The organism is Sphingomonas sp. UBA978, assembly GCF_002292295.1.
Lineage (GTDB): Bacteria > Pseudomonadota > Alphaproteobacteria > Sphingomonadales > Sphingomonadaceae > Sphingomonas.
In genome coordinates, this window is record NZ_DBBS01000008.1 from 1 (window position 1) to 82,462 (window position 82,462).

The 82,462-nt window shown below is 68.3% G+C and carries 78 protein-coding genes and 2 tRNA genes; 40 read left to right on the forward strand and 40 right to left on the reverse strand.

What is annotated here, in order from left to right:
* Positions 1 to 44 precede the first annotated feature (44 nt).
* The 3 genes from B2515_RS03630 to guaB are packed head-to-tail and all read right to left on the reverse strand — an operon-like array spanning position 45 to position 3,232.
* Positions 45 to 572, reverse strand: a complete 528-nt coding sequence (locus B2515_RS03630) for a tetratricopeptide repeat protein (protein WP_293873800.1) — start codon at positions 570 to 572, stop codon at positions 45 to 47.
* Between the two features lie 32 nt (positions 573 to 604).
* Positions 605 to 1,774: an RsmB/NOP family class I SAM-dependent RNA methyltransferase gene (locus B2515_RS03635; RefSeq protein ID WP_293873803.1), complete on the reverse strand. Its 1,170-nt coding sequence runs from the start codon at positions 1,772 to 1,774 to the stop codon at positions 605 to 607.
* Entirely contained in the window at positions 1,775 to 3,232 is a 1,458-nt protein-coding gene (gene guaB, locus B2515_RS03640) for an IMP dehydrogenase (RefSeq protein WP_293873806.1), read from the reverse strand. It lies immediately after the preceding gene.
* A 146-nt stretch (positions 3,233 to 3,378) separates the two neighbouring features.
* On the opposite strand from guaB, the gene B2515_RS03645 reads away from it, so the two are divergent.
* From B2515_RS03645 to B2515_RS03655, 3 genes are read left to right on the forward strand one after another with little or no spacing between them, the layout of a single operon-like run.
* Positions 3,379 to 4,353 carry an SPFH domain-containing protein gene (locus B2515_RS03645; RefSeq protein WP_293873809.1) on the forward strand — a complete coding sequence of 325 codons (975 nt, stop codon included), beginning with the start codon at positions 3,379 to 3,381 and terminating at the stop codon, positions 4,351 to 4,353.
* The gene (locus B2515_RS03650) at positions 4,350 to 4,802 is read left to right on the forward strand and encodes an NfeD family protein (RefSeq protein WP_293873812.1); all 453 of its coding nucleotides are present in this window, start codon (positions 4,350 to 4,352) and stop codon (positions 4,800 to 4,802) included. Before B2515_RS03645 ends, B2515_RS03650 begins: the two co-directional genes overlap by 4 nt.
* Positions 4,803 to 4,862: 60 nt before the next feature.
* Positions 4,863 to 5,300 carry an acyl-CoA thioesterase gene (locus tag B2515_RS03655; protein WP_293873814.1) on the forward strand — a complete coding sequence of 146 codons (438 nt, stop codon included), beginning with the start codon at positions 4,863 to 4,865 and terminating at the stop codon, positions 5,298 to 5,300.
* A 16-nt stretch (positions 5,301 to 5,316) separates the two neighbouring features.
* Here B2515_RS03655 and B2515_RS03660 read toward each other — a convergent pair whose 3' ends face one another.
* The 4 genes from B2515_RS03660 to B2515_RS03675 all read right to left on the reverse strand — a co-directional run bounded on the left by B2515_RS03660 (position 5,317) and on the right by B2515_RS03675 (position 9,341).
* Positions 5,317 to 5,952, reverse strand: a complete 636-nt coding sequence (locus B2515_RS03660; RefSeq protein ID WP_293873817.1) for a class I SAM-dependent methyltransferase — start codon at positions 5,950 to 5,952, stop codon at positions 5,317 to 5,319.
* 1 nt (position 5,953) lies between these two features.
* Positions 5,954 to 7,174, reverse strand: a complete 1,221-nt coding sequence (locus tag B2515_RS03665) for a DUF3419 family protein (RefSeq protein ID WP_293873819.1) — start codon at positions 7,172 to 7,174, stop codon at positions 5,954 to 5,956.
* 85 nt (positions 7,175 to 7,259) lie between these two features.
* Positions 7,260 to 7,688, reverse strand: a complete 429-nt coding sequence (locus B2515_RS03670) for a hypothetical protein (RefSeq protein ID WP_293873821.1) — start codon at positions 7,686 to 7,688, stop codon at positions 7,260 to 7,262.
* Positions 7,689 to 7,727: 39 nt separating this feature from the next.
* Positions 7,728 to 9,341, reverse strand: coding sequence for a phosphoenolpyruvate carboxykinase (locus B2515_RS03675; RefSeq protein ID WP_293873823.1), 1,614 nt, complete (start codon positions 9,339 to 9,341; stop codon positions 7,728 to 7,730).
* Between the two features lie 201 nt (positions 9,342 to 9,542).
* Here B2515_RS03675 and B2515_RS03680 point away from each other — a divergent pair, with 201 nt between their 5' ends.
* From B2515_RS03680 to B2515_RS03710, 7 genes are all read left to right on the forward strand, one after another.
* Positions 9,543 to 10,250: a response regulator transcription factor gene (locus B2515_RS03680; protein ID WP_293873825.1), complete on the forward strand. Its 708-nt coding sequence runs from the start codon at positions 9,543 to 9,545 to the stop codon at positions 10,248 to 10,250.
* Complete coding sequence (locus B2515_RS03685) at positions 10,219 to 11,793, forward strand: sensor histidine kinase (protein ID WP_293873827.1); 1,575 nt, start codon at positions 10,219 to 10,221, stop codon at positions 11,791 to 11,793. Before B2515_RS03680 ends, B2515_RS03685 begins: the two co-directional genes overlap by 32 nt.
* A 13-nt stretch (positions 11,794 to 11,806) precedes the next feature.
* Positions 11,807 to 12,241, forward strand: coding sequence for an HPr kinase/phosphorylase (locus B2515_RS03690; protein WP_293873829.1), 435 nt, complete (start codon positions 11,807 to 11,809; stop codon positions 12,239 to 12,241).
* A gap of 10 nt (positions 12,242 to 12,251) precedes the next feature.
* Positions 12,252 to 13,160: an RNase adapter RapZ gene (gene rapZ / locus B2515_RS03695; RefSeq protein WP_293873832.1), complete on the forward strand. Its 909-nt coding sequence runs from the start codon at positions 12,252 to 12,254 to the stop codon at positions 13,158 to 13,160.
* Between the two features lie 14 nt (positions 13,161 to 13,174).
* Entirely contained in the window at positions 13,175 to 13,582 is a 408-nt protein-coding gene (locus B2515_RS03700) for a PTS sugar transporter subunit IIA (protein ID WP_293873835.1), read from the forward strand.
* Positions 13,579 to 13,851, forward strand: coding sequence for an HPr family phosphocarrier protein (locus tag B2515_RS03705; protein ID WP_293873838.1), 273 nt, complete (start codon positions 13,579 to 13,581; stop codon positions 13,849 to 13,851). Before B2515_RS03700 ends, B2515_RS03705 begins: the two co-directional genes overlap by 4 nt.
* A 91-nt stretch (positions 13,852 to 13,942) precedes the next feature.
* A complete protein-coding gene (locus B2515_RS03710; protein WP_293873841.1) occupies positions 13,943 to 14,758 on the forward strand; it encodes a TrmH family RNA methyltransferase in 816 nt (271 codons plus the stop codon).
* A 92-nt stretch (positions 14,759 to 14,850) separates the two neighbouring features.
* On the opposite strand, the gene B2515_RS03715 is transcribed toward B2515_RS03710, so the two are convergent.
* The 4 genes from B2515_RS03715 to recR all read right to left on the reverse strand — a co-directional run bounded on the left by B2515_RS03715 (position 14,851) and on the right by recR (position 17,814).
* Positions 14,851 to 15,081 carry a hypothetical protein gene (locus B2515_RS03715; RefSeq protein WP_293873844.1) on the reverse strand — a complete coding sequence of 77 codons (231 nt, stop codon included), beginning with the start codon at positions 15,079 to 15,081 and terminating at the stop codon, positions 14,851 to 14,853.
* Positions 15,082 to 15,091: 10 nt separating this feature from the next.
* On the reverse strand, positions 15,092 to 16,537 hold the full coding sequence (locus B2515_RS03720) for a DNA recombination protein RmuC (protein ID WP_293873846.1): 1,446 nt from the start codon (positions 16,535 to 16,537) through the stop codon (positions 15,092 to 15,094).
* Between the two features lie 111 nt (positions 16,538 to 16,648).
* Positions 16,649 to 17,170, reverse strand: coding sequence for a peptide deformylase (gene def / locus B2515_RS03725; RefSeq protein ID WP_293873848.1), 522 nt, complete (start codon positions 17,168 to 17,170; stop codon positions 16,649 to 16,651).
* Between the two features lie 47 nt (positions 17,171 to 17,217).
* Positions 17,218 to 17,814, reverse strand: coding sequence for a recombination mediator RecR (gene recR, locus B2515_RS03730; RefSeq protein ID WP_293873850.1), 597 nt, complete (start codon positions 17,812 to 17,814; stop codon positions 17,218 to 17,220).
* 54 nt (positions 17,815 to 17,868) lie between these two features.
* Here recR and fmt point away from each other — a divergent pair, with 54 nt between their 5' ends.
* The gene (gene fmt / locus B2515_RS03735; protein ID WP_293873853.1) at positions 17,869 to 18,795 is read left to right on the forward strand and encodes a methionyl-tRNA formyltransferase; all 927 of its coding nucleotides are present in this window, start codon (positions 17,869 to 17,871) and stop codon (positions 18,793 to 18,795) included.
* The gene (truA, locus tag B2515_RS03740) at positions 18,792 to 19,529 is read left to right on the forward strand and encodes a tRNA pseudouridine(38-40) synthase TruA (RefSeq protein WP_293873855.1); all 738 of its coding nucleotides are present in this window, start codon (positions 18,792 to 18,794) and stop codon (positions 19,527 to 19,529) included. Before fmt ends, truA begins: the two co-directional genes overlap by 4 nt.
* A 317-nt stretch (positions 19,530 to 19,846) precedes the next feature.
* On the opposite strand, the gene B2515_RS03745 is transcribed toward truA, so the two are convergent.
* The 9 genes from B2515_RS03745 to smpB all read right to left on the reverse strand — a co-directional run bounded on the left by B2515_RS03745 (position 19,847) and on the right by smpB (position 30,753).
* Positions 19,847 to 21,034: a class I SAM-dependent RNA methyltransferase gene (locus tag B2515_RS03745; protein WP_293873858.1), complete on the reverse strand. Its 1,188-nt coding sequence runs from the start codon at positions 21,032 to 21,034 to the stop codon at positions 19,847 to 19,849.
* Positions 21,031 to 22,419 carry an NAD(P)H-hydrate dehydratase gene (locus B2515_RS03750; protein ID WP_293873861.1) on the reverse strand — a complete coding sequence of 463 codons (1,389 nt, stop codon included), beginning with the start codon at positions 22,417 to 22,419 and terminating at the stop codon, positions 21,031 to 21,033. The genes B2515_RS03745 and B2515_RS03750 overlap by 4 nt, the downstream gene beginning before the upstream one ends.
* On the reverse strand, positions 22,416 to 22,820 hold the full coding sequence (locus B2515_RS03755) for a hypothetical protein (RefSeq protein ID WP_293873865.1): 405 nt from the start codon (positions 22,818 to 22,820) through the stop codon (positions 22,416 to 22,418). Before B2515_RS03755 ends, B2515_RS03750 begins: the two co-directional genes overlap by 4 nt.
* Positions 22,807 to 24,525 carry a dihydroxy-acid dehydratase gene (gene ilvD, locus B2515_RS03760; protein ID WP_293873868.1) on the reverse strand — a complete coding sequence of 573 codons (1,719 nt, stop codon included), beginning with the start codon at positions 24,523 to 24,525 and terminating at the stop codon, positions 22,807 to 22,809. Before ilvD ends, B2515_RS03755 begins: the two co-directional genes overlap by 14 nt.
* A gap of 60 nt (positions 24,526 to 24,585) precedes the next feature.
* Positions 24,586 to 24,936 (reverse strand): response regulator, encoded by a 351-nt coding sequence (locus B2515_RS03765; RefSeq protein ID WP_293873870.1) that lies wholly within the window; start codon positions 24,934 to 24,936, stop codon positions 24,586 to 24,588.
* An 82-nt stretch (positions 24,937 to 25,018) separates the two neighbouring features.
* Positions 25,019 to 27,400, reverse strand: a complete 2,382-nt coding sequence (locus tag B2515_RS03770) for a hybrid sensor histidine kinase/response regulator (RefSeq protein WP_293873872.1) — start codon at positions 27,398 to 27,400, stop codon at positions 25,019 to 25,021.
* 156 nt (positions 27,401 to 27,556) lie between these two features.
* A complete protein-coding gene (locus tag B2515_RS03775; RefSeq protein WP_293873874.1) occupies positions 27,557 to 29,620 on the reverse strand; it encodes a M13 family metallopeptidase in 2,064 nt (687 codons plus the stop codon).
* A gap of 75 nt (positions 29,621 to 29,695) precedes the next feature.
* A complete protein-coding gene (locus tag B2515_RS03780; RefSeq protein WP_293873876.1) occupies positions 29,696 to 30,271 on the reverse strand; it encodes a DUF2062 domain-containing protein in 576 nt (191 codons plus the stop codon).
* Positions 30,271 to 30,753 carry an SsrA-binding protein SmpB gene (gene smpB / locus B2515_RS03785; RefSeq protein WP_293873879.1) on the reverse strand — a complete coding sequence of 161 codons (483 nt, stop codon included), beginning with the start codon at positions 30,751 to 30,753 and terminating at the stop codon, positions 30,271 to 30,273. Before smpB ends, B2515_RS03780 begins: the two co-directional genes overlap by 1 nt.
* An 87-nt stretch (positions 30,754 to 30,840) precedes the next feature.
* Between smpB and B2515_RS03790 the strand changes: the two genes are divergently transcribed.
* Entirely contained in the window at positions 30,841 to 31,347 is a 507-nt protein-coding gene (locus B2515_RS03790; RefSeq protein ID WP_293873881.1) for a hypothetical protein, read from the forward strand.
* A gap of 10 nt (positions 31,348 to 31,357) precedes the next feature.
* Here the strand turns inward: B2515_RS03790 and dapA are convergent, their stop codons facing one another.
* Positions 31,358 to 32,242, reverse strand: a complete 885-nt coding sequence (dapA, locus tag B2515_RS03795; RefSeq protein ID WP_293873883.1) for a 4-hydroxy-tetrahydrodipicolinate synthase — start codon at positions 32,240 to 32,242, stop codon at positions 31,358 to 31,360.
* Between the two features lie 78 nt (positions 32,243 to 32,320).
* On the opposite strand from dapA, the gene B2515_RS03800 reads away from it, so the two are divergent.
* The 4 genes from B2515_RS03800 (at position 32,321) to B2515_RS03815 (ending at position 36,286) form a co-directional block, all read left to right on the forward strand.
* A complete protein-coding gene (locus tag B2515_RS03800; RefSeq protein WP_294138565.1) occupies positions 32,321 to 34,348 on the forward strand; it encodes a lytic transglycosylase domain-containing protein in 2,028 nt (675 codons plus the stop codon).
* 3 nt (positions 34,349 to 34,351) lie between these two features.
* A complete protein-coding gene (gene greB, locus B2515_RS03805; protein WP_293873888.1) occupies positions 34,352 to 34,837 on the forward strand; it encodes a transcription elongation factor GreB in 486 nt (161 codons plus the stop codon).
* Positions 34,838 to 34,910: 73 nt separating this feature from the next.
* On the forward strand, positions 34,911 to 35,687 hold the full coding sequence (locus B2515_RS03810) for an NYN domain-containing protein (RefSeq protein ID WP_293873891.1): 777 nt from the start codon (positions 34,911 to 34,913) through the stop codon (positions 35,685 to 35,687).
* Between the two features lie 26 nt (positions 35,688 to 35,713).
* Positions 35,714 to 36,286: a Uma2 family endonuclease gene (locus B2515_RS03815; protein WP_293873893.1), complete on the forward strand. Its 573-nt coding sequence runs from the start codon at positions 35,714 to 35,716 to the stop codon at positions 36,284 to 36,286.
* On the opposite strand, the gene B2515_RS03820 is transcribed toward B2515_RS03815, so the two are convergent.
* Entirely contained in the window at positions 36,287 to 37,462 is a 1,176-nt protein-coding gene (locus B2515_RS03820) for a sensor histidine kinase (protein ID WP_293873968.1), read from the reverse strand.
* 237 nt (positions 37,463 to 37,699) lie between these two features.
* Between B2515_RS03820 and B2515_RS03825 the strand changes: the two genes are divergently transcribed.
* Positions 37,700 to 38,605, forward strand: a complete 906-nt coding sequence (locus B2515_RS03825) for a hypothetical protein (protein ID WP_293873895.1) — start codon at positions 37,700 to 37,702, stop codon at positions 38,603 to 38,605.
* Positions 38,606 to 38,608: 3 nt separating this feature from the next.
* Here the strand turns inward: B2515_RS03825 and ettA are convergent, their stop codons facing one another.
* The gene (gene ettA, locus B2515_RS03830) at positions 38,609 to 40,288 is read right to left on the reverse strand and encodes an energy-dependent translational throttle protein EttA (RefSeq protein ID WP_293873970.1); all 1,680 of its coding nucleotides are present in this window, start codon (positions 40,286 to 40,288) and stop codon (positions 38,609 to 38,611) included.
* A 151-nt stretch (positions 40,289 to 40,439) separates the two neighbouring features.
* Here ettA and B2515_RS03835 point away from each other — a divergent pair, with 151 nt between their 5' ends.
* The 5 genes from B2515_RS03835 (at position 40,440) to B2515_RS03855 (ending at position 44,117) form a co-directional block, all read left to right on the forward strand.
* Positions 40,440 to 41,837, forward strand: coding sequence for a M20/M25/M40 family metallo-hydrolase (locus tag B2515_RS03835; protein ID WP_293873898.1), 1,398 nt, complete (start codon positions 40,440 to 40,442; stop codon positions 41,835 to 41,837).
* Positions 41,838 to 41,970: 133 nt separating this feature from the next.
* The gene (locus tag B2515_RS03840; protein WP_293873901.1) at positions 41,971 to 42,234 is read left to right on the forward strand and encodes a hypothetical protein; all 264 of its coding nucleotides are present in this window, start codon (positions 41,971 to 41,973) and stop codon (positions 42,232 to 42,234) included.
* 156 nt (positions 42,235 to 42,390) lie between these two features.
* Positions 42,391 to 42,466 (forward strand) — tRNA-Ile (locus B2515_RS03845).
* A gap of 156 nt (positions 42,467 to 42,622) precedes the next feature.
* Positions 42,623 to 42,699 (forward strand) — tRNA-Pro (locus B2515_RS03850).
* 92 nt (positions 42,700 to 42,791) lie between these two features.
* Positions 42,792 to 44,117 carry a metal-dependent hydrolase family protein gene (locus tag B2515_RS03855; protein ID WP_293873903.1) on the forward strand — a complete coding sequence of 442 codons (1,326 nt, stop codon included), beginning with the start codon at positions 42,792 to 42,794 and terminating at the stop codon, positions 44,115 to 44,117.
* 206 nt (positions 44,118 to 44,323) lie between these two features.
* On the opposite strand, the gene B2515_RS03860 is transcribed toward B2515_RS03855, so the two are convergent.
* The 3 genes from B2515_RS03860 to B2515_RS03870 all read right to left on the reverse strand — a co-directional run bounded on the left by B2515_RS03860 (position 44,324) and on the right by B2515_RS03870 (position 47,553).
* Positions 44,324 to 44,557 (reverse strand): hypothetical protein, encoded by a 234-nt coding sequence (locus B2515_RS03860; RefSeq protein ID WP_293873905.1) that lies wholly within the window; start codon positions 44,555 to 44,557, stop codon positions 44,324 to 44,326.
* A 261-nt stretch (positions 44,558 to 44,818) separates the two neighbouring features.
* On the reverse strand, positions 44,819 to 45,838 hold the full coding sequence (locus B2515_RS03865; protein ID WP_293873907.1) for a polysaccharide deacetylase family protein: 1,020 nt from the start codon (positions 45,836 to 45,838) through the stop codon (positions 44,819 to 44,821).
* Positions 45,839 to 45,840: 2 nt separating this feature from the next.
* On the reverse strand, positions 45,841 to 47,553 hold the full coding sequence (locus B2515_RS03870; protein ID WP_349676228.1) for a histidine kinase dimerization/phospho-acceptor domain-containing protein: 1,713 nt from the start codon (positions 47,551 to 47,553) through the stop codon (positions 45,841 to 45,843).
* Positions 47,554 to 47,749: 196 nt separating this feature from the next.
* On the opposite strand from B2515_RS03870, the gene B2515_RS03875 reads away from it, so the two are divergent.
* Entirely contained in the window at positions 47,750 to 48,217 is a 468-nt protein-coding gene (locus B2515_RS03875; RefSeq protein WP_293873910.1) for an Lrp/AsnC family transcriptional regulator, read from the forward strand.
* A gap of 64 nt (positions 48,218 to 48,281) precedes the next feature.
* Here the strand turns inward: B2515_RS03875 and B2515_RS03880 are convergent, their stop codons facing one another.
* On the reverse strand, positions 48,282 to 49,604 hold the full coding sequence (locus B2515_RS03880) for a hypothetical protein (RefSeq protein WP_293873913.1): 1,323 nt from the start codon (positions 49,602 to 49,604) through the stop codon (positions 48,282 to 48,284).
* 164 nt (positions 49,605 to 49,768) lie between these two features.
* Here B2515_RS03880 and yaaA point away from each other — a divergent pair, with 164 nt between their 5' ends.
* From yaaA to B2515_RS03910, 6 genes are all read left to right on the forward strand, one after another.
* A complete protein-coding gene (gene yaaA, locus B2515_RS03885) occupies positions 49,769 to 50,509 on the forward strand; it encodes a peroxide stress protein YaaA (protein WP_293873916.1) in 741 nt (246 codons plus the stop codon).
* Positions 50,506 to 51,207, forward strand: a complete 702-nt coding sequence (locus B2515_RS03890) for an SDR family NAD(P)-dependent oxidoreductase (protein WP_293873974.1) — start codon at positions 50,506 to 50,508, stop codon at positions 51,205 to 51,207. The genes yaaA and B2515_RS03890 overlap by 4 nt, the downstream gene beginning before the upstream one ends.
* 119 nt (positions 51,208 to 51,326) lie before the next feature.
* Positions 51,327 to 51,617: a hypothetical protein gene (locus tag B2515_RS03895; protein WP_293873919.1), complete on the forward strand. Its 291-nt coding sequence runs from the start codon at positions 51,327 to 51,329 to the stop codon at positions 51,615 to 51,617.
* Positions 51,618 to 51,742: 125 nt separating this feature from the next.
* The gene (gyrA, locus tag B2515_RS03900; RefSeq protein WP_293873921.1) at positions 51,743 to 54,565 is read left to right on the forward strand and encodes a DNA gyrase subunit A; all 2,823 of its coding nucleotides are present in this window, start codon (positions 51,743 to 51,745) and stop codon (positions 54,563 to 54,565) included.
* The gene (locus tag B2515_RS03905; RefSeq protein WP_293873923.1) at positions 54,562 to 54,915 is read left to right on the forward strand and encodes a DUF952 domain-containing protein; all 354 of its coding nucleotides are present in this window, start codon (positions 54,562 to 54,564) and stop codon (positions 54,913 to 54,915) included. The genes gyrA and B2515_RS03905 overlap by 4 nt, the downstream gene beginning before the upstream one ends.
* Before the next feature lie 96 nt (positions 54,916 to 55,011).
* A complete protein-coding gene (locus tag B2515_RS03910; RefSeq protein WP_293873925.1) occupies positions 55,012 to 55,593 on the forward strand; it encodes a hypothetical protein in 582 nt (193 codons plus the stop codon).
* Between the two features lie 122 nt (positions 55,594 to 55,715).
* Here B2515_RS03910 and alaS read toward each other — a convergent pair whose 3' ends face one another.
* The 3 genes from alaS to B2515_RS03925 are packed head-to-tail and all read right to left on the reverse strand — an operon-like array spanning position 55,716 to position 60,361.
* Positions 55,716 to 58,391, reverse strand: coding sequence for an alanine--tRNA ligase (gene alaS, locus B2515_RS03915; protein WP_293873927.1), 2,676 nt, complete (start codon positions 58,389 to 58,391; stop codon positions 55,716 to 55,718).
* 12 nt (positions 58,392 to 58,403) lie between these two features.
* Complete coding sequence (locus B2515_RS03920; RefSeq protein WP_293873929.1) at positions 58,404 to 59,105, reverse strand: phytanoyl-CoA dioxygenase family protein; 702 nt, start codon at positions 59,103 to 59,105, stop codon at positions 58,404 to 58,406.
* Positions 59,102 to 60,361: a M24 family metallopeptidase gene (locus B2515_RS03925; RefSeq protein WP_293873931.1), complete on the reverse strand. Its 1,260-nt coding sequence runs from the start codon at positions 60,359 to 60,361 to the stop codon at positions 59,102 to 59,104. Before B2515_RS03925 ends, B2515_RS03920 begins: the two co-directional genes overlap by 4 nt.
* 71 nt (positions 60,362 to 60,432) lie before the next feature.
* Between B2515_RS03925 and B2515_RS03930 the strand changes: the two genes are divergently transcribed.
* Positions 60,433 to 61,749: a dicarboxylate/amino acid:cation symporter gene (locus B2515_RS03930; RefSeq protein WP_293873934.1), complete on the forward strand. Its 1,317-nt coding sequence runs from the start codon at positions 60,433 to 60,435 to the stop codon at positions 61,747 to 61,749.
* Between the two features lie 15 nt (positions 61,750 to 61,764).
* On the opposite strand, the gene B2515_RS03935 is transcribed toward B2515_RS03930, so the two are convergent.
* The 6 genes from B2515_RS03935 to B2515_RS03960 all read right to left on the reverse strand — a co-directional run bounded on the left by B2515_RS03935 (position 61,765) and on the right by B2515_RS03960 (position 69,058).
* Positions 61,765 to 62,397, reverse strand: a complete 633-nt coding sequence (locus tag B2515_RS03935) for a glutathione S-transferase family protein (RefSeq protein WP_293873937.1) — start codon at positions 62,395 to 62,397, stop codon at positions 61,765 to 61,767.
* A 14-nt stretch (positions 62,398 to 62,411) separates the two neighbouring features.
* Positions 62,412 to 63,236, reverse strand: coding sequence for a class I SAM-dependent methyltransferase (locus tag B2515_RS03940; RefSeq protein ID WP_293873939.1), 825 nt, complete (start codon positions 63,234 to 63,236; stop codon positions 62,412 to 62,414).
* 556 nt (positions 63,237 to 63,792) lie between these two features.
* The gene (recA, locus tag B2515_RS03945) at positions 63,793 to 64,866 is read right to left on the reverse strand and encodes a recombinase RecA (RefSeq protein WP_293873941.1); all 1,074 of its coding nucleotides are present in this window, start codon (positions 64,864 to 64,866) and stop codon (positions 63,793 to 63,795) included.
* Positions 64,867 to 64,993: 127 nt separating this feature from the next.
* A complete protein-coding gene (locus tag B2515_RS03950; RefSeq protein ID WP_293873942.1) occupies positions 64,994 to 65,824 on the reverse strand; it encodes a 4-(cytidine 5'-diphospho)-2-C-methyl-D-erythritol kinase in 831 nt (276 codons plus the stop codon).
* Entirely contained in the window at positions 65,821 to 67,431 is a 1,611-nt protein-coding gene (locus B2515_RS03955) for a tetratricopeptide repeat protein (protein WP_293873944.1), read from the reverse strand. Before B2515_RS03955 ends, B2515_RS03950 begins: the two co-directional genes overlap by 4 nt.
* Entirely contained in the window at positions 67,403 to 69,058 is a 1,656-nt protein-coding gene (locus tag B2515_RS03960) for an electron transfer flavoprotein-ubiquinone oxidoreductase (RefSeq protein WP_293873946.1), read from the reverse strand. The genes B2515_RS03955 and B2515_RS03960 overlap by 29 nt, the downstream gene beginning before the upstream one ends.
* A 164-nt stretch (positions 69,059 to 69,222) precedes the next feature.
* Between B2515_RS03960 and B2515_RS03965 the strand changes: the two genes are divergently transcribed.
* Together B2515_RS03965 and B2515_RS03970 are read left to right on the forward strand one after the other, a co-directional pair.
* On the forward strand, positions 69,223 to 69,930 hold the full coding sequence (locus B2515_RS03965; protein WP_349676229.1) for a uracil-DNA glycosylase: 708 nt from the start codon (positions 69,223 to 69,225) through the stop codon (positions 69,928 to 69,930).
* A 35-nt stretch (positions 69,931 to 69,965) separates the two neighbouring features.
* Positions 69,966 to 71,756: a lytic transglycosylase domain-containing protein gene (locus tag B2515_RS03970; RefSeq protein ID WP_414711357.1), complete on the forward strand. Its 1,791-nt coding sequence runs from the start codon at positions 69,966 to 69,968 to the stop codon at positions 71,754 to 71,756.
* Between the two features lie 28 nt (positions 71,757 to 71,784).
* Here the strand turns inward: B2515_RS03970 and B2515_RS03975 are convergent, their stop codons facing one another.
* Positions 71,785 to 72,117 (reverse strand): hypothetical protein, encoded by a 333-nt coding sequence (locus B2515_RS03975; RefSeq protein WP_293873950.1) that lies wholly within the window; start codon positions 72,115 to 72,117, stop codon positions 71,785 to 71,787.
* A 165-nt stretch (positions 72,118 to 72,282) separates the two neighbouring features.
* On the opposite strand from B2515_RS03975, the gene B2515_RS03980 reads away from it, so the two are divergent.
* From B2515_RS03980 to B2515_RS03990, 3 genes are all read left to right on the forward strand, one after another.
* Complete coding sequence (locus B2515_RS03980) at positions 72,283 to 73,875, forward strand: long-chain fatty acid--CoA ligase (RefSeq protein WP_293873951.1); 1,593 nt, start codon at positions 72,283 to 72,285, stop codon at positions 73,873 to 73,875.
* A 110-nt stretch (positions 73,876 to 73,985) separates the two neighbouring features.
* On the forward strand, positions 73,986 to 75,782 hold the full coding sequence (locus tag B2515_RS03985) for a cation:proton antiporter (RefSeq protein WP_293873952.1): 1,797 nt from the start codon (positions 73,986 to 73,988) through the stop codon (positions 75,780 to 75,782).
* 5 nt (positions 75,783 to 75,787) lie between these two features.
* On the forward strand, positions 75,788 to 76,129 hold the full coding sequence (locus tag B2515_RS03990) for a hypothetical protein (protein WP_293873954.1): 342 nt from the start codon (positions 75,788 to 75,790) through the stop codon (positions 76,127 to 76,129).
* On the opposite strand, the gene B2515_RS03995 is transcribed toward B2515_RS03990, so the two are convergent.
* On the reverse strand, positions 76,120 to 76,554 hold the full coding sequence (locus B2515_RS03995) for a DUF488 family protein (RefSeq protein ID WP_293873956.1): 435 nt from the start codon (positions 76,552 to 76,554) through the stop codon (positions 76,120 to 76,122). The genes B2515_RS03990 and B2515_RS03995 overlap by 10 nt on opposite strands.
* A gap of 169 nt (positions 76,555 to 76,723) precedes the next feature.
* Between B2515_RS03995 and trmFO the strand changes: the two genes are divergently transcribed.
* Positions 76,724 to 78,154 (forward strand): methylenetetrahydrofolate--tRNA-(uracil(54)-C(5))-methyltransferase (FADH(2)-oxidizing) TrmFO, encoded by a 1,431-nt coding sequence (gene trmFO / locus B2515_RS04000; RefSeq protein WP_293873958.1) that lies wholly within the window; start codon positions 76,724 to 76,726, stop codon positions 78,152 to 78,154.
* Here the strand turns inward: trmFO and B2515_RS04005 are convergent.
* Together B2515_RS04005 and B2515_RS04010 are read right to left on the reverse strand one after the other, a co-directional pair.
* Complete coding sequence (locus B2515_RS04005; RefSeq protein ID WP_293873959.1) at positions 78,090 to 78,554, reverse strand: EF-hand domain-containing protein; 465 nt, start codon at positions 78,552 to 78,554, stop codon at positions 78,090 to 78,092. The two genes, trmFO and B2515_RS04005, sit on opposite strands and share 65 nt — an antisense overlap.
* 56 nt (positions 78,555 to 78,610) lie before the next feature.
* Positions 78,611 to 79,252: a squalene/phytoene synthase family protein gene (locus tag B2515_RS04010; protein WP_293873960.1), complete on the reverse strand. Its 642-nt coding sequence runs from the start codon at positions 79,250 to 79,252 to the stop codon at positions 78,611 to 78,613.
* Positions 79,253 to 79,437: 185 nt separating this feature from the next.
* Here B2515_RS04010 and B2515_RS04015 point away from each other — a divergent pair, with 185 nt between their 5' ends.
* Genes B2515_RS04015 through B2515_RS04025 form a run of 3 tightly spaced genes read left to right on the forward strand, consistent with a single transcriptional unit; the run spans position 79,438 to position 82,438 of the window.
* Positions 79,438 to 81,153, forward strand: coding sequence for a pilus assembly protein (locus B2515_RS04015; RefSeq protein ID WP_293873962.1), 1,716 nt, complete (start codon positions 79,438 to 79,440; stop codon positions 81,151 to 81,153).
* On the forward strand, positions 81,153 to 81,752 hold the full coding sequence (locus B2515_RS04020) for a TadE/TadG family type IV pilus assembly protein (RefSeq protein ID WP_293873964.1): 600 nt from the start codon (positions 81,153 to 81,155) through the stop codon (positions 81,750 to 81,752). Before B2515_RS04015 ends, B2515_RS04020 begins: the two co-directional genes overlap by 1 nt.
* Positions 81,749 to 82,438 carry a TadE/TadG family type IV pilus assembly protein gene (locus tag B2515_RS04025; protein ID WP_293873966.1) on the forward strand — a complete coding sequence of 230 codons (690 nt, stop codon included), beginning with the start codon at positions 81,749 to 81,751 and terminating at the stop codon, positions 82,436 to 82,438. The genes B2515_RS04020 and B2515_RS04025 overlap by 4 nt, the downstream gene beginning before the upstream one ends.
* Positions 82,439 to 82,462 lie beyond the last annotated feature (24 nt).

Below are 82,462 nucleotides of genomic sequence, written 5' to 3' on the forward strand. Positions count from 1 at the left end.
GGCTGAACATCACAGTTGCCCCCCCGACCCGATAAGCGGGCGCGTCAGTCCTGCGCGACCGGTTTTCCGTCGGGGGCCTTCGTTTCCGGCGCTTTCGTATCGGTCTGCGCGGTCGTGACCGGCGGCCCCTTGGCGATCACCGCGGCAAGCTGGTTCGCCTCGGGACAGCCCGCCTTGCACAGCGTGCGGATCTTGGCGAGGTTGCCCTTCGCGACTGCCACCGCACCCTTGGCGACCAGCGCTTCGCCCTGACCGCGGAGGGCGACGACGTCGTTGGGCTCCAGCGTCAGCGCTTCGCGATAGAGGCGGATCGCCTTGCCGGGCAGACCGCGGGTTTCCGCGACCTCGGCGAGCGTCACGAACGCCTGGCGGTTGCGCGGATCGACCGCCAGCGCGGTTTCGAGGAGGTCGGTCGCGCCGTCGAGATTGCCCACCGCACGCGCGGCACGCCCCTCCGCCAGCAGTTGCAACGAGCGGGCATCGATCTGGGTGTCGGGTCGCTGGCCGCTCAACGAGGTGGAGACGCATACCAGCGTCAGTGCTGCGGCGATGGCGACGGACGTAACGCGCATGAAGGTCTCCACTCGGGGCATCGCAGCGAGGATTAGCAGGGCCTTATCAGGCGCGCGACAAAAAAGCCGTCGGTGGCGTGGTGCAGCGGATCGAGGCGTAGGCCCTGCCCCCGCGCATTGCCTGCGGGCAGGTCGAGCGGTTCGGCGACCCAGCCGGGGTGGTCGGCGAGGAAGGCATCCACCTGCTCCGCCCCCTCGGCATCGAGCAGCGAACAGACGATATAGACCAGCGCGCCACCGGGGCGGACCAGCGGCGCGCCGATCGCCAGCACATGGCGCTGCTGCGCGACGAACCGCGCCAGCCGGTCGGGCGTGAGGCGCCACCGCGCCTCGGGATTGCGGCGCCACGTGCCGGTGCCCGAACAGGGCGCGTCGATCAGCACGCAATCGGCGAGTGCGCTCCAATCGCTCAGCGCGTCGGCCTCGCGCTGGGGATCGAGCAGCCGCGTCTCGACGATCGTGACGCCGGCGCGGGCCGCGCGCGGCGCCAGCCGGGACAGCCGGCCGCGATCGATATCGGCGGCGAGGATGCGCCCCTCGTTCGCCATCGCCGCGGCGAGCACGAGCGTCTTGCCGCCGCCGCCGGCGCACAGGTCGACGATCGCCTGACCGGGTGCGGCGCGGGCGGCGAGGCTGACGATCTGGCTGCCGGCGTCCTGCACTTCGAGCTGTCCGGCGAGCGGATCGATATTGGTCCCGGACGGCAGCCGGAGCGCATCGGCAAGCCCGGGGATCGCGGCACCGCCAAGCGCCTCGACCACCGCCATGTCGGCCGTCAGCCGGTTGATCCGCACGTCCAGCGGTGCGCGCTCGATCAGGGCCGCCTGCTGATCGGAGGCGATGTCCGACCGCTCTAGCGCCGCTGCGAGCCATGCGGGCACGACCCCGCCGACCGCGGCCGCTTCGTCCGCGGCGATCGGCGCCGGGCCGTACGTGGAACCGTCGAACGTCGCCGCCACGTCGCCATCCGCGGTTGCGACCGCCAGCATCGCAGCGCGGCCCGACGCGGGTATCTCGCCCGCGCGCCGGATGGCGGCATAGACGAGTTCGCGCACCGCGCGCCGGTCCTTCGACCCGGCATAGCGCCGCGTCGCGAAATAACGCGCGATCAGCGTGTCGGCCGCGGCCCCGCCCCCGCGTGCGGCCGCGATCACCTCGTCGAGCAGTTCGATCGCAGCCTGCGTGCGGGCGGCGGGCGTCACCTAGCGGGTCGGATAATTGGGGGCTTCACGCGTGATCGTCACGTCGTGGACGTGGCTTTCCTTGAGGCCGGCACCGGTGATCTGGACGAACTGCGCACGGCTCTGGAGATCGGGGATGGTGGCCGATCCGGTATAGCCCATCGCCGCCTTGATGCCGCCGACCAGCTGGTGGATCACGTCCTTGGCCGGGCCCTTATAGGCAACCTGTCCCTCGATCCCCTCCGGCACCAGCTTCATCTGGTCCTTGATATCGCCCTGGAAATAGCGATCCGCCGAACCGCGACCCATCGCGCCGACCGAGCCCATGCCGCGATAGGATTTGTAGGCACGACCCTGATACAGGAACGTTTCGCCCGGCGCCTCTTCGGTACCGGCGAGCAGCGAGCCGACCATGCAGGTCGACGCGCCCGCGGCCAAAGCCTTGGCGAGATCGCCCGAGGTGCGCAGCCCGCCGTCGGCGATGACCGGGACGCCATGCTTTGCGGCAGCCTCGGCGCAGTCCATCACCGCGGTCAGCTGCGGCACGCCGACGCCGGCGACGACGCGGGTGGTGCAGATCGATCCGGGGCCGATGCCGACCTTGATCCCGTCCGCGCCCGCATCGATCAGCGCACGCGTCGCCTCGCCGGTCGCGACATTGCCGGCGACGACCTGCACCGAATTGCTGAGCTTCTTGACCCGCTCGACCGCCCTTGCGACGTCGCGGTTGTGGCCGTGCGCGGTATCGATGACGATCAGGTCGCATTCGGCGTCGACCAGCGCCTCGGTCCGCTCGAACCCCTTGTCGCCGACCGTCGTCGCCGATGCGACGCGCAGGCGGCCGGCAGCATCCTTGGTCGCGGTAGGATAGGTCACCGCCTTTTCGATGTCCTTGACCGTGATGAGGCCGACGCAGCGATAGGCGTCGTCGACGACCAGCAGCTTCTCGATCCGCCGCTGGTGGAGCAGCACGCGCGCCTCCTCCTGCCCGACGTCGGTCGAGACGGTGGCGAGATTGTCGTGCGTCATCAGCTCGGCGACCGGCTGCTTGGGGTTGCCGGCGAAGCGGACGTCGCGGTTGGTGAGGATGCCGACCAGCTTGCCGTCGCTCTCCACCACCGGAATGCCGCTGATCTTGTGATGCGCCATCAGCGCCTGCGCCTCGGCCAGCGTCGCGGTCGGCGCGATCGTGATCGGATTGACCACCATGCCCGACTCGAAGCGCTTGACCTGCCGCACCGCGGCGACCTGTTCCTCGACCGACAGATTGCGATGCAGCACGCCGATGCCGCCCAGCTGCGCCATCACGATCGCCATGTCCGCCTCGGTTACGGTATCCATGGCCGAGGAAAGGATGGGGATATTCAGCGCGATGCCGCGCGTCAGCTGCGTGCGCGTGTCGGCGGTGCTCGGCAGGATGTCGGACTCGGCTGGTACGAGCAGGACGTCGTCGAAGGTGAGGCCGAGCCGGATGTTCAAGATGCCGTTCCTCGAGGGAGGGGAGAAGTGGCGGGCCATGTAACCGCAGTGCGGCGCGAGCGCTAGAGGGCGGACGCGCTGTGTCGGCGCAGCGGGTGTGCTATGCACCCATGACGGCACGGGGGAATCGTGCCGGCGGAGGCCATATGGGTATCACGATCGCTGCATTCGCCTTGCTTCTGGTGCTGTTCTACCTGTTCGCGAGCATCAAGATCGTCCGGCAGGGCTATCAATATACGATCGAGCATTTCGGTCGCTACACCACCACCGCGAGCCCCGGTTTCAACTTCTACCCCGCCTTCTTCTATCGCGTCGGCCGCAAGGTGAACATGATGGAACAGGTGATCGACATCCCGGGGCAGGAGATCATCACCAAGGACAATGCGATCGTCTCCACCGACGGCGTCGTCTTCTTCCAGGTGCTCGATGCCCCCAAGGCCGCCTATGAGGTGTCGGACCTGTATGTCGCGCTGCTCCAGCTGACGACGACGAACCTGCGCACGGTGATGGGGTCGATGGACCTCGACGAGACGCTGTCGAAGCGGGACGAGATCAATGCGCGGCTACTGTCGGTGGTCGATCACGCGACGGTGCCGTGGGGCGTCAAGATCACCCGCGTCGAGATCAAGGACATCCGACCGCCCGCCGACATCGTCACCGCAATGGGCCGCCAGATGAAGGCGGAGCGCGAGAAGCGGGCCAATATCCTCGAGGCCGAGGGCACGCGCGCGTCGGAGATCCTGCGTGCCGAGGGCCAGAAGCAGGCGCGCATCCTCGAATCGGAAGGCCGCAAGGAATCCGCGTTCCGCGATTCCGAAGCCCGCGAGCGCGCCGCCGAGGCGGAGGCCAAGGCGACGCTGGTCGTTTCCGAGGCGATCGAGCGCGGCGGTACGCAGGCGATCAACTATTTCATCGCCCAGAAATACGTCGAGGCGATCGGCAAGTTCGCGACCAGCCCCAATGCCAAGACGATCCTGTTCCCGGTCGAGGCGACGCAGCTGATCGGCACGTTGGGCGGGATCGGCGAACTCGCCAAGGACGCGCTCGGCAGCAAGGCCCCTGCCCCGTCGTCGTCCAAGCCGGACGCGAAGCGCGGGCCGTTCGAGCTGCCGCAGACGTGACGCTGGACGCGATCGGTGGCGCCGGCGGTGCGTGGCTGATCGCCGCGCTGGCGCTCGGCGTCGCCGAACTGCTGATCCCCGGCGTCTTTGCGGTGTTCCTCGCGATCGCCGCGGCGGTGGTGGGGCTGGCGATGCTGGTGGTGCCGGATATGCCGGTGGAGGCGCAGATCGCCGCCTTTGCGGTGTGGAGCGTGGTGACGGTGGCGGTCGGCCGGCGCTGGTACGTCGACTATCCCGTCGCCAGCAGCGATCCGCAGCTCAACGACCGGGCCGCGCGGATGATCGGGCAGGCCGTCGTCGTCGATGTCGCGATCGATGCGAACGGTGGCCGGGTGCGGATCGGCGACGGGTCATGGCCCGCCGATGGCCCCGCCGCCGCGGCCGGCGACCGCGTGCGGATCGTCGCGGTGCGCGGCGGGCTGGTCGTGGTCGAGCCGATCGACGGCTAAATGATTTCTATCGCCGCTTGGCAGGTGCCAGACGACGCCCGGCATGCTATATTGCATGGTGTGACGCAGAGTATCCCCCACCAGTATCCGATCGGCATCGATCCGGCCGACATCGACTTCATGGGGCACGTCAACAACGCCAGCTATCTGAAGTGGGTGCAGGATGCGGTGGTCAGCCACTGGCAGAAGCTGGCGCCGGCCGAGGCGGTGACGGCGCACCTCTGGGTCGCGCTGAAGCACGAGATCACCTATCGCAAGCCGACCTTCCTCGGCGACGACGTGATCGCGACGGTATTGCTCGAGAAGGTGCAGGGCGCCCGCGCCTTCTACGACACCGTCATCCGCCGCGGCGAAGAGGTGCTCGCCGAGGTGAAGTCGAGCTGGTGCTGCCTCGATGCGGAAACACTGAAGCCGGCACGGCTGGCCCGCGATATCGTCGAGCAATTCTTCCAGCGCGGCGACGGACCAATGCCGGCGACGGGCCTGGTCGAGCGCTGAGCGCACACCGCGCCGGTCAGCAGACCACCGCCTTGCACGCATAGCCATTCCACAGGCTTTCCGTTTCGCCGCGGCGCCGGTGACGATCCGCCAGCCGGGCGATCTCCGCCGCCAGATCGGCCCGCGGCGTCACGTCGAACCGGTCGAGCCAGGCGAGGAACGGCTTCCGCCACAGGGCCGGCCAGCCCGATTGCGTCCCGAAATCGACGACCGTCATCCGGCCGCCGGCGGCGGTGACCGCCAGACCCTGCGCCAGCGCCGCGCGCCATGGCGGGATCATCGACAAGGTGTAGCTGAACAGGACGCGATCGAACCGCGGCAATCCGAAAAGCGCAACCGCGTCAAACCCGGCGGCATCGCCCTGCGCGAGCACGATCCGGTCCGACAATCCGGCCGCCGCGATCTTCGCGCGGGCGGTCGCGAGCATCGCGTCGGAGATGTCGAGGCCGTAGAAGCGCGCCTCCGGCCACGCTTTGGCTGCGCGGATCAGGTTGCGGCCGGTGCCGCAGCCGATCTCCAGCACGGTATCGCCGCGACGCACGTCCAGTTCGTCGATCAGGCGATCGCGGCCGAACAGATAATATTTGCGCGTCAGGTCGTAGATATGACGCTGCACGCCATAGATGCGATCCATGCGGGCGGCGTGATCCATCTTACGCCTCCGCGAGGATATAGAGGTGGACCCCGCCATAGATGGCGGAGCGGTCCTGCGCGGTGAACCCGCGCGATGCCTCCGCTTGATAGCACCAGCGCGACAGGATCGCGTCCGGGATACGGCCGGGCATGATGTCCGCCTCCCCCGCCGTCCGGAACAGGATGCGCGAGCCGGGCCGGGCGGTGCGGGTGATCTGCGTCCATAGCGCCGCCAGTTGCGCGTCGGTCATCCAGTCCTGCGCATCGAGCAGAACGTAACGGTCGCACGATGCGACCGGCAGCGTCGCGAGATGATCTGTGAGGTTGGCGTGCATCAGCGCGATCCGGTCGACCCGGTTCACGACCGACGCATAATGCCGTGCCTGCAGATAGGGCGGCAGGGGCGCGGACGGCCCCTCGCCATAGCGACGGCCGAACGCCTGCCACGCGAAATAATTGTCGGTGAGGTCGAAATCGCAGGCGAGCTTTTCGAGCCGCTGCCGCAGCACGTCGGCCATCCGTCCGTCCCCGGCGAGCGCGTCGAATTGTGCGGGCGGAATGCCGAGCCCGAACAGCGATGCGGGCTGGTCAGTCAGCCATTTGACGAGGCCCCGGTCGAACACCGGCGCAACGTCGCGTTCGAAGATGATCCGCTGTTCCTCGAGCGTCTGCGCCTCGAGCAGCAGGCGCGGGTCGACGCCGTGCAGCCGCGCCAGCAGATGCGCCGCGCCGATGAAGCGGCCGAGCAGCCCGCGCTTGTGGACGCCATGCGCGAAGCCGCCGATCCGGCGCCGCCCGATGAGGTCGCGTCCCTCCCAATAGCGCCGGGTCGGCTCGTCGATGTGCGGCCGGATGTGGCGCTGATAGGCATCGAGATTGTCGCGGCTGGCGGCATGGCCGAAGAAGCGCAGGAAGCTCGCATGGTCCGGCAGGTGCCGCGCCGCGGCGAGCTTCAGCGTGCCTAGCGCGATATGCGCGGTGTTGAGATCGACCGCGGTGATCGCGTCGGGATTGGCGGTGAGATAGGAGAGCGCGTTGCAGCCGCCCGAGGCGATCGTCACGACATGGCAATCGGGCGTGATCGCCAGCGCCGCCATGTCGACGACCGGGTCTTCCCAGATCTGCGCATAGACGAGCCCGCGGAACGCCCAGGCGAAGGCGCGTTCCAGCAGCCCCTGTTTCGACAATTGCCCGTGCCGCTGCATCGCCGCGGCCACCGCCTTTTGCGTCTTGCCCGTCATCGCCCGTCGCCCCCATTGCCGTCGGCGGCGCCTTGCGCCCCCATTGTGGCGCGGCGGGGTCGATCGTGCGATGCTGGCGTGACAGTCAAGGGGCGATAAAGGTTCGCCGCGCCGCGACCGACATCAGCCGTTCGCGCGAATAGACGCGCAGCGGCCAGTCCCGCCCGCCGCAGGGCGCGGCGAGCAGCGCGTTCACCGTATCGACCAGCGGCTCGTCCTGTGGACGCGCCGCCAGAAAGGCGCGCGTGCTTGCCAGATAGGTCCGCGTGATCGTCTCGTGATAGCCCTGCGTGTCGTCGTTCACGCCGCCCGCCGCGACATTGTAGCGCCGGATGATCGTGCCGATGTCACGGTCGAGATCGACGTCGGGGCGCATCCGGATCAGCCAGGCGGTGGCGGCGAGATGCGCCTCGTGCGTCCATGCCGCACGGGGCAATGTGGCGGCGAGCAGCCCCTCGCCGATCGCGATGATGTCGGCGGTCGTGGAGAAGAAGCGGATCGGGGGAACGGTCATGACGGGGTCCTTGGGGCACCCGGTCATGACCGGGTGGTATCAGGCGGGTTCGGCGACGCGTGGCGCGGATTGTCGCACCCCCTCGTCGACATGCTCGGCGAATTGCGCGAAATTCTCCACGAACAGGTCGACCAGCTTCGCCGCGGTGGCGTCGTAATCGGCGCGATTCGCCCAGGTCGCGCGCGGGTCGAGGATCGCGGGATCGACCCCCGGCACCGCCACCGGCACCGCGAAGCCGAAATTGGGATCGGTGCGGAATTCGGCGTCCTTGAGGCTGCCGTCGAGCGCGGCGTTGAGCAGGGCGCGGGTCGCCTTGATCGGCATGCGGTTGCCGGTGCCGTATTTGCCGCCCGTCCAGCCGGTGTTGACCAGCCAGCAGTCGACCCCGCCCTTCGCGATCCGCTCCTTGAGCAAATTGCCGTAGATCGACGGGTGGCGTGGCATGAACGGCGCGCCGAAGCAGGTGGAGAAGGTCGCGTCGGGTTCGGTGACGCCGATCTCGGTGCCCGCGACGCGCGCGGTATAGCCGGACAGGAAATGGTACATCGCCTGATCCGGCGTCAGCCGTGCGATCGGCGGCAGCACGCCATAGGCATCCGCGGTGAGCATCACGATGTTCTTCGGCACCCCGCCCATATTCTCCGCCGAGGCATTGGGGATGAAGTCGATCGGATAGGCGCCGCGGCTGTTCTCGGCGAGGCTGTTGTCGTCGAGGTCGAGCTGGCGCGTGACCGGGTCCATCACGACATTCTCGAGCACCGTGCCGAAACGCTTGGTCGTGGCGAAGATCTCCGGCTCGGCATCGCGCGACAGGCGGATCATCTTGGCATAGCAGCCGCCCTCGAAATTGAAGACGGCGGTGTCGGACCAGCCATGTTCGTCGTCGCCGATCAGCGTGCGGCTGGCGTCCGCGCTGAGCGTCGTCTTGCCGGTGCCCGACAGGCCGAAGAACACCGCGGTCGATCCGTCCGCGCCCATGTTGGCCGAACAATGCATCGGCATCACGCCGGTCGTCGGCAGCAGATAGTTGAGCAGGCCGAACACCGATTTCTTCATCTCGCCGGCATATTTCGTGCCGCCGATCAGGATCAGCTTTTCCGTGAAATTGACCGCGATCACCGTCTCGCTACGGGTGCCGTGCCGGGCGGGATCGGCGCGGAAGCTCGGCAGGTCGATGATCGTATATTCCGGCTCGAAGCCGGCGAGTTCATGCTCCTCGGGACGGACCAGCATCGTGCGGATAAACAGGTTGTGCCACGCGAGTTCGTTGATGACGCGGACGCGGACGCGGTTCTCCGGCTGCGATCCGCCGTACAGATCCTGGACGAACAGATGCTCCCGGTCGCGGAGTGCGGCGAGGACATCGGCCTTCAACGCGGCGAAATGCGCCGGGCTCATCCCCTTGTTGGACTTGCCCCACCAGACGGTGTCCTCGGTCCCGGCATCGCGGACGATGAACTTGTCCTGCGCGGAACGACCGGTGTGCCGGCCCGTCTCGACGACCAGCGGCCCGTCGGCGGACAGCTTGCCCTCGCCGCGCGCGACGGCGGCCTCGACCAGCTGGGCGGTGACCAGATTCCAGTGCAGATCGGCGCGGGTCTCGATACCCTGCGCGGCAAGTCCGGCGTGCGGAATACGCTCGTTCACAAACATCCTCCCAATGTTACGGCCTGACGCACGCATCCTGGGGAGGGTCTGCACGTACGTCGGCGATGCAGCCGGCATAATCGGCGCGGATGCGGCCGTCAAACCGGCCGGGCGGGGCAAAGCGCGGCGCCGGGGACGACGGGCGGTTGAGCCGGCGCGCGCTTTGCCCTACCGCGGGGCGATCATGGGCCTGAGGCTTTTCCCCGCATGACGGCGACGATCGCGCTGGTCGACGATGACCGCAACATCCTGACATCCGTTTCGATCGCCCTCCAGACCGAAGGGTTCCTGACCCGCGTCTATTCGGATGGCGAGACGGCGCTGAAGGCGCTGACCGACAATCCGCCCGATCTGGCGATCTTCGACATCAAGATGCCGCGGATGGACGGGCTGGAGCTGCTGCGCCGGTTGCGCGAGAAGAGCCAGATTCCGGTCATCTTCCTGACCAGCAAGGACGATGAGCTGGACGAGGCGCTCGGCCTCGCGATGGGCGCCGACGATTACATCGCCAAGCCGTTCAGCCAGCGCCTGCTGATCGCGCGGATCCGGGCGATCCTGCGCCGGACCGAACTCGCCAGTTCGCCGGCCGAGGAGAGCGATGCTGCGGGGGCCGGGCCGCTGGTGCGCGGGCGGCTGTCGATGGACCCGGCGCGGCATCGCACGACCTGGGGCGACGAACCGGTGACGCTGACCGTGACCGAATTCCTGATCCTCGAAACGCTGGCGCAGCGGCCCGGCATCGTGAAGACGCGCAACCAGTTGATGGATGCCGCCTATCACGACGACATCTATGTCGACGACCGCACGATCGACAGCCACATCAAGCGCCTGCGCCGCAAGTTCCGGCAGGTCGACCCGACCTTCGATTCGATCGAGACATTGTATGGCGCCGGCTACCGATTCTCCGAGGAGTGAGCCGCGGCTGGAGGGCGCCGACCTCGCGTTGCGCTGGTCGGGGCAGATCTCGCTTACCCGGCGGATTCTTGCGGTCAACATCTTCGCGCTGCTGCTGCTCGCCGGCGGCTTCTTCTACCTCGATTCCTACCGCAGCCGGATCGTCGACGGGCGCGTCGCGCAGGCGAGCCGCGAGGCACGGCTGATCGGGGAGGCGCTGGCGATGGTCCGCGCCGACCAGCGCGACGACCTCATCGCGCGGCTCGCCGACGATACCGGCGCGCGGTTGCGGGTGTTCGCCGCCGACGGCCGCACAGTGGTCGACAGCCGCGTGCTGGGGGTGCGCAACGCCATCCTGCTCGACCCCGACAAGCAGCAATGGGACCAGACCGTCGCGCGGTTCCTCGATGCCGGGATCGACACGGTCGTCGGCGCCGCGCGGCCGCCGCTCTATCGCGAGCGCAAGGACGGGCGGCAATGGCCCGACGTCGCCGCGGCCTGGCGGCAGCGCCGCCCCTCTGCGAGCGTGTGGCGTGCGCCGGACCGCACCCCGGTCATCACCGCGGCGGCGCCGCTGCCCGGCGGGGTGGTGATGACGACGGTCAATGCGCGCGACATCACGCAGACGGTGCGGATCGAGCGGTTCCGGCTCAGCCTCGTGCTGCTGGTCGTGACGATCGTGTCGGTGCTGCTGTCGCTGTTCCTCGCGCGGACGATCGTGCGGCCGCTGCGGCGCCTCGCGCGGGCCGCGGTCCGCGTCCGGCTGGGCCGCGCGCGCGAGGTGGTGGTACCGCGCCTGCCCTCGCGCCGCGACGAGATCGGCAGCCTGGCGCGCGCGCTGTCGGACATGAGCCTCGCGCTGCGCGCGCGGATCGACGCGACCGAGGCGTTCGCCGCCGACGTGACGCATGAAATGAAGAACCCGCTCGCCTCGCTGCGGTCGGCGGTCGAGGGGCTGGGCGCGGTCAGGGATCCCGAATTGCAGGCGCGGTTGCTCGCGATCGTCCGCGACGACGTGCACCGGCTGGACCGGCTGATTACCGACATCTCCGAAGCCTCCCGCCTCGATGCGCAATTGAGCCGTGCCAAGTTCGAGCCGCTGGACGTCGCGGCGATGATCGATGCGCTGGTCGGGCAGCGGATCGCGCGCGAGGTCGAGCGCGGCGTGCGGTTGCGCTTCGACCATCAGGGGGGGGCGCTGGTCACCGTCGGCGAGGGCGCGCGGCTGGAGCGGGTGTTCGAGAATTTGATCGACAACGCGCTGTCCTTCTCGCCGGACGAGGGGTTGATCGCGATCGCCGTCGGGCGCGAGGGCGGCGATATCGTCGTCCGGATTGAGGACGAGGGGCCGGGTGTGCCGGAGGAAGCGCGCGAGGCGATCTTTCGCCGCTTCCAGTCGATCCGTCCCGAGAGCGAGGCGTTCGGTCAGCATTCCGGCCTGGGCCTCGCCATTGCGCGAACCATCGTCGAGGCGCATCAGGGCAGCATCGCCGTCGAATCGCGCGAGGATCGGCTGGGCGGTGCGCGCTTCGTCGTCCGACTGCCGCTCGCCGACGGCCCCTAGACGGTACGGAGCCATGGCAACTCTCTCATCGGAAACCCTCTACGCAACCAGCGTGGCGATCGACGGCCGTGCCGTGCTGCTCGAGGGCCAGTCGGGCACGGGCAAGTCCGACCTCGCGCTGCGACTGATCGATCGCGGCGCTTTGCTGGTCAGTGACGACCAGACCCTGCTGGTGCGCAGGGACGGGCAGCTTCTGGCCCGCGCACCCGGCACGATCCGCGGGCAGATCGAGGTGCGCGGCCTCGGGATCGTTACGATGCACCATGTCGAGGACGTGCCGGTCGCGCTGATCGTGCGGCTGGGCGTCGAACCGATGCGGATGCCCGAGCGGCGCCAGCGCCGCCTTGCCGGCGTCGTCGTGCGCGAGATGGCGTTCGAGGCCTTCCATGCCTCCACGCCGCTCAAGATCGAATGGGCGTTGCGCCAGCCCGATGCGACCCCGGCGTGAGAGCGGCGGCATGACCAAGGACATCCTGCTCGTCACCGGCCTGTCGGGCGCCGGCAAGTCGACCGTGCTGAAGACGCTGGAGGACCTGGGGTGGGAGGTCGTCGACAATTTGCCGCTGGTGCTGCTCGACCGGCTGCTCGAGGCGCCGCTGTCGGCGGGGCGTTCGGACGAATCGCAGCCGCTCGCAATCGGAATCGGCACGCAGACGCGCGACTTCGTGCCGGAGCGGATCGTCGAGCGCATCCGCACGCTGCGGTCGGTCCACGATCTCGACGTCGGCATGCTGTTCCTCGACTGTTCGGGTGCCGAGCTGGAGCGGCGCTATTCGGAGACGCGGCGGCGGCATCCGCTCGCACCCGACCGCCCGGCCCAGGACGGCATCGCCCGCGAACGCGACCTGCTGCGCCCGCTGCGCGACTGGGCGAACCGCCTGGTCGACACCACGGACCTCAACGCCAATGCGCTGGCGCAACAGATCCGCACGACGTTTCCGGCATCGGGCCGCGATGCGCCGGTGCTGTCGATCCAGTCGTTCGGCTTCGCGCGCGGCCTGCCGCGCAACGCCGATCTGGTGTTCGACATGCGGTTCCTGCGCAATCCGCATTGGGACGCGGCGCTGCGGCCAGGCACGGGACTGGACCCGGAAGTCGCCGCCTATGTCGCCGGGGACCCGGCCTATCCGGCGGCGATGGAGCAGATCGGCGCGCTGCTCGAATTGCTGATCCCGCGCTACCGCGCGGAGGGGAAATCCTATGTCAGCATCGCGATCGGCTGTACCGGAGGGAGACACCGGTCGGTCCATGTCGCGGAGCATCTGGGTACGCGGTTGCGCGCAGCGGGTTTTTCGCCCACCATCACGCATCGCGACCTGGGGGCCGCGCCGCAGGACTCGCTCGAGGGGCCGCCGGCCAGCAAATGAGTAACGTATCTGAGATGATTGGCCTCGTTCTGGTGACGCACGGGCGGCTTGCTGAAGAGTTCGTGACCGCGATGGTCCATGTCGTCGGCCCGCAGGAGCGGATCGCGACGATTTCCATCGGTCCCGACGACGACATGGAGGAGCGCCGCGCCGACATCGCCGCGGCGATCGCCGCGGTCGACGGCGGACGGGGCGTGATCGTGCTGACCGACCTGTTCGGCGGCACGCCGTCCAACCTCGCCATCTCGCTGATGGAGCGGGGCCGGGTCGAGGTGATCGCGGGGATGAACCTGCCGATGCTGATCCGGCTGGGGTCAGCGCGCAAGGCGATGCGCGTGGTCGAGGCGGTCGCCGCGGCGCGCGAGGCCGGGCGCAAATATATTTCGGTCGCGTCCGAGGTTCTGGGCGAGGCGGCGGCGTGAGCGAGATCGCGCGCACGGTGCTCATCACCAACAAGCGCGGTCTGCACGCGCGGGCGAGCGCGAAGTTCGTCACCCTCGCCTCCAGCCAGCCGTGCGAGGTGCAGGTCCGCAAGGATGATGGCGCAGTCACCGGCACCTCTATCATGGGCCTGATGATGCTCGGCGCGGCGAAGGGCGACGAGATCACGATCAGCGCGACGGGCGACGGCGCCGAGGCGGCGGTGGGGGCGCTGGTCGAACTGGTCGAGGCGAAATTCGGCGAGGACTGATCGCGGTTCGGCCCGGCGGCTGAACCGCGCGAGCCGGCCGGATCGTTTTGGCCTTGCGTCCGCCTGCCGCCGGCGCGAAGGCCGACCGGCCATGCCCCGTGAAATCACCGCCTTTTCGAACCCGCTCGTCAAATATGCGCGCGAACTGCGCGACAAGAAGCATCGCCGCGGCGCCCGCCAGTTCATGGCGGAGGGGCTGCGCATCCTCACCGAGGCGCGCGACACCGGGCGGCTGCCGAGCATCCTCTTCTATGCGGCGGGCAATGCCGACCATCCGCTGGTCCATGCGCTGTCGATCGACGTCGAGATGGCGGGCGGCGAATCGATCCAAACGACGCCCGATATCATGTCCAAGCTATCGGGGAAGGACAATCCGCAGGCGGTCGTCGGGGTGTTCGACGAATTCGATGCCGGGCTGGACGACCTCGACCGGTCGGCGGCGGGGATATGGCTGGTCGCGGAGCGGCTGCGCGATCCCGGCAACCTCGGCACGATCCTGCGCACCGCCGACGCGGTCGGCGCAGGCGGGCTGATCCTGATCGGCGAATGCGTCGATCCCTTCTCGGTCGAGGCGGTGCGCGCGAGCATGGGCGCGCTGTTCACGATCCCGGTGGTGAAGAGCGAATGGGCGCCGTTCCTCGCCTGGCTGCGGCAGGGGCCGGGGCAACTGGTCGGGCTGAGCCTCGATACCGAGCACGATTATCGGAGCGCGCGCTACGAGGCGCCGACGTTCCTGCTGACCGGGAACGAGGCGCAGGGCATGCCGGCGGACTATGCCGTGGCCTGCGACCTGCTGGTCAAGATCCCGATGCTGGGGAAGGCGGACAGCCTCAACGCCGCGGTGGCAACGGCGGTGATGGCCTATGAGGTGCTGGCCCAGCAGCGCGCGTCGCCGTCCGCAACATAGACATTGTGACGGAAACGATCGACGTCCGTCGTGTCGTTTCCGTCCATGATCGGGGTAGCAGCGACAAGACGGCGCGTTGCCGTCGGAAGGCGTCAGCCGCGGACCATGCCGGAGACGCGCACCCTGCCGCCGTGATCGACGATCCGTCCGGATACCATGCCGCTGATGCGAACGCTGGCATCGGGTTCGACAATGACGTCGCCGGCGATCATCCCGCTGATGCGGACATCGCAGCCCGATTTCACGATCACGTCGCCGGCGATCATCCCCGATACGCGGCCGTCACGGTCCATGACGAGATCGCCAGCGTGCATGCCGCGCATTCGCACTCTCCTATTCGGCCGCATCCGGCAGGCGGAGCGGCTGTTCGTCGCCATAGCGCGCCATCGCCTCGACCGGTTCCACGACGGAAATCTCGCGCGCGCCCGGTTCGATGTTGAGGTCGCGGAACTTGCGCGCGGAGACGAGCGCACGGCTTTCGAAGCTGGAGACGAAGCCGTTGTAATTGTTGACCGCGGTGGTCAGGCCGCTGCCGACCTTGCGCAGGTCCTCGCCAGCCTTGGCGAGGCGGTCGTAGAGTTCCTTGCCCAACGCGCCGATCGCGCGGGCCTCGGTCGCCAGCTTCTCCTGCCGCCAGACCGCCGCGACGGTGCGGGCGATCGCGACGAGGTTGGTCGGCGTCGCGAGCAGGACGCGCTTGTCGAAGGCGAACTGCCAGATGTCGGCGTCATATTCGAGCGCGGCGGACAGGAAATGCTCGCCGGGGATGAACATGATGACGTAATCCGGCGTGTCGGTGAACTGCGACCAATAGCTCTTGGCGGACAGGCCGGCGACGTGGGCGCGGATCGAGGCGGCGTGCGCGGCGAGGCCGGTGCGGCGATCGGCCTCGTCGACCGCACCAAAGGCATCCTGATAGGCGTTAAGCGACACCTTGGCATCGATGATGAGCGATTTGCCGCCCGGGATGGTGACGATGGCGTCGGGCCGCAGGCGCCCGCCCTCTCCGTCCGCGACGCTGACCTCCATCGCGAAATCGGTATGTTCGGCGAGGCCGCAGCTTTCGAGCACGTTGCGCAGCTGCTGTTCGCCCCAGCGGCCGCGCGCCTTGGGGGCGTTGCGGAGCGCGTTGACCAGCTTGGCGGCCTCGCCCGAGACGCGTTCCTGGCCGAGCCGCATCTGTTCGATCTGCCCCTTGAGGTCGCCGAAGGCGTCGCGGCGTTCGGCCTCGACCTTGGCCACCCCCTCCTCGTAGCGGAGCAGGCGGTCGTTGACCGGCTGGAGTAGCGACTTGAGGTTGGTGCCGGCCAGTTCCTCGGACTGGCGGAAGCGCGCCTCGGCGCGATCGAGGAACGCCTTTTGCGCGTCGGTCAGCGCCTTGTTGGCGAGGTCATTGAATTGCGTCGCCATCAGCTCCTTCGCCTCGCGCATGTCGGCGAGGCGCGCCTCGAACGCTTCGTGCTGCGCGCGCATCGTCGCGAGGTCGGCGCGGGCAGCATCGCGATCGGCACGGATGTGGACGAGTTCGCCGCGGAGCGATTCGGCGGCGGCGGAGCGGTCCTCGTGCTGCGCGCGCAAAGCGGCGAGGTCGCGGGTCGCGTCGTTGCGCTCGCGCTCGACGGCGTCGCGGGTCTGGCGGATCAGGTCGGCGTCGGCGGCCTTACTCTGCGCGACGGCGAGGTCGGCGGCGAGCGTGCCGGCCTTGCGGTTGGCGAGCAGCCAGCCGATGACGAGGCCGGCGACGAGCGCCAGGACGGCGATGATGAGCGACTGATCCAACGATTGCGTTCCCTTGTTACGAGGGGAACATAGGTCGAACGGACTGGCGGGGACAGGGAAAAATGAGGGCCGGCGTCGCCCCTCCCGTTTCGGGGAGGGGCGAACGGCCGGTCAGCCGCGGCGCAGCTTGGTCAGCTTCTTCATCACCATGTCGCGCTTCAGGCGGCTGATATGGTCGATGAAAAGCACGCCGTTGAGATGGTCGATCTCATGCTGCATACAGGTGGCGAGCAGGCCGGTGAGGTCTTCCTCATGGGTCGCGCCCTGTTCGTCCTGCCAGCGGACGCGGCAGGCGGCGGGACGCGCGACGTCGGCATATTGTTCGGGGATCGACAGGCAGCCTTCGTTGTAGGTGCTCGTCTCTTCGCTGACCGAGAGGACTTCGGGATTGATATAGGCGTGGGGTGCCTTGACCGGCTTGTCGTCTTCGTCCTTCTCGTCCTGCAGGTCGATGACGAGGATACGGCTGTCGAGGCCGACCTGGATCGCGGCAAGGCCGATGCCGTTGGCATCGTACATCGTATCGATCATGTCCTGGACGAACGCGCGCGTCTCGTCGGTGATCGCCGCGACGGGCTTGGAGATCAGGCGCAGGCGCGGATCGGGGACTTCGACGATGGGAAGGACTGCCATGCGGCGTCCGCTAGGTCGCGAGGCGTTTGCCGTCAAGATTGACCGGATCAGGCGACCGGGCGGCGGGCCCTGAGTGCCTGCGCGAGCGTGCCTTCGTCGAGATAGTCGAGTTCGCCGCCGACCGGCAGGCCGTGCGCGAGCTGGGTGACGCGGACCGGGAAGCGTTCGATCCGATCGGCGAGGTAATGCGCGGTCGTCTGCCCCTCCAGCGTCGCATTCATCGCGAGGACGACCTCGTCGATGCCGCCCGCCTCGATCCGCGCGACCAGCGCGTCGATCGCGAGGTCCTCGGGACGGATGCCCTCGAGCGCGGACAGGCGGCCGCCGAGGACGTGGAAGCGGCCCGGGAACAGGCGCGACCGTTCGAGCGCCCACAGGTCGGCGACCTCCTCCACGACGCAGAGCGCACGCTGGTCGCGACGCGGATCGGCGCAGATCGCGCAAGGGTTGGCGGTATCGACGTTGCCGCAGACGGTGCAGGTTTCGAGCCGTTCGTCGACCGCCTCGAGCGCGGCGCGCAGCGGGCCAAGCGCGGCCTCGCGCTTCTTGAGCAGGTGGAGCACGGCGCGGCGCGCCGAGCGCGGGCCGAGGCCGGGAAGACGCGCCAGCGCCTGGGTCAGGGCTTCGATTTCGGGAGACGCCATATTGGGAACAGATAGGGGGTTGCGCGCCCGCCCGCCAGCGCGTTGAAGGCGGGCATGCGGATCATCTTCATGGGAACTCCCGACTTCGCGGTGCCGACGCTGGAGGCGCTGGTAGCGGCCGGGCATGACGTCGTGGCGGCGTACAGCCAGCCGCCGCGTCCCGGCGGACGGCGCGGGCGCGAGACGGTCGCCTCGCCGGTCCAGCAGCGAGCGGAGGCGCTGGGGATCGCGGTGCGGCATCCGGTCAGCCTAAAGGACGCGGAGGCGCAGGCGGCGTTCGCCGCGCTGGATGCGGACGTCGCGGTGGTGGCCGCCTATGGGCTGATCCTGCCGCGCGCGGTGCTGGACGCGCCGCGGCTCGGCTGCCTCAACGTCCACGGCTCGCTGCTGCCGCGCTGGCGGGGGGCGGCGCCGGTGCAGCGCGCGATCCTGGCGGGCGATGCCGAGACGGGGGTCGGCATCATGCAGATGGAGGCCGGGCTCGACACTGGGCCGGTACGGCTGGAGGGGCGCGTCGCGATCGAGGGCAAGACCGCGGGTGCGCTGACCGGCGAGCTGGCGGCATTGGGGGCGCGGCTGATGGTGAATGTGCTGGCCGATCCGGACGCGCATCCGGCGGTGGCGCAGCCGGCGGACGGCGTCACCTATGCCGCCAAGATCGGCAAGGCGGAGGCGCGGATCGACTTCACGCAGAGCGCGGTGGCGGTCGAGCGGCTGGTGCGGGCGATGAACCCGGCGCCGGGGGCGTGGTTCGAGGTCGCGGGCGAGCGCGTCAAGGTGCTGGCTGCCGACGTGCTGCCGTTCAGTTTTCCGGGTGGTGAAGGGACGACCGTCGATGCGACGCTGGCGATCGCCTGCGGGGACGGGGCGATCCGGCCGACGCTGGTCCAGCGCGCCGGGCGTGGCGTGACCACGGCGGAGGAGATGCTGCGCGGCTTTCCGGTGCGGTCGGGGACGGCGCTGAACGAGGGCGGGCTTTGACGCGATTCGCGCTGCGGGTCGAATATGACGGCCGGCCCTTCATGGGCTGGCAGCGGCAGAAGCACGGGCCAAGCGTGCAGGCGGCTTTGGAGGAGGCGGTGTTCCGCGTTACCGGCGAGCGCGCCGCGGTGCATGCGGCGGGGCGGACCGATGCGGGCGTGCACGGACTGGGGATGCGGGCGCATGTCGACATCGCAAAGCCGATCGCGCCGTTCCGCCTGATGGAGGCGCTCAACGCGCGGGTGCGGCCGGCGCCGGTGGCGGTGCTGGAATGCGTCGAGGTTGCGGACGACTGGCATGCGCGGTTCTCGTGCCTGGGGCGGTCGTACGAATATCGGATCGTCAACCGACGCGCGCCGCTGACCTGGGAGGCGGGGCTGGCGTGGCAGGTGCCGCAGCCGCTCGACGACGCGGCGATGGCGGCGGCGGCGGCGATGCTGGTCGGCCGGCACGACTTCACGACGTTCCGGTCGGCGCATTGTCAGGCGGATTCGCCGGTGCGGACGCTGGATGTCCTGTCGGTCGAGCGGGTCGGGGAGCGGATCGCGGTGCGGGCGGCGGCACGGTCGTTCCTCCATCATCAGGTGCGTTCGATGGTGGGGTGTCTGGCGCTGGTCGGCATGGGGCGGTGGTCTGCAGAGGATGTGCGGGTCGCTCTGGAGGCGCGGGACCGGGCGCAGCTTGGGTTGAATGCGCCGCCTGACGGGCTGTTCTTCGTGTCGGCGGTCTATTGAGTATCGCGGACGCTCGAAGGACAAAGAGCTCGCCCTTGGCGCAGGCCGCGCGATCGGGAGACGTCGGTGCGTGCGGTTGCCGTGACCGGAAGGTCGGCGAAGAACAGTGACCCGGCTGCAAGCGCAACTCTCCGCGTTTCCGCGCGAACCATCCTTCTTTTCAGGCCGATGATATTTGCACGCGAAGACGCGAAGACGCGAAGGTGTTGCGGCTGAAATATCCGCTGCACGTTCCCCATGCGGTGGTGCGTCTTCCGATCGCTTCGGTCGCCACTGGTTGAAACCCCTTTGCGTCTTCGCGTCTTCGCGCGAACCAATCACCGCACGAAACGCGCCGCCAGTTCGACATGGGTGGACCAGCGGAACTGACCGACGGGCTGGATCCAGTCGATCCGCCAGCCGCCCTCGATCAATAGTTTCGCGTCGCGGGCGAAGCTCGACGGGTTGCAGGAGACGTAGCCGATGACCTTCGACTGGCAGGCCGCGAGCGCTTCGGTCTGGTCGCGGGCGCCGGCGCGGGGCGGATCGATGACGATGGCGTCGAAGCGGTCGAGCTCCGCCACGGTCAGCGGGCGACGGTAGAGATCGCGATGTTCGGTGAAGACCTGCATCTGGCGGCTGCCGGCGGCGGCCTTGAGCGCGAAGAGCGCGTCGCGGGCGCCTTCGGCGGCATAGACGCGCGCGGGCAGCGCGAGGGTGAAGGTGCCGAGACCGGCGAACAGGTCGGCGATCGTGCCCGCGCCCTTGGTCGCCTCGCGCATCGCGGCGACGAGCGCGTCCTCGCCCTCCTGCGTCGCCTGCAGGAACGCGGCGGGCGGCAGCGGCACCGGGTGGCCGCCCAGCGTGATCGTGACCGGCTGCGGCTCCCAGCGCGTTTCGGGGCCGTCGCCGCTGTCGAGCGTAAAGCGGGCGATGGCGTGGCGTTCGCAGAAGTCGGTGATCTTTTCCGCAGCGGCGAGGCCGTCGGCGGTGAGGTTGGTCACCATCACGTCCGGCCCCTGATCCGAGAGGGTCAGGTGGACGTCGCCGCGACGCTTGAAGCCGAGCTTTTGCAACAGCGTGCGCAGCGGACCGACGACCGCGAACAGCTCCGGCGCGAGGATGTGGCATTCGCGCATGTCGACGATGGCGTGGCTCTTCTCGGCGGTGAAGCCGAGGGTGACGCGGCCACCCTTCCCTTCCGCGTGCAGCGTCGCGCGGCGCCGCGTGTTGGGAGGTGAGACAAGCGGCGGGCGCAGCGCTGCGGACAGCTCCTGCCCGTCGAGCGCGCTGGCGACGCGGTCGGTGACGAAGGCGGCGTAGGATTCGTCGTCGAGGTGCTGGAGCTGGCAGCCGCCGCATTCCGGAAAGTGGCCGCAGGGCGGCACCTGATGGTGCGGGCCGTGGATGAGCGTGCCGTCTTCGCCCAGCAGGTCGCCGGGGGCGGCGAAGGCCGCGTGGCGGCCATCCGCGGTGACGCCATCGCCGCGGGCGGCGACGCGCAGAATCGTGTTGTCCGAAGTCATGCGCCGGCTCTGGCCGGGGTGAGCGCATTTGCCAAGTCGTCGGCGATGAAGCTTTTCCCGCATAGCGCCGCGGCGCGGGCGTGGAGCCAGGTGCCGGCGCTGGCCGCGGCGAGCGGATCGGCGCCCGGATGCGCGAGCTGCGCGGCGATCGTGCCTGCGAGGACGTCGCCGGTGCCGGCGGTGGAAAGCCATGCATTGCCGGCGGGGTGGACGCGTGTTCGGGTCGCGCTCGCGACGATCGTGGTCGGGCCTTTGAGGACGACGATCGCGTCCGCCCGGGCGGCAGCGGTGCGGGCCTGATCGAGCAAAGATCCGGCAGGTGTCCCGAACAATCCCTTGAACTCGCCGGCATGGGGGGTGAGCACGACGGGACGATGGCGGCCTTTCAGCGCGTCCGGGTCGAGCAGGTGCAACGCGTCGCCGTCGATGACGAGCCTATGGGTGTCGGCTTCGATGAGTGCCGTCAGCCGCGAGCGGGCTTTATCGTCACGGCCGAGCCCGGGGCCGATCAGGATGGCGCCGATGCGTCGGTCGGTCAGGGCTGCCGGGTCGTAGGGGCGGTGGACGATGGCGTCGGGACCGCCCTGCCCGCTGCCGCCGTAGAGCGCGACATAGCCGGCACCGCTGCGCAATGCGGCGATGGCGGCGAGGCGCGCCGCCCCTTCCATCGCACCGGCGATCACCGCGACCATGCCACGGGTGTATTTGTGCGATTCGGGGCCGGGTTGCGGCAGCAGCGGGGCGGCGGCGATGGCGACGTCGTCAGGGCGATCGATGCCGAGGTCGATCAGCCGGATCGCGCCGCAGGCCGTGGCGGCGGGGTGGAGGACGTGGGCGGGCTTGAGCGCGCCGAGCGCCAGCGTGAAGGTGGCGGGCGTCTGCCGCGTCCAGTCGGGCGCGTCGCCGGTGTCGGCATCGGTGCCGCTCGGCAGGTCCGCGGCGATGACGATCCGCGCCGCCTGTGCGAGGCGCGCCAGCTGCGCGTCGACGTCGCTGTGCAACGGACGGGTAAGGCCAGTGCCGAACAGACAGTCGATCAGGATTGGGGCGGGCCGTGCCCGATCGAGCGGTTCAATCGCGCCCATCCAGCGGCTGCGGGCATGGCGGGCGGCGTCGGTCTGCGGATCGGCGCTGGCTGCCAGCCGCACGGACAGGCCCGCGGCGTGCAGGGCGGCCGCGGCGACATAGCCGTCGCCACCGTTGTTACCGGGGCCGCACAGGACGAGGATTTCGGCACCCGCGGCAAGGCGGCGGGCGGCCTGCGCTATCCCATTCCCCGCTCGGTCCATGAGGGTCGCGACCGACGTACCGGCGGCGATCGCGGCATTCTCGGCGGCGCGCATCCGGGCCGCCGTCAGGATCGGCTGGCCCGCGATGGGTATCATGCGCCGCCCTTGATCGTCGCGGGCAGGCGGTAGCGGCCGTCGCCGATCGCGACGTCGATCGATCCGGCATCGGGAATGGTCACCCGCGCCGGTTCGGCGCCATCGGCCGCGACCACGCCGCGCCCGTCCCTGGTGACGAGCAGGCGATGGAAGCCGCCATCGGCGTGACGCAGCGTCAGGATAAGCCCGCGGTCGTCCTGCGCCTGTTCGACGGTGCAACTGCGCTGAAGCGCGCCCTGCCCGCGGGCGCACAGGATGTTGCCGGCGTCCTCGGCCGTCTTGGCCTGTTCGGCCTCGACCTGCGCGAGGACGTTGGTGTCGGCGGTCTGCGTCGCGGGATCGCTGCATGCGGAGAGGAGCAGGAATGCCCCCGCCGCACGGCTGCGATCAAATGTCCGCATAGACGTGGGTTTCGGCCTTCGCGCCGGGGTGGGTGACGGCGCCCTGCCATGCGGGACCGACGTTCTGGGCATAGCGCCACAATGCGCCCGACCCGTAATCGTTTACCCGCGGCTGCCATGCGGCACGGCGCGCGGCGAGGATGGCATCGTCGACGACGAGGTCGATCGTGCCGGTCTCGGCGTCGATGCGGATCGTGTCGCCGTCCTCGACCAGCGCGATCGGGCCGCCCTCGGCGGCTTCGGGACCGACATGGCCGATGCAGAAGCCGCGGGTCGCACCGGAGAATCGGCCATCGGTGATGAGCGCGACCTTCTCGCCCATACCGAGGCCGTAGAGCGCCGCGGTGGTCGACAGCATCTCGCGCATGCCGGGGCCGCCCTTCGGCCCTTCGTAGCGGATGATGAGCACTTCGCCTTCGTTGATCGAACGCGCCTCGACCGCGGCGAAGCAATCCTCCTCGCAATCGAAGACGCGCGCCGGCCCCTCGAACTGGAGGCGGTGCATGCCGGCGACCTTCACGATCGCACCATCGGGGGCGAGGGAGCCGCGCAGGCCGACGACGCCACCGGTCGGGCTGATCGGCGTCTGCACGTCGTAGATGACCTTCTGGTCGGGGTTCCACGTCACCTGATCGATGTTCTCGCCCAGCGTTCGGCCGGTGACGGTCATGCAATTGCCGTCGAGCAGGCCGCCGGTCAGCATCGTCTTCATCAGCATGTAGACGCCGCCTGCCTCATACATGTCCTTCGCGACATATTGGCCACCCGGCTTGAGGTCGGCGATGTACGGCGTCGACTTGAACGCTTCGGCGACGTCGAACAGGTCGAAATCGATCCCCGCCTCGCTCGCCATCGCCGGCAGGTGGAGCGCGGCGTTGGTCGATCCGCCGGTGGCGGCGACGACGCGGGCGGCGTTGATGAAGGCTTCGCGCGTGCAGATGTCGCGCGGGCGCAGCTGCCGGCCGACCAGTTCCATCACCTGCGCGCCCGCGGCGACGGCGATCTGTTCGCGCGTCGTATAGGGGGCGGGCACCATGTTGCTGTTGGGCAGGCTGAGGCCGATCGCCTCGCCGACGCAGGCCATGGTGTTGGCGGTGAACTGGCCGCCGCAGGCGCCGTGGCCGGGACAGGCGACCTTTTCGAGTTCGTGCACCTCCGACAGCGGACAGGCGCCGGCGGCATATTTGCCGACGACCTCGAACACATCGACGACGGTGACGTCGCGGTTGTGGAAGCGCCCGGGCAGGATCGATCCGCCATAGACGAAGATCGAAGGGATGTTGAGGCGAAGCATCGCCATCATCATGCCGGGGAGCGACTTGTCGCAGCCGGCGAAACCGACCAGCGCGTCGTAGCAATGGCCGCGGACGGACAGCTCGACCGAATCGGCGATGACTTCGCGGCTGACCAGCGAGGCCTTCATCCCCTGATGGCCCATTGCGATGCCGTCGGTGACGGTGATCGTGTTGAAGCGGCGCGGCATGCCGCCGCCGTTGATGACGCCGGCCTGCGCGGCATCCGCCTGCGCATCGAGCGTGGTGTTGCACGGCGCGGAATTGTTGCCGGCGCTGGCGAGCGCGACGAAGGGCTTGGCGATATCCTCCTCGCCGATGCCCATGGCGTAGTAATAGCTGCGGTGGGGAGCGCGTTCCGGGCCAACCGAGACGTGGCGGCTCGGCAGGCGGGTCTTGTCGAACTGGGTCATGGCGACAGGCTATTGCGTCGACGGAGCCCGCGACGCAAGTCTGTTACGCCAAATTTTTGTTCAGAGCGCTTCGAGCGCCTTTGCGACCCCGTCCATGGTGAACGGCTTCTGCAGGACGGGACGGTCGCGGAACTGCGCATCGACGCTGTCGTCGCTGCCGCCGGTGGCGAAGACGAACGGGATATCCCGCGCCGCAAGCGCTTCGGCGACGGGGGTGCTCTTCTCGCCGCCGCGCAGGTTGACGTCGAGGATCGCGGCGTCGATGCCGCCATCCTCGACCCGCGCCAAAGCGGTCGCGACGCTGTCGACGGTGCCGACGGCGGTCTTGTCGAGCACCTCGAGGAAATCCTCGAGCATCATCGCGATCAGCGGTTCGTCCTCGACGATGAGGATCTGGGTCGGAGCAGCCATCCATGGCCCTTACCCGCGGTTGTTGCGCAATGCCAACAGGTTGTTTTCGGTCTGTACCGGTCGGACGACACAAGGGCCGGGGCTAGCGCCCGACGAGCACGTCCCGCGCGGCCTCGGCGAGCTGCTGCACGCTGAACGGTTTGGGGAGGAAGGCGACGTTGTCGAGGTCGATCGACTTGCGCAACTGCTCCTCGGCATAGCCCGACATGAAGATGATCGGCAGGTCGGGATAGCGGTCGCGGGCGTGGCGGACCATGGTCGGGCCGTCCATCGTCGGCATCACCACGTCGCTGATGAGCAGGTCGGGGCGACCGTTGCGGTCGAGCAGGTCGAGCGCGGCCTCGCCATTCTCCGCGGTCATCACGGTATAGCCCTGCCGCGTCAGCGCGCGCTCGGCGACGGCGCGGACCATATCCTCGTCCTCGACCAGCAGGATGGTGCCGGTGCCCCACATCTCGACCGGCTTGGCGGGTGGTCGCGCGAGCGGTGGTCGCGTTACCGTCCCCGCCGCATGCACGGGCAGATACATGGTGAATGTCGCGCCCTGGCCGGGCCGCGAGTCAGCGAAGATCCAGCCGCCCGACTGTTTGACGATGCCATAGACGGTGGACAGGCCAAGGCCGGTGCCCTTGCCCACCTCCTTGGTGGTGAAGAAGGGTTCGAAGATCTTGGGCAGGATTTCGGGCGGGATGCCGCCGCCGGTGTCGGTGACGACCAGCGCGGTATAATCCGCGACCGGCAGGATGTCGGACGCCATCGCGCGCACTTCGCTGGCCGTCACCGCCTTGGTCTGGATCGTCAGGGTGCCGCCGCTGCGCGGATTGTGGGTCAGCATCGCGTCGCGCGCGTTGACCGCGAGGTTGACGACGACCTGTTCGAGCTGGCCCGGATCGGCGCGGACCGCGCCCAGATTGCGGCCATGGGTGACGTCGAGCGTGATCTGCTCGCCCATCAGACGCTTGAGCAGGTTCGAGACCTCCGCGACGACGTCGGGCAACTGCAGCGTCTGCGGGCGCAGCGTCTGCTGGCGGCTGAACGCGAGCAGCTGGCGGGTGAGGCTGGCGGCGCGGTTCGAGTTGGTGCGGATCTGCTGGATGTCGTCATAGTCGCTGTCGCCGGGCGAATGGCGCATCATCATCAGGTCGCAATGGCCGATGATGGCGGTGAGGATATTGTTGAAATCGTGCGCGACGCCGCCGGCGAGTTGGCCGACCGCCTGCATCTTGGTCGCCTGCGCCACCTCGCGCTTCAGGCGGCTTTCCTCGCTATTGTCCTTGAGGCTGAGCAGCACCGCGGCATCGCCGAGGCCGCGCGCGCCGGCGATGGTGAGCGCGACCGGTTCCTCGGGATGGCTCTTGAGCCGGACGGCCATGTCCGAGGAATGCGTCGCGCCCCCGGCGAAGCGGCGGATCGCATCGGCGACCGCGGTCTTGTCCTCGCGCACGACCAGGTCGCCGGGGTAGAGCGGCGGAGCATGCGGATCGACGCCGGCGGCGCGGATGAAGGCGTCGTTCATCTGCAGGAAGCGGCCCTCGCGATCGACCAGCGCCATGCCGAACGGCATCAGGCTGACGAGGCTGCGGACATGCGCCGAGGCGCTGGCGCCGATCGCCGGGGCGGTATCCTCGTCGTCGAGCAGCGCGACGAGCACGGGCGCATCCTCGCTGTCCATGAAGGGAATCTGGACGACGCGCAGCGGCGTGCCGTCGAGCCCCTCGCGTTCGAAGCGGACGAGGCCGCGGCTGTCGGTGATGAGCAGCCGGGCGAAGTCGCGCCCGTCGATCGGCCCGACCGCGCCCAGCGCGCGCTCGGCGAGCACGCGGTTGGTCGCGCGGACGCGGCCGTCGGGGCCGATCAGCGCCGCCATCACCCCTGCCCCGCCGAGCCGGTCGCCGGTCGCGCCGCCGATCAGCGCCTCGGTCGAGGCGGCAAGGTCCTGGCGCTGGAGGACGACGAAGCGCCAGACGAGCATGTCGCCGTCGTCGCCGGCGCGGGTGATATGCGCGGTGATGCGGTGGCGGCCAATGACGAGGCCCGCGATCTCGCCGCTGCCGTCGCGCCACGCGATGCGGCCGGCGTTACCGAGCAGCGCGACGCCATCGCCCTCAAGCGGCAGGCCGGGGGGCGTCGGAAAGCCGCCGAACAGCGTTTCGAACGCGTCGTTGGCGCAGACGAGGCGACCGGCGCGGTCAGTGATCGCCACCGCATCGCCGCTCGCCTGCGCGACGGCGCGGGTGAAGGCCCAGTCGATCGCATGGGGTTCGGCCGCGGCCTGCTGGCGCAGCAGGCGCCAACCGATGACGGCACCGGTGGCGACGATGCCGATGCCAAGGAAACCGGCGGCGACGGCGATGCTGCCGACGAGGAACAGGACGAGGCCGGCCGCGGCGATCGTCGCCCCGCCGGCGACGAGGATCGCGGCACGCTTCGGGTCGAGGCCGGCGGGGATCGGAAGGGACGCCATGTCGGCGCCGTCATCGCGGGATGTGACGCCCGCCGTCAAGCGATTGGTTTGACTGGTTGAGGCTCCGGCCCGCAGCGCCGGAGGGATCGGGCTCTCGCCGCGGCGCGACCGTCACCCCGGATCGGTCCGGGGTGACGGCACGATAGATCCGGGGCGTTACCAGATCTTGATGCGGTCGGCGGGGGCCAGATAATATTTCTGCCCCGGCTTCACGTTGAACGCCGGATACCAGGCGTCGAGGTTGCGGACGACATAGGCGCGCCACTGGCCCGGCGTGTGCGGATCGGTGGTGAGCTGGTTCTTGATCGACGCCTCGCGCGCCTTGGTCTGCCAGACCTGACCGAAGCCCATGAAGAAGCGCTGGTCGCCGGTGAAGCCGTCGAGCACCGGTGCCTTCTTGCCCTTCAGCGACAATTTGTACGCGTCATAGGCGACGTTGATGCCGGCGAGGTCGGCCATGTTCTCGCCCAGCGTCAGCTGGCCGTTGACGTGGCTGCCCGGGATCGGTTCGTAGGCGGCATATTGCGCGACGACCTTGTCGGTCAGCGCGCTGAAGCGCTTGACGTCCTCCGCGGTCCACCAGTCCGAGAAATTGCCCTTCGGATCGAACTTGCGGCCCTGGTCGTCGAAGTGGTGCGAAAGCTCGTGGCCGATCACCGCGCCGATCGCGCCATAGTTCACCGCCGGATCGGCGTTGGGGTCGAAGAACGGCGGCTGGAGGATCGCGGCCGGGAAGACGACCTCGTTCATCAGCGGATTGGCATAGGCGTTGACCGTCTGCGGGGTCATGAACCATTCGCTGCGATCGACCGGCTTGCCGATCTTGTCGAGCTGCCGCTTGTATTCGAACTCCGCGACGCGATCGGCGTTGCCGAGCACGTCACCCTTCACCACGCGCAGGTTGGTGTAGTCGCGGAACTTGTCCGGATAGCCGATCTTGGGGGTGAATGCCGCCAGCTTGGCGCGCGCCTTCACCTTCGTCTCGGGCGCCATCCATTCGAGCCGGGCGAGGCGCGCATCCATCGCCGAAATCAGGTTGCGGACGAGCTCGTCCGCCTTGGCCTTCGCCTCGGGCGGGAAATATTTCTGGACGTAGATCTGGCCGACCGCCTCACCCAGGCTGCCGTTGACGAGATCGACGCCGCGCTTCCAGCGCTCCTTGAGCTGCGGCGTGCCCGACAGCGTCGTGCCGTAGAAGGCGAACTGGGTGTTGACGAAGTTGGACGACAGCAGCGGCGCGGCGTTCGAGATGGTGTGGAAGGCGAGATATTCCTTCCATACCGGCAGCGGCGTCGCCGCGACGATCTTCGCGGTCGCGGTCAGCGCCGAGGGCTGGCCGACGATGACGCGGGTCTGGCTGCCGAGGCCCTGCGCGGCGAGCATCGCCTTCCAGTCGAAGCCCGGCATCGCGGTGGCGAGCTGCTCGACCGGCATCGGGTTGTAGCCCTTTTCGACCTGACGCAGCTCGGCACGCTCCCAATGGACCTGCGCAATGCTCTTCTCGAGGTCGAAGATGCGCTGCGCCGAACCCTGCGGATCGGGCTGACCGGCCATGCGCAGCATGTCGGCAATATAGGCGACGTACTTCGTACGCGCCTCGGCGAACTTGGGGTCGTCCTTGAGGAAATAGTCACGGTCCGGCAAGCCGATGCCGCCCTGGCCGAGGTAGACCGCGTAGACGGTATTGTCCTTGAGGTCCTGCTGCACGCCTGCGCCGATCGGCACGTCGATGCCGTGCATCGTCGCCTCGCCGAACGCCTTGGCGAGATCGGCCGGCGTGGCGATCGCGGCGATTTTCGCCAGATAGGGCTTCAGCGGCGCGGCACCGGCAGCCTCGATCGCGGGCGCGTCCATGAAGCTGGCATAGGTGTCGCCGATCTTCGCCGAGACGGGGTCGCCACCCGGATTGGCGGCGGAGCCCTCGATCACCGCGCGGGTGCGCTCGTCGGACAGGTTGCGCAGGATCGCGAAGCCGCCCCAGCTCGACCGGTCGGCCGGGATTTCGGTGCGGGCCATCCAGGCGCCGTTGACGTAATTGTAGAAATCGTTGCCCGGCAGCACCGCCTTGTCCATCGCGGTGAGGTCGACGCCGAAGTCGCCGAGCTGCGGCTTGCCGGGTACGGACTTCGCGGCGGGGGCGGCCGGCGTGGCGGTCTGGGCGTAGACGACGCCGGACGCGGCGGAGGCGAGCAGAAGAGCGGCGAGAACCGGTTTGCGCATGAATGGCCCTTTTGAAGGAAAGAACGGAAAATCAGACTCGGTATGACCGGTGTTGTAGCCGGTTAGAACGCCTCGTCAAATATGGTTTCGATTGTGACGATGTCGCCATTTGCGCGCGATCCACAGGCGCCAGCCGAGCGCCGACAGCGCATAGCCGAGCAGCGCGCAGCCCGTGGTCAGGACGATCAGGCCGAGCCCGAACGCCGGCCCCTGCGACCACAGCCAGTGGAGCGCGCCGGTGAGCCATTGCAGCCAGCCGGTCGCGGCCTCGGTGACGGGCTGGGTGATAGCGGGCGCATCGCTGCGCAGCAGCCACGTGCCGATCTTGTAGGCGACGAACCACAGGAACGGGGTGGTGAACGGATTGGTGATGAACGTGGTCAGCGCCGCCACCGGCACGTTGGCGCGAAACGGCAGCGCGAAGAGGGCGGCGATCGCGATCTGCGCGACCGGAAACAGGAAACCCGCGACCATGCCGAGCGCGACGCCGCGTGGCACCGAGCGGCGATTGAAGCGCCACAGGCCCGGCTCCATCACGCGATGCGCCACGGGCCGCAGCAGCCGGTTCGATTCCATCGAATCCCGCGTCGGCATGTTGCGCCGGCACCAGGCGAGACTCTTGTGGACCATGCCCGGGGCCGGCGACGCCATCAGCCCCGATCGCGCATGATTCGTCCGGCTTCCCGCTTCCATTCGCGCTCCTTGATCGCGGCGCGCTTGTCGTGGTCCTTGCGCCCCTTGGCCAGGGCGAGTTCCACCTTCGCGCGGCCGCGGCCGTTGAAATAGACACTGAGCGGCACGAGGGTCATGCCCTCGCGCGCGACCGCGCCGTGGAGCTTGTTTATCTCGCGTTCGTGAAGCAGCAATTTACGGGGCCGCTTGGCCTCGTGGTTGTAGCGGTTGCCGTGGCTGAATTCGGGCACGTTGGCGTTGACCAGCCAGACCGATCCGTCGCGCACCTCGGCATAGCTTTCGGCGATGCTGCCCTCGCCGAAGCGGAGCGACTTCACCTCGGTGCCGGTAAGCGCGATGCCCGCCTCGTAGACGGTGTCGATGCTGTATTCGAACCGTGCCTTGCGATTCTCGGCGACGATCTTCTTCTTGTCGAAGGTGGCGGGTTTGGGACGCGACATGTGAGGGCGATGTAGGGGGTGATGGGGGGCAAGGGAAGCGGGGTGGCGACGATTGCGCCGACCACCGCGTGTGATAGCATCTCGTCCATGATCGACTGGCGCGCCATGACCGGAACCTCGCTGGTGAATGCCGTGCTGGCCATGTCGCTTGCCGGCCTGTTCGCTCCTGTCCCGTTTTTCGTGTGCGCGGACTGCGGCGGCGGCTGGTGGTTCGGCGAACCCGATCCGATCGTCGCGATCGAGCTGGGCAGCCACGTCAATGTGTACCCGATCGACGCGGTGCCGACGCCAATGGTCGCGGGCGGATCACCGACGCCGGTCGTCGTTCGCAGACCGTGCGCCGGGCAGGAACCGGTCGATCGCCTCCCACGGCTGATCGATGCGAGACTGCCCGGCGCAATAGACCTCGGAAACATAACTGCCTGCGTCCACATCGGCGCCACCGGGCGGCCGGATGCCGTCCGTGTCGTCCGTCAATCGTCGCGACGGGCGACGGCGGCACTGCGCCGGCTTGTTCCGACGTGGACGTTCATGCCCGCCTATCGCAACGACAGACCCGTGGAATCCTGGGTCGCGGTGCAAGCCGTCCGTTAAACGCCGTCCGTCAAACGAGGCCCGCATGCGCCAGCGCCGCGTCGACCGCGGCGCGCGAGGCGTCCGATGGCCAGGTCATCGGCAGGCGGATGCCGTCGGGGAAGCCGGGGCGGACGCGGGTCATCGCGTATTTGACCGGGCCGGGGGATGCGTCGGTGAACAGCGCGTCGTGGAGCGGGTAGAGCCGGTCCTGCAGCGCCAGCGCTGCCGCATAATCGCCGGACTGGCAGGCGGCCTGGAAGTCGGCGCACAGGCGCGGCGCGACGTTGGCGGAGACGGAAATGCAGCCCCTGCCCCCCATTGCGTTGAACGCCAGCGCCATGTCGTCGTTGCCCGACAGCTGGACGAAGTCCGGACCGCAGGCGTCGCGATGCGCGGAGACGCGGGCGATGGCGCCGCTGGCGTCCTTCACCGCCACGAACACCTTTGGAAAGGCGTTGACGATCCGGGCGAGCGTCGCGGGCTGGATGTCCGTCACGGTGCGGGCGGGAACGTTGTAGAGGACGATCGGCAGTTCGGCCGTCTCCGCCAGCCTGGCGAAATGCTGGTAGATGCCCTCCTGACCCGGGCGGTTGTAGTAAGGCGGGACCATCAGCGCGGCATCGGCGCCGGCATCGCGGGCACGGGTGATGTTGGCGGCGGCGACCGCGGTGTCGTTCGATCCGGCGCCGGCGATGACCGGCACGCGCCCCGCGGTTTGGTCGACGCAGACCTGGACGATGGCGAAATGCTCGTCGGCGGTCAGCGTCGCCGCCTCGCCGGTGGTGCCGCAGGGGACGAGCGCGGACGAGCCCTCGGCGATCTGCCAGTCGATCAGCGCGCGATAGGCGGCTTCGTCGAATGCGCCGTCTTGCGTGAAGGGCGTGACGAGGGCGGGGATGGAACCTGAAAACATGAGGTAATTCGCGCTCCTGCTGCGCCGGGACGGGTTTTCGTTCAGGACAGATACGGGTGGAGGCCGTATGATGTCCACATGCACCCAGCCACGCTTCCGATCGGACTTCTTCTCGCCACCTTCGTCGGGGTCTCCGCGGCTCCCCTTCAGATGCAGGTCCAGCCCGTGCCGCAGGCGCCGGCGGATCAGGATCAGCTCGACCGCTATCGCACGCAGATGGCGAACATGTCGCCGCGGGCGCCGCAGACCCCCGCGGATGGGGCGATCGCCGCCGCCATCGCGCAGTGGAAGGCGATCCAGCAGACCGATGCGCTGCCCTTCGACAGCTATGCCGGGTTCCTGATGGCGCATCCGGGCTGGCCCGGCGAGCCCGCCAACAGGCGTGCCGCGGAGAAGCAGGCGGTGAACGCCGCGCCAGCCAATGCCATCGCCTATTTCACCCGCTTCGCGCCGCAGAGCGGTGCGGGGCTGGTCGCGCAGGCACGGGCGTTGCAGGCGACCGGTCGGATGGTCGAAGCGCAGGCTGCGGCGCGGGCGGCGTGGCGCAAGGGCGGCCTGGCGGCGAACGACGAGGCGACGGTGCTGACCGGCTTCGCGAGCGCGCTGACGCCGGACGATCACGATGCGCGGATGGATGCCCTGCTGTGGCAGAATGCGACCGGGGTCGCCGCCCGCCAGATCGCCTATACCAGCCCGTCGCGGCGGCCGGTGTTCGAGGCGCGGCTGGCGTTCCGCTCCAACACGGCCAATGCCGCCGACCTGGCGATGCGGACGCAGGATCAATATGCGAGCGATCCCGGCTATGTCGCCGACCGCGCGACCTGGCTGCGCAACACCGGCGCGTCGCCGACCGCGCGGTCGTGGCTGGCGCGGCCGCGTGCACTCGCGAGCCGGCCGGGCGACGTCGAGAAATGGTATGAGGTGCTGCTGGTCAACGCCCGCGCCGCGCAGGCGGACGGTCAGTATCAGCTCGCCTATGATATCGCGCGGCAAGTCGACGACGCCTATCCCGCCGGGACCGACGTATCGACCAAACCCTATGGCGAGCGCGACGATTACACCAGCCTCGCCTGGCTCGCCGGACAGGTCGCGATGAAGTCGCTCGGCCGCCCTGCCGATGCGATGGTGATGTTCGAGCGCTACGGCCGCGGCAGCCAGTCGCCGCAGACGCGGGCCAAGGGCTTCTACTGGGCGGGCCGCGCGGCGGAGGCGGCCGGCAAGGCGACCGAGGCCGCGGGCTATTATGCGCGGGCCGGCGGCTATCGCGACCAATTCTACGGGCAACTGGCGCTCGAGCGGACCGGCAAGCCGCTGGTTGCGCCGCCGGCGATCGGCGCACCCGTGATCGCGCCCGCTGTGCGGCAGGCGTTCGCCGCCCGCGAGACGGTGCGCGCGGCGCGCTTCCTGGGCATGATCGGCCAGTGGCAGGATCAGACCGCCTTCGTTCGCCAGATCGCGGCGCAGGCGACCAGCGACACCGATCATCTGCTCGCCGCGGAACTGTCGCGCGAGATCAACCGGCCGGACCTGGGCGTGATGGTCGGGCGCAGCGCGATGCAGAACGGCCTGTCCGACTATTCGGCGACGGGCTTTCCGACGGTGAGCGTGCCGACCGGTTACGAGGACAATTGGACGCTGATCCACGCGATCGCACGGCAGGAGAGCCAGTTCGACAAGACCGCGGTCAGCCATGCCGGCGCACGCGGGCTGATGCAGCTGATGCCCGCCACCGCGCGCGAGCAATCGGGCAAGATCGGCATCTCCTACGACCCCGCCTCGCTGACCAGCGATCCCAATCTGTCGATCATGCTGGGATCGAGCTATTTCCAGCGGATCTTCGGCATCTACGGCAGTTATCCGCTGGCGATCGCCGCCTATAATGCGGGCGGCGGCAACGTGAACAAATGGCTGCGTGCCAATGGCGACCCGCGCACCGGCGGCGTCGACATGGTCGACTGGATCGAGGCGATCCCGTATCAGGAAACCCGTAACTACGTGCAGCGCGTGCTGGAGAATGCGGTCGTCTACGACCTCATCAATCCCGCCCGGGCGAAGAGCCGGGGCCCCGCGAACCTCAGCTGGTATCTAGGCAAGCGGCCGGGCTGATCCGTGGAACAGCGACCGAATTACATCACGCCGGCGGGCTATGCGACGCTGCGCGCGGAATACGAACAACTGTTCGGCACCGAGCGGCCGGCACTGGTCGAGACGATCGCCTGGGCGGCGGGCAACGGCGACCGGTCCGAGAACGGCGACTACATCTACGGCCGCAAGCGGCTGCGCGAGATCGACCGGCGGCTCGGCTGGCTGTCGAAGCGGATGAAGGCGGCGAAGGTGGTCGATCCGGCGCAGGCGCAGGATCGGACGCGGATATGGTTCGGCGCGACGGTGACGATCGCGGATGAGGACGATGTCGAGCGCGTGCTGACGCTGGTCGGCGACGACGAGGCGGAGGCCGGTGCGGGACGGATCGGGTGGAACGCGCCGATCGCGCGGGCGCTGCGCGGTGCGACGGTGGGCGACCTGCGCCGCGTCACGCTGCCCGCGGGCGAGAAGGAATATGAGGTGATCGCGGTCATCTATCCGGCCGGGTGACGATCACGCGAAGTGACGCCAGGACCGTGCTTAGCGGTTGACCGTCGGCGATCCGGCCGCGAGGTTCGCGCGCATGGAAGACACTCTGCGCAACATCGCCCTCCTCATCGACGCCGACAATGCGTCTTGGCACGCGATCGATCCCGTCCTGACCGTGCTCGCCGAGCTCGGCACCGTCAACATCCGCCGCGTCTACGGCAATTGGTCGAAGCCCGCGCTGAAGGGCTGGCGCGACATGACGGTCAAGCACGGCATCGAGCCGCAGCAGCAGTTCGACCTGACCAAGGGCAAGAACGCCACGGACATGAAAATGACGATCGACGCGATGGACCTGCTGTTCCGCGGGCGGATCGGCGGGTTCGGGATCATGTCGTCGGACAGCGACTTCATGCCGCTGGCAATGCGCATCCGGCAGGACGGCATCCCGGTCTATGGCTTCGGCAATGCCAAGACGCCCGAGGCGTTCAAACAGGCGTGCACGCGCTTCATCGACGTCGGCGCGCTGGTGAGCGAGGCGAAGGCGGAGGCGGTAGCGCCGGTGGCCGCCAAGCCGGCCAGCGTCGACGTGCCGATCGGCGACTCGCTGCCGCCGTCGATCGCGAGTGCCCCCAAGACGAAAAAACCGATTGATCCCGAGCTGATCGCGCTGCTCATCGATGCCTATCAATCGGTGAAGCGCGACGAAAAGGGCTATGTCAGCCTGTCGGCGATGGGGCAGCTGGCGGGCAACCGGTCAAGCTTCGATACGCGCAACTACGGCTATCAGCGCCTGTCGGACCTGATCCTGGCGGTGCCAAACTTCCAGTCCGAACGCCGCGAGAGCGGAGTTTTCGTCAAGCGCGTGCGCTAGATGGGGAGACGTGATAGGGTGACGGGATGAACTACCACGCGCCTGTGGAGCTGGGGCCGCAGCCCGTCCGGCTGAAGGTGAAAGACGTCGTCCTGCTCGACGGCGGGGGCGCGTTCAGGGATTATGGCCGGATCGAGCTGATCGAGGGGGAGCTGCTTTACATGAATGCGCAGTTCCGTCCTCATATGTTTGCCAAGGACGAACTCGCCTATCGGATCCGTCAGGCGCTGGAAGCGAACGGGGTCGACCTGTTCGTCGGTACCGAAGCGTCGGTCCATCTGTCTGACCATGATCTGCCGCAGCCCGATATCATCCTGACGTCGGAGGCACGTGGTGACGGCCCGGTTCCCGGCGACAGCGTTCGCCTGCTGGTCGAGGTGGCGGATACGACGCTCGATCACGATCTGGGACGAAAGGCAACGATGTACGCATCGGCGCGAGTGGCGGAATATTGGGTGGTCGACCTCAATGGTCGCGTGATCCACCAGCTCGCGAACCCCGAAGGCGTGCAGTTCAGCCGACACGACGAAGTCCCCTTCGGCCAGCCCATCGTCGCGATCACGATTCCCGGACTGACCGTTGCGACTAACCGGCTGTAGTCACCCCGTCCTCGGATCGGGCGTCACCAGCCGCGCACGGGTGCCGGGGCCGGCATCCTCATAGGCCAGTTCGCCGCGCAACTGGCGCGCAAGGCTGGCGATCATGCGCATGCCGAGGCTCTGCCGCGAGGCCGATTTGAGGTCGAAGCCGGCGGGCAGCCCATGGCCATGGTCGCTGACTGTGAGATGCAGTTCGCCCGCCCGATTGGTGATCGCGACGATAATCTCGCCCCCCTCGTCATAGGCGTATTTGATTGCGTTGGTGACCAGTTCGGTGACCAGCAGGCCGATCGGGATCGCCGAATCGGCGCTGATCTGGACGCGTGCAATATCGCAGTGGATGGCGTGGAGCGGCGCCTGTTCGCGCAACTGCTCGACGATACCGCCGATCAGATCGTCGAGCGCGACGATGCCGACCTGCTCGCCGCGCCACAGGCGGTCGTGCGCCTGCGCGATCGCGGTGATCCGCGCCTGCGCATCGCCGAGCAGGCGGGTGATGCGTTCATCGGGATCGGCCTGCATCTGCAGGTTGAGCAGGCCCGATACCATCGCCAGACTGTTCTTGACGCGGTGGCTCGCCTCGCGAGTCAGCAGCTCCTGATGCTCCAGCGCGTGGTTGAGGCGGCGCTCGGCCTCCTGCCGCTCGATCGCGACGCCGATCAGATTGGCGAAGCCCTGCATGAAGGCGAGGTCGGATGCCTCGAACTTGCCCTCGTCCGGGCTGTCGACCTCGAGCACGCCGAACCGTCGGCCGCCGGCCTCGACCAGGACGTTGATCGCCCGGCGGATGTTGTGATCCGCCATGAAGCCGGGCGTGCGGAACCGGGTTTCGTTTTCGAGGTGGTTGGAGATCACCGCCTCGCCGGTGTGATAGGCATAGCCCGCCGGCGAACCGAGATCGGCACGCATCTCGGTCCCGCCGACGACGCCCGCGCGCCAGCCGACGCCGTTGCGCACGAGCAGCACGTTGTCGTCGGTGCAATGTTCGAGGAACTTGCAATAGCGCGAGCGCATCCCCTCGGCGCACAGCTCCACCGCGCGTTGCAGCATCGGCTGCAGGTCGCGCGCGCGTAGCGCCTCGATCCCGAACCGGGCGAGGACCGATTGCTGTTGCAGCCGATATTGCAACTCACCGGCACCGGGAGGCTCATCCCCGCCGGGCGATCGTTCGACCACTGCCAACCCCGCTTCTTCCCCTTGCATGCGGGTCCGCGCCCGCCTGTAACCTGACACGCACGTAGAACGGATCCAAAGGTTTTCAACCGGAAACGGGACGGTCCGCCCGTTCTCACAGGTTCGGCACCAGATCCCGCATGATTTACGACCGTTTCGGATATGCTTTCATCCCGACGCCGTCCGATTGCGGGCAGTGTCGATCCTGCACGTAGCCTGACGTGCCGGTTCGGGGGAACGATGAAACTAAAGATCGAAGATGTCGTCATCTGCCTTGCACTGCTGCTCGGCTTTTCCACATCTCTGCTGATGGCGATCGCCAACGAATCCTGGGGGACGCATTTTCCATCCAGCCTGATCGCCTTCTTTGCCGCGGTATCGGTCGCGGCGCTGATCTACCGCTTCCTCGGCGGATCGGAGGGATCGGAATTCAAGATGGGGGTGCTGAAGGTGACCGGTTCCGCCGCAATCCTGTTCGGCGCGACGTGGTTTCTCGGCGACCGCATCCGAAGCGAGACGCTGATGTATCAGACCGACATCGGTTACCGGACGGTGTTGGCGGAAAAGGCGAAGGCGGTGGCGGACCTGACCACGCTCAACGCCGATCTGACGTCGAAAATCCAGCATCTGGAAACCCGCGTCGCCGACCTCAGCGGCGTGCGCAGCGGCTATACGATCGAACAGATCCGCCGGATGAAGGCCGATGACACCTTCGTATCCACCATCCGCCGGATGTTCGTGAACGAGGACGATCCGTTTCGCCAGACCCTGCGCGAGATGCCGGCGCTCGTAACGCTCAACGATGCGATGACCGATACGAACGTCTATCGCATCTGCGTCGACACGCAGCTGGCGCTGTTCAAGGATTTGGAAACGCAGAAGGACCGAATCCGCATGCGCCGCAACGGCGGTGACGGCGATACGCATGCGGTGGATATCATCCGCGGCGGTACGATCGCATCCGATGCGACCGTGTGTTCGAAGACGATGCCGCGCAGCTTCGATATCCAGATCACCTGCGCCGACGCGGCCAAGCTGTTTCCGGATCGCATTCAGCGCTGCGCGGGGCTGAAGCCGGTATACCAACCGGGGATCACGTCGATCCGCGGCGAGAGGGTCACGCTTGGTGCCCTTCCGCCACGGTAAAGATCAGCGCGTCAGCTTCTTGTAGGCAAGGCGCGTCGGACGATCGGCGGCGTCGCCCATCCGGCGGCGCTTGTCCTCCTCGTAGCTTTCGTAATTGCCCTCGAACCATTCGACGTGGCTGTCGCCCTCGAATGCGAGGATGTGCGTGCAGAGGCGATCGAGGAAGAAGCGATCGTGGCTGATAACCACGGCGCAGCCCGCGAACGTCTCCAGCGCCTCCTCGAGCGCGCGCAGCGTCTCGACGTCGAGGTCGTTGGTCGGTTCGTCGAGAAGCAGGACGTTGCCACCCTCCTTGAGCATCTTGGCCATGTGGACGCGATTGCGCTCGCCGCCCGACAGCTGGCCGACCTTCTTCTGCTGGTCCGGCCCGCGGAAGTTGAACGCGCCGACATAGGCGCGCGTGCCGAGTTCCTGCTTGCCGAAGCGGAAGACCTCGAGCTCGTCGGAGATTTCCTGCCAGACGTTCTTGTTGGGATCGAGATCGTCGCGGCTCTGGTCGACATAGCCGAGCTTGACCGTCGAGCCGACCTCGATCGTGCCGCTGTCGGGCTGTTCCTGACCGGTGATGAGTTTGAACAACGTCGACTTGCCCGCACCGTTCGGTCCGATGACGCCGACGATGCCGCCCGGCGGCAACGTGAAGTCGAGACCGTCGAACAGCAACTTGTCGCCATAGGCCTTGGTCAGGCCCTTCGCCTCGATCACCTTGCCGCCGAGACGCTCGGGCAGCTGGATGAGGATCTGCGCCTTGCCGGCGACGCGATTCTCCTGCTTCGCCATCAGCTCGTCGAACGCGCGGATACGCGCCTTGGACTTGGTCTGGCGGGCCTTGGGGGTCTGGCGCATCCAGGCCAGTTCGTCAGCGATCGCCTTCTGCTTGCCGGCCTCCTCGCGCTCTTCCTGCTCGAGGCGCTTGGCCTTCTTCTCAAGATAGCCCGAATAGTTCGATTCGTAGGTGTAATAGCGGCCGCGATCGAGCTCGAGCACCCAGTTGACGACATTGTCGAGGAAGTAGCGGTCGTGCGTCACAAGGATGACGTTGCCGGTATATTCCTTGAGGTAGTTTTCCAGCCACGACACGCTTTCGGCGTCGAGGTGGTTGGTCGGTTCGTCGAGCAGCAGGATGTCGGGCTTTTCGAGCAGCAGTTTGCAGAGCGCGACGCGGCGCTTCTCGCCGCCCGACAGCTTGCTGACGTCGGCATCGCCCGGCGGGCAGCGCAGGGCCTCCATCGCGACCTCGAGCTGGTTGTCGAGCGTCCACCCGTCGACCGCGTCGATCTTGCCCTGAAGATCGCCCATCTCCTCCATCAGCGCGTCGAAGTCGGTGTCGTCCTTGGGATCGCCCATCTCCGCCGAGATCGCGTTGAAGCGATCGACGAGGTCGGCGACCGGGCGCACGCCGTCCTTGACGTTGCCCATCACGTCCTTGGTCGGATCGAGCTGCGGCTCCTGTGCCAGATAGCCGACGCGCACGCCCTCGGCGGCCCAGGCCTCGCCGGTGAAGTCGGGGTCCATGCCCGCCATGATCTTCATCAGCGTCGACTTGCCGGCGCCGTTGGGGCCGATGATCGCGATCTTCGCCGAAGGGATGAACTGCAGGTGGATGTTGTTGAGCACCGGCTTGTTCGCGCCGGGGAAGGTCTTGGTCAGGCCCTTCATGACGTAGGTGTACTGGACGGCCATGGTCGGCACGCGCTCCTGATCGATACGGACGGGAAAATCTGTCCGCGCATGTAGCGAGCGCGAGGGCCGGGTGCAAATGCCCGGCGCTTGTGCCGGACGCCGCCATCGCTCACACCGTCGCGATCAGAACATGTCCAAGGGGATTGACCGAATGACCCGCCTCGCGCTCGCGCTCCTCGCCCTCGCCTCCTCGACCGCGCTGTCGGCGCAGCGCACCGCCCCGCCCGCCCCCGCTCCGGTCGACCCGAAGGTCGCGGCGCTGCGCGACGCCGCGCTGAAGGACGACGTCGCCTATGACATCGTCGAGGGGCTGACGACGGAGATCGGACAGCGCCTGGCGGCCACCGAGGCGGAGGCGCGGGCGCGGACATGGAGCGTCGGCAAACTGAAGGCGCTGGGGTTCAGGAACGTCCATGTCGAAACCTATCAGATGCCGGTGTGGCTGCGCGGCGAGGAGACCGCGGAGGTCGTCGCGCCCTTCCCTCAGAAGCTGAAGCTGGTCGCGCTGGGCAATTCGGGCGCGACGCCGGCCACCGGCCTGACTGCGCCGGTGGCGGTGTTCAAGACCTATGGCGATCTCGCCAACGCGCCGGCCGAGAGCGTACGCGGCAAAATCGTCTATATCGGCCATGCGATGCAGCCCACGCAGGACGGGTCGAGCTATGGTGCCTACGGCCCCGCCCGCTTCGTCGGCCCGGCGCTGGCGGCGAAGCTGGGCGCGGCCGCGGTGGTCATCAAGTCAATTGGCACCGACCACCACCGCAACCCGCACACCGGCGGCACCAACTTTCCCGCGGGCGTCGCACCGATCCCCGCCGCGGCGCTGTCCGTTCCCGACGCGGAACTGCTCGAACGCATGGCCGGGCGCGGCAAGCCGATCACGCTGAAGCTGGTGCTGACCCCGCGTTTCGCCGGCACCGGCACGTCGGGCAACGTCATCGCCGAAGTGCCCGGCAGCGACCCCAAGGCGGGGATCGTGCTGGTCGGCGGGCATCTCGACAGCTGGGATCTCGGCACCGGCGCGATCGACGATGCATCCGGCGTGGCGATCACCGCCGCTGCGGCGAAGCGCATCCTCGACGGACCCAAGCCGCGGCGGACGATCCGCGTCGTCTGGTTCGGCGCAGAGGAACCGGGCGGCTATGGCGGCAAGGATTATGCCCGCGTCCATGGCGGCGAACGCCATGCCACCGCCGGCGAGAGCGATTTCGGCGCCGATCGCATCTGGCGGTTCGAGGTCAACCTGCCCGACGGCGCCAGGGCGATCGCGGACCGGTTGCAGAGCGCCCTCGCCCCGCTCGGTATCGCGCGCGGCGCGGGCATCGGCGGCGACGGCACCGACGTCGGCCCGACGCTGGCGTTGGGCGTGGCGGCGATCGACCTCAACCAGGACGGTACCCGCTATTTCGATACGCACCACACGCCGGACGACACGCTCGACCGGATCGACCCCGAACAATTGCGCCAGAACGTCGCGGCATGGACGACGATGCTCGCGGTCGTTGCCAATGCGCCGGAGGATATCGGCTCCGTCACACCGCGTCGTTGAGGGCCTCAAGGATGGCCGCAGATGACCCCCGGATGAATTTGGTGATTGACCGGGGGGAGTCGTGCGGTATTTGGGCTGTCTCGCGACGGCGATCGGGCCGGCCGCGATTTTTGCTTTGCTTGGGAGCATTCGAATGAAGAAGATCGCTTTCGTTCTCGCTGCCGCCGGCCTGATGTCCGTCGCTGCCTGCTCGAAGTCGCCTGAAGCCGCTGCCGTCGAGAACAACGCGGACCTGCTGGCGGACAACCTCGAAGCGCAGGCCGATAACATCGACGCGCTGGCCGACAACACCTCGAACGCGACGGCCGAAGCCGTGCTCGAGAACAAGGCCGACAACATCAACGCGGCTGCGGACAACGTCCGTGACGCGGCTGAGGAAAAGGCCGACAACCTGTAATCGCGCTGCGCCGGGCCTCGCCCGGCGCGCCGATCATGCTGTCGCACGTTCCGGAAAGGGGCGCTTCCCACGCGGGAGGCGCCCCTTTTTACGTTCCGGCGCCCAACCGGTGGCTTTTTCTTTGGCGACGGGTGCGCTAGCGAACGCGGCACGGTGGGGCCTGTAGCTCAATGGTTAGAGCTGGCCGCTCATAACGGCTAGGTTGCGGGTTCGAGTCCTGCCGGGCCCACCAGTCCTTGCCCGCCCCACGCACGGAAAGCGGCACCGCCACACCGGATCGGTGCATTGCACGGCTTGCCAGACCGCCCATCGCGATCTACTGCCCTCCCGTCCGCGGTTCTTCGCCGATGCGCGCTTCGCGTATCCGCACCGACCACCGCGGACTCGTCGGGGAGTGGCGCAGGCTGGTAGCGCACCTGGTTTGGGACCAGGGGGTCGCAGGTTCGAATCCTGTCTCCCCGACCACAGTATCGAACAGATCGTAGCGCATTGCGCCGCGCCGTCGCTTGCCAGCGGCGGGCGGATCGGCGAGCATCTCCCTCAATAGGGGAGATACCATGTTCACGACATTTCTGGCGACACTGGCGGCAACGACGGCCGTGTCCGCGCCCATGCCGGCCGCGCCGCAGGATCGGGTGACCGGCACCACGTACATTCAGGCGGGGACGTTGCTGGACCGGCCGGGTCAGGCGCCGCGCGGGGCCAGCACCGTCATCGTCCGTGACGGCAAGGTCGCCGAGATCCGCGACGGCTTCGTCGCGCCCGAGGCTGGCGCCACGCTGGTCGATCTGCGCGATGCGTTCGTGCTGCCGGGCATGGTCGACATGCACGTGCATCTGTGGGGCATCGGCGGCGATCCGATGCGCGCGCGGCTGGAGGCGATGACGCGCGACCGGTTCGACGACGAGATGACCGCCGTCGCGAACGCCCGCACGACCCTGGCGGCGGGCTTCACCTCGGTCCGCGACCTCGGTGGCGATCCGCGCGGCATCCGCGCGCTCCGCGACGCGATCGAGGCGGGGACCGTCGAGGGGCCGACGATTACCAATGCCGGCGAGATGCTGTCGGTGACCGGCGGTCATGGCGATGGCGGCAACGGACTGGCGGAGGAGTTCGCGGGCCTCGCCCATGCGCGACAGGTCAATATCTGCGACGGCCCCGACGATTGCCGCCGTGCGGTCCGGGCGCAGGTGGCGCTCGGCGCGCGCGTCATCAAATTCGCGGCGACCGGCGGGGTGCTGTCCAACGTCAGCGGCGGTCTTGGCCGGGCGATGACGCCGGAGGAGATGCGCGCGATCGTCGAAACCGCGCATACGCTCGGCCGCAAGGTCGCGGCACACAGCCATGCGGCGGAGGGAACCAGGGCTGCGCTGGAAGCCGGGGTCGACTCGATTGAACACGGCACCTTCCTCGACGACGCAACGATCCGCCTGTTCAAGGCCAGGGGCGCCTATCTGGTGCCGACCGAAATCGCGCCGGTCGCCGCCCTCGCGCAAGCGCGCGGCGGGGCGCTGCCGCCCGCAACGATCGCCAAGGCGGAAGCGGCGGCGGCAGCGATGGCGGCCAGCCACGCGCGCGCCTATGCCGCGGGGGTGAAGGTCGCCTTCGGCACCGATACGGGTGTGTCGAAGCACGGCGACAATGCGACCGAATTCGCGCTGCTCGTGAAGAACGGACTGACGCCGGCGCAGGCGATTGCCGCCGCGACGGTGGCGGCGGCCGATCTGCTCGGGCGCGACGACATCGGCATGCTCGCACCGGGTAAGACGGCGGACATCATCGCGGTGACGGGGTCGCCGCTACAGGATGTGACACAGCTGGAGCGGGTCCGCTTCGTCATGCATCGCGGCAAGGTGGTGACGACGGCGGCGGCGGTGCAATAGCCACACGCCATGGTGTCCGCCGTCTGGCGCGTACCGGCGTTGCCAGCAGCCTTTCATGTCGGCGAGGGCCGTTCCCCGTATTGCGCCGCAGGATCGCTGTCGTGTAGCCGATCCTGAATCAACAAGGGGAGCCGAAGCTCCCCTTGTCTTTACATATTCCGGTGTCCGGCGAGCGTCTTGGGAACTCCGCCGGGCGCCGGCAATACTCAGTTGCTGTCGCTGTCGTCGGCAACGATCACGATGCCAGCAACGACCGCAGCCGCCGCGACCAGCGCGATGATGAGACCGCCGCCGGCGAGCTCGTTGCTCTTCTTCGACACCGAACCGGTACGAACCGACTTGGCCACCGACAGGCTCGCTGCGGGGTTCGCAGGAGCAGCCGCGGCGGGCGCCACGGCGAGAGCGGCTGCAGCAACAGCCATCAGATACTTGGCAACCATGATGGTCCCCCCTCATAAAGTGAGTGTCATTCATGGACACAATCGAACAAAAACACAAGCGAAATCGACGACGACGGAGGACAACGATACGTTACAGTTTCAAGTCGCTGCGTCGTGCGAGGGTTCGGGGCCATTGGCCAAAGACGAACCGCAAAGGATTCGCCGTCCGGATCTCGTCCTGTTAAGTTGTTGTTAGGACTCTATTGGCGCGGATCATGAGTCCAGGGGTGTCAATTGTCTGACGGGTCGCGTAGCGACCGGTCACATCGCAGGCCGCGGCGCACCGGCCGCCGCGAGCAGCGCATCGATCCCGACCGGGGTGACGTCCAGCCGGTCCAGACAGGCGAGCATACGATCCCACCATCTCCAGAAATTCGCAAGGTCCGACGCATTGCGGACATAGGGCGTGTGCCCGGGTTCGAGCGAGGGCGAGTGGAAGGAGAAGCTGAGCAGTCGCTGTTCGCCCTCGCCGATCGCGATCCGCACCGCTTCGAGCGCATCGTCGATCGGCATGTCCTCCGGCGTCAGCGCGATCCGTTGCAACAGACCCGATCGTGCGAACAGGCCACGCCCATGCGACAGGCGACCGAGCAGCGGGTGAAGCATTGCGCCGGTCCGGCGGAGGCGGCCCGTAAAGATCGTCGTCAGCGGCACCTCGATCAGCGACCCCATCCGATAGGCCGCGCCGCTGATCGCGGTGAAGTCCGGGCCGCCGTCCACGCGATAGTCGTACCGCGCCCTGACCGACGCATCGACGCGATAGCCACGGGCCGCGAGCAGGGCCGCAGTCGCCGGCCCGATCCCGTAGCGGCCGGCCCGATAGGCGAGCGGAGGCGCGCCGAAGGTGTCGCGCAACAGGTCGGTCAGCGCGTCGAGCTTCGCGGCCTCCAGCGCGGGCGGCAAATTGCCGGCATAGCTGTCCCCCGGCTGCGGCGGCGCATAGGGCGGGGTCACCCAGGGGTGCAGCTGCGCGCCGATCGACGACCGGCCGTCCGCGGCGATCGCCTGCAGGATGTCGACCGCGGCGGCATCGCTCGCGACCGGGTGGTCGACCATGCAGGCAAGGCCGATGCCGCGTTCGGCGAAACGCGCATGGGCGGCGGGCAGCGCGCGCATCGCGGTGACCGACCGGTTGCGCGGATCGAGCGGCGCCGACCAGTCGAACTCCTCCTCGACGTCGACGAAGACGATGAAGCGGTTGCCGAATGTCGCTGGCCAGCGGATCAGAACGCCCGATGCCGGCCGCGGCGCCCGATATGGCGTTACGGCGCCGTCCGCCACGATCAGTTGGTCGCCTGCCCCACCGCGTCATCTAGGGCGGCGGGCAGCCGCAGTGTCAAGAGATGCTCGCCGAAGATCAGCTCGCCGCCGAGTTCGCGCGCGAGGTTGCGCGCCAAGCGCAGCGCGAAGCCGGTGCCGAGCAGAGGCGCGCCGCCCCCCGCCTCGGCATGGTCGGGCGTGTCGCCGTCGATGCTGAGCAGCACGTCCTCGCCGCCCGTGCCGAGCGATTGCGGGCGCGCGAAGCAGAGCGCGACCTGACCGGCCGGCGCCGGCGCCTCGGCGATATCGATCCGTTCGTCCGCGACCGCCGCCGCGGTGAGTGCGGCGAGCAGGCGCGACAGCAGCCGTTCGACCGCGCGATCGTCGGCCAGCGCGGCGTGATCCCCCATCGGATGGATATCGAGCGCGGTGCCGCGCAGCGTCGCGAGCGGTTCCAGATCCTGCGCGATCCGCGCCAGCATCGGCTCGATCGCGACCGGGCCGGCACGCAGGTCTAGCGCCTTGCCCTCGATCCGCGCCGCGGTGTCGAGGTCCTCGATCGCGCCGAGCAGGCTAGCGGCCTGGTCGCGGATCGTCAGGGCATGCTGGCGATAGACGGGCGCGACTGGCCCGAGCAGCTGCGCCTCGATCAGCTCGGCGAAGCCGGCGATGGCGTTGGTCGGCGTGCGCAGCTCGTGGACGAGTTGACGCAAGGAATCCGACGCCGCCTTGCGGGGCGCGGGAGCGACGTCCTCGTCGCGACGCGGACGGCGCGCGATCGCCGCATAGCCGGTGAAGCGGCCGGTGGCGGCATCGAATTGCGGCGTGCCGGTGACCCGCCACGCACCCGCCGCGTCGGATCGCCCGCCGATATCGAGGCGGGCGCCCGCGAACCGCTGGCGCTGGCGCAGCGCACCGTTGATGACCGCGTCGATCCGCACGTCGCCCTGCGGCGCGCCATAAGCGAGCGATGCGCCGATCAGCGTGCCGCGCGACACGCCATCGACGGCGCAGATCACGCCATGGGCATCGGTATCGAACCGGAAGCTGGTCGCTGCGGCCTCCGGCCCGGGCAAATCGGCCGGGGCGTCGGGAACCCGCTGGCGCTGGAAGGCGTCGATCCGCGCGACGAGATCGGCGATCTGGAAGCCGCCGTCGGCGACCGGGCGCGGCTCCGGCGGCGCGGCAGCGGGAATGGCGGCGAGCGCGGGTGGCGGCGATGGTTCGGCGACGGGCGCTGGCATCGCTTCGGGCGCCGGCGCCGCTTCGGGAACCGGCGCCGCTTCGTCATTGGCGGCGACCGGCGGGTCGTAGGGCAGGATAAAATCGCTCGGCCCGAAGCTCTCCAGCCCGCGCGTCACCGTCGCGGGCAGGTCGCGGCGGTGGCGCAGCAGTGCGCGGCCATGCGGGTCGAGACGCGGCAACAGCGCCAGCCAGGCGTCGTCGTCCATCCGCGCGGTGCGCAGCACGGGTGCGGCGACGGCGATGACGTCCTCGGCGAAGAAGGCGATCAGCGGCGCGGGCGGGGTCGCGAAGGCCAGCGCGCGTGCACTCGCCGACCGCACCGCGACGGGCACGGCCTGACGCAACAGGCGCAGGCGGGCGAGCGAGGGTTCGTCGGCCGGGATGCGTCCGCGGCCCATCAGGTCGATCAACTGCCGCCACGCGGATTGCGCGCCGAAGCCACTTTCCATGTCGGCCGAAAGCACGGTTTTCAGGCTGTCGTCGAAACGCACGTCAACTCCCGCAGGGCCGCTTACCGGACGATAAGCGTCGCCCGTCCTTATCGACGGGGACTCACGGTGGAAACCGCTCATTTGTGCGCCCCGGTCGCCACGTCGCATAGTGGGACAATTGCGTTGCGCCGCAATTTTCTTATGATTAAGGGATTGCGCCGCCGTCGATCGGCCTGTTTCCGGAGTTTCTTACGCAATGTCCTTCGATCGGATCGATCGTCAGATCCTCGCCCACCTGCAGCAGGACGGGCGGATGACCAATGTCGAGCTGGCCGAACGCGTCGGGCTGACCGCCCCGCCCTGCCTGCGTCGCGTTCGCGCGCTCGAGGAGGCGGGGGTGATCCGCGGCTATCACGCCGATCTCGATCCCGCCAGCCTCGGTTTTCCGATCACGGTCTTCGCGATGGTGTCGCTGCGCAGCCAGGCCGAGCACGACCTCGCCGCGTTCGAGGCCCATGTCGCGGAAATCCCCGAGATCCGCGAATGCCACATGCTCAACGGCGAAATCGACTTCATCCTGAAGATCGTCGCCAGCGATCTCAAGAGCTTTCAGGAAATCCTGACGACCCATCTGACGCCGGCACCCAATGTCGCCAGCGTGAAGACCTCGCTGACCATCCGCACCGCCAAGTCGACGTCGGGCATCCCCGTCATCATCGACTGACCGCCGACGAGAAAGGGCGGCCCGTCTCCGGACCGCCCCCCCCCTTATCCGAGGCCGTACGCGGTTACGCTGCCGGTGCAGCCGCCGCAGCCGGTGACGAACCGACCTGCGTCCAGGTCGTCCACAGCGCTGCGATGCCCGCCCGCGGATTGCCGGTGACCGCACCGAACGCCGCCTGCGCACCGGCCTTGTCGCCCGACCGCGCCAGCGCGATGCCGAGGCGGGTGTTCACCTCGTTCGCGTCCACGCCACCCTTCCCGAGTGCCGCACGGTAAAGTTCGGCCGCCTTGGCGTAGTTGTTCTGACCGAGGTAAGCGTCACCCGTCGATGCGGCGATCTTGCCGTCCTTCGCCGCCAGCGCCTGCTTCTCGCTGGTGGCGAGCGAACCTTCCGCCTTGATCGCGGTGTTCGCGGCGGTCAGCAGCCCCTTGGAGAAGGTGCTCGACGCCGGAATCCGGCCCGCCGCCATGCCTTCCTTCAGCACCGCGGCCGCCTCATACGGGTTGCCGCGATCGTAGACGCTCTTCGCGTAATCCTCGTACATCGCCTGGTCCGGCATCGCACCCGCGGCGCGCATCAGGCGGTACAGGTCGACGTTCTGCGCCTTGTCGGGCGCGGCGAGGCTGTTCTGCGCAAAGGCATATTGCAGGATGACGTCGCGCCACACCTTGGCGTTCGGATAGGCCGCCACATATTTCTGCATCCAGGCGAGCGTTTCCGGCGCCATCTTCTTGCCGTTCGCGGTGGCGATGCCGAAGCGGTAATAGGCTTCCGGCACCGGCTGGCCCGCGGCCTTCTGCGCGGTGATGAACCGGTCGAGGTCGGCGAGGCCGCCCGCGGTATCACCCGCCTGCACCTTCACCTTGGCGAGCTGCAGGTCGAAATCCGGGCTGGAATAGCCGGCCTGCTTCGCCTGCGTGAAATATTGCGTCGCAACCGGATACTGGCCGCTGTTGTAGGCGAGCTGGCCGCGGCGGAACAGGTAGCGGCCACGATCGGCGGCCGGCGTCGACTTGGCGGTCAGCAGCGCATCGAGCGGCTTGGCGAGGACGGTTTCGTCCAGCGGCGCCTTGGGATTGGCGGCCTGGGCGATCGCCAGCTTCGTGTTCTCGAGGTCGTAGCGGAGCGCGGCGGCGATATACTTGTCGTCGTCGGTCGTCGCCGCGGCCTCGATCTGCGCGACGAGCGGCTCGGCGGTGGCGGGGGTGCGCGCCTTGATCGCCTCCTGCGCCTGGAAGGCGATCGCCTGCACCGGCTTGCTGAGCTTGAAGCCCGGTGCCGCCTGCTCTTCCTTCTTGTCCTTGGCCGCCGCGGGCGCGACGATCGCAAGGCCACTCACGCCGGTGGCCAGCACCGCGGCAAGCGCGAGCTTCGAAAGGGTCTTCATGCTAACTCTCTCTCCAACAAGTGGGGCATCGCTGCCGTAACGTTCACCGGCCTCTAACGGTCCGTCGCGGGCCGTTCAAGCAAAGCGATAGAGCGTTTTTCCATGGCCGGAGGCCGCTGAACGACGATTGAACGCGCCCGCCATGACCGCTACCGGCAGTGGCGATGATCGCGATTATCTCCCCCGCCAAGACGCTCGATTACGAGACGCCCCTGCCCGACCTGACGCCGACGACGCCGCGCTTTGCGGGCGAGGCGGACAGGCTCGCGGCGGCGGCATCGCATCTGACGCAGAAGAAGCTGTCCGAGCTGATGCACATTTCGCCCGCGCTGGCGAAGCTGAACGCCGACCGGTTCCGCGATTTCGCCGAGGCGCCCGAACGGCCGGCGCTGTTCGCTTTCGCCGGCGACGTCTATACCGGACTCGACGCCGGCACGCTGGAGCCGGAGGCGCTGCCGTTCGCGCAGGATCATCTGCGCATGCTGTCGGGCCTCTATGGCCTGCTGCGGCCGCTCGACCTGATGCGCCCCTATCGGCTGGAGATGGGGACGCGCTGGGGCCCGCGGGTCAAGAAGCTGACCGACTGGTGGGGCGACCGGATCGCCGGGGCGCTGGCCGAGGACGTCGCGGCGGAGGGATCGGGCATGGTGCTGAACCTCGCCAGTCAGGAATATTGGGCGGCGGTCGACGGCCGGCTGCCCGCCGGCGTCCGCGTCGTCGCGGTCGACTTCCGTGACGGCGATCGCTTCGTCAGCTTCCATGCCAAGAAGGCGCGCGGGCTGATGGCACGCTGGATGATCGAGCATCGCATCACCGATATCGACGCGATGAAGGGCTTCGACAGCGCAGGCTATGCCTATGACGCGGACGCCAGCACCGCCGACCAATGGCGGTTCGCGCGATGAGCGGCGGCGGCGCCAGCGCGGTGATCGTCGGCGCATCCGGCGGGATCGGTGCGGCGCTGTACGAGGCGATTGCGGACGAAGGCGCCTATGATGTCGTCCATGCGCTGTCGCGGTCGGGCGAGGCGCGGATCGACATCGAGGACGAGGCGAGCGTCGCCGCCGCGGCCGCCCGAATCGCCGCGGGTCCCGCGCCGTCGCTGGTGATCGTCGCCACCGGCCTGCTCCACGACGGCGACCGAGCGCCCGAAAAGAGCTATCGCGAACTGGACGCTGCATGGCTGGCGAAGACGCTGGCGGTCAATGCGATCGGCCCGGCGCTGGTCGCCAGGCACCTGCTGCCGCTGATGCCCCGGCAGGGCCGCACGGTGTTCGCCGTGCTGTCGGCGCGGATCGGCAGCATCTCCGACAACCGGCTGGGCGGCTGGTACGGCTATCGCATGGCCAAGGCGGCGCTCAACCAGCTGGTACGGACGCTCAGCATCGAGGAGAAACGGCGCAACGATCGCGCGATCGTCGTCGGGCTGCACCCGGGCACCGTCGACACCGCGCTGTCGCGGCCGTTCCAGGGCAATGTCCGCCCCGGCACCCTGTTCGCGCCCGATCGCGCGGCGTCACAGCTGCTCGACGTGATCGACGGGCTGAAGGTCACGGACAGCGGCCGGTTGTTCGATTTCGAGGGCAAGGAAGTCGCGCCCTGACGATCGCGCGAGACATGACGAAAACGTCATAATCCGGCCACTTCCCCGTCAGTTGCGTCGGCGCATCCCGTCCTCACGACGACGCGGCATCCGCTGCGTCCGCCGGTGGAGATGATGCCATGACCAAGTCCCTGCCCTTCGCCCTGCTCGCCGCCGCCTCGCTCTGCTGCGGCTCCGCCGCATTCGCCACCGGCGGCCAGAACGCGGCAGTGAAGACGACCGCGACCAGCCGCACCACCACGACCACCAGGCCCGTGATCGGCAAGCCGATGGTCGCGACCCGGACGACGACGAAAGCGACCACCGCGGCCAAGGGCCGGATGGTGACGGTCAAGACCAGCACCGGAAAAACCGTGACCTACGATTGCGGCAAGGCGGGCAACGCCAGCAAGGCCGCCTGCAAGAAGTGAGCCCTTCCCGCGCTTTGTGAGCCCCCACGCGCACGTACGCGCAGGTGCGTACGTGCGCGTGACTTTCGCGTCCCGGCGGCTTACAGGATCGGCACACATCTGTAACAATCCGAAAGCGTATTGCCTTGGCCGACGAGACCACACTCGCCGAACCCCCCTCCCATCACGATGGTATTTCGACGATCTCCATCGTCGATGAGATGAAGACGAGCTATCTCGACTATGCGATGAGCGTCATCGTCGCGCGCGCGCTGCCCGACGTGCGCGACGGCCTGAAGCCGGTGCACCGCCGCATCCTGTTCTCGGCGCAGGAAAACGGCTTCCTGTTCAACCGGCCGTACCGCAAGTCCGCGCGCATCGTCGGTGACGTGATCGGTAAATATCACCCGCACGGCGACCAGTCGATCTACGACGCTTTGGCGCGGATGACGCAGGACTGGGCGATGCGGCTGCCGCTGATCGACGGTCAGGGCAACTTCGGCTCGATGGACCCCGATCCGCCCGCCGCGATGCGCTATACCGAGGCGCGTCTGGCGCGGTCCGCCAGTTACCTGATGGACGATCTCGACAAGGATACCGTCGATTTCCAGCCGAACTACGACGCCAGCGAGCGCGAGCCGCAGGTGTTGCCGGCCCGCTTCCCCAACCTGCTCGTCAACGGCGCGGGCGGTATCGCCGTCGGCATGGCGACCAATATCCCGCCGCACAATCTCGGCGAGGTCATCGACGCCTGCCTGGCCTATATCGACAATGGCGCGATCACGATCGACGAGCTGATCGATATCGTGCCCGGGCCGGACTTCCCGACCGGCGCGATCATCCTCGGCAAGGCGGGCGCGCGCTCGGCCTACCATACCGGCCGCGGCTCGATCATCGTGCGCTCGCGCCACATCGTCGAGGAAAGCCGTGGCGACCGGCGCTCGATCGTACTCACCGCCATCCCCTTCCAGCAGGGCAAGAACGCGCTGGTCGAAAAGATCGCCGAGGCCGCGAAGGACAAACGGATCGAGGGCGTCAGCGACATTCGCGACGAATCGAACCGCGAGGGCGTCCGCATCGTCATCGACCTGAAGCGCGACGCGACGCCCGAGGTGGTGCTCAACCAATTGTGGCGGCACACGCCGGCGCAGGGCTCGTTCCCCGCCAACATGCTCGCGATCCGTGGTGGCCGGCCGGAAACGCTGAACCTCAAGGACATCATCCAGGCGTTCGTCCAGTTCCGCGAACAGGTCATCACCCGCCGGTCGAAGTTCGAGCTGAACAAGGCGCGCGACCGCGCGCACATCTTGCTCGGCCTGGTGATCGCGGTCACCAATCTCGACGAGGTGGTGCGGATCATCCGCGGCTCGGGCAGCCCGGCCGAAGCCCGCGCCGCGCTGCTGGCGCGCGAATGGCCGATCGCGGAGATCGCGCCCTATCTCAGCCTGGTCGAGGCGGTCGAGGGCACGCAGGCGGGCGACGGCTACACGCTGTCGGACACGCAGGTCCGCGCGATCCTCGACCTGCGCCTGCATCGCCTCACCGCGCTGGGGCGCGACGAGATCGGTGAGGAACTCAAGGGGCTGGCCGATTCGATCGCCGCGCTGCTCGAGATCCTCGGCAATCGCGTCCGCCTCTATGAGGTGATGCGCGAGGAACTGGTCGACGTCCGCTCGATCTTCGCGACGCCGCGCCGCACGGAGATCGCCGCGGCGGCCGACGGCATCGACGACGAAGATCTGATCGAGCGCGAGGAGATGGTCGTCACCGTCACCGTGCAGGGCTATATCAAGCGCACCCCGCTCGACGCCTTCCGCGCGCAGAAGCGCGGCGGCAAGGGACGCGCCGGCATGGCGACGAAGGAAGAGGATGCGATCACCTCGCTCTTCGTGACCTCGACGCACACGCCGGTGCTGTTCTTCAGCAACCACGGCAAGGTCTATCGCAAGAAGGTCTGGCGCCTGCCCGAGGGCGGACCGGCGACGCGCGGCCGGCCGATGATAAACCTGCTGCCGCTGGCCGAGGGCGAGACGATCTCCACCGTCCTGCCCCTGCCCGAGGACGAGACGCGCTGGGGCGACCTGCACGTCATGTTCGCGACCGCCAACGGTACGGTGCGGCGCAACGCGATGGACGCCTTCGCCAACATCCCGACCAACGGCAAGCTGGCGATGCGCTTCGACGAGGGCAGCGACGACAAGCTGATCGGCGTCGCGGTGCTGACCGAAACCGACGACGTGCTGCTGGCGACCCGCAACGGCAAGGCGATCCGCTTCGCCGCGACCGACGTGCGCGAATTCCAGAGCCGCACCTCGACCGGCGTGCGCGGCGTCAGCCTGATCGGCGACGACGAGGTCATCAGCCTGTCGATCCTGCGCGGCTTCGCGGCGACCACCGAGGAGCGCGAGCAATATCTGAAGGCCGCGGCGTGGAAGGAGGGCGAGCGCGAAGCCGCGCTGCCAGCCGAACGCATGGCGGAGTTCGAGGCGGCGGAGGAATTCATCCTCACCGTCACCCAGAACGGCTTCGGCAAGCGGACGTCGGCCTATGAATATCGCCGCACCAACCGCGGCGGCCAGGGCATCACCAACATCGTCTCGGCCGGGCGCAACGGCCCGGTCGTCGCGAGCTTCCCCGCGCATTCGGGCGAGCAGCTGATGCTGGTCACCGATCAGGCCAAGCTGATCCGCATGTCGGTCGGCGACGTCCGCGTCACCGGCCGCAACACGCAGGGCGTAACGCTGTTCAGCGTGGCGAAGGACGAGCATGTCGTCTCCGCCGCCCGGATCGACGAGGAGGAAGACCCGGAGAACGAGGCCGAGGCGATCGTCGCCGAGGAACTGGCCGGAGAACTGGGCGACACCCCTGCCGCGCCGACCGGGGATGCGCTGATCGTCGACGACGGCACCGGACCGCAGACGATGGACGAAGCGGTCGACGAGACGGACGACGGGGAGGACGAGGCGTGAGCGACCTCCCCACCACCGCCTACAAGGTGCTGACCGCCGAGCAGATGGCGACGCTGGAACGTGAAGGCAGCTTCGCGGGCGCGCCGGTCGATCTGGCGGACGGCTACATCCACATGTCGACCGCGGCGCAGCTGACCGAGACGGTCGACAAGCATTTCGCCGGCCAGAGCGATCTGCACGTCGCCGCGGTCGATCTGGGCAGCTTTGGCGGATCGCTGAAATGGGAGGAATCGCGCGGCGGCCAGCTGTTCCCACATCTCTACGAGCCGCTGCTGCTCGAAACGGTGATCGCCTACTCGCCGTTGAGACGAGACGCGGACGGGACGGTCCGTTTGCCCGTAACCGGCTGATCCCGTTAGGAACTCCGCTCGCCGATCAGGGCGGGCGGAACCGCATCGGACATACCATCGTTTCCCTGTCACAACGACAGAAGATGGAGAATCCCCATGCGTACCCTGGCCCTGACGATCGGCAGCCTGATGATGGTGCCCGCCGCGGCTCTGGCACAGCAAGCCACGCCGGCCCCGGGCGCCGCAGCGCCCGCCGCCTCTGCCGCCACCGCCCCGACGGTCGGCGCGACGATCTATGACAGCGCCGGCGTGTCGCTCGGCACCGTCGCCAGCATCACGCCCCAGGCCGTGATCCTCAACACCGGCACCGCGCAGGTCCCGGTTCCCCCCGCCTCGATCGGCAAGACCGAAAAGGGCTTCGCCATGGCGATGACCAAGGCCGATCTCGATGCGGCGGTCGCCAGTTCGCAGGCACAGGCGCAGGCCGCGGTGAAGGCGAAGCTCGTCCCCGGCACGGCGGTATCCGGCCTGCAGGGCGCGCCGCTCGGCACGATCAAGGCGGCGGACGCGCAGTTCGTGACGCTCACCACGACCAAGGGCGACGTCAAGCTGCCGATCGCGGGCTTCTCGGCCGATGCCAGCGGCAAGGTGATCGTCGGCATTACCGCCGACCAGCTGGCCGCCGCCACCGCCGGGGCGAGCGCGAACGCCACCACGAGCAGCGCCGCACCGAAGTAAGCAATTCGTTGCGACTAACCGATACGGGGAGGGTCAGCGCCCTCCCCGTTTTCGTATCGATCGCGATCGTCCCGCCCTGAACACGGGATCGACACCCGTCCGGCGCGAACCGCGCGCCGGCCTCACGCCGCCAGCGGTTGCTCCGCCAGCGCCGCGCGGATCGCGTCGACCGCATCGGCCGCCTTCGACCCGTCCGGTCCGCCACCCTGCGCCATGTCGGGCCGGCCACCGCCGCCCTGCCCGCCGAGCACCGCCACCGCCTTGCGGAGCAGATCGACCGCGTTGAAACGCCCGGTCAGGTCGTCGCTCACCCCGACCGCGATCGAGGCGCGCCCGTCGTTGACCGCGACCATCACCGCGATGCCCGATCCGTCCAGCCGCTGTCTGGCGTCGTCGACCGCGCCGCGCAGGCCCTTGGCCTCGAAGCCGTCGAGCACCTGCCCGATGAACGCGACGCCGCCGATATCCTCCGGCCCTGCCGCCGCGCCGCCACTGCCGCCGCCCATCGCCAGCGCCTTCTTCGCCTCGGCGAGTTCGCGCTCCAGCCGGCGCCGCTCGTCGAGCAGCGCGACGACGCGTGCCGGCACCTCGTCGGGCGTGGTCTTCAGCGCGGTCGCCGCCTCGCGCAGGCGTTCGTCGCGCGCGGTCAGATAGGCGCGCGCCGCCTCGCCGGTCAGCGCCTCGACGCGGCGGACGCCGGACGACACCGCGCCCTCGCCCACCACCTTGAACAGGCCGATATCGCCGAGCGCGTTGACATGGGTGCCGCCGCACAGCTCGACCGAATAGGTCTTGCCCCCCTCACCACCAACAGCGTCCTCGCTGCCCATCGACACGACGCGCACCTCGTCGCCGTATTTCTCGCCGAACAGCGCCATCGCCCCCTCGGCGATCGCCTCGTCAGGGGTCATCAGCCGCGTGGTGACGCTGCCGTTGCCGCGGATCTGCGCGTTCACCGCCGCTTCCGCATCGGCAAGTTCCGCCGGCGTCATCGCGACCGGATGCGACACGTCGAAGCGCAGGCGCTCGGGCGCGACGAGCGAGCCCTTCTGCGCGACATGCGTGCCGAGCCGCTGGCGCAACGCCTCGTGCAGCAGATGCGTCGCCGAATGGTTGGCGCGGATCTGCGCGCGGCGCGCCACGTCGATCTGCAGCCGCACGGCGTCGCCGACCTTGAGCTCGCCCGCCGTGATGCTGGCGTGATGGACGAAGATGCGGCCGAGTTGCTTCGACGTCTCGCCGACCACCGCACGCAGGCCCGCCTCGGTCGAAATGGTGCCGGCATCGCCGACCTGTCCGCCGCTTTCGCCGTAGAAGGGCGTCTGGTTGACGATGATCGCGACGCTGTCGCCGGCACCCGCCCGTTCGACGCGCACGCCGTCCTTGACCAGCGCCACCACCTCGCCCTCGCCGACATCGGCGCTATAACCGATGAATTCGGTCGAGCCGGTGTCCTCGGCGATGTCGAACCACAGATCGTCCGACGCCTTCGCGCCCGAGCCCTTCCAGGCGGCACGGGCGGCGCGCTTCTGCTCGGCCATCGCCACATCGAAACCGGCGCGATCCACGGATAGGCCGCGCTCGCGCAGCGCGTCCTCGGTCAGGTCATAGGGGAAGCCGAACGTATCGTAGAGCCGGAACGCGGTTTCGCCGGCGAGCGTATCGCCGGTCTGCATCCCCGCGGTCGCCTCGTCGAGCAGCTTCAGGCCCTTGTCCAGCGTCTTGCGGAACTGCGTCTCTTCCTGCCGCAGCGTCGCTTCGATCAGCGGCTGCGCGCGGACGAGCTCGGGATAGGCGGCGCCCATCTCGGCGACCAGCGCCGGGACCAGCCGGTGCATCAACGGCTCCTTCGCGCCGAGCAGATGCGCGTGCCGCATCGCGCGCCGCATGATCCGGCGCAGCACATAGCCGCGTCCCTCGTTCGCCGGCAGCACGCCGTCCGCGACGAGGAAACCCGACGAGCGCAGATGATCGGCGATGACGCGATGCGACGCCTTGCGCGGCCCCTCCGCATCGGTACCCGTCAGCGAGGTCGAGGCGGCGATCAGCGCCTTGAACGTATCGGTGTCGTAATTGTCGGTGACGCCCTGCAGCACCGCCGCGATCCGCTCCAGCCCCATGCCGGTGTCGATCGACTTCTTGGGCAGCTCGCCGACGATCTCGTTGGCGTCCTGCTCATATTGCATGAACACGAGGTTCCAGATCTCGACGAAGCGGTCGCCATCCTCGTCGGGGCTGCCGGGAGGGCCACCGGGGATATGCGCGCCATGATCGTAGAAGATCTCCGAGCAAGGGCCGCACGGCCCGCTGTCGCCCATCGCCCAGAAATTGTCCTTGGTCGCGATGCGGATGATCCGCTCGTCGGGCAGGTATTTCGTCCAGAGCGCGTGCGCCTCGTCGTCGGTGTGATAGACGGTCGCAGTCAGCTTCTCGGCCGGAATGCCCCACACCCCGGTCAGCAGCGTCCAGGCATGATGGATCGCCTGTTCCTTGAAATAATCGCCAAACGAGAAATTGCCGAGCATTTCGAAAAACGTATGATGGCGCGCGGTATAGCCGACATTGTCGAGGTCGTTATGCTTGCCGCCGGCACGAACCGACTTCTGGCTGCTCGTCGCGGTGACATAGGGGCGCGATTCCAGCCCGGTGAAGACGTTCTTGAACGGCACCATCCCCGCATTGACGAACATCAGCGTCGGGTCGTTCTGCGGCACGAGCGGCGCGGACGGCACGATCGTGTGCCCCTGCGATGCGAAATAGTCGAGGAAGCCGCGGCGGATGTCGTTGGTCGAGGTCATAGCGGTAGCGACTTAGGCGAGAGACGGCTCGCCCTCAAGCGCCGTTCGTTGCGCATCCGCCGCCCAGCGCAGGCCGCCCGGCAGATCGCAACCGGCGATGTCCATCTGCAGGACGCGGCGTCGCGATCCGGTCGCCGCGCGCGCCGAACCGTGAAGGATCGGCGTCGCATAGAACCAGACGCAGCCCGCGTCCGCCAGACAGGCCGCCTGTCCGCAACGCTCGACGACGCCGTCGATCGCATCCTCCGCAACATAGCCGAGCCGGTGGGAGCCCGGTGCGACGCACAATGGCGCATTGTCCGTGCCGACGGGATCGAGATGGATGCGGACGGTCACCATCGTGGCGAGAAGCGCGATCGGCGGCGCGGCGTGCAGGCGCCCCTGTTTGACCGTCCATGGACCATAGCCGGGCACGTCGATCCGCTCGGCGACCTCGATCGTCCGATCCTGATGCCAGCCGAGCGCCCAGTTCGCGCCATCGCGCTTGTCGAACAGCAACGCGCGGACCGGCCTCGCCCGCGGCCCGAGCAGATCGCGCAACGCCGGGCGGATCGCCCGAAAGGCGGCGAGATCATCGCAGATCGCCGGATCGATCCGCAGTCCAGGCCGGTCGATCGTCAATCGTGCGAACAGCCGTTCGATCCCGGCGAGCCCGGCCGCGTCGATCCGCCCCGGCCAGAGCCCGAAGCCCGCATCGGCGAGCGCTGCCCTCATGCCAGCGGCGCGTCGATCGACGACGGCGGCGTACTGAACCATCGGGGCCCTTCGGCGGTCATGTGGAAGCAGTCCTCCAGCCGGACGCCGAAGCGGCCGGGCAGGTAGATGCCGGGTTCGTTCGAGAAACACATACCGGGCGCGAGCCGCGTCGTCTCGCCGCGGACGAGATTGACGGGCTCGTGCCCGTCCATGCCGATGCCGTGACCGGTACGGTGCGACAGGCCGGGCAGCTTGTAGTCGGGGCCGTAGCCGAGCCCGGTGTAATAGGCCCGCACCGCATCGTCGACGCTGCCCGCAGTGGCGCCGAGCTTTGCCGCGGACAGCGCGACCTGCTGGCCGCGGGCGGCATCGGCCCAGACCTTGCGCTGGTCGGCGGTGGCGCGGCCCTTGGGCACCCAGGTGCGCGACACGTCGGACTGATAGCCCTGCACGGTGCAGCCGCAATCCATCAGCAGGATCTGGTCGGGCGCGATCCGATGCACCTCGCGGCTGCCATGCGGCAGCGCGGCGGCGGGGCCGATCAGCGCGAGGGCAAATTCGGGATCGCCGCCCAGCCTGCGCGTCGCCGCGGTCATCAGCGCGCCGATCTCCGCGCCGGTCATGCCCGTCTCGATCCGGGGCGCGAGCCAGCGATAGGCGGCGATGGTCACGTCGGTCGCGGTCTGCATCAGTGCCAGCTCGGCCGGGGTCTTCACCATGCGGCAACCGCGCACGACCGGATTGGCGCTCACCTGACGCACGGCGGGCGCGAAGCGGGCGAGGTCGGCGGGGATGAAGGTACGCGTCGTCTCCTCGATTCCGATCGGCAGGCGGTCGAGGCGGCGCTCCTTCAGCCAGGCGGCGACGATCGCCAGTGCGTTACCGTCCTCCTGCCAGACCCGCACCTCGGCAGGGACGGCGAGCGTCTGGCGGACGGAGGGCTCCTCGAAGAAGGGCGTGACGATCAGCGGCTGCCCCTCGCGGGGCAGGATCGCCAGCGTCGGACGTTCGCTGCGGCCCCAGCGGACACCGGTGAAATAGACCATCGACGAACCCGGTTCGATCAGCACCGCCCCCATGCCGTTCGCGCGCATCAGCGCCTGCGCCCGCGACAGCCGGCGGGCCCGCTCGTCCGGGCCGATCGGCACCGCGCCGGTGGTGATGTCGCGCAGGTCGGACAGGTCCGGTTCGGCGGCACGCAGCACACCGGTAGACAGCAGCGGTATCGCGGCTAAACCGGCGAGCAACGTGCGGCGGGAGGGGGAGACGACCATCGCAGATCGATAGGGCGCTTGACCCTGGACCCGCAATCCCCTTCCCTGCCGGCAAATTCGGGAGTGCGTGCATGGCCAAGCGGCTGACTGTGTTTATCGTGATCGGCCTGCTGCTCGGCATCGTCGCGGGATTGGCGATCAACGGCTGGCTCGACGACGGCACCCCCGTCGCCGCCGAGCGGCTGAAGGCGATCGCCGGCTATTTCTCGATCGGCACGACGATCTTCCTGCGCCTCATCAAGATGATTATCGCGCCGCTCGTGTTCGCCACGCTGGTCAGCGGCATCGCGCAGATGGGCGACACCGCGGCGCTGGGACGGGTCGGTGCCAAGGCGATCGGCTGGTTCGTCTGCGCCAGCCTGCTGTCGCTCGGCCTCGGGCTGATCCTGGTCAACGCGATCCAGCCGGGGGTCGGCATCAATCTGCCGCTGCCGCCGGTCGGAGCGGATGCGGGCGTGTCGACCGACGCGTTCAGCCTCGCCAAGTTCATCACCCATATCGTGCCGGCATCGATGATCGAGGCGATGGCGACCAACGAGATCCTGCAGATCGTCGTCTTCTCGATCTTCGTCGGCGTCGCGATCACCGCGGTCGGCGACGTCGCCAGGCCGCTGGTCCGCGCGGTCGAGGCGCTGGTCGCGATCATGTTGCAGATCACCGACTATGTCATGCGCTTCGCGCCGATCGCCGTGTTCTGCGCGGTCACCGCAACGCTCGCCGAGCGCGGCGCCGGGGTGATCGGACAGCTCGCCTTCTTCATGGGCAGCTTCTACCTCGCCCTGGTCGTGCTGTGGGCGATCCTGCTCGGGATCGGCTTCCTGTTCATCGGGCCGCGCATCCGCGACCTCGTGCGTTACATCCGCGAACCGTTGCTGGTCGCGTTCACCACTGCCTCCTCGGAGGCCGCCTATCCGCGCATGCTGGAGGCGCTCGACCGGTTCGGTGTGCCGCCCAAGATCGCCAGCTTCGTGCTGCCGCTGGGCTATTCGTTCAATCTCGACGGCTCGATGATGTACGTGACCTTTGCGTCAATCTTCATCGCCCAAGCCTACGGCATCGACATGCCACTAGGGACGCAGATCGCGATGCTGCTGTTCCTGATGATCTCGTCCAAGGGGATCGCCGCGGTGCCGCGTGCCAGCCTTGTCGTGATCGCCGCGGTGCTGCCGGTGTTCGACATTCCTGAGGCTGGGCTTCTGCTCATCCTCGCGATCGACCATTTCCTCGACATGGGCCGCACCGCAACCAACGTCATCGGTAACGCGGTAGCAAGCGCCGTAGTGGCGAAATGGGAGGGCGGATTCGATCCCCGCGAACCCGCCGAGATCGATCCACCGCGGGCGCCATCGCACGTGCCCGAACCGCCCGCGCCGACCAGCTTCCGCTGATCGGCAGCGGGGACATCACGCGTAGGCGTAGGGGCCGCCCTTGGCGAGGGCGGCCTGATAGGCCGGGCGGGCGTGGACCTTCTCCAGCCAAGCGATCGTCGCCGGGCGCGAGGCGTCGAGCCCGGCCCGGCTGCGCGCCGCCTCGATCGGGAAGCTCATCATGACATCCGCGGCCGTCATCTCGTTGCCCGCGAACCAGGGACGCTGCGCCAGTTCCGATTCGACGTAATCGAGGTGAACGTCGATCATCGGCTGGATGCGCTTGATCGCCGGCTTGCCCATCAGCGGAATGCGGCTCAGCACCAGCTTGAGGAACAGCGGCGGCATCATCGATCCTTCCGCATAATGGAGCCAGAACCGATACCGCAGCGCCGAATCGCGATGCGCGGGCGGGCCGAGGCGGCCGTCCGCCTTTTCGACCAGATATTCGACGATCGCCCCGGTTTCGGCGACGACATGACAGGTGCCGTCATCGTCCTCGATCACCGGCGACTTGCCGAGCGGATGCACGCGCTTCAGTTCGGGCGGCGCGAGCATCGTCGTCCGGTCGCGCTCGTAGCGCTCGATCCGATAGTCGAGGCCGAGTTCCTCGAGCATCCAGAGCACCCGTTGCGACCGGCTGTTTTCGAGATGGTGGACGACGATCATGCTCTCTCCCTTTGTCAGGCGGTGGCCCGCCATATCCATGCCGACGCCGCAAAGGCGACGGTGCTGCCGGTACGATAACGTTCCAGCACGGCTTTGAGCCGCGCGTCCAGCGCGACGGGATCGGCGGCCTGTTGCAGCATGGAGGCGAGCGGGCCGATACGGCGGAAGAAGGCGGCGGCGTCTGCGACCGGATCGTCGCCCGCGCCGGCCAGATAGCGGAAATCGACGCGGGCGTAGCTATCGATCGTCCAGCCGGCATGTTTTAGGATGGCGGCGGTAACCGACGGGTCGGCGAAGCCGAACGGGCCGGGCGCATAGTCGGTCGGGACCGGCGGGCGGATGCCGGTTACCTGTTCGACGAGATCGGAGGCCCAGACATTGTCGCTGCGGTCGCGGAAGCAGGAGAAGATCAATCCCGCACCCGGCCGGCTTGCCGCGCGCAGGCCGGCGAAGGCGACGACCGGGTCCCCGAAGAACATGACGCCGTGGCGCGACACCAGCAGGTCAAGCGGCGCCAGCATCCGGGCGACGTCGGTCGCGTCGCCGAGGCGGAAGGCGAGGTTGGCCTGTCCGGCCCGGCGGCGATCCGCAACCAAGACCAATTCGGGCGACAGGTCGACGCCCAAGACCTGAGCATCCGCGCGGGCGCGGGCCAACGCTAGGCTGGTCGATCCCGCACCGCAGCCGACATCGAGGCTGCAAAACGGGCCAGCGGGCGCGGCTGCGAGGATCGCCGCGTCGAGATGCGGCGTCAGGCCGGCGAACGAGCGATCGGTACGCTCCCATTCGATCGCCCAGGTCTGGCCGACGCGGCCTGTCCAGTCGAAGGCGGAGGTCATGGCATGGGCTCCCTCAGGCGTGACGCGGGGATTGATGGTGGCAACTCGCCGGCCCTATGGGGTCGTTGCCGCCATTCTCTCAAGGTCAGGACCTGTCCGTAACATATAAGCCCGTTGCGCTCGGCAGCTCGAAAAACGCTTGGCCTTCTTCGGTCTCGAAACGAATCATCCCCCTTCGGCCTCCATGCCATCTTGGTAAACAAAAGAGAGAGTTCACGCGGAGACGCGGAGGCGTCGCGCCAGTCGAGGCAGGAATCTTCTCATCACAGCAGCAAGGTGTCGGAATCAAGCTGCCGCATGCGGAACACCTCCGCGTCCTCCGCGCCTCCGCGCGAACCCAAGCTCTTTTTTTTATACGCGTCAGTGCGCGTAAATGCCGATGGGCCCTGACACCCTCCGTACGGGCGACAGGAAGGATCCCGGACCATGTCCAGCATGACGGCCGGCACGACATGGTGGTTCATCACCACCCGGACGACGCCGCCGCCGGGCCCCTCGAAAAAGGCCCGCCGTTGACGGCGAGCCCCCTTTCGTACCCGGACAGGGTACGATCGCATCAGATGTCGTCTTCGGCGTCCGGGCCGGTCATCATCTCTTCGGCGACCTTTTCGGTGCGCTGGCGGATCGCCTTTTCGAGGCGGTCGGCCATGTCCGGATGCTCGCGCAGATAGGTCTTCGAATTCTCGCGGCCCTGGCCGATGCGGACACTGTCATAGCTGAACCACGCACCCGACTTCTCGACGAGGCCGGCCTTGACGCCGAGGTCGAGGATTTCGCCGATCTTGGAGATGCCCTCCCCGTACATGATGTCGAATTCGACCTGCTTGAACGGCGGGGCAACCTTGTTCTTGACGACCTTCACGCGGGTCGCGTTGCCGGTCACCTCTTCCTTGTCCTTGATCGCACCGGTACGGCGGATGTCGAGACGGACCGAAGCATAGAATTTGAGCGCATTGCCGCCCGTCGTCGTCTCCGGATTGCCGTACATCACGCCGATCTTCATGCGCAGCTGGTTGATGAAGATCACCATGCAGCGCGAGCGGCTGATCGATCCGGTCAGCTTGCGCAGGCTCTGCGACATGAGGCGCGCCTGAAGACCGACGTGGCTGTCGCCCATCTCGCCCTCGATTTCCGCGCGCGGCACGAGCGCAGCGACCGAATCGACCACGAGCACGTCGATCGCGTTGGAGCGGACGAGCGTGTCGACGATCTCGAGCGCCTGTTCGCCCGTATCGGGCTGCGAGACGATCAGTTCGTCGATATTGACGCCCAGCTTCTTGGCATAGACCGGGTCGAGCGCATGTTCCGCATCGACGAAGGCGGCGGTGCCGCCACCCTTCTGCGCCTCGGCGATGACGTGCAGCGCGAGCGTGGTCTTGCCCGAGGATTCGGGGCCATAGACCTCGATCACGCGGCCACGCGGCAGGCCGCCGACGCCGAGGGCGATATCGAGCCCCAGGGATCCGGTGGAGATCGTCTCGACCTCCATCGACTGTTTCGCGCCGAGCTTCATCGCCGAGCCCTTGCCGAAGGCACGGTCGATCTGGGCTAGAGCGGCGTCGAGCGCCTTCTGGCGGTCGGTGGATGCGGTTGCCATGCCGGTATCGATCACTTTCAGATTGGCGGCCATCGGGAGCTTCCCTCGCTAGAGCAAGCGCGCCATCGGGGCAACGCGTCTGTTCGCTATGTACGATGTTTGTTCTTATGGAACAAGAGGGGAACTTTTGCCGACGATCGAACAGGTTGGAACCGCCGTGCTAGGTCAGCGTGGTGGCGAGCGTCCACCATTGCGGCATCGCCGCAGCCGCCGAGTCGCGCGCGCCGGCATCGTCGAACAGCGCGAAGCAGGTGGCGCCGCTGCCCGACATGCGCGCGAGCCGCACGCCGTCGGCTCCCTCCAACGCTGCCAACACGTCGGCGATCACCGGCGCCAGTGCCAGCGCGGCTGGCTGGAGGTCGTTGCGGCCGGCGATGGCGCGGGCGAGCAAATCGCCTTCGCCCGCGATGCCGCCGCGATCCTTCCCGTCCCAGCGGGCGAAGACCGCACCGGTCGACACCGCGACGCCGGGGTTGACCAGCAGCAGAGGGGTGCCGGCAAGCCCCTGCACCGGGATCAATGCCTCGCCCTTGCCGGTGCCGAGCGTGGTGCGCCCCAGCAGGCAGGCGGGAACGTCGGCACCGAGGCGTTCGGCGATCACGAACAGGCGGGGGTCTGCGGGCGCGATCGCGTGCAGCCTCGCGAGCGCGCGGAGCGTGGCGGCGGCATCGGCCGACCCGCCGCCGATGCCGCTCGCGATCGGCAGATGCTTGTCGAGCGTGATGGCATGCGCCTGCCGGACGTCGAAGGTGTCGCAAAAAGCGTGTGCCGCCGTCTCGACCAGATTTCGCGCGCCGCTGGCAGGCGCCTGCAGCGCCGCGGCGAAGGGGCCGATGACATGAAAACTGTCGGCCACCGCCGGCGTCACCGTCACCGTGTCGCCGTGGGCGGTGAAGGCGAACAAGGTTTCCAACTCGTGATAGCCGTCCGGGCGGCGGTGGCGGACGTGGAGGGCGAGGTTGATCTTGGCGGGGGCGCGTTCGACGATCACTTGGCGGGCAATCCCTGGACGATCTTGGTGGACAGGCGCGCCTGGTCGGCCGCATCCGCCGTGAGCGCGGCGGCACGCCAGGCGTAGCGCGCCTCGTACCGGCGGCCGACGGTCCAGTACAGGTCGCCGAGGTGTTCGCCGATCTCCGCATTGATCGGGTCGCCCGCGGCAGCACGCTCGATCAGCGGCATCGCCCGCCCGGTATCGCCGTTGATGAAATAGGCCCAGCCCAGCGAATCGGCGATCGACGCATCGTCCGGCTTCAGCGCGCGGGCGCGTTCCAGCATCGCGATCGACTCCCGCACGTCGATGCCGCGTTCCGCCTGCGCATAGCCGAGATAGTTGAGCGCCAGCGGCTCGCGCGGCGCGATCGCCACCGCCTTCTGCAACGCCCCGCGCGCGCCGGGCCAGTCGCCCGCCTGTTCCAGCGCACCGCCATATTGCAGCCAGGCTGTCCATTCCGCCGGATCGGCATCGAGGACCCGCCGATACCAGCCGGCGGCGTCGGCATGGCGGTTCGCGGCGGTCAGCCGGTCGGCATAGGTCTGCCAGTCGGCCGCGGTCGCGCCGTCGCGCGCTGCGGCGCTGCAGGCGAGCGCCAGCGCCTCGTCGTCGCTGCCGGCGTTGGCGAGGATCGTAATCCGCGCCGCCGCCGCGGTCGTCGCAAAGGGGCTGGCGGCGGGCATCGCGTCCAGCGTCGCCAGTGCCAGCGCGGTGGCGCCATCCTTGGCGAGGGCCGAGGCGAGCAGCAGCCGCGCTCGGTCGTTGGCGGGATTGGCGATCAACGCGGTCCGGGACAGAGCGATCGACAGCGCCGGCGCATCCTGTTCGGCGAGATCGCTGGCGATCCGGCCGAGCAGCCGCGACACGCCGAAGCCAAGCGTCGGCTTCGCCGGCGTCCCCTGCCGCAGCGCCGCGAAGACGGGATCGCCGCCCGCGAGCAGCGTGCGCGCCCGATCGGCATGGCCGTTGCCGAACAGCAATTGCGCCGCGGACAGGCGCAGGTCGATCGGCGATCCGGTTTCGCGCAGCGCCTGCACCGCCGCCAGCCCGCCGTCGACGTCGCCCCGCGCAATCTGGAGCAATGCGGCGGTTTCGGCGGCGAGGCGCTGGGTAACGGGGTTCTTGCCCGCCCCCGCGGCGGCCAGCGCGGGTGCCGGGTTCTGCCCGCGATCATAAGCGATCCAGGCGCGCAGCGACGGGCCGAGCACCCCGAGCGGAGTCGCGGCGAGAGCGGCGACCGCCTGTTCCGCCGCAACGGCATCGTTGCGCGATGCGGCGATGGCGAGCGGCAGCAACGGCAGGTCTGCGGGCGCATCGGCGGTGCCGCGCAGCACCGCGGCGGCGCGTGTCGCGAGCGCGATGTCGTTCGTCGCCAGCGCCTCGCGATAGGCGCGCGCGGCGATGGCGGTGCTGGTCGGCGCGCCGGCCAGCGCGCGGGCATAGCCGGCGGCGGCGATCACGCTCCGGCCGTCCGCATCGGCGGCGCGCGCCTTCAGATAATCGGCGATACGGGACGTATCGGCCCCCGCCGGCGCGATCGCGCCAAGGCTGAGGACCGATGCGAGGAACAGACGCTTACATGTTGGGATAGTTCGGGCCTCCACCGCCCTCGGGTACGACCCAGTTGATGTTCTGGGTTGGGTCTTTGATGTCGCAGGTCTTGCAGTGGACGCAGTTCTGCGCGTTGATGACGAATTTCGGATCGCCGGTATCCTGACCCACGATCTCGTAAACGCCGGCGGGGCAATAGCGTTGCGCAGGCTCGTCGTACATCGGCAGGTCGTATTCGACCGGCACGTCGGGGTCCTTCAGCGTCAGGTGGACCGGCTGGTCCTCCTCATGATTGGTGTTCGACAGGAACACCGAGGACAGGCGGTCGAAGGTCAGCACGCCGTCGGGCTTGGGATAGACCGGCGGCTTGACCATGTCCTTGCGCCACAGGCTCTCATGGTCGGGATGATGCTTCATCGTGAACGGCATCTTGATGCCGAAATGCTCGAGCCACATGGTGACGCCGGCGAGGCCCGAGCCGAGGAAGTCGCCGAATTTCTTGACCAGCGGCACGACGTTGCGGACGACCGACAGCTCCTTGTGCAGCCACGATGCCTCGAACGCCGCCGGATAGGCGACCAGTTCGTCATGTTCGCGCTGCGACAGGATCGCGTCCGCCGCGGCCTCCGCCGCCATCATGCCCGACTTCATCGCGCCGTGCGTGCCCTTCAGCCGCGGCACGTTGAGGAAGCCCGCCGAACAGCCGATCAGCGCGCCGCCCGGGAAGACCAGCTTCGGGATCGACTGCAGGCCGCCGTCGTTGATCGCACGCGCGCCATAGGAGACGCGCTTGCCGCCCTTGAGGATCGCCGCGATCTCGGGATGCGTCTTCCACTTCTGCATCTCCTGGAACGGAGACAGATAGGGATTGCTGTAGTTGAGCCAGGTGACGAAGCCGAGGCTGACCTGTCCGTTCGCCTGATGGTACAGCCAGCTGCCGCCATTGGCGTCGTCGCCGAGCGGCCAGCCCTGCGTATGGATGACCCGCCCGGGGCTGTGCAGTGCGGGATCGATGTCCCACAATTCCTTGATGCCGAGGCCATAGACCTGCGGCTGCGCATCCTTCGCCAGATCGAATGTGCGGATCACCTCCTTGGTCAGATGACCGCGGACGCCCTCCGCGAAGAAGGTGTATTTGGCGTGGAGTTCGAGCCCCGGCGTGTAATCGCCCTTGTGCGTGCCGTCGCGGGCGACGCCCATGTCGCCGGTGGCGACGCCCTTCACCCGGCCCTGCTCGTCGAACAGGATCTCCGCCGCGGCGAAGCCGGGGAAGATCTCGACGCCCAGTTCCTCGGCCTTGCCCGCCAGCCAGCGGCACAGGTTGCCCAGGCTGCCGGTATAGGTGCCCTTGTTGTGCATGAACGGCGGGGTGAGGAATTCGGGCAGGTTGCGTTTGGTCGTCGCGGTCAGCACCCAGTGGTGGTTCTCCGTCACCGGCACCTCGGCGAGCGGACAGCCCTGCTCGCGCCAGTCGGGCAGCAGTTCGTCGAGGCTGCGCGGGTCGATGACCGCGCCCGACAGGATATGCGCGCCGACCTCCGAGCCCTTTTCCAGCACGCAGACCGACAGATCCGCGCCCTTTTCCGCGGCGACCTGCTTGAAGCGGATCGCCGCCGACAGCCCCGCAGGGCCGGCGCCGACGATCACCACGTCATAGGGCATCGATTCACGTGTCGACATCATTCCACTCCCGCGGGACCAATTCTTGCTGTTGTCGGCGGCTTGAAAAGCGTTCAGGCGCAGGGCGACAACGTCTCGTCTCCGAACCGCGATCGGACAAGTTGACGAAAACGTCAACCTACAGAAAAAGGGAATGCGTGGGGGCCGATCAACATCTCGACTGGATGAGCAGCGCCGCGAGCGCGCTCGACTGGTGGCAGGACGCGGGCGTCGACGTGCTCGTCGAGGATGCCCCCCGCGACTGGCTGGCCGAACCGATGGCGGCACCGGTGGCGTTCACCGCTTTGCCCCCGGCCGCGCCGGTGCATGTGCCGGCGGCACTGCCCGACACGCTCGCCGATTTCATCGCCTGGCGGCTGGGCGATGCGGTGCCGGAGGTCGAATGGCGCGGGGTGTCGATCGCGGCATCGGGTCCGGCGGACGCGGACGTCATGGTGCTGGTCGATTGCCCCGACAAGGACGACGGCGCGGCGGGAATGCTGATGACCGGCCAGACCGGTGCGCTGTTCGACCGGATGCTCGCCGCGATCGGCCTGTCGCGCGAGACGATCCACCTCGCCGCGGTGTGCGCGAGGCGCCCGGTGGCGGGGCGGATGCCGCGCGAAGTCGAGGCGCGGCTGGCGGAGATTTCCCGGCACCATATCGGCCTCGTCGCGCCCAAACGGCTGCTCCTGCTTGGCAATGCGGCGAGCCGTGCCATTCTGGGGGCGGAAATGCCGGGGACGCGCGGGTCTTTACACCCGTTTAACCATAGACGTGGTGAAACCGGCGTGGTCGCCAGCTTTCATCCGCGCTTCCTGATCGAGAAGCCGGCGGCGAAGGCGGAAGCCTGGAAGGATCTGCAATTGCTGATGGGGGGAGTATCCGCGTGACCCGCAAGCTGGCGCTGACGTTTGGAACGGCCGCGATGATGATGGCGGCGCTGCCCGCGGGCGCGGACCCGTCCGCGGCCCCCGCTGCCGACGCCAGACTGGCGGCGGTCGGCACCCCCGATCGCATTCCCGACCAGCTCGATGCCGGTCAGCGCGAAGGCTATCGCGCGGTGTTTCAGGCGATCCGCGACGGCAAGTGGCAGGATGCGCAGATCGGGCTGGACGCGATGAAGCCCGGTCCGCTGCATGCGATCGCCCGCGCCGAACTCTATACCGCCAAGGGATCGCCGCGGATCGAGCTGGAACCGCTGATGGCGGTGCTCAACGAAGCGCCCGAACTGCCGCAGGCGGCGGACCTCGCCCGGCTCGCCAAAGCGCGCGGGGCGAGTGAATTGCCCCCCCTGCCCCAGGCGCAGCGGCTGATCTGGCAGGATGGCGCCCCCCGCCGGGTGCGGGCGAAGGCGACCAAGAGCGACGAGATCGCGGCCGATCTGGCGACGAAGATGCAACCCTTCGTCAAGGCGGACATGGCGCTGGACGCGCAGGCGCTGCTCGACGCCACGCAGGGGCTGACGCCGGAAGCGCAGACCGAATGGCAGGCGAAGGTCGCCTGGATGTATTTCCTGACCGGCGACGACGCCAGCGCGCGCAGCATGGCGGCGAAGGCGGCGAACGGCGCGGGCGACTGGGCGGTGCAGGGCCGCTGGACGGGTTCGCTGGCGGCGTGGCGGCAGAACGACTGCGCCGCGGCGGAGAGCGGGTTCGAGGGCGTCGCGGCCCGCGCGACCGACGTCGATCTGCGCGCGGCGGCGCTCTATTGGGCATCGCGCGCCGATATCGTCTGCGGCCGGCCCGACAAGGTGCAGGCGCGGCTGCAGTCGGCGGCGCAGTTCTCCGAGAGCTTCTACGGCCAATTGTCGCGTCAGGCGCTGCTTATCAAGGACAAGGGCAAGCCCTCGACGCAGGTCGTCGCGGCGGACTGGGCGCGGCTCGACAAGCGGCCCAACATTCGCGTCGCCGCGGCGCTGGCGGAGATCGGAGAGACCGACCTCGCCGACAGCGTCGTGCGGCAGCAGGCACGGATCGGCGATCCGTCCGAATTCGGCAGCCTGGTCCGCGTCGCCGAGGCGCTGAGCCTGCCGGCGACGACGGTGTGGCTGGCGCACAATTGCCCGCAGGGCGTTGTCGCCACCGCGGAGGCGCGCTATCCGACGCCGAACTGGACGCCGTCGAGCGGTTGGCGCGTCGACAAGGCGCTGGTCTACGCCCACACGCTGGAAGAAAGCGGCTTCCGCAACAAGGTGGTCAGCCCGGCGGGCGCCTATGGTCTGATGCAGATCATGCCCGCGGCGGCGACGGACTATTCGCGCGAGAAGGGCCTGCCGCTCGACAAATCGGCGCTGACCCGGCCGGCGACCAACATGGATATCGGCCAGCGGCATCTGGAGCGGCTGCGCGACATGGCCGGCGTGACCGGCGGGCTGCTGCCCAAGGTGATCGCCGCCTATAACGCGGGGCCGCGACCGGTCGGCGACTGGAACGCGATCGTCCACGATAACGGCGATCCCCTGCTCTATATCGAGAGCATCCCCTATTGGGAGACGCGCGGCTACGTCACGACCGTCCTGCGCAATTACTGGATGTACGAGGCGCAGGGCGGGCGGAAGGCGTCGGTCAGCCGCTCCGCGCTCGCGCAGGGGCTGTGGCCGCGCTTTCCTGGCCTGCCCGGCGCCGCCGCGGTGCGCGTCGCCGCACGCCCGAGCGCGACGGCGATCGCGGTGAACGGCAGCGTCAGCCCGCAGTCGACCACCGTTTCGACGAACTGATCGCGGCCCGGCGTCGCGGGCCCGGCAGTCAGCTTCGCCGCGTCACCGTCAGCACCCCCGCGGTGCCTTCACGCGTCGGCCGCAGCACCAGACGGAAACCACCGCCGGCCGGCCGCCGGCCGACGAGGATGCGCGCGCTCGACGTCGTCTCGTAACCCGCCCGCCGTGCCGCGACGGCATAAGCGGCACGGAACGCCGCCGGCGGCAACGGGCTCGCGATGCGGTACACGTCCGCCTGCTCGCGCCGCTTCGGCACCGTCGCGATGTCCATGCCGACCAGCAACGTGCCGTCGGGCGGCGTCACGCCACCGACCGGGGGCAGCAGCGCGCTTGCGACCAGAATCAGCCATGCAAGGATCATCACGGGCTCCCATAAGGCGCGCCGAGGCTAAGCGCGCCCCGCCGCCGGAGCAACGACGGCCGCGGCAATCATTCATCACGCGCACGGGATTGCCCTCGCTGATGCGTCCGGTATGGTTTCGCCGATGAGGAGGCGCGGTCAGCGCCCTGTTCTTAGGAGGAAGCGATGCTCGGCGGGATGCAGGATTTCGAACTTCGGGTATCGACGCTGATCGACCATGCCGCGCGCGAGCACGGGACCCGCGAGATCGTCACCCGCTGGGCCGACGGCAGCGAATCGCGCAGCGACTGGCGCGGCGTGGCGCATGACGCGCGGCGGCTGGCACAGGCGCTCGAGCGGCTCGGCTGCAGGCCCGGCGACCGGATCGCGACGCTGGCGATGAACCACGGCCACCACCTCGCCGCCTGGTATGGCGCGATCGGCATGGGCGGGGTGATCCACACGATCAACCCGCGCCTGTTCGACGACCAGCTCGTCTATATCGCCAACCATGCCGAAGACCGCGTGCTGTTCTACGACCGCGCCTTCCAGCCGATCGTCGACCGGTTGCGCGATCGCTGGACGACGATCGACCATTATGTCGTGATGGACGGCGACGGCCCCGGCACCTTTCGCGCGCTGATCGAGGCGGAGGACGGCGATTACGCCTGGGTCGAGGGCGGCGAGCGCGAACCGTGCATGCTCTGTTACACCAGCGGCACGACCGGCAACCCCAAGGGCGTGCTGTACGAGCATCGATCGACGCTGCTGCATGCGATGCTGGTCGTGTCCCCCGCCGTCCTGTCGCTGTCGTCGGCATCGGTGCTGCTGCCGGTGGTGCCGATGTTCCACGCCGCGGCCTGGGGCACGCCGTTCGCCGCACCGCTGGCAGGCGCCAAGCTGGTCTTTTCCGCGGTGAACGATGCGAAGGTGCTCTGCGACCTGATGAACCGCGAGGGCGTCACCATCTCCTCGGGCGTGCCGACGGTGTGGCTGGCCCTGTTCGCGCATATCGACGCGACCGGCGATACGCCGCGCGCGCTCCGGCTGGCGACGATCGGCGGGTCGGCGGCGCCGCGCGCGATGATCGAGCGGCTGATGGATATGGGCGTCGAGGTGAAGCACCTGTGGGGAATGACCGAAACCTCGCCGGTCGCGACCGCGGGCGCGCCGCCGCTCGGCTGGGAAGACTGGCCGAAGGATCGCAAGCTCGATTTCCTGATGAAGCAGGGCCAGATCCCGTTCGGCATCGAACTGACGGTGATCGGCGACGACGGCAGCCACCTGCCCCGCGACGGCAGCAGCGCCGGGCGGCTGCACATCCGCGGGCCGTGGATCGTGAAGCGCTATTTCGGGGCGGAGGCGGAGGCGATCGACGCGGACGGCTGGTTCGACACCGGCGACGTCGCGGTGATCCATCCGGACGGCACGATGCAGATCACCGACCGGTCGAAGGACGTCATCAAATCGGGCGGCGAATGGATCAGCTCGGTCGACCTCGAAAATGCCGCGATCGGCTGCCCCGGGGTCGCCGAGGCGGCGGCGATCGGGATCGCGCATCCCAAATGGGACGAGCGCCCGCTGCTGATCGTCGTCCGCAAACCGGACAGCCAGGTGGGCGAGCATGAGATCGTCGCGCATCTCTCCGGCATGGTGGCGAAATGGTGGCTGCCCGATGCGGTCGTGTTCGTCGACAGCCTGCCGCACACCGCCACCGGCAAGCTGCTCAAGACCGCGCTGCGCGACCAGTTCAAGGATTACCGGCTGGTCGCCGCCTGATCGCCCGGGCCGCCGCCCGACGCTCTTGCCGTCGATCGGGAAGCCTTGGTTTGCCGCCGCCTGTCGATCAAGGGCTGACTTTTGTCGCGCCCGGCCTCTAAGGTCCGTGCATGGCGATCGGACTGGATAATGCAGGCTTCAGCGATGCGCTGGTGATCCTGGGGGCGGCGGGGCTGGTGATCCCCGCCTTTGCGCGGTTCCGGGTGAGCCCGGTGATCGGCTTCATCCTGGTGGGGATGCTGGTCGGGCCGTTCGGGCTGGGGCAGCTGACCGACCGGGCGCCGTGGCTCTATTATCTCACCATCTCCAATCCGCATTCGATCGAACCCTTCGCCGAATTCGGCATCATCCTGCTGCTGTTCTCGATCGGGCTGGAACTGTCGTTCAAGCGATTGTGGTCGATGCGCGCGCAGGTGTTCGGCACCGGGCCGGCGGAGCTGATCGGGTCGGCGGTGCTGATCGCGATCGCGGTGCACCTGCTGGGGCAGGACTGGGGCGGTTCGGCCGGCCTCGGCCTCGCGCTCGCGCTGTCGTCGACTGCGCTGGTGCTGCCGCTGGTCGGCACGACGAGCCCGGTCGGGCGCAGCGCCTTTGCGATGCTGCTGTTCGAGGATCTGGCGCTGGTGCCGATCATCTTCGCGCTGGGTGCGATGGCGCCGACCGCGACCGACGAAGGCTGGGTCGGGATCGCCGGCGTCGCGCTGCGCGGCGCGGCGACGGTCGTCGTCATGTACCTCGGCGGCCGACTGGTGCTGCCGCGCCTGTTCGCGCAGGCGGCGCGGACCAAGAGCCCCGAGCTGTTCCTCGCCGCGTCGCTGCTCGTCGTCATCGTCGCCAGCGTCGCGACGACCGCAGCGGGCCTGTCGCCGATCGTCGGCGCCTTGCTCGCAGGATTGCTGATCGCGGAAACCGAATATCACACCGAGGTCGAGGTGATGACCGCGCCGTTCAAGGGGCTGGCGCTCGGCGTGTTCCTCATCACCGTCGGCATGAGCGTCAACCTCGCCGAGGTGGTGGCCAACTGGTCGTCGCTGCTGATCGCGGTGGTCGCAGTGGTCGGGGTCAAGGCGGTGGTGACCTACCTGCTGCTTCGCGTCGCGCAGACCGGGCGCGGCACCGCTGCGGAAACCGGCCTGCTGATGGGCAGCCCGTCGGAGACGACGCTGATCGTGCTCGCGACCGCGGCGCAGGCACAGCTGATCCTGCCGTCCACCGCCGCCTTCTGGCAGACGGTGACGGCGATCGGGCTGACGATCACGCCACTGCTCGCCAAGGCGGGCAAGTCGCTGTCGCGCGGGATCGAGGGCAGCATCGCCGGCGACGGCCTGCCCCCGGACAACGGCGGCGAGGGCCCCGGCACGGTACTGATCGGGTTCGGCCGCGTCGGGCGGATGGTCGCCGACATGCTCACCGTCCACGACCAGCGCTTCATCGCGGTCGAGGCGGATATCGACACCGTCGCCGAGGCGCGGCGCGGCGGCTATCCCGTGCTGTTCGGCGACATATCGCGCAACGAGCTGGTCGACCGGCTCGACCTCGCCCGGGCCCGCGCGCTGATCCTGACGATGGACGATCCGGTGCTGACGGTGCGGCTGGCGCGACGGATGCGCGCGCTCGCCCCGGACCTGCCGATCATCGCCCGCGCGCGCGATCCCCGCCATGCCGCCGAACTCTACAAGGCGGGCGTGACCGACGCGGTGCCGGAGACGCTGGAAAGCTCGCTGCAATTGTCGGAGGCGGTGCTGGTCGACCTCGGCGTGGCGATGGGGCCGGTGATCGCCTCGATCCACGCCAAACGCGACGAACTGCGCCAATCGATCCGCGCCGAGGCCGAACTCGACCGAGAGCCGCGCATCCGGCGGGTGCGGCGGCTGGGCGACGTCCCCAATCCCGGCACGATCGTCTGACCGCCATGCCGCGCGCGCCCGCGATCGTCCTGCTGCTCGTGGGCGGCGCGCTCTATTGGCAGGGGGTCTGCCACGCCGGCGGCGTCACCGAGCCTTGGGACGCCGCATCCTATTGGCGGCTGTGGTATCCGCTGTCGGTGCTGATCGCCGCATCCGGGGGCATGCTGCTCCGCCGCCGCGCGTGGCTGGCGGGGGCGATCGTCACCTTCGCGCAGCTGCCGGTCATGTGGCTGAATGCCGGCACCGCCGAATCCTGGATCGTCGGCGTCGCCTTTTGCGCCGCGCTTGCGATCCCCGCGGTCCTCGCGTCGGTGATCGCGGGCCGGTTCGTCCGGCGTCAGGCGTAAAGGTCGACCACCGTCGCGCCCTCGCCGACCGCATCGAGCAGCAGCGTCCGGTGGCAATGCTGCGGATCGCGTTCGTAGCAAAGCAGCGCACTCGGCCGCTCCCCGGCAAGGCCGAGCATGATCGCGGCCGCCGCCTGCGCCTCGGGCAAAGCGAGCTGGTCGTCGTACACCGCCTCCAGCGTCGCGACGTCGCCCTTCTTGGCGGCATCGCGGCCCCGCTTGGGCGTACCGAGCGCCTTCAGATGGACATAGTCGATGCCCGCCTCGGCCAGGCTGGCGGCGAGGCTCGACTTGGAGAAGCCGGGCCGGCGCGACAGCGGCAGCGCGCGGACGTCGATCACGCGCTCGACCCCGGCGGCGCGCAGGGCGGCGAGGAAATCCGCCATCGTCGTCGCTTCATAGCCGATCGTGTAGATGGTGGTCATACCGCCGCTATAGCGCAAAGCGCGGGCGGTGTGACGCTTCTTCGTCGCGGCACCCGCGCGCGGGCCGGTTCCGCATCGCTTGCGCATGGGGTATGTCCGGGCGCATCACGGCGCTAAGGCGGCGCGACGGGGCCTTGCTCCGCTCCCATCATCGATACGGTATGCTCTCATGACCACGCATCACATCCACATCGTCGGCGGCGGCCTCGCCGGGTCCGAAGCCGCCTGGCAGCTCGCCGAGGCGGGCTATCGCGTCCGCCTGTCGGAGATGCGCGGCAGCGGCGAGGCGACCCCGGCGCATCACACCGACGGGCTCGCCGAGCTGGTCTGTTCGAACAGCTTCCGCTCCGACGATGCGGAGAGCAACGCGGTCGGGCTGCTGCATCAGGAGATGCGCCGGCTCGGCTCGCTCATCATGACGCAGGCCGACATCCACAGGGTGCCCGCGGGATCGGCGCTCGCGGTCGATCGCGACAATTTCTCGGCCGGCGTCACCGCGGCGCTGGAGGCGCATCCCAACATCACCATCGTCCGCGAACGGATCGACGCGTTGCCCGACGGCCCCGCGATCATCGCGACCGGGCCGCTCACCGCGGCGGGCCTCGCGACGCAGATCGGCGCGGCGACCGGCAGCGACGCCCTCGCCTTCTTCGACGCGATCGCGCCGATCGTCCACCGCGACAGTATCGACATGAACACGGCCTGGTTCCAGTCGCGCTGGAACAAAGGAACATCGGGGCGTCTGCCCCCCGGGCAGACTGAAGACAGCGGGGGGCTGTCGTCACCCGATGCCGGGCACGATTACATCAACTGCCCGATGAACAAGGACGAATATCTCGCCTTCCACGCCGGGCTGATCGGCGGCGAGAAGACCGAGTTCAAGGAATGGGAGAAGGACACGCCCTATTTCGAGGGCTGCATGCCGATCGAGGTGATGGCGGAGCGCGGCGTCGACACGTTGCGCTACGGCCCGATGAAGCCGGTCGGCCTCGACGACCCGCGCACCGGCCGCTGGCCCTATGCCGTCGTGCAGCTGCGCCAGGACAATGCGCAGGGGACGCTGTGGAACATCGTCGGCTTCCAGACCAAGCTGAAACATGCCGAACAGGTTCGCCTGTTCCGCACCATCCCCGGCCTGCAGAATGCCGAATTCGCGCGATTGGGTGGCCTCCACCGCAACACGTTCATCCGTTCGCCCGAGCTGCTCGATCCGACGTTGCGGCTCAAGAACCGGCCGAACATCCGCTTTGCCGGTCAGATCACCGGCTGCGAGGGCTATATCGAAAGCGCAGCGATCGGGCTGATGGCCGGACGCTTCGCCGCGGCGGAGCTAGCCGGCGAGACGCTGGCACCGCCGCCGGTGATGACCGCGCTCGGCGCGCTGCTGCACCATATCACCGGCGCCGCGGTGGCGGAAACCTATCAGCCGATGAACGTCAATTTCGGCCTGATGCCGCCGATCGAGGGCCGCACCAAAAAGGCCGACCGCAAGCGCATGTACACCGACCGCGCCCGCGCCGCCTTCGCCGAATGGCTCAGCCCTCGTCCGTCGGAGCCGGTTGCGGCGGACATTTCGCCCGAGCCGGTGCCTTCCGCCTGACCGCGGTCGTGGCGAATTCGGCCGCGTTCATCGCGCCGGATTTGTCGCGATCCGCCGCGGAGAATTTGGCGGTCGCCTTGACAGCCCATTCGTCGAAATCGAGCCGGCCGTCGCCGTTGACGTCCAGCTTCGCGAACGCCTTGCGCCGGGCGGCGAGATATTCGTCGCGCGTGATGCTGGCGTCGCGATCCTTGTCGTAACGGTTGAAACGCCTCTCCTCACGCGTCGCGGGCGAGGCTTCGGGAACGTCGCTCTCGCCCGCGGGCGCATCCGCCGCGGCGACGGCGCGTTGCGGTGGCGCAGGCAGACGCGGACCGTGGCCGGCGTCGCCGCCGAGAAAGACGAAGCCTGCCGCCACCGCCGCCAGCAACGCGCCACCTCCCGCCAGATATCGCCACATATCGCCGCCCCTTCGATCGCGATCAGGCTAGCACCGCGCCTCCGCGGCGCAAGTGTTCAGCGACCCGTCAATCGAAAGGCGGTCAGGCGAGCATAGTTTCGGATCGGGCTTTTACCTTCCAGTTCAAGCATCTGGAGCAACGCCAGCACGCCGACCGGCCGCAAGGATTTCGGCCATGGCTCTGCAAAGGCACGGGCGAAGGCCTCATGCGCCGCGAATCGCGCCAGCTCCGCAACGGCGACTTGCGACACGTGCGTCGACAGGTCGGCGAGCGCCCAGCCCTCGCCCGCCACGGCCAGCGCCGCAGCATCCCCGCCGGTTGCCCGCCCCAGCAGCGTGAACAGGCGACCGCCCCGCCCCGCGGCATAGGTCGCGATCCCCGCCTCCTCCAACGGATCGAGCAGCATCTCCCATCCGTCGGTCAGCCCGGCGATGTCGCCGCCGGTCAGCCCGAGCGGCAGGCAGGCCCCTTCGATCTCCTGCAGCAGCGGTTCGGCCGGCGCCGGTGCGACATCGAGCCGCCCCAGCGCCTCATGCCACCACGTCAGCCGCATCTGCCCGACCAGCGGTTCGCGCGTCGTTCGGACGATGCCCGCGAGCCGCTGGTCGAGCGTCAGCAACGCGGTCAGCGCGGTGCGCAGGCGAGGATCGACAAGGCTGATCGCAAGGCGCCGGTCGGCAGGAAGGTCGTCGCTCATCCTGCCCCGCTGCCCTGCGGGCGGCGATCGCGCAAGCGGCTTGGCCAACGCCGACGGATGCATGGTGAATTTCCATTAAGCACATTTCTTGACGTGATTTGAGAGCGCTAAGCCGCATGACGACGGTGATCGGGCGCGATCGCAATCAGGCAAAGGACGTCATGGGTAGAGGTTTGGGCAGATCGATGGTGACGGTTGGGTGCGTGTTCCGCCGGCTCTCGGACGATCGACGGGGCAATGTCCTCGCGATGACGGCCGCCGCGATCTTTCCGCTGATGGCGATGATCGGCGGCGCGATCGATCTCAGCCGCCTCTACATGACCAACACGCGGCTGCAGCAGGCCTGCGACGCCGGCGCCCTCGCCGCCCGGCGCACGATGGCCGACGTCAACACGCTGTCGGAGAGCGAGCGCAAGATCGCGGTCAACTATTTCAAGTTCAACTTTCCCGACAACGCCTATTCCGCCGGAACGCCGGTGCCGACCTATACGCGCGGCGCGGTGGGGACGGTGGCCGGCGCGGTGTCGCTCGCGGTGCCGATGACGATCATGAAGATGTTCGGCTACAACACGGTCACCCTCAACGTCACCTGCCAGTCGACGCTGGTCGTTCCCAACACCGACGTGATGTTCGTGCTCGACGTGACGGGATCGATGTCGGAAGTGCCGTCCGGCGACACCCAGTCCAAACTCTCGGGCCTGAAGCAGGCCGTGAAGGATTTCTACAGCGCGCTCGGCCCGGGTACGGCGAGCGGCGCCGGCCGCATCCGCTACGGCTTCATGCCCTATTCCAGCAACGTGAACGTCGGCAAGATCGTCTACGGTCTGAACCGCAGCTACATCAGTGGCGGCAATGGTTCGGAAAATGTCCAGTATCGCTCGCGCGTGCCGAGACTGTCATCGACCATCTACAACACGTCGAGCGGCCCGCAGCGCAAGTTCGTGTCATGGAGCTATCAATCCACGACCTTCGACATATCGTCTGTCGTCCAGAATGCGAGCGCGCCGAATCCGACATATTTCAGCGGTTATGCGCCGGATACCAAGCCCAACGTCAACAAGGGCTATGACTTCGACGCCTGGAATCGTGCCTACGAAACCAGTGCCGCGACGCCTGCCACCATCAGCTGGGGTGGCTGCATCGAGGAGGCGAGCACGGTCAACACGATTACGTCGACCTCGCCCTTGACTGTTCCCTACGGCGCCAACGACCTCAACATCGACCTGATCCCGTCGAGTGCGGAGACGCGGTGGAAGCCGTATCTGCCGGCGATCCAGTTCGACGATGACGGCTATTGGCTGGGCCGTGGCGGAGGCTGGATCGACCGCGGTTTTGCGGCCTGTCCTCGCGAGGCTTCGCCGCTGACGCAATACCAGTCGGATTACAGCGCGACCACGAAGCTTTCGACGAGCTTCGAAAGTTATGTGAACTCGCTGACCGCCGTCGGCGGCACCTATCACGACATCGGGCTGGTCTGGGGCGCACGCTTCCTGTCGCAAAGCGGCATCTACTCAGCGACCAACGCCGATTCGACGGGACCGGGGGGCTTTTCCATTTCACGCCACATCGTGTTCATGACCGACGGCACGTTGGACAACAAACCCCAGGCCAACGACCCTTGGGGCATAAACAACCTCGAAGCCCGGATAGCGCCGATCAATACCGACGAAGCGGGGCTGGAGGCGATCCACAAACGCCGTACCAGCATCATCTGCAATGCAATGAAGGGGAAAGGGTTCACCGTCTGGGTCATCGCCTTCGGCATCAGCAAGATGCCGCAGGAATTGCAGGATTGCGCCAGCGATGCCGCCCACGCGTCGATCGAAGCGGATTCCGCCGCGCTCAAGACGCGCTTTCAGCAGATCGCGCAGACGATCGGCGGATTGCGGCTGTCGCAATGATGCTCCGCCTGTTCCATCGCCTGTCGCGCGAGCGGCGGGGTGCCACCCTGCCCGAATTCGCGATCGTGCTCGTCCCGTTCCTCACACTGGTGATGGGGTCGCTCGACATCGGTTATCAGGGCTATCTCCGCGCAACAGTCACCGGCGCGCTGGAGAAGGCCGCCCGCAAGGCGACCGTCGGCGACCGTACCCGCGCGCAGATCGTGACGATGATCGACAACGAGGTCCGCGCCGTCCTGCCGGTCAATTCGCGCACCGATCCCAATGCGGTGGTGGTGACGCCGCAAAGCTATTTCAATTTCTCCGCGGTCGGCGGCGGCGAGCGGATCACCGGCGATACCGCGCCGGTCGGCACCTACAATTCGACCGATTGCTACGAGGATCGCAACGGCAACGGCCGCTATGACGCGACCGGCGGCGGCGGCGACAATCTGGGGACCGCCGACGACATCGTCTATTACACGGTGTCGGTGGACGTACCGCGGCTGTTCCCGATCTGGCGGGTGATCGGCTGGAGCAACGACGTCACCGCGACCGCGAAGACGCTGATCCGCAACCAGCCTTTCGGCGCGCAGCAGGTGGTGATCCGATGCTCATGACGGCCCCTCGCGCGCTGACGCGCCTGCGCCACCTCGCCCGCGACCGGTCCGGGCTGGCGCTGATCGAATTCGCCTACGGCCTGCCGCTGCTGCTCACGGTCGGGCTGGCGGGTGCGGAAACCGCAAATCTCGCGATCGTCACGTTGCGGATCAACCAGATGGCGATGCTGGCGGCGGACAATGCCGCGCGCGTCCGCATCTCGATGGACGAAACCGACATCAACGAGGTCATGGTCGGGATGCGCTTCTCCGGCACCGGCATCAAGTTCGGCGAACTTGGTCGCGTCATCATCAGCGATATCGAGGCGAACGGCCAGAGCGGCAGCAATGCGGGCTACAAGATCACGTGGCAACGCTGCTTCGGCGCGAAGAACGTCACGTCAATCTATGGTGGGGAAGACACGGGCAAGACGGGACCGGCGCTCAAATTCGGCATCACCACCAGCGGACCGGCCGCTACGGCGCCTGCCGGCACGATTCCGGTCACCGGCGGCGCGCTGATCGTGGCGGAGGTGCGCTACACCTATACGCCGCTGGTCGCGGCGCTGTTCATGGGCAATCGCGAATTGCGCGCGGTACAGACGTTTCCGGTGCGCGACCGCGCCACCCAGACGCTGCTCAACAGCACGAACATGAGCACCGCCAGCCAGCGCAAATGCGATGCGGCGCATCTTAGCGCCACCTAAACCGGGCCGGACCGGCGGGCGACG

Coding starts and splice junctions, on each gene's coding strand:
- B2515_RS04015 (WP_293873962.1), top strand. CDS start 79,438: ATGGTGACGGTTGGGTGCGTGTTCCGCCGGCTCTCGGACGATCGACGG.
- B2515_RS03890 (WP_293873974.1), top strand. CDS start 50,506: ATGAGCGGCGGCGGCGCCAGCGCGGTGATCGTCGGCGCATCCGGCGGG.
- B2515_RS03860 (WP_293873905.1), bottom strand. CDS start 44,557: ATGGTTGCCAAGTATCTGATGGCTGTTGCTGCAGCCGCTCTCGCCGTG.
- B2515_RS04005 (WP_293873959.1), bottom strand. CDS start 78,554: ATGTGGCGATATCTGGCGGGAGGTGGCGCGTTGCTGGCGGCGGTGGCG.
- B2515_RS03895 (WP_293873919.1), top strand. CDS start 51,327: ATGACCAAGTCCCTGCCCTTCGCCCTGCTCGCCGCCGCCTCGCTCTGC.
- B2515_RS03755 (WP_293873865.1), bottom strand. CDS start 22,820: ATGCGGACATTTGATCGCAGCCGTGCGGCGGGGGCATTCCTGCTCCTC.
- B2515_RS03745 (WP_293873858.1), bottom strand. CDS start 21,034: ATGACTTCGGACAACACGATTCTGCGCGTCGCCGCCCGCGGCGATGGC.
- yaaA (WP_293873916.1), top strand. CDS start 49,769: ATGATCGCGATTATCTCCCCCGCCAAGACGCTCGATTACGAGACGCCC.
- B2515_RS03715 (WP_293873844.1), bottom strand. CDS start 15,081: ATGCGCGGCATGCACGCTGGCGATCTCGTCATGGACCGTGACGGCCGC.
- B2515_RS03775 (WP_293873874.1), bottom strand. CDS start 29,620: ATGCGCAAACCGGTTCTCGCCGCTCTTCTGCTCGCCTCCGCCGCGTCC.
- B2515_RS03835 (WP_293873898.1), top strand. CDS start 40,440: ATGACCCGCCTCGCGCTCGCGCTCCTCGCCCTCGCCTCCTCGACCGCG.
- B2515_RS03840 (WP_293873901.1), top strand. CDS start 41,971: ATGAAGAAGATCGCTTTCGTTCTCGCTGCCGCCGGCCTGATGTCCGTC.
- recA (WP_293873941.1), bottom strand. CDS start 64,866: ATGGCCGCCAATCTGAAAGTGATCGATACCGGCATGGCAACCGCATCC.
- B2515_RS03965 (WP_349676229.1), top strand. CDS start 69,223: ATGAGCAGCGCCGCGAGCGCGCTCGACTGGTGGCAGGACGCGGGCGTC.
- B2515_RS03980 (WP_293873951.1), top strand. CDS start 72,283: ATGCTCGGCGGGATGCAGGATTTCGAACTTCGGGTATCGACGCTGATC.
- B2515_RS03910 (WP_293873925.1), top strand. CDS start 55,012: ATGCGTACCCTGGCCCTGACGATCGGCAGCCTGATGATGGTGCCCGCC.
- B2515_RS03685 (WP_293873827.1), top strand. CDS start 10,219: ATGGCGCCGGCTACCGATTCTCCGAGGAGTGAGCCGCGGCTGGAGGGC.
- B2515_RS03960 (WP_293873946.1), bottom strand. CDS start 69,058: ATGTCGACACGTGAATCGATGCCCTATGACGTGGTGATCGTCGGCGCC.
- B2515_RS03700 (WP_293873835.1), top strand. CDS start 13,175: ATGATTGGCCTCGTTCTGGTGACGCACGGGCGGCTTGCTGAAGAGTTC.
- B2515_RS03680 (WP_293873825.1), top strand. CDS start 9,543: ATGACGGCGACGATCGCGCTGGTCGACGATGACCGCAACATCCTGACA.
- B2515_RS03670 (WP_293873821.1), bottom strand. CDS start 7,688: ATGACCGTTCCCCCGATCCGCTTCTTCTCCACGACCGCCGACATCATC.
- B2515_RS03880 (WP_293873913.1), bottom strand. CDS start 49,604: ATGAAGACCCTTTCGAAGCTCGCGCTTGCCGCGGTGCTGGCCACCGGC.
- B2515_RS03825 (WP_293873895.1), top strand. CDS start 37,700: ATGAAACTAAAGATCGAAGATGTCGTCATCTGCCTTGCACTGCTGCTC.
- B2515_RS03630 (WP_293873800.1), bottom strand. CDS start 572: ATGCGCGTTACGTCCGTCGCCATCGCCGCAGCACTGACGCTGGTATGC.
- B2515_RS03660 (WP_293873817.1), bottom strand. CDS start 5,952: ATGGATCACGCCGCCCGCATGGATCGCATCTATGGCGTGCAGCGTCAT.
- B2515_RS03800 (WP_294138565.1), top strand. CDS start 32,321: ATGCACCCAGCCACGCTTCCGATCGGACTTCTTCTCGCCACCTTCGTC.
- B2515_RS03790 (WP_293873881.1), top strand. CDS start 30,841: ATGATCGACTGGCGCGCCATGACCGGAACCTCGCTGGTGAATGCCGTG.
- B2515_RS03970 (WP_414711357.1), top strand. CDS start 69,966: ATGATGATGGCGGCGCTGCCCGCGGGCGCGGACCCGTCCGCGGCCCCC.
- B2515_RS04020 (WP_293873964.1), top strand. CDS start 81,153: ATGCTCCGCCTGTTCCATCGCCTGTCGCGCGAGCGGCGGGGTGCCACC.
- dapA (WP_293873883.1), bottom strand. CDS start 32,242: ATGTTTTCAGGTTCCATCCCCGCCCTCGTCACGCCCTTCACGCAAGAC.
- B2515_RS04010 (WP_293873960.1), bottom strand. CDS start 79,252: ATGAGCGACGACCTTCCTGCCGACCGGCGCCTTGCGATCAGCCTTGTC.
- B2515_RS03935 (WP_293873937.1), bottom strand. CDS start 62,397: ATGATCGTCGTCCACCATCTCGAAAACAGCCGGTCGCAACGGGTGCTC.
- B2515_RS03710 (WP_293873841.1), top strand. CDS start 13,943: ATGCCCCGTGAAATCACCGCCTTTTCGAACCCGCTCGTCAAATATGCG.
- B2515_RS03990 (WP_293873954.1), top strand. CDS start 75,788: ATGCCGCGCGCGCCCGCGATCGTCCTGCTGCTCGTGGGCGGCGCGCTC.
- B2515_RS03675 (WP_293873823.1), bottom strand. CDS start 9,341: ATGTTTGTGAACGAGCGTATTCCGCACGCCGGACTTGCCGCGCAGGGT.
- B2515_RS03930 (WP_293873934.1), top strand. CDS start 60,433: ATGGCCAAGCGGCTGACTGTGTTTATCGTGATCGGCCTGCTGCTCGGC.
- B2515_RS03995 (WP_293873956.1), bottom strand. CDS start 76,554: ATGACCACCATCTACACGATCGGCTATGAAGCGACGACGATGGCGGAT.
- B2515_RS03940 (WP_293873939.1), bottom strand. CDS start 63,236: ATGACCTCCGCCTTCGACTGGACAGGCCGCGTCGGCCAGACCTGGGCG.
- B2515_RS03925 (WP_293873931.1), bottom strand. CDS start 60,361: ATGGTCGTCTCCCCCTCCCGCCGCACGTTGCTCGCCGGTTTAGCCGCG.
- B2515_RS03645 (WP_293873809.1), top strand. CDS start 3,379: ATGGGTATCACGATCGCTGCATTCGCCTTGCTTCTGGTGCTGTTCTAC.
- B2515_RS03780 (WP_293873876.1), bottom strand. CDS start 30,271: ATGGCGTCGCCGGCCCCGGGCATGGTCCACAAGAGTCTCGCCTGGTGC.
- B2515_RS03690 (WP_293873829.1), top strand. CDS start 11,807: ATGGCAACTCTCTCATCGGAAACCCTCTACGCAACCAGCGTGGCGATC.
- fmt (WP_293873853.1), top strand. CDS start 17,869: ATGCGGATCATCTTCATGGGAACTCCCGACTTCGCGGTGCCGACGCTG.
- alaS (WP_293873927.1), bottom strand. CDS start 58,391: ATGACCTCGACCAACGACATCCGCCGCGGCTTCCTCGACTATTTCGCA.
- B2515_RS03765 (WP_293873870.1), bottom strand. CDS start 24,936: ATGGCTGCTCCGACCCAGATCCTCATCGTCGAGGACGAACCGCTGATC.
- B2515_RS03770 (WP_293873872.1), bottom strand. CDS start 27,400: ATGGCGTCCCTTCCGATCCCCGCCGGCCTCGACCCGAAGCGTGCCGCG.
- recR (WP_293873850.1), bottom strand. CDS start 17,814: ATGGCGTCTCCCGAAATCGAAGCCCTGACCCAGGCGCTGGCGCGTCTT.
- B2515_RS03815 (WP_293873893.1), top strand. CDS start 35,714: ATGAACTACCACGCGCCTGTGGAGCTGGGGCCGCAGCCCGTCCGGCTG.
- B2515_RS03920 (WP_293873929.1), bottom strand. CDS start 59,105: ATGAGGGCAGCGCTCGCCGATGCGGGCTTCGGGCTCTGGCCGGGGCGG.
- ettA (WP_293873970.1), bottom strand. CDS start 40,288: ATGGCCGTCCAGTACACCTACGTCATGAAGGGCCTGACCAAGACCTTC.
- B2515_RS03855 (WP_293873903.1), top strand. CDS start 42,792: ATGTTCACGACATTTCTGGCGACACTGGCGGCAACGACGGCCGTGTCC.
- B2515_RS03665 (WP_293873819.1), bottom strand. CDS start 7,174: ATGACGGGCAAGACGCAAAAGGCGGTGGCCGCGGCGATGCAGCGGCAC.
- smpB (WP_293873879.1), bottom strand. CDS start 30,753: ATGTCGCGTCCCAAACCCGCCACCTTCGACAAGAAGAAGATCGTCGCC.
- B2515_RS03975 (WP_293873950.1), bottom strand. CDS start 72,117: ATGATCCTTGCATGGCTGATTCTGGTCGCAAGCGCGCTGCTGCCCCCG.
- B2515_RS03875 (WP_293873910.1), top strand. CDS start 47,750: ATGTCCTTCGATCGGATCGATCGTCAGATCCTCGCCCACCTGCAGCAG.
- B2515_RS03985 (WP_293873952.1), top strand. CDS start 73,986: ATGGCGATCGGACTGGATAATGCAGGCTTCAGCGATGCGCTGGTGATC.
- B2515_RS03750 (WP_293873861.1), bottom strand. CDS start 22,419: ATGATACCCATCGCGGGCCAGCCGATCCTGACGGCGGCCCGGATGCGC.
- rapZ (WP_293873832.1), top strand. CDS start 12,252: ATGACCAAGGACATCCTGCTCGTCACCGGCCTGTCGGGCGCCGGCAAG.
- ilvD (WP_293873868.1), bottom strand. CDS start 24,525: ATGACCCAGTTCGACAAGACCCGCCTGCCGAGCCGCCACGTCTCGGTT.
- trmFO (WP_293873958.1), top strand. CDS start 76,724: ATGACCACGCATCACATCCACATCGTCGGCGGCGGCCTCGCCGGGTCC.
- B2515_RS03810 (WP_293873891.1), top strand. CDS start 34,911: ATGGAAGACACTCTGCGCAACATCGCCCTCCTCATCGACGCCGACAAT.
- B2515_RS04025 (WP_293873966.1), top strand. CDS start 81,749: ATGACGGCCCCTCGCGCGCTGACGCGCCTGCGCCACCTCGCCCGCGAC.
- def (WP_293873848.1), bottom strand. CDS start 17,170: ATGGCAGTCCTTCCCATCGTCGAAGTCCCCGATCCGCGCCTGCGCCTG.